Origin of the sequence: Fibrobacter sp. UWH5 (assembly GCF_900142505.1) — a bacterium.
Taxonomy (GTDB): Bacteria; Fibrobacterota; Fibrobacteria; order Fibrobacterales; family Fibrobacteraceae; genus Fibrobacter.
The window spans coordinates 1-110,502 of sequence record NZ_FRBB01000010.1 but is presented as its reverse complement, the minus strand read 5'-3'; the positions used below and the strand labels follow the sequence as shown (position 1 = coordinate 110,502).

The 110,502-nt window shown below is 49.2% G+C and carries 87 protein-coding genes and 3 tRNA genes; 28 read left to right on the top strand and 62 right to left on the bottom strand.

Annotated features, from left to right (window positions below; all coding sequences use genetic code 11):
• Window positions 1-471: 471 nt before the first annotated feature.
• From BUB38_RS16370 to BUB38_RS09740, 9 genes are all read right to left on the bottom strand, one after another.
• A complete protein-coding gene (locus BUB38_RS16370; protein ID WP_170932284.1) occupies window positions 472-633 on the bottom strand; it encodes a hypothetical protein in 162 nt (53 codons plus the stop codon).
• 12 nt (window positions 634-645) lie between these two features.
• Window positions 646-1,770, bottom strand: coding sequence for a hypothetical protein (locus BUB38_RS09775; RefSeq protein ID WP_073160041.1), 1,125 nt, complete (start codon window positions 1,768-1,770; stop codon window positions 646-648).
• A 132-nt stretch (window positions 1,771-1,902) separates the two neighbouring features.
• Window positions 1,903-2,913: a tetratricopeptide repeat protein gene (locus BUB38_RS09770; protein ID WP_073160039.1), complete on the bottom strand. Its 1,011-nt coding sequence runs from the start codon at window positions 2,911-2,913 to the stop codon at window positions 1,903-1,905.
• Window positions 2,903-3,559: a TonB family protein gene (locus tag BUB38_RS09765; protein ID WP_073160037.1), complete on the bottom strand. Its 657-nt coding sequence runs from the start codon at window positions 3,557-3,559 to the stop codon at window positions 2,903-2,905. The genes BUB38_RS09770 and BUB38_RS09765 overlap by 11 nt, the downstream gene beginning before the upstream one ends.
• A gap of 192 nt (window positions 3,560-3,751) precedes the next feature.
• Window positions 3,752-4,156 (bottom strand): ExbD/TolR family protein, encoded by a 405-nt coding sequence (locus tag BUB38_RS09760; protein ID WP_073160035.1) that lies wholly within the window; start codon window positions 4,154-4,156, stop codon window positions 3,752-3,754.
• A gap of 2 nt (window positions 4,157-4,158) precedes the next feature.
• A complete protein-coding gene (locus tag BUB38_RS09755; protein ID WP_083538222.1) occupies window positions 4,159-4,917 on the bottom strand; it encodes a MotA/TolQ/ExbB proton channel family protein in 759 nt (252 codons plus the stop codon).
• A gap of 12 nt (window positions 4,918-4,929) precedes the next feature.
• Window positions 4,930-6,435, bottom strand: coding sequence for a MotA/TolQ/ExbB proton channel family protein (locus BUB38_RS09750; protein WP_083538223.1), 1,506 nt, complete (start codon window positions 6,433-6,435; stop codon window positions 4,930-4,932).
• Window positions 6,435-7,229: a DUF3450 family protein gene (locus BUB38_RS09745; RefSeq protein WP_073160032.1), complete on the bottom strand. Its 795-nt coding sequence runs from the start codon at window positions 7,227-7,229 to the stop codon at window positions 6,435-6,437. The genes BUB38_RS09750 and BUB38_RS09745 overlap by 1 nt, the downstream gene beginning before the upstream one ends.
• Window positions 7,230-7,427: 198 nt before the next feature.
• Complete coding sequence (locus tag BUB38_RS09740) at window positions 7,428-8,171, bottom strand: ankyrin repeat domain-containing protein (protein ID WP_073160030.1); 744 nt, start codon at window positions 8,169-8,171, stop codon at window positions 7,428-7,430.
• Window positions 8,172-8,285: 114 nt separating this feature from the next.
• Here BUB38_RS09740 and BUB38_RS09735 point away from each other — a divergent pair, with 114 nt between their 5' ends.
• Window positions 8,286-9,062, top strand: a complete 777-nt coding sequence (locus tag BUB38_RS09735) for a hypothetical protein (protein ID WP_073236708.1) — start codon at window positions 8,286-8,288, stop codon at window positions 9,060-9,062.
• A gap of 74 nt (window positions 9,063-9,136) precedes the next feature.
• Here the strand turns inward: BUB38_RS09735 and slyD are convergent, their stop codons facing one another.
• The gene (slyD, locus tag BUB38_RS09730; protein WP_073160026.1) at window positions 9,137-9,736 is read right to left on the bottom strand and encodes a peptidylprolyl isomerase; all 600 of its coding nucleotides are present in this window, start codon (window positions 9,734-9,736) and stop codon (window positions 9,137-9,139) included.
• A 78-nt stretch (window positions 9,737-9,814) separates the two neighbouring features.
• Window positions 9,815-11,941, bottom strand: coding sequence for a thrombospondin type 3 repeat-containing protein (locus BUB38_RS09725; protein ID WP_073160024.1), 2,127 nt, complete (start codon window positions 11,939-11,941; stop codon window positions 9,815-9,817).
• 54 nt (window positions 11,942-11,995) lie between these two features.
• Between BUB38_RS09725 and BUB38_RS09720 the strand changes: the two genes are divergently transcribed.
• The gene (locus BUB38_RS09720; protein WP_073160022.1) at window positions 11,996-12,202 is read left to right on the top strand and encodes a hypothetical protein; all 207 of its coding nucleotides are present in this window, start codon (window positions 11,996-11,998) and stop codon (window positions 12,200-12,202) included.
• A 5-nt stretch (window positions 12,203-12,207) separates the two neighbouring features.
• Window positions 12,208-14,520 carry a LysM peptidoglycan-binding domain-containing protein gene (locus tag BUB38_RS09715; protein WP_073160014.1) on the top strand — a complete coding sequence of 771 codons (2,313 nt, stop codon included), beginning with the start codon at window positions 12,208-12,210 and terminating at the stop codon, window positions 14,518-14,520.
• A 1-nt stretch (window position 14,521) separates the two neighbouring features.
• Here BUB38_RS09715 and BUB38_RS09710 read toward each other — a convergent pair whose 3' ends face one another.
• From BUB38_RS09710 to BUB38_RS09685, 6 genes are all read right to left on the bottom strand, one after another.
• A complete protein-coding gene (locus BUB38_RS09710; protein WP_073160012.1) occupies window positions 14,522-15,676 on the bottom strand; it encodes a hypothetical protein in 1,155 nt (384 codons plus the stop codon).
• 51 nt (window positions 15,677-15,727) lie between these two features.
• Window positions 15,728-16,606, bottom strand: a complete 879-nt coding sequence (locus tag BUB38_RS09705) for an NAD-dependent epimerase/dehydratase family protein (protein WP_073160010.1) — start codon at window positions 16,604-16,606, stop codon at window positions 15,728-15,730.
• A gap of 2 nt (window positions 16,607-16,608) precedes the next feature.
• Window positions 16,609-18,075 (bottom strand): DnaA ATPase domain-containing protein, encoded by a 1,467-nt coding sequence (locus BUB38_RS09700; protein WP_073160008.1) that lies wholly within the window; start codon window positions 18,073-18,075, stop codon window positions 16,609-16,611.
• 374 nt (window positions 18,076-18,449) lie between these two features.
• Entirely contained in the window at window positions 18,450-18,890 is a 441-nt protein-coding gene (locus tag BUB38_RS09695) for a hypothetical protein (protein ID WP_073160006.1), read from the bottom strand.
• Between the two features lie 22 nt (window positions 18,891-18,912).
• Window positions 18,913-20,223: a U32 family peptidase gene (locus BUB38_RS09690; RefSeq protein ID WP_073160004.1), complete on the bottom strand. Its 1,311-nt coding sequence runs from the start codon at window positions 20,221-20,223 to the stop codon at window positions 18,913-18,915.
• A gap of 6 nt (window positions 20,224-20,229) precedes the next feature.
• Window positions 20,230-21,657, bottom strand: a complete 1,428-nt coding sequence (locus BUB38_RS09685) for a hypothetical protein (protein ID WP_254794929.1) — start codon at window positions 21,655-21,657, stop codon at window positions 20,230-20,232.
• Window positions 21,658-22,001: 344 nt separating this feature from the next.
• Here BUB38_RS09685 and BUB38_RS09680 point away from each other — a divergent pair, with 344 nt between their 5' ends.
• Window positions 22,002-24,161: a carbohydrate-binding domain-containing protein gene (locus BUB38_RS09680; protein ID WP_083542065.1), complete on the top strand. Its 2,160-nt coding sequence runs from the start codon at window positions 22,002-22,004 to the stop codon at window positions 24,159-24,161.
• 186 nt (window positions 24,162-24,347) lie between these two features.
• On the opposite strand, the gene BUB38_RS09675 is transcribed toward BUB38_RS09680, so the two are convergent.
• From BUB38_RS09675 to BUB38_RS09625, 11 genes are all read right to left on the bottom strand, one after another.
• A complete protein-coding gene (locus tag BUB38_RS09675; protein WP_073159999.1) occupies window positions 24,348-25,457 on the bottom strand; it encodes a type IV pilus twitching motility protein PilT in 1,110 nt (369 codons plus the stop codon).
• The gene (locus BUB38_RS09670; RefSeq protein WP_073159997.1) at window positions 25,457-28,351 is read right to left on the bottom strand and encodes a tetratricopeptide repeat protein; all 2,895 of its coding nucleotides are present in this window, start codon (window positions 28,349-28,351) and stop codon (window positions 25,457-25,459) included. The genes BUB38_RS09675 and BUB38_RS09670 overlap by 1 nt, the downstream gene beginning before the upstream one ends.
• A gap of 14 nt (window positions 28,352-28,365) precedes the next feature.
• On the bottom strand, window positions 28,366-28,611 hold the full coding sequence (locus tag BUB38_RS09665) for a Trm112 family protein (RefSeq protein WP_073159995.1): 246 nt from the start codon (window positions 28,609-28,611) through the stop codon (window positions 28,366-28,368).
• Window positions 28,612-28,672: 61 nt separating this feature from the next.
• Window positions 28,673-30,280, bottom strand: coding sequence for a glycosyltransferase family 2 protein (locus BUB38_RS09660; RefSeq protein ID WP_073159993.1), 1,608 nt, complete (start codon window positions 30,278-30,280; stop codon window positions 28,673-28,675).
• 18 nt (window positions 30,281-30,298) lie between these two features.
• The gene (locus tag BUB38_RS09655) at window positions 30,299-31,015 is read right to left on the bottom strand and encodes a polyprenol monophosphomannose synthase (RefSeq protein WP_073159991.1); all 717 of its coding nucleotides are present in this window, start codon (window positions 31,013-31,015) and stop codon (window positions 30,299-30,301) included.
• 55 nt (window positions 31,016-31,070) lie between these two features.
• Window positions 31,071-31,994: a glycosyltransferase family 2 protein gene (locus BUB38_RS09650; protein WP_073159990.1), complete on the bottom strand. Its 924-nt coding sequence runs from the start codon at window positions 31,992-31,994 to the stop codon at window positions 31,071-31,073.
• 36 nt (window positions 31,995-32,030) lie between these two features.
• Complete coding sequence (locus BUB38_RS09645) at window positions 32,031-35,117, bottom strand: glycosyltransferase family 117 protein (RefSeq protein WP_139258390.1); 3,087 nt, start codon at window positions 35,115-35,117, stop codon at window positions 32,031-32,033.
• Window position 35,118: 1 nt separating this feature from the next.
• A complete protein-coding gene (gene nusB, locus BUB38_RS09640) occupies window positions 35,119-35,556 on the bottom strand; it encodes a transcription antitermination factor NusB (protein ID WP_073159988.1) in 438 nt (145 codons plus the stop codon).
• 47 nt (window positions 35,557-35,603) lie between these two features.
• A complete protein-coding gene (gene ribH, locus BUB38_RS09635) occupies window positions 35,604-36,065 on the bottom strand; it encodes a 6,7-dimethyl-8-ribityllumazine synthase (protein WP_073159986.1) in 462 nt (153 codons plus the stop codon).
• 9 nt (window positions 36,066-36,074) lie between these two features.
• Entirely contained in the window at window positions 36,075-37,286 is a 1,212-nt protein-coding gene (locus BUB38_RS09630; RefSeq protein ID WP_073159984.1) for a bifunctional 3,4-dihydroxy-2-butanone-4-phosphate synthase/GTP cyclohydrolase II, read from the bottom strand.
• Window positions 37,273-37,872 carry a riboflavin synthase gene (locus BUB38_RS09625; protein WP_073159982.1) on the bottom strand — a complete coding sequence of 200 codons (600 nt, stop codon included), beginning with the start codon at window positions 37,870-37,872 and terminating at the stop codon, window positions 37,273-37,275. Before BUB38_RS09625 ends, BUB38_RS09630 begins: the two co-directional genes overlap by 14 nt.
• Before the next feature lie 479 nt (window positions 37,873-38,351).
• On the opposite strand from BUB38_RS09625, the gene BUB38_RS09620 reads away from it, so the two are divergent.
• On the top strand, window positions 38,352-38,828 hold the full coding sequence (locus tag BUB38_RS09620; RefSeq protein ID WP_073159972.1) for an FISUMP domain-containing protein: 477 nt from the start codon (window positions 38,352-38,354) through the stop codon (window positions 38,826-38,828).
• Window positions 38,829-39,046: 218 nt separating this feature from the next.
• On the opposite strand, the gene ribD is transcribed toward BUB38_RS09620, so the two are convergent.
• The 7 genes from ribD to BUB38_RS09580 all read right to left on the bottom strand — a co-directional run bounded on the left by ribD (window position 39,047) and on the right by BUB38_RS09580 (window position 46,393).
• A complete protein-coding gene (gene ribD, locus BUB38_RS09610; RefSeq protein ID WP_073159970.1) occupies window positions 39,047-40,438 on the bottom strand; it encodes a bifunctional diaminohydroxyphosphoribosylaminopyrimidine deaminase/5-amino-6-(5-phosphoribosylamino)uracil reductase RibD in 1,392 nt (463 codons plus the stop codon).
• 43 nt (window positions 40,439-40,481) lie between these two features.
• Window positions 40,482-40,925, bottom strand: a complete 444-nt coding sequence (locus tag BUB38_RS09605) for a rhodanese-like domain-containing protein (protein ID WP_073159969.1) — start codon at window positions 40,923-40,925, stop codon at window positions 40,482-40,484.
• A 13-nt stretch (window positions 40,926-40,938) separates the two neighbouring features.
• A complete protein-coding gene (locus tag BUB38_RS09600) occupies window positions 40,939-42,177 on the bottom strand; it encodes a PAS domain-containing protein (protein WP_073159967.1) in 1,239 nt (412 codons plus the stop codon).
• A 21-nt stretch (window positions 42,178-42,198) separates the two neighbouring features.
• The gene (locus BUB38_RS09595; RefSeq protein ID WP_073159965.1) at window positions 42,199-42,912 is read right to left on the bottom strand and encodes a hypothetical protein; all 714 of its coding nucleotides are present in this window, start codon (window positions 42,910-42,912) and stop codon (window positions 42,199-42,201) included.
• A gap of 8 nt (window positions 42,913-42,920) precedes the next feature.
• A complete protein-coding gene (locus BUB38_RS09590; RefSeq protein ID WP_073159963.1) occupies window positions 42,921-44,360 on the bottom strand; it encodes a hypothetical protein in 1,440 nt (479 codons plus the stop codon).
• 84 nt (window positions 44,361-44,444) lie between these two features.
• Window positions 44,445-45,365: a M23 family metallopeptidase gene (locus BUB38_RS09585; protein WP_073160051.1), complete on the bottom strand. Its 921-nt coding sequence runs from the start codon at window positions 45,363-45,365 to the stop codon at window positions 44,445-44,447.
• A 266-nt stretch (window positions 45,366-45,631) separates the two neighbouring features.
• Window positions 45,632-46,393, bottom strand: coding sequence for a Nif3-like dinuclear metal center hexameric protein (locus BUB38_RS09580; RefSeq protein ID WP_073159961.1), 762 nt, complete (start codon window positions 46,391-46,393; stop codon window positions 45,632-45,634).
• A 396-nt stretch (window positions 46,394-46,789) separates the two neighbouring features.
• On the opposite strand from BUB38_RS09580, the gene BUB38_RS09575 reads away from it, so the two are divergent.
• Both BUB38_RS09575 and metK read left to right on the top strand, forming a co-directional pair.
• Window positions 46,790-46,862: transfer RNA gene (locus BUB38_RS09575), tRNA-Asn, on the top strand.
• A gap of 200 nt (window positions 46,863-47,062) precedes the next feature.
• Window positions 47,063-48,259, top strand: coding sequence for a methionine adenosyltransferase (gene metK, locus BUB38_RS09570; RefSeq protein ID WP_073159960.1), 1,197 nt, complete (start codon window positions 47,063-47,065; stop codon window positions 48,257-48,259).
• An 87-nt stretch (window positions 48,260-48,346) separates the two neighbouring features.
• On the opposite strand, the gene BUB38_RS09565 is transcribed toward metK, so the two are convergent.
• From BUB38_RS09565 to BUB38_RS09510, 12 genes are all read right to left on the bottom strand, one after another.
• A complete protein-coding gene (locus BUB38_RS09565; RefSeq protein WP_073159958.1) occupies window positions 48,347-50,044 on the bottom strand; it encodes a Na+/H+ antiporter NhaC family protein in 1,698 nt (565 codons plus the stop codon).
• Entirely contained in the window at window positions 50,045-53,140 is a 3,096-nt protein-coding gene (locus tag BUB38_RS09560) for a hybrid sensor histidine kinase/response regulator (RefSeq protein WP_139258386.1), read from the bottom strand.
• A gap of 58 nt (window positions 53,141-53,198) precedes the next feature.
• Window positions 53,199-54,617 (bottom strand): MBOAT family O-acyltransferase, encoded by a 1,419-nt coding sequence (locus tag BUB38_RS09555; RefSeq protein ID WP_073159954.1) that lies wholly within the window; start codon window positions 54,615-54,617, stop codon window positions 53,199-53,201.
• Between the two features lie 32 nt (window positions 54,618-54,649).
• Complete coding sequence (locus BUB38_RS09550; protein ID WP_073159952.1) at window positions 54,650-55,048, bottom strand: hypothetical protein; 399 nt, start codon at window positions 55,046-55,048, stop codon at window positions 54,650-54,652.
• An 84-nt stretch (window positions 55,049-55,132) separates the two neighbouring features.
• Window positions 55,133-55,205 (bottom strand) — tRNA-Asn (locus BUB38_RS09545).
• Between the two features lie 91 nt (window positions 55,206-55,296).
• Complete coding sequence (locus BUB38_RS09540) at window positions 55,297-56,289, bottom strand: pseudouridine synthase (RefSeq protein WP_073159950.1); 993 nt, start codon at window positions 56,287-56,289, stop codon at window positions 55,297-55,299.
• 183 nt (window positions 56,290-56,472) lie between these two features.
• A complete protein-coding gene (locus BUB38_RS09535; protein WP_073159948.1) occupies window positions 56,473-57,114 on the bottom strand; it encodes a nicotinate-nicotinamide nucleotide adenylyltransferase in 642 nt (213 codons plus the stop codon).
• Window positions 57,104-57,733 carry a hypothetical protein gene (locus tag BUB38_RS09530; RefSeq protein ID WP_073159946.1) on the bottom strand — a complete coding sequence of 210 codons (630 nt, stop codon included), beginning with the start codon at window positions 57,731-57,733 and terminating at the stop codon, window positions 57,104-57,106. Before BUB38_RS09530 ends, BUB38_RS09535 begins: the two co-directional genes overlap by 11 nt.
• Window positions 57,730-58,137 carry a hypothetical protein gene (locus BUB38_RS09525; RefSeq protein ID WP_073159944.1) on the bottom strand — a complete coding sequence of 136 codons (408 nt, stop codon included), beginning with the start codon at window positions 58,135-58,137 and terminating at the stop codon, window positions 57,730-57,732. The genes BUB38_RS09530 and BUB38_RS09525 overlap by 4 nt, the downstream gene beginning before the upstream one ends.
• Before the next feature lies 1 nt (window position 58,138).
• The gene (rsgA, locus tag BUB38_RS09520) at window positions 58,139-59,404 is read right to left on the bottom strand and encodes a ribosome small subunit-dependent GTPase A (protein WP_073159942.1); all 1,266 of its coding nucleotides are present in this window, start codon (window positions 59,402-59,404) and stop codon (window positions 58,139-58,141) included.
• On the bottom strand, window positions 59,394-59,723 hold the full coding sequence (locus BUB38_RS09515; protein WP_073159940.1) for a hypothetical protein: 330 nt from the start codon (window positions 59,721-59,723) through the stop codon (window positions 59,394-59,396). Before BUB38_RS09515 ends, rsgA begins: the two co-directional genes overlap by 11 nt.
• 93 nt (window positions 59,724-59,816) lie before the next feature.
• Window positions 59,817-60,194 (bottom strand): desulfoferrodoxin family protein, encoded by a 378-nt coding sequence (locus BUB38_RS09510; protein WP_073159938.1) that lies wholly within the window; start codon window positions 60,192-60,194, stop codon window positions 59,817-59,819.
• 122 nt (window positions 60,195-60,316) lie between these two features.
• Here BUB38_RS09510 and BUB38_RS09505 point away from each other — a divergent pair, with 122 nt between their 5' ends.
• Window positions 60,317-61,177: a geranylgeranylglycerol-phosphate geranylgeranyltransferase gene (locus BUB38_RS09505; protein ID WP_254794928.1), complete on the top strand. Its 861-nt coding sequence runs from the start codon at window positions 60,317-60,319 to the stop codon at window positions 61,175-61,177.
• Between the two features lie 244 nt (window positions 61,178-61,421).
• Window positions 61,422-62,807, top strand: a complete 1,386-nt coding sequence (purF, locus tag BUB38_RS09500) for an amidophosphoribosyltransferase (RefSeq protein ID WP_073159934.1) — start codon at window positions 61,422-61,424, stop codon at window positions 62,805-62,807.
• A 117-nt stretch (window positions 62,808-62,924) separates the two neighbouring features.
• Here the strand turns inward: purF and BUB38_RS09495 are convergent, their stop codons facing one another.
• Window positions 62,925-63,845 carry an NAD-dependent epimerase/dehydratase family protein gene (locus BUB38_RS09495; RefSeq protein ID WP_073159932.1) on the bottom strand — a complete coding sequence of 307 codons (921 nt, stop codon included), beginning with the start codon at window positions 63,843-63,845 and terminating at the stop codon, window positions 62,925-62,927.
• 264 nt (window positions 63,846-64,109) lie between these two features.
• Between BUB38_RS09495 and BUB38_RS09490 the strand changes: the two genes are divergently transcribed.
• The 4 genes from BUB38_RS09490 (at window position 64,110) to BUB38_RS09475 (ending at window position 67,260) form a co-directional block, all read left to right on the top strand.
• Window positions 64,110-65,144 carry a D-alanine--D-alanine ligase family protein gene (locus tag BUB38_RS09490; RefSeq protein ID WP_073159930.1) on the top strand — a complete coding sequence of 345 codons (1,035 nt, stop codon included), beginning with the start codon at window positions 64,110-64,112 and terminating at the stop codon, window positions 65,142-65,144.
• 168 nt (window positions 65,145-65,312) lie between these two features.
• Window positions 65,313-65,960 (top strand): tRNA (adenosine(37)-N6)-threonylcarbamoyltransferase complex dimerization subunit type 1 TsaB, encoded by a 648-nt coding sequence (tsaB, locus tag BUB38_RS09485; RefSeq protein WP_073159928.1) that lies wholly within the window; start codon window positions 65,313-65,315, stop codon window positions 65,958-65,960.
• A gap of 18 nt (window positions 65,961-65,978) precedes the next feature.
• The gene (rimI, locus tag BUB38_RS09480) at window positions 65,979-66,422 is read left to right on the top strand and encodes a ribosomal protein S18-alanine N-acetyltransferase (protein ID WP_073159926.1); all 444 of its coding nucleotides are present in this window, start codon (window positions 65,979-65,981) and stop codon (window positions 66,420-66,422) included.
• A gap of 16 nt (window positions 66,423-66,438) precedes the next feature.
• The gene (locus tag BUB38_RS09475) at window positions 66,439-67,260 is read left to right on the top strand and encodes an ElyC/SanA/YdcF family protein (RefSeq protein ID WP_073159924.1); all 822 of its coding nucleotides are present in this window, start codon (window positions 66,439-66,441) and stop codon (window positions 67,258-67,260) included.
• On the opposite strand, the gene BUB38_RS09470 is transcribed toward BUB38_RS09475, so the two are convergent.
• From BUB38_RS09470 to BUB38_RS09445, 6 genes are all read right to left on the bottom strand, one after another.
• Window positions 67,240-69,000, bottom strand: a complete 1,761-nt coding sequence (locus BUB38_RS09470) for a glycoside hydrolase family 9 protein (RefSeq protein WP_073159922.1) — start codon at window positions 68,998-69,000, stop codon at window positions 67,240-67,242. The genes BUB38_RS09475 and BUB38_RS09470 overlap by 21 nt on opposite strands.
• Window positions 69,001-69,058: 58 nt before the next feature.
• Window positions 69,059-69,892, bottom strand: a complete 834-nt coding sequence (locus tag BUB38_RS09465) for a deoxyribonuclease IV (RefSeq protein ID WP_073159920.1) — start codon at window positions 69,890-69,892, stop codon at window positions 69,059-69,061.
• A gap of 2 nt (window positions 69,893-69,894) precedes the next feature.
• On the bottom strand, window positions 69,895-72,996 hold the full coding sequence (locus tag BUB38_RS09460; protein WP_073159918.1) for a right-handed parallel beta-helix repeat-containing protein: 3,102 nt from the start codon (window positions 72,994-72,996) through the stop codon (window positions 69,895-69,897).
• Window positions 72,996-74,630, bottom strand: coding sequence for a FecR family protein (locus BUB38_RS09455; RefSeq protein WP_073159916.1), 1,635 nt, complete (start codon window positions 74,628-74,630; stop codon window positions 72,996-72,998). Before BUB38_RS09455 ends, BUB38_RS09460 begins: the two co-directional genes overlap by 1 nt.
• Window positions 74,631-74,748: 118 nt before the next feature.
• Window positions 74,749-75,075 carry an SUI1 family translation initiation factor gene (locus tag BUB38_RS09450; RefSeq protein WP_073159914.1) on the bottom strand — a complete coding sequence of 109 codons (327 nt, stop codon included), beginning with the start codon at window positions 75,073-75,075 and terminating at the stop codon, window positions 74,749-74,751.
• Window positions 75,076-75,179: 104 nt separating this feature from the next.
• Complete coding sequence (locus BUB38_RS09445) at window positions 75,180-83,075, bottom strand: cadherin repeat domain-containing protein (protein ID WP_073159912.1); 7,896 nt, start codon at window positions 83,073-83,075, stop codon at window positions 75,180-75,182.
• Between the two features lie 312 nt (window positions 83,076-83,387).
• Here BUB38_RS09445 and BUB38_RS09440 point away from each other — a divergent pair, with 312 nt between their 5' ends.
• Window positions 83,388-84,404, top strand: coding sequence for a polyamine ABC transporter substrate-binding protein (locus BUB38_RS09440; RefSeq protein ID WP_254794926.1), 1,017 nt, complete (start codon window positions 83,388-83,390; stop codon window positions 84,402-84,404).
• A gap of 2 nt (window positions 84,405-84,406) precedes the next feature.
• Here the strand turns inward: BUB38_RS09440 and BUB38_RS09435 are convergent, their stop codons facing one another.
• Window positions 84,407-85,213, bottom strand: coding sequence for an exodeoxyribonuclease III (locus BUB38_RS09435; RefSeq protein WP_073159908.1), 807 nt, complete (start codon window positions 85,211-85,213; stop codon window positions 84,407-84,409).
• 229 nt (window positions 85,214-85,442) lie between these two features.
• Between BUB38_RS09435 and BUB38_RS09430 the strand changes: the two genes are divergently transcribed.
• The 8 genes from BUB38_RS09430 to mqnE all read left to right on the top strand — a co-directional run bounded on the left by BUB38_RS09430 (window position 85,443) and on the right by mqnE (window position 93,782).
• A complete protein-coding gene (locus tag BUB38_RS09430) occupies window positions 85,443-86,036 on the top strand; it encodes a hypothetical protein (protein ID WP_073159906.1) in 594 nt (197 codons plus the stop codon).
• A 44-nt stretch (window positions 86,037-86,080) separates the two neighbouring features.
• A complete protein-coding gene (locus BUB38_RS09425) occupies window positions 86,081-86,971 on the top strand; it encodes an MBL fold metallo-hydrolase (protein WP_073159904.1) in 891 nt (296 codons plus the stop codon).
• A 20-nt stretch (window positions 86,972-86,991) separates the two neighbouring features.
• Entirely contained in the window at window positions 86,992-87,768 is a 777-nt protein-coding gene (trmB, locus tag BUB38_RS09420; RefSeq protein ID WP_249506174.1) for a tRNA (guanosine(46)-N7)-methyltransferase TrmB, read from the top strand.
• Window positions 87,769-87,826: 58 nt separating this feature from the next.
• The gene (recN, locus tag BUB38_RS09415) at window positions 87,827-89,479 is read left to right on the top strand and encodes a DNA repair protein RecN (protein WP_073159902.1); all 1,653 of its coding nucleotides are present in this window, start codon (window positions 87,827-87,829) and stop codon (window positions 89,477-89,479) included.
• Between the two features lie 31 nt (window positions 89,480-89,510).
• On the top strand, window positions 89,511-90,686 hold the full coding sequence (gene pgsA / locus BUB38_RS09410) for a CDP-diacylglycerol--glycerol-3-phosphate 3-phosphatidyltransferase (RefSeq protein ID WP_073159900.1): 1,176 nt from the start codon (window positions 89,511-89,513) through the stop codon (window positions 90,684-90,686).
• 100 nt (window positions 90,687-90,786) lie between these two features.
• A tRNA-Met gene (locus BUB38_RS09405) sits at window positions 90,787-90,860 on the top strand.
• Window positions 90,861-91,002: 142 nt separating this feature from the next.
• Window positions 91,003-92,754, top strand: coding sequence for an ATP-binding protein (locus tag BUB38_RS09400; RefSeq protein WP_073159898.1), 1,752 nt, complete (start codon window positions 91,003-91,005; stop codon window positions 92,752-92,754).
• Entirely contained in the window at window positions 92,742-93,782 is a 1,041-nt protein-coding gene (mqnE, locus tag BUB38_RS09395) for an aminofutalosine synthase MqnE (protein ID WP_073159896.1), read from the top strand. Before BUB38_RS09400 ends, mqnE begins: the two co-directional genes overlap by 13 nt.
• Here mqnE and BUB38_RS16620 read toward each other — a convergent pair.
• The 4 genes from BUB38_RS16620 to leuA2 form a co-directional block, all read right to left on the bottom strand.
• A complete protein-coding gene (locus BUB38_RS16620; protein WP_254794924.1) occupies window positions 93,779-95,251 on the bottom strand; it encodes a pyridoxal phosphate-dependent aminotransferase in 1,473 nt (490 codons plus the stop codon). The two genes, mqnE and BUB38_RS16620, sit on opposite strands and share 4 nt — an antisense overlap.
• Window positions 95,252-95,254: 3 nt before the next feature.
• Entirely contained in the window at window positions 95,255-96,928 is a 1,674-nt protein-coding gene (locus BUB38_RS09380; protein ID WP_073159894.1) for an alpha-glucosidase, read from the bottom strand.
• 12 nt (window positions 96,929-96,940) lie between these two features.
• On the bottom strand, window positions 96,941-97,318 hold the full coding sequence (locus BUB38_RS09375; RefSeq protein WP_073159892.1) for a hypothetical protein: 378 nt from the start codon (window positions 97,316-97,318) through the stop codon (window positions 96,941-96,943).
• A 66-nt stretch (window positions 97,319-97,384) separates the two neighbouring features.
• Window positions 97,385-98,956, bottom strand: a complete 1,572-nt coding sequence (gene leuA2, locus BUB38_RS09370) for a 2-isopropylmalate synthase LeuA2 (protein WP_249269331.1) — start codon at window positions 98,954-98,956, stop codon at window positions 97,385-97,387.
• A gap of 739 nt (window positions 98,957-99,695) precedes the next feature.
• On the opposite strand from leuA2, the gene BUB38_RS09365 reads away from it, so the two are divergent.
• Window positions 99,696-100,160: a hypothetical protein gene (locus tag BUB38_RS09365; RefSeq protein ID WP_073159890.1), complete on the top strand. Its 465-nt coding sequence runs from the start codon at window positions 99,696-99,698 to the stop codon at window positions 100,158-100,160.
• Between the two features lie 33 nt (window positions 100,161-100,193).
• Window positions 100,194-103,253 carry a type IA DNA topoisomerase gene (locus BUB38_RS09360; RefSeq protein ID WP_073159888.1) on the top strand — a complete coding sequence of 1,020 codons (3,060 nt, stop codon included), beginning with the start codon at window positions 100,194-100,196 and terminating at the stop codon, window positions 103,251-103,253.
• A gap of 6 nt (window positions 103,254-103,259) precedes the next feature.
• On the opposite strand, the gene BUB38_RS16360 is transcribed toward BUB38_RS09360, so the two are convergent.
• The 3 genes from BUB38_RS16360 to BUB38_RS09350 form a co-directional block, all read right to left on the bottom strand.
• Entirely contained in the window at window positions 103,260-103,427 is a 168-nt protein-coding gene (locus BUB38_RS16360; protein WP_158535448.1) for a hypothetical protein, read from the bottom strand.
• A gap of 150 nt (window positions 103,428-103,577) precedes the next feature.
• Window positions 103,578-104,987, bottom strand: coding sequence for a sodium-dependent transporter (locus BUB38_RS09355; RefSeq protein ID WP_073159886.1), 1,410 nt, complete (start codon window positions 104,985-104,987; stop codon window positions 103,578-103,580).
• 21 nt (window positions 104,988-105,008) lie between these two features.
• Window positions 105,009-106,049, bottom strand: a complete 1,041-nt coding sequence (locus tag BUB38_RS09350; RefSeq protein WP_139258384.1) for a histidine phosphatase family protein — start codon at window positions 106,047-106,049, stop codon at window positions 105,009-105,011.
• A 98-nt stretch (window positions 106,050-106,147) separates the two neighbouring features.
• Between BUB38_RS09350 and sufB the strand changes: the two genes are divergently transcribed.
• From sufB to thrH, 4 genes are all read left to right on the top strand, one after another.
• A complete protein-coding gene (sufB, locus tag BUB38_RS09345; RefSeq protein ID WP_073160045.1) occupies window positions 106,148-107,563 on the top strand; it encodes a Fe-S cluster assembly protein SufB in 1,416 nt (471 codons plus the stop codon).
• A gap of 446 nt (window positions 107,564-108,009) precedes the next feature.
• Window positions 108,010-108,573 (top strand): DJ-1 family glyoxalase III, encoded by a 564-nt coding sequence (locus tag BUB38_RS09340; RefSeq protein ID WP_073160043.1) that lies wholly within the window; start codon window positions 108,010-108,012, stop codon window positions 108,571-108,573.
• A gap of 101 nt (window positions 108,574-108,674) precedes the next feature.
• A complete protein-coding gene (locus BUB38_RS09335; protein WP_073159882.1) occupies window positions 108,675-109,556 on the top strand; it encodes an Hsp33 family molecular chaperone HslO in 882 nt (293 codons plus the stop codon).
• A gap of 20 nt (window positions 109,557-109,576) precedes the next feature.
• Complete coding sequence (gene thrH, locus BUB38_RS09330; RefSeq protein WP_073159879.1) at window positions 109,577-110,194, top strand: bifunctional phosphoserine phosphatase/homoserine phosphotransferase ThrH; 618 nt, start codon at window positions 109,577-109,579, stop codon at window positions 110,192-110,194.
• Window positions 110,195-110,502 lie beyond the last annotated feature (308 nt).

Genomic DNA, 110,502 nt, shown 5'->3' with positions numbered 1-110,502 from the left:
GGCAAAATCGCCACCAATCCTATACACGCTTTTTTGCGGGGAATGGATCCCGATTTTTTGAAAAATGATTGTAAAATTTTTTAGCACGAACAAAGAAGCGCTGTCATCCCGGCCTTTGCGATTGTCATCCGCGTGAAACGGAGCTTTGCATTTTGCGGAAGCGCTGTCATCTGCGTGAAACGGTGCTTTGCAATTTGTCGGCTACTTTTACGCATTTTACAGGAGGCTTTCGCAAGGTCACCGAGCCTGCCGAGGTGCCCTTCGACACCTCCTCAAAGAGGATAACTCAACTAGGGCACTGATGTGGCGAGTTTCGTATAGCTCAGGGATATGGGAATGCCGACTCAGAGACATTACGCGGTGAAGGCTCTGGTTCGGGAATGTCGATGCCGAAACAAGTTCGGCATGACGTACGAAAAAAAAAGACCCCGGGTGGATCCGGGGTGACTGTGGAGGCTATTTGTAAATAAATTAAGCCTTTTTATCCATTTCGGGATTGTAGAGGCAGCCGAATTCGCCATCGTATTCAGTGGCTTCGGGGCCACCATCGGTGCCACCGGACTCCATGAGAACGGTCTCGATTTTCATTTCTACAACGTCCATCTTGGGAGCGACATATTCTTTCTTAAACATTTTTTTGACACCTTACTTGATGATGACCTTCTGGCCGTTGTTGTAGTAGGTTCCCTTGACGGTGGGCTTCTTGTTCAGTTTGCGGCCCTTGAGATCAAACCAGAGGTTCTTATCGGTAGAAATTTCACCGGTGCGGGTGTTCATCTGAGCGATGGCGGTGATTTCTTCGTTGCCATTTTCGTCCTTATCGATGAACTTGACAGTAATGACTTCCGGCAGATCTTCGTCAGAGATGGAAGCGACGGATGTTTCGCCATCCGGAGAAGGCTTGCCTTCCTTGTTGAAGCCATTTTTGTTGTAAACTAAGTAAGCACGCATGGGCGGAACGGAAGCATTGTCACCAGCCTTCACAAAAGAGCCTGCTTTGACAACAACTTTTCCCTGATCATCCTTTTTTTCTGCAGAAGCAAAGCCATAAACACCAGCCTTAGTATCTGCAGTAAATTGAATTTTTTCATATGTTCCCATGAAATTCCAAGTACCATTCAAAGAACCGGCATCAAAGCTATACTTGCTTTCTACAAATTTATCTGTTTCAGCATCATAGTTCTTTTTAAGTGTGTAGGAGCAGCCATTACTATTGGCAAAACTCATATAAGCATAATGAATTCCGTTCTCGTAACCTTGAGAAAGAACGGGCTTTGCAATATAAGGTTGATGAGCAGCAATTTCGGTGGTCTCTTCCGCAGCAACAAAAGAAGAACCGTTATAGCTAACAATTTTATAAAACTTAAATGGAATCTGATTTTGTCCATATTCAGTTTTATCAATGCAGCTAGTCTTGAAACTAAAAGGGAAAACTACAGTGGAATATCTAGGATTGTCAAAATACAAAGTGAACTTTCGGTCATAGGTAATGGAAGCTACAGCGATATCCTCGGGAATCTTGATCGCGTCCAGGCGGGTTTCACCATCACCATCAATCGTTGCAACAAACTCTGAGGATGTGGAGGAGGAGGACTTACAACCTATTTCGAAAGAGCCACAAGTGGTCTTTACCGTAACATCATACCTCTGTACAGAAACCGCTCCATAAACAGAGGGTTCTCCAACAGCAGTCTCCGTTGTTGTTGTTGTTGCAGCGCCTGCAGTTCCAGCCATCAGCCCGATGAGGGCCAAACCAAACAATTTTTTCATTTTTTATTCCCTGATAAATAAAAATTTTTGAAAAATTTAGAAAACCCTTGTCAAAGGACAAGGTTTTTGTAAAGATTTCGTAAGTTTTTGTTGTGTTTTTAGGCAGTTTTGCAACGATAGCCTGCAACGGGGCTATTTCTTTTCGCGGATGCGCTTGTAGAGGCTTTCGGCCTTTTCAGTATCGCCTTCGTTAGAGAACACATGGCCCACGTTTTCGGCACCGATGCGTCCCTGGGAATTGCCTGCAAGCCAAGCCTTCATATAGCATTCGAAGGCTTCGTCGTAACGCTTCTGGGTAAAGTAGATCTGCCCCAGGTCAAGGTTCAGGTCGGCCTTGCCCTTGCTGTGGCGGAGGCCTTCTTCCAAGGTAAAGATGGCCATCCAGGGGGATTCCTGCTTCACGTACATCTGAGCCAGGTAACGGCGGGCAGAAACATTTTCCGGATCCATCAGCAGTCCGTTTTCCATTTCGTTCAAGGACTTCTTGGTGGAATCCATGCTACGATAGTAGTAAGCCATGGTAAAGTGGACATCTGCGCCAGCGGTGGCGGTCATCTGTAAGGCATTCTGCAAAGTCTTGATAGCGTATTCATAATCGCCTAACTTTTCATAGACTTCGGCCAAGCCATACCAGGCATCCATACGATCCGGATTCAGCTGGAGAGCCCGTTCAAAATTTTTCTGGGCAAGAGTCCAATCGCGGCCCTTCAAATAACATTCAGCCAAGGCAAAATGGACATGGTCCGATTCTACACCCAGTTCCACGGCGCGGTTATAGGCAGCAATGGCCTCTCCCGCATCCCCAGCCAGGTAATAGATGTCGCCCATGAGCATCCAGGCTTTCTCGAAATTGGGCAGCAGTTCCACAGTACGGCGGTAAGCCACCAAGGCCACTTCCTTGCGCCCCAGCTGAACAAGTGCGTTACCCAAATTGAACCAGGCAAAAGGTTCGTACTTGCCATCATCAATGGCTGCACGATACAGTGGAACAGATTCCTTGTACTTGCCCTGGTCGTAAAGTTCGTTTGCCTTGAAAAAGTAATCGTCGGCAGCAAATGCCGTTGAAGAAAGCAAGAAAAGAATGCAGACAAAGAACGAAAGCACTAGATTCTTTGACTCAGAATGACACACTCTAGTTAACAAAGCGGAACTCCTTTGTAGCCTTCTGGGCCACGGGATATCCGCCTAACTGAGCGGGACTGAACTTCCACTGACGAACAGCATTCAAGGCTTCCACATCAAAGCCATAACCTGCAGGTTCCTGGGTCAACACCTGAGCCTGAGCCACATCGCCGTAAACGTCAATCACAATCAAGACCTTCACGTAACCCGAAACACCCATGCGCTTGGCCTTTGCAGGGAACTTAGGCTGCACTTCACGCAATACACTGGCCTGTTCGTCCACTTCGCCAGCTTCATAAACAACATTTTCCATGCCGCCAGTACCAACGGCAACACCATCGCCTGCAGCACCACGAGCCAGGGACAAATCCATAGAGAAGTTCTGACTGCGGGCCATTCCCATATTGGAAGAAATCTTGAAGGGGTTGGGATTCACAACAGTACGTAAAACCTTTTTCTGAACTTCGGGCTTCTTTTCGCTAACAAGGACTTCCACCTCGGTAACGGCTTCCAGTTCCTTTTCGGCCTTAACGCCCTTATCGAAGAACAAAGCGTTGATCACAGGAACAGCCAAGAAGAACACCGCACTCACCACAAAGGAAAGCACGAATGCCGCCGGAAAGCGGAAATACTTGACCATAAAATCTGTGAACGAAAAGTTTTTCATATAAATTCTACTTTTAGACTCCAAATTGTTAGATTCTTCGGCTCCACTTCGTTTCGCTCAGAATGACACACTCAATCATGTCTCATAATTCATATCTAAGCTTCCAGATTCTTCGTTACGCTCAGAATGACACCTCTCTCGCAGCCCCCTTCACTCTTCACTATTCACTGTTCACTGTTAATTGCCAATCGCTCACTCTTCCTTATTTGCTGAAATGGAGACTTTGCGGACCTTGGCAATATTACATTCATCCAAAATATCCACCACCACGCCATTGGGTGCGTCACGGTCGCTAACGATAATCACCGGACGATCCGGAGCCTCGGCCATCATCTGACGGAGCACGGTCTGCAGGGTAGAAAGATTCACCTGGGTTTCGTTAATGTGAATGGTTCCCTGGCGGGTAACGCCCACAAGAATACTTTCCTTGGCAAGATCCTTGGCTGAACTGGCCTTGGGCTTGGTAACGTCCACACCGGTTTCGCGGGTAAAAGTGGAAGTCACAATAAAGAAGATCAACAAGATGAACACCATGTCCAGCATGGGAGAGACATCGATGCCGCCAGCGTCGCGATTACGTTTACGAATAAAACTCATTTTTATACCTCACTGGATTCTTCGCTACGCTCAGAATGACTCTCTGAAGGGGACACAGGCTGGCTCTCTGAAGAGGAGTCAGGATGACACACTAAAGAAGCATCAAGACCACGTTCGGAATCAAACACATAAGCTTCAAATTTCAGGGCTTCGCTCCAGGCTTCATCTTCCACTTTTTCTACTCGGCTTGCCAAGTAGTTGTAGGCAAGCATCAGGGGGAAAGCCACCAGGAGCCCGGCCTGGGTCGTAAGCAGGGCTTCGGAAATGCCGTCAGCCAGAAGCACCGGATTTCCAAAACCAAAAAGCTGGATGGTTTCAAAAGTATGGACCATGCCGCTAACTGTACCCAACAGGCCAAGCATAGGCGCAATAGCGGCGCAGGTAGAAATGGTCTTCAAAGACTTCGCCAAGTTCAGCGAAATGCGATGGCGAGTAGCTTCCATAGCATTACGTACCGCCACAGGACCTTCATGATGATGGTTGCGTACGTCTTCGGCCAAGGCCAAAAAGTAACCGTAGGGGCGCTTGCGGAGTTTCGCAAAGGCGGCGTCCTCCCCCTTCTTCTTCAGCAACCGCCAGAAAGAAGACTGGGACTTTCCGCGGAGCATAAAATAGTAGCCATAGCGTTCCAGCATCAGAAACCAGCCAAACCATCCCAGCACAAAAATCGGTGCCAGGACCCAGCCCCCTCTAAAGAGGATGCCGAAAGCCGCTTCCAAGACGGAATTCTGATCTACGCCAGCAATCACTATGGGATCCATAACAACCGCGAATTACTTTTCTTTAATCCAAAGGGCATTCAATACAGCCAAGCCAGCCTTTTCCATACGACCACGAAGAGCGTCGGCTCGGTTAGCCAGGAAGGTATGCAGAAGCTGCAGCGGAATAGCCACAATAAGGCCAGCTTCCGTCGTCACAAGGGCAATGGAAATACCGCCAGCCAAAAGCTTGGGGTCGGAAGTGCCATGCATGGTAATGACATCAAACAATTCGATCATACCCATCACGGTACCCAACAAACCAAGGAGCGGAGCCGTCGCCGCAAACACGGAAACCCAGGTAAGTCCAGATTCAATCTTGGGAACGTCTGCGGAGAATACGCCTTCCAAGGCCTTTTCTGCAGCAGCGCGACCACCATATTCCTTGTTAAGAACGGTTTTCAGTACCTTTCCGACTTCCCCATGGGCCTTCTTTACATGTTTGCGGGCCCCTTCGATGTCTCCCTTATCCAAAGCTTTCAAGGTTCGGCGAACGCCAAGACCGCCAAAGCCAAAGATCAAGAGCCACAGCAGGCGCCAGGCCACAATCAACAGACCCAGACCGAAGATGGCCACGATGGGGTACATCAAAATGCCACCGTTCTTGAAGAAAGTCTTCAGTTCATCCTTCCAGGTGGTTTCCTGGTGGTTAGCCAGTTCACTGCTCAGTTCTGTACTCAGGAGCACGTCCACCGGCACCATAACATGGGCGGAATCCTTGTAACTGCCAAAAGCAGTTGTAACTTGAGTCTTTGTTTCGGGAGTCAGATTTTCTTGCCAGCTGAAGGAGCGTTTCTTTTCGCCAGCCACAGGGAGCATCAAGGCAGAGGCGCTATTGCCGGCGGAATCCATGACCGCAGTAGACTTCTGCATGGCAAACAAGCCACCCAGACGCATGCGGTAACCCTGGGCCACAGCGGTACCGAACACCAGTTCGGCCTGTTCCACCTGCACTTCGCGGGTAAAGGCCATCTCGTTCTTGGCCACATTCAAGATAGACTTGGCAATACGGAGAGGATCATCGCGATACAGACCCATTTCCTTCTTCACCTTGTTCTGGACTTCTACGCGTTCAGCAATCTTGAAGGGAATTCCCTGTTCCTGGAACTTAGCCAACGTCTCAAGACGTTCGGGACCAGCAGCCAGAGAAAGGTATTCGGCGCGGGCCTTTTCAGCCTGGAGCTTTACCTGAGCCAAGTCTTCACGGGCAACGCGGACATCTTCGAAAAGACGGGCGCGTTCGCTCATGAGAGCGTCAACCTTTTCCTTGTTTTCCTGATACTTCTCGTTAAAAAGTTCACGTTCCTGATTGGCGGTTTCGCGGTCCTTCCAACGGGCGGCCACGGCCATGTCGCGTTTCTTGCGGGCTTCTTCCAAGTCAGCCTTGGCGCTGTTCAGTTCAGCACGCTGCTTTACAGCATCAATGGATTCTCCGCCCTTCTGAGCCATTGCGGGAGCGGCACAGAGAACAGCGGCAACAGCCACAGGGGCAATCAACTTACGAAGGTTAAAGAACTTCATTACTTAGCCTCCGCGGGAATAAATACGGGGATTGTAACCAGACGGGGAGCAGTCTTGCCCTCGGCCACCTTCATCACGTCCTTCAGGACGGTACGCATGGCCAGGTCGTCAGAAACATTCTTCCACTTATAGGCACCCTTATCGGTGCGGGTCAACCAAAGAACGTCGTTACCGTCGTTGCTCACAAAGATGGCGGCCACGGCACCATAACGCATGAACTTGCCGGCAACGTTGCGTGCATCCACCTGCAGGAACCCGTTCCACACTTCGGTGGTGTACCCAAGGCGGATTCGGTCATAGAAAACTTCCAAGGTGCGGTTGAGGCCATCGTCAGCCTCGATCAGGCTCTTATGAAGCTGATTGGCGATTTCCTTAATGCTGGTGACCGTTTCCTCGTTGCGGTACGGGAAATCGGACTCAAACACGGGAACCAGTGAATCGATAACCTTAGCCAGGGATTCATTGTATTTGGCCTTGCGGTTTTCAAAGTACTTGATGGTACCGGCGGTCTTCTGGCGTGCTTCAGCCAAATTCTTGATTTCGGCCTTGAGGGAATCAATTTCGGCCTTCAGGGTCTTATTCTGGGTAGCAAGAGCCTGAACTTTCTTGCGACCAACTTCCACAAATTCGGCGTGGCGCTTCTTTTCGGCATCGTGCATGGATTTTTCGCGGGCAGTTTCGGCTTCCACCGCCTTAATCTGACGACGGACGCTTTCAACCGTTTCTTGGGCACCGGCAAAAACGCCAGTCAAGCACAAGCATAGACACAACTTGGTCAGTAAAGAGAACTTCATAACCTAAAAATACAAAGAACCATTGCGTAAAATGCAGAAATTCTCAAAAAAAACGGAATTATAAGCAATTAAGAACAAACTTCACCCCGATAGGCAGAAAATCAGGCGGTCTACTCCCCTAAACGCAAAAAAATCCGCAGAAAAACTGCGGATTTTTTCGAATTTTCGACTATTCCAGGGGAATTCACCCCTCAAATCTTACTTGCCCTTGGAATCCTTGAAGTACTGCGGAGTATTCTTGGCGCCAGCCTTCTTCAGAGCCTTGATCAGACGGGTGTAACCTTCGTTGGTTGCCCAGTCCAGAACAGAGTAGCCCTGACCGCACTTGGCGTTCACGTCAACACCCTTACCAATGAGGAACATCATAGCGTCATACTGACCGTTCTTGACAGTCCAGTGGATGGGCATATAACCATCGGCGCTACGGGTTTCCAGGGAAGCACCGGCGTTGGCGAGGATTTCCAGCATGTCGACCTTACCAGCCTTAGCGGCCAGGAGAACTGCGGTACCCAGAGTCTGGGGATCAGCGCCTTCGGCCTTCAGCTGAGTGAGGAGGCGGGAAACAACTTCCTTGTTGCCCATCATGACAGCGTTGTCGATAACAGCTTCGCCGTTACCGTTGCGGACGTCAGCCTTTGCACCATGGGCAAAGAGGTAGTCCAGAACAACCATGTTACCCTTGTTGGCAGCGATAGCAACAGCGTTGTTGCCGTTGTCGGCGGGCTGGTCGATTTCGAAAGATGCCTGGAGGAACAAGGTCATCTTAGCGGTATCGCCATTAACAGCGAAGGAGACAAACTGGTTCGGGGTAAAGGCAATCTGCTGCTTAGTCAGATACTTACGGACGGAAGCCGGATCGTTAGGATCCATCTTATCGTCACAAGCCGTCAAAGAAAACATCAAACTGGCAGCGCAAAGAGCACCCAAAATCTTCTTGTTCATAATATTACAGCTCCAAATAGAGGTTTTTGCTTTTTATGACCGAAAAAATACACTTTTTTCACAAATAATTCACGAAAAATTTCAATTTACACGAAAAAAATTAATTTTTGTTTCATGTTTAGAAAGATTATAACGTTGAGCCTTTGTTCCCTTACCCTTGCCTTTGCCGACCGAATCGTCATTGATAATTCCATGGCGGCGGCTGAAAGGAGCGATATCCATGAATATGAAGACCGAGGATCATTCGGCCCTTACATTGAATTCAGCAACGTCAGCATGGGCAACGTGGATTACACCTACAAAGTCCACAACCAGAAATACAATATTTCAGTAGACAATTCATACATATACGGAGCTTCGGGAACCCTCCCCATTACCGGATGGTTCGACATCTACGTCATGGCAGGATACCAGTTCCTTGGCGTCAGCCACCACCCTGCAAACAGGGACAAGGTTATGAAGGATTTCGAGGCACTTTACGAAGACTATTTCGGAGACTCCCCCATCAGCAAGTCCGACATCGACGGCCGACATCAGATCCACACAGCCCTCTTCCAGTTGGGATTTGACCTGGCCTACCCTCTTATCGCAAGCTACAATTACCAGTTCATGTTCAAGCCCTATCTATTTGGAGCAGGTATATTCGGTAAGACCTTCTTCTCTGACAATACCCAGTTCCTGTCTCCGGTACTCTACGGCTACGCCTATGGCGCCGGCCTCCGAATCGCATGGCATGGGGCCTACATCTCTACCGGTCTCAAGAACAGCTACGAAACATTCCACACTAACTTCGAAAGAAAGACTTCCAAAGACAAGAGCGGAGACGAATTCAAGTTGGAATTGAATTCAAACTTCCAGCCGTTCCTCAGTTTTGGCATTACCCTATTCTAATTTTTTTGGGTAGTCAGACAGAAAAGGCGCCTGGTTCAAACCAGACGCCTTTTTCTAAACGCTAACTTTAAAAATTAGCCGTTATGATGTTCATCGTGATGCTTGCAGCCGCAACCGCCCTTGCCATCACAGTTTTCCTTGTGGCCTTCGCCGTGGCATTCGCAGTCAGGATCTTCGCCATGGCAGCAGTTTTCACCCTTACCGCAATGGCACTGATGCGGTTCAAAAGGCTTCAGTTCTTCTTCGGTAGCTTCGCGGACTTCGACCACTTCGATAGCGAAGTTCAGGTTCTTGCCGGCCAGTTCGTGGTTAGCATCGATAACAGCCTTGTCGCCATTGACGGACTTGACGCGAATGGGCATGGGACCTGCCGGAGTCTGGGCATAGAACTGCATACCGGCTTCAACCTTGTCGACACCCTGGAAAACGCTAACGGGAACTTCCTGGGTCATACGTTCGTCGTATTCGCCGTAACCTTCGGAGGGGATCACCTTGACGTCGAACTTGTCGCCAACTTCATGACCGACCATGGCCTTTTCGAGACCAACAACGATCATATGGGCACCCTGGATGTACTGCAGCGGGTCGCGGCCAGCGGAAGAGTCTATCACCTGACCTTCGTCAGAAGTAAGAGTGTAGTGCATCAGGACAACGGTCTTGTCAGCAATCTTCATAAAAATCCTTTATTTAATCGAGCTGCATTCTCGCAAGCCCGTCTTGTTCTAGTACGTTTGGCCTAATATAGAAAATTTTTAGGGTTCAGTCTTCATCAAGACCGGAACAAGCCGAATCAGGGCGGAACTTCCATTCTTCTGCGTCTGGGTCGGCGGAAGCTTGCTTCCGTACCCCTTATAGGTTAGACGGTCTTCACTGATACCCTTCATCTCAAGGAAATTGAATATGGAACGGGCTCGAGCTTCGGACAGTTCCTGTGCACGGTCAGGGCTAACATCGCTGGCACTGCACTGGATTTCTAGCATCATGGGATGCTTGCGCATTGCGGCAATCACGTCGCTCAGGGCTGTGTAGCTAGAGTGGACCAACGTCGTGTCCCCATGTTTGAACTTGATCCTCTGAGCCATGGAATTGAAGTTCAAGCGGGCATTCATGGGACAGCCTTCAATATCCACCGCCACCTTGGCAAGAGTTCCCGGGCAATAGTCCATCCAGTCGGGGATGCCGTCATGGTCTGAATCGATGGCACAACCCAGCGAATCTACTGGTGCACCAGCCGGAGTTCTCGGGCACTTGTCTTCTTCGTCAAAGACGCCATCGTCATCGGAATCCACGCGGCAGCCATCGCTATTGACAGCCACACCTTCCTGAGTATCGGGGCATAAATCTCTCGTATCGGGAACACCATCCTTATCAGCATCATTGGGGCAGCCGAACTGGTCTACAATTTCACCCGACAGGGAATTAGGGCAGCGGTCATATCCATCGGGCACGCCATCCTGATCAAAATCCAAGGGGCAACCCATCAAGTCAATCGAAACATCGGAGGGTGTGTCAGGGCATTTATCAACGTCATTGGGAATGCCGTCATGGTCCTGATCCAAAGGACAACCTGTACTGTCTACAGGATCACCGGGAATAGTATTAGGGCATTTATCGTTGTTATCATCGATTCCATCGCCATCGGTATCCAGCATACATCCTGTGGAATCCACAGCAAATCCCTTTTTCGTGCCAAGGCATTTATCCAAGTAGTCCGGCACTCCGTCGTGGTCAAAGTCCAGAGGGCAACCGTCTCGACCGACGATTACACCGAGAGGCGTTCCAGGGCACATATCCACGATGTTCAGCACACCATCGCGGTCTTCATCCACAGGGCAACCACGAGCGTTCACAACCTGATTACGGCCTGTATTAGGGCACAGGTCCTTACGGTCTATGACCCCGTCACCATCGTCATCATGCCAGCTAAAATCAAAAGTCTTGCTCAAGGTTATGCCCATTGAAACCGTAGGGCTACCCGATATGGTAAAGTCTATATCCGAAGAAGAATTTTCAAGATGAACTGGCAATCCATTATCAAGATCGTCGGAACGGAAGTAATTGAGGCCTACGTCGGCGAATACTGTCAGGAAGGCGTCATGAGGCAAATGCAACTTGAGGGCAGGAGTAAAGCGGAACGGACTGTTCAGCACACTGCGATGCACATGGGAAGAACGTATGGGGCTCTCGCCGGACATTTCCAAAATCAAGGTTAGCATTTTTTCTGGGAAAATATTGAAACCGCCGCCCCACAGGACAAACGTTTCGTCAGCACCCACTTCTTTTAAAAGAGCGGCATAGCTGTTAAAGGTAACAAACTCTCCACCGACAATCGTCAAGTAGGCATTCGCCCCCACAACCCAGTTGCCCGCCGTATACGCATAAGACGAACCGTCACGTTCTATATACCACCGATGTCTCGGTCTAAAGCCTTTATTTTCAATACCGGTAGGCGCGATGATTTCACTCCCTAGGCCAAGATAAATCCAGTCAGATAAAGGGAACGAAATTTTGCCAGCAACCTGAATGTCACCCAGTCCAAGTCCATTAAAATCATCACCGGGAATGTCCCCGTCGTAGTGGAACGGTACAGAAAAGGACAAATCCAGATTATCCAGGACACCAAACGACACAAACAAATTCTCGTCGTTTGACGGAGTATTCCTGCCAAGGTCAACCTGTTTACCGTCTGCGGTATAGTACCCTTCCATGCTGGCAGTTTCACCATTGCTGACCATTTCAAAACTGCCTGAGACAAAAAGGTATCCCTGGCCAAGTGTCATGGCAGAAGGGGCGTGCAGACCACTTTCAGACAGGGCCAAGCCAATCTGAGCCAGTGCACAGGACACGCAAACTGCAATGAGGAGCAGGAGTTTTCTCATAAGACCCCTAGAAGTTAAAAATTTTTGGAAACGCTCACGAGGCCTCCTTTTTAAATGAGTATATTTCTCCCCGAAATGAACGATACTCAAAAACAAAACGAAGAACAGATTGAAAGTGAAGAACGGAATGTCTACCCTTCCTGGCACCGCAAATCACAAAAAGCCTATTTTGTAAATAAAATTATCATCATCCTCCAAATCATAGCCGCCTTTGTCATGGCAGGCGTCATCTGGTTCGGAGTTGACCGTGTACTTCGTTAAGCAAGATGAAAAAATTTTTTCGCCATAAGATTTCTTTAGCAAGCACACTTTCTGCATTGGCAGTCCTTACCCTCACAGGCTGCGCCTCTAAGCCCGCACCGGCAACTCCTATAGTGGAACCGACTCCGCAAACGACGGCAGATACCACGAATGATTCCTATACGGAACAGGCTCTCAAGGAAAAAGTTTCCGACGCTATCGCCTCGAGGCCTTCATGGACGTACTACCAGTACGCATTGCAGGCTATGGAAAATCAGGAGTGGCTTTTGGCAAGACATTACCTGGACGAATCCCTTAGGCAGCTCGTTTCTGAAAAGTACGATTCCACCTACAAGAATATTTCGTTCCAGGAAGACTCCCTCTATAGAGCCACCATGCCACAGCGCATCGTCTCGGCACTTGATGAAGTGTACCCCAACGTTGCCGAAATGGGAGAAAGCGCCGAAAATTTCGTAAGGAACGAAGTTTCAATTGAAGGCATTGACGATCTTGACGAAAACCAGGCCGACAGCGCCGCTCTGCAAGTCATTGAAAGTTTTTTGGATACCGTTGACCTAAAACAGTTCTCCCTGCCGGTGGAATTCAACGACCGCGTCATGCAGGAAATCTACTACATGACCAACCAGGCCCGGTCCTTCATGTCCGGCTCCCTGAACAGAAAGACCGCCTACGATTCCCTGATCTACGCCCAGCTGGATGCAGCCCAAATGCCGCGGGACTTGATCTACCTTTCCCTGGTGGAATCTGGATTCAAGGTCAAAGCCTACAGCCGCGCCAAGGCATCTGGCATGTGGCAGTTCATTCCCGAAACCGGCAAGCGCTATGGTCTTGAAGTAGACTACTGGGTAGACATGCGCCGCAACCCGGAAAAGGCGACAAAGGCGGCCCTCAAATATCTTAAGCGACTGCACGATGAATTCGGCGACTGGCTGTTGGCCATGGCCGCCTACAACTGTGGTGAAGGCCGTGTCCGCAGACTGGTCAAGGAAATGAAGGCAGACTCCACTAGAGATTCCAGCCTTGCCGTCACTTACTGGGAGCTGGACCTTCCCAAGGAAACCATGCGCTATGTTCCCCGTATTCTTGCAGCCATGGTGGTCGGTCACTTCCCCGAACAGTACGATATGATTGTGGAACCGCAACGTCAGCCGGACTTTGATACGGTAACCGTTTTCGATTCATTCCCTCTCGAAGAAGTTGCAAACCTTCTGAAGGTCAAGGAAGACACCCTCCGCAGCCTTAACATGGAACTGGTAAAATGGTGCACGCCCCCCAACAAGGACTCCTACCTGTTGCGTCTGCCTGTCGGTACAAGAGCGGCCTTCGTTGACGGCTATGACAAGATGGAGAAAAACAACTTCTCCAGCTGGCACCACCACAAGGTTAAGCGAGGCGAGAATCTGGGTTCTATCGCCAGGATGTACGGCATCAAGGTTTCAGAACTGCAGCAAGCCAACGACATGAAGAACACCCGCATCAGGGCGGGACAGTCCTTGCTCATTCCCATCAGGATTACGCCGAAGCCCAAGTCGGCCTCTTCTGCCAGAAAGAAGCCTGAAAAAGTCCGCACTTACGTGGTCCAGCCCGGCGACAATCTGGCCTCGATCGCCCGCAAGTTCGGAACCTCCCAGGAAAACCTCCGCGCCTGGAATTCCATGGACGCCGCCTCTTTCGTAAATGCAGGCGACACTGTTTTCGTTTCGAAGCCCGAATTGAAACCGACCGCCGCAGTTGCCACCACTCCTGTTGAACGTCCGAAGCAGGCCAAGGGTGAAAAGTACGTGGCAAAGTCGGGAGACACCTATGCCGCCATCGCCAAGTCCTACGAAGTTCCCGTGCTTTTGCTTCTGCAGGCCAACAACGGATTCAAGAAGCGTCTTGCCGTCGGCGATTCCATCGTGATTCCCGAATTCAAGCACACGCCTTCCAAACCGGCAAAGCAGGCCAAGAGCGCCGAATACAAGAGCGAACGAAAGTCTAATTCCGCAGAAAAGCTGACAGTCTATACAGTCAGACCTGGGGATAACCTTACCGCCATTTCCAGAAAGTTCTCGACCACGGTACAAAGAATCCAGGAACTCAACGACATGGGCGCCAACACGGTTATCGACGTGGGACAAAAGCTTAAGGTTCCTGCGGCACCCAAAAAAGAAATTCAGCCATCCGAAGAAGATGACCGCATTCATGAAGTTCAGAAAGGCGAAAGCCTTTGGGACATCGCCCGCCAGTACAAGGTTACCATCGAAGATATCGTCAAATGGAATAACCTCAACGACACCAAGGTACGTGCAGGCGACCGCTTAAAAATCAAGCGCTAGATTACTCATACTGAGGCATGGTCCATACAGTCGGCATGGACGGTTCTTCAGTATTGGAGTGATCCAAGTTGAAGCCCTTCTTGGCATCGAAACCGCTAACGACACCCTTAATGCCAGTCAGGCATTTTTCAGGTTCGCTACAAGCGGTATTCTTGATCAGAAGCACATTGCCATAAACATCCCAGACACCGGAATTGTTAAGGACGGTGGTGTTGCCCTTCTTGGAGTCGACACTGTACTTGCCGGAATCCTTCAACGTCAAGGTCCAGTCATAACCGTCCTTGTCGGCAACCCATTCGCCAGCAATCTTCTCGTGATTAATAGCTTCATACTTGTTGCTGGAAGACTTACAAGTCTGCTGACCACCAGTGGCGTCATCCATAGTATAGTCGGTACCCACAGTCATGGTCACCAGCGGCAAATAGGAATCCTTTTCGATAAAGGTCGGAAGCATCAACAACTTGCTGCGCTGGATATCATAGTAACCAGCTTCCCATTCATCACCGGATTCAGCAACGTAGCGGCCTTCGTAGAAGGAATACTTAACAGTTGACTTTTCCTGTTTGCATTCCAAGGTCAAGCCATTCAACTTGCTACCATCGGAAATCACGTTTTCAGAAATTTTAACCTTAGCCGTTTTCAGGTCGGCATACTTGCTACCGTTCAGGGAATACTGAAGCTGGTCTTCGCTGTTCACGATGAACTTAATAGTAGCACCCTTCTTGAACAATTTCTGCAGGGAATCGGCAACGGCGAAATCAGCACCCAGGAAGCTGCCGTTCTTGCCTTCTTCAGAAAATTCCAGGACACCGTCCTTGAAATCAGAGCGGAAAGCCACCCATGCGGTATCGGGAATCCACAAGGAGAACACACCCAGCTTGGAGCCTGTAGCCAAATAAAGATCTGTACCAAACAGGGGAAGAGAATAATTCTTTTCCAGGTCTTCCAGAGTGGCAACACGTGCGCCCTTAGGCAGGTCACCCTTTTCTTCCTTTGCGGAAGAGGAGGATTCTTCTGCTACAGAGGAGGAAGATTCTTCGACGCTGCTGGAGGAATCTTCTTCACGTTCAACATTGGAAGAGCTGCTATCACCGCCACAGGCAGTAAAGGCAAGAGACATGGCTGCTGCGGCAGCAAAGACGGATAATTTCTTCATTGAAAAACCTCAATTTTCTTTTCAACAAAGAATATAAACTAAAAATTTACATTATGCAAAGGGGTTTCCCGGATTATACCCCAAATCGCGGCGTGCGGAGTCAATTTCGGGAACAGCATCATAAAGAAAGCCAGCCAGAGCCTGTTCTGCCGTTACGGGACGGCCCCCAATCCAGCTTTTCAGTACAGCCACCTTTCGGGCAATCCACCAGGGAATGGGAATCATCAAATGTCGCTTGCCAGCGGCAGCCAATATTTTTTTAGCCATTTGAGCCATGGATATGGGAGTGGAGCCAGCCAAAGCGTAAGTCTTGCCACGAGTATATTCCGAAAGACCAGCCGCCACGATACCCTTTACAAGGTCAACGCTCCGGACCGGACGCTTCAAGGACTTTCCGCCCCCCGGTAAAAAATAAACAGGGAAACGTTTTACATAGGCGGCAAACATATTGTATTCAATTCCGCCACCATCTCCGATTACAAGGGTAGGACGCACAATGGTCCAACGCAAGCCGTGTTCCCCTGCGGCCTTTACATAGGACTCCCCTTTTAATTTACTTTGTCCGTAAGCAGTCAGTATAGGATAAGTAACGGATATACTGGAAACATACAGAAAACGTTTAACCTTTGCTTCAAGAGCCGCGTCAACAACGTTCTTGGTCCCCTGAAAATTCACAAAGTCAAAGGCACCCGCTTTTGTAGAAAGAAGTATTGCCGCCAGGTGGTAAACCACGTCTACCCCATCAAAGGCAGCTCTCATGGTTTCGGGTTTAGTAACATCCCCATAAAAAACTTCAACTTCCTTCGGCAACGAACTAGCCAAAGTATCGCCCGGAAGAGTCAAGACACGCACACACACATTCTGTGCCATGAGTTCCCGACATAGCGCCTTCCCTACGACGCCAGCACCCCCCGTCACCAAAGCAAGCATTGCTAGGCTTCCAGCAAATACCGGATATCTTGAACCTTGCGGGCAAGGTTTTCATCGATACCCATCTGCTTTTTCAAAGACTGGATGGCGGCGATAACTGTGGCGTAGTCACGGTTGAAAGTTGCCCCAATATTCTGGAGAGATTCCGTCGTCATTTCACGGCAAAGGAACATGGCCACCTTACGGGGCAAGGCAATGCCAGCATCCTGGCGCTTGCTCCCCAAGGAAATCAAGTCCGTTTCAAATTCAAAAGCCACCGTTTCGGCAATGCTCTTCAAGGTCAACGCCTCACGAGCAGAGGAATCGTTAGGTGCAGTCAAGCGACGTACCGCATTCAAATCCAGATTTTCCTGACAGAAACGGTTCATGGCGCCAAGCCAATGAAGCATACCTTCAAGTACACGAACATTCTGACGACGCGGAATAGAGAGGAATCTATAGATTTCTTCCCTGTCTCGATCTGCAAAGGGAACAGAAACACCCATCTTCTGGATAAGTCGCATTCTTGTCTGCAGATCAGGTTCATCAATTCCTACGGCGACACAAGATTCAATGGGAGCCAAAAGCTTAGTGGATATACAGCGGATTCCCGAGGAAACGCATTTCTTTGCATCTTCCTTGGTATCTGCGATGGTAAACTTTGACGGATGGCAATCGCAGGAAAGGACAACCTGCTTACCCACTGCACGAAGATGACGAATCAGGATCGCAAGGCGTTCCTGGGACCGAATACCCCTTTCAAGTAGCTGGACATCATCCAGCAGGAGGATATCGCAATTTTCGTACTTATCCTGAAAGGCTTCGGCCAGCTCACGCACGTTTCCCGTTTTCTTTTTCAGAGCATTGGCCGTTGCTGTCGCATCACGCAAGAAATCATAGGCGTGGCAGTAAACAATCCTTGCCTCGGGACGATTCTTCTGAATACTTGCGGCAATGGACTGCAAAAGATGTGTTTTACCAAGGCCAGAATCGCCATATACAAACAGCGGATTCAAGGCAGGGTCGCCAGGATTCTCGGAAACAGATTTGCAAGCCTTATAGGCGGTCGAATTACTTTCACCTTCAATAAAATTCTCAAAGGTATAGGCCGCATAAAGATTTAGCTTAGGTCTACGTTTTACAACCTTTTTGGGGCGGGCAATAACAGGACGCGGAGGCACCGGGGCCGAAAAACTCATTTCGGGAACGGGAGCCGTGGGTGCCACCTGACGAATACGGTAATCAACAAATTCTGTGCCGAATACAGACCTGAAAGCCTTACGAAGAATGTCGCCGTAATGGGTATTGATCCAGTTTTCGCGCAGTTCGTCAGGAACGGTCAGAAGTGCATAGCCATCGCGCACCCCATCAAACCCGACTGCATCGAGAATAGTAAGCCCAAAATAGTCGTTGCATTCTTGACGCACCAAGTCCAGCACAGACTTCCAGGGCGACTCAACAACATCAAAAATAGAAACAGTATTCGACACGCAAAACCAAAGTAAGAAAAACTACAAACGTGGTCTAAAGTTAAGTAAAGGGCTCCAGGATTGAGCCCTTACCATAAATTTTTCTTATAAAACGCGTTTTTTCAATCAAAAAAGGCAAAAAAAAATTTTTACCTCAAAATCCACCGTTCTATCCAATTTACGCACTCAATTAATCACGCATCAATCAAAACTGCACCACACTAAAAAACACAACTTATCAACAGAAAAATTTTGAACTATCTCTTGACAAAAAAAACGCCCTTTCCAAGGGAGCAAAAAACATCTAATCTTAAAGCATATAAAAAAATAACCTGCCCTTTTTAAGCAGATTTCGCCATTTTTTACGGAATTCCTTGAAATTCAACGAGTTAGAACTATTGTTCTTCGTGGTGGTCCATTTTAGACTGAAGAGTCTCGATCCGGTGTTCCAGCATGGCCTCGATTTCAGGCAGAAGGCGGTCCTTAATGCGATCCAGATACAGGCACTGGAGCTGAATCATACGATTGCGGTGCTTGCCGGCATGTTCCTGAATCCAATGGCTTACGGCAACCTGACGGTCAAGCATTTTCTCTTGCAGAGTCTGCCTGATATAGGTGGTCTGCACGGCCATATAACGCTGCATATTAAAGGGAAGCTTATAAGTCCTGATGAACTGCTTTAGTAGTTCCAGCAGGGAAAGATGCTGATCCTTATGTTCCTGGATGAATTTTTTCAGTTCATCCAGGTGGCTGGCAAAAAACGGAACAATAGCCTTATCATCAATTTGATAAAGCTCTAGCTCGTCCTGTTTTTTGGTAGCTTCGTCTACGGCCATGCTTTAAATTTATCAAATATTCCTATTTATTGGGGAATTTCTTCACAAAAAAGCAGAATTTAGCATTTTCAGAAGAAATTTTTACACCTTCCGGTAAGAAGATTCTTCCCTCAGTTCCCGGATTCAGACGGTCGGCAGCGCCTCCCCTAAAATCATTCATGGAAACCACTTCACAGGGGGCCATTTCAGAGGGGGTCATCAACAACAGGGAATCATCCATCGTAAACGGATTCTTCACATTGACGCGGCAGGAACGGGTATCAGGATCATAATCAAGAACCTGGGCGGCCACACAACCGGCATCGGCGTCCAGATGGGTCGATTCATAGTTCTGGGGCAGCGGTCCCTTCATGAAACCCGTCATAAAACCACGACCGTCCAGGAAGGAAATCGCCTCGCGAGCCACATCGGGAATACTCATTTCCTGACCGGCCTGGGCCTGGGCATAGCAGGCGTCAATGGCAAGACGGTAGGCGCGAACCACCTGACTCAGATAATAGACAGACTTGGTTCGACCCTCAATCTTGAAAGATTCCAGATTGTTCTTCATCAATTCGGGAATCACATCCATGGCGCAAAGATCACGGCTGCTCATGAAATAGGTACCCCAGGTATCCTCATCCAGAGCGATGGGATCCAGTTCCGGGCGGTCTGTACGCTGCAAGGTGAAATTGCCTTCATGTTCGCGGTAATCTTCCACCTGAGGACCTTCATTGGCATATAGGCGGTAAGGCATGCGGCAGGAGTTGTCACAGGCACCCTGATTAGCGTCACGATGAGTCACCCAGTTAGACAGCATGCAACGGCCAGACATAGACATGCATACAGCACCATGCACGAACACTTCCAGTTCAAGCCCCGGATTCTTTTCCTTGATTTCAAGGACTTCGGGCAGGCGAAGTTCGCGGCTCAGAATCACGCGGGTACAACCCAAATCATGCCAAAATTTTGCCGTAATGTAGTTCGTGGTGTTGGCCTGTACAGACACATGAACTTCTACGTTGGGGCGCACCTGGCGAAGCCAACCGATAATACCGGCATCGGCAACGATAAGCGCATCGGGGCCCTTGTCGATTGCGGCCAGAAGAGCGTTCTGGAAAGCCTCCACCTTGGTATTGCGGGCAATAACGTTACTGGTCAGGTAGAATTTCTTGCCCAGCTTATGAGCGTATTCAATACCTTCTGCCAGATCATCCAGATTCTTAAAACCATTTTCACGAGCACGCAGAGAGAAAGCGGGCTGCCCAGCGTATACGGCGTCGGCACCATAGGCAAAGGCATACTTCATTCGGGTCAGGTCCCCGGCAGGGGCAAGGAGTTCAGGCTTGATCATAGGAGCTTACCACTTAAATCCACCGCGGAGGTAGACTTTTTCATCGTTGAACAAAGTTATTTCGGCCAGATAGAACAGGCGTTCGCCTTCGTAGCTTACAGACGGCGTCAGGGAATATTCCATCTTGGCACCATTCAGGAAATCCTTGTGAATTTTCATATGGTCCACACGAGGCGTGGTATCATTCAAAGCACTACCATAGTCCGTTCCCTTCCAATACCAGGTATTACGGAGGGAAGCGAAAATGCGGTGGTCCAATCGACCATAAACAGTCCAGTCAATAGTCTGACTGTTAGGGCCGTTCTGATTGCCAATGGGGCGACCAAGATGAGCCAACTGGGCCGTGTTCTTGTGGAAATGAGAATAGACGTAAGGTTCGATGCGGGCGTATTCCGCAATGGTACCAGCTTCCAGAAGATGTCCCTTTATAACAAAGTCATGAGCACCCTGGAGGCCTGCCATCCAAGCCCACTTGGCCTCGATATTGTCGTTCTTGACCAGGCTTACCGGGCTTTCCATATCATCCAGGAAGAATTCCGTATACAGACGGACTGACCTAAAGAGACGATAGTTGAAATCAAAGGACAAGGAACCATTATTGCTGTCTTCGGAGTAGTTGCCCTTTTCCATGAACAGCGGAGCCGTAGGAACAAAGAGCCAAGGCTTCATATTATCGTACAGCATCTGCAGTTCACTGATGCCGAAAGTGCCGTTCCCTACAGCAAGTTCGTAACGATGTCCAAACAAGTTGCGGCTTTCATCCTTATTCTTCATACTCATACTGGAGTAGATACGAAGATCGGCATAGAAAGATACAACGCGCAACGGACCAAAGGTCAAATCCATGGTCAACATGTTGTACGGGAGCGCAAACTGATTTAAGGACAAGTTATTGTAATAGCCGGGGCCCCAGTGCAAGACATCTCGACCTAAATCCAACCTGAACCAGTCATGATTAAAGGCGAAGTGTGTTCTGTAGCGGGCATAGCTTGTATATTCGATACCGGAGTTGTTCTCCTCTTTCTGAACTTCCAGGAATTCGCCGTCAAAAGATTTCGGATTGGATGCAGAATGGCCTTCATCATAAATGCGGGCATCAAGAACAAAATCAACAGAATCCGCAAAACCCCGCAGATAGATTCCACCATCAATGCTGGGCCAAACGGTATCACCCAAGGCCTCACCACCGCGATAATCCAGGCCACCCACCAGTGAAACGGCCAAGGCAATTCTCGGTTGGGCACTATCAGCACTACGTCCCTTTCCTAAAATGGATCCGCCGTGGACGTTATCATAACCCAGAAGAGCATTGCCTTCGGTCTTCAGGAAATTCTTGCGGAAGGTGGTATCGCGACGCGGGTAAGAGAAGAACTGACGCCCCTCCCCTGTTGTCACCTGATGCAATTCAAACAGCATGGGTGAATTTTCAAGCAACCGCAAATTGCGAACGTTTTCAGGAGCTACGACAGGAGATGCAGCAAAAGCTGAAACAACTAGGCTACAACAAATGGCCCAAAGACAAATGGGTTTCAAGAAATAATGTTTCATAGATGTTGATTTTTCAAGAATCGTGGACCATAAATTTAGTTTTTTTCGTCCTGCTTTTCTAGGGGACCAGTACGTTAACACGATTTCGGTCATTTTTGTTCCACCTGGAACAATTCATCCCATTTAATAGTAGGCTTACCATAAAATTCATCATTTTATTTCATCTAGACAATTCAATCAAAACATATCTTTCAAGGCAGTGTAAGGAAAACTCAATTCAAAGGGCTATTATGACATCAAGGAAGTTTTTGGGTATTTCGGCTTTCGCAAGCCTCTCTTTCGGTCTAATGGGCGGCTGTTCAGACAGTTCCGTCGATGCAAACACTGCAGAAGTACTGGGTCAGGGCGGAATCGAAGCCGGCACACAGAGCCTGTGCGGTGATTTGATTTCCCTGGTTGATGAAACCAGCAACACGACCTATTGCTTCGATGCAAACAACCAGCTGCAATATTTTGTAGACGCCGCAGGAAACACCACCAACGCCACCATCGGAGATACAACACAAACCACTCCTTCTGGCGATCCGTCCATTGAAAATCCCAGTCCCGATATTCCGGCGACCAATGTATGCGTCGATCCCGTTGACGGAACCGTCGCCATCAACACTGTCATTTCTAACGCAGATGGCAGCACCTACATGTACGACGCCAACTGCAACAAGATTATCTTGACCCAACCCACGGCCGGCACCCCTTCTACCGACACGAACCCCATTGAGGGTACGGACACTCCCGCTTCCAGCACAAGCGTCGCAGAAAATCCGGTTGGGGCCGCCAGTTCCTCTTCTACAGGCATAGCCGTTTCTAGCGGCAGCTACGAATCCGCCTCCAACGGGAACTCCCCCACCATTACCTACGCTACATCTGGCGCAACCCTCACAAATGACAACGGCTGCGTTACTGTAAACGGAGGCGAAGTAGAAATCACCTGCGCCGGCGAATATGAATTTAGCGGTAGCTACAAGGGAGCCGACGCCCAGATCCGCGTCAACTCCCCCAAGGCAGATTCCGGAGTCTACCTGAACCTTCGCAGTCTCACACTCGAAAACACCGCGGACGCTCCCATTTACGTGCAACAGGCCAGCAAGACTTTCGTGGTTGCAAAAAGTGAAACCGTAAACACTCTGAGCGACGGAAGCACCCGCACTAAGGCACACACTTACGTCAATAACAGCGGCGTTACCAAAACAGACACTACAAACGCAGCCATCTACTCCAAGGACGATATGACCTTCAAGGGAACCGGCACCTTGAACGTCACCGGCAACTACAATAACGGCATCCAGAGCTCCAACGATCTCCGCTTCCGCGGCGAAACCATCATCAATGTCACCGCCAAGAACAACGGCATCAAGGGCAAGGGCCTCGTAGATGTTGAAAAAGGCAACATCACCATCACAGCCACTTCCGGCGACGGCATCAAGAGTGACGAATGCACCGTCAACGGAAGCGATACCACTATTACCGAAGGCAAGGGCATCGTAAGCATCAAGGGCGGCTCCATCAACATTATCAAGGCCGGTGATGACGGCATTCAGGCCTTCAACTATGTGATGATTTCCGATAGCGTCTCGGTTCCTTCCATCAAGGTGAATTCCACGGGCAAAGGCATCGTTTCCGAAAACCGCGTCTACATCAACGGCGGCGAAAACACGATAACTTCCGGCGACGACGGAGTACACAGCAATCTGAATATCGACTTCAACGGCGGATTTACAACGATTACCGCAAAGGGAAATGACGGTGTCCATGCAGACTCCACTCTACGCATCACAAACGGTACCGTCTATGTAAAGGACTCCTACGAAGGCCTTGAAGCCTGGTACATCACCATCAGCGGAGGCGTTACTGACGTTTACGGTTCCGATGACGGCTGGAATGCAGCTGGTGGCAATGACGGTTCCGGCAACAGCACGCAGACTGGCGGCAACAACTGGGGCAATCGTCCCGGTGGATTCGGCGGAGGCATGGGCGGCATGGGCAGTTCCAGCGGACACCTTACTGTAACCGGTGGCGTACACTACGTAAAGACAGGTTCCGGTGATACCGACGGCATCGACTCCAACGGCGAACTGACCATTTCCGGCGGCGTCGTGGTGGTAGAATGCCAGATTAGCGGCGGCATGGGCGGTTCCTTCGACTCTGACGGCACAGCAACACTCACCACAAAGACACTTCTCGGCTTCAGCAAAAGTAAGTCCGAGGCGGGCACCAGCTACAACGTAAGCTTCAACACCAACGGCTACTACGGTAACTCCAACATCGCTTTCAAGCCCACTACTTCCGGCAGCTACATCCAAGGCACCAGCCAGGTTTCTACCGTAAGCAATGTCAACAGTTATAGCAAGAACGTCACCTTCCCCAACGGAAGCACCGTTTACTACAACTAAGAAATTACCCTCCTAACCCCCAAAGGACCTTCCGATTCGTCGGAGGGTCCTTTTCCAAAAGCAGCGCACACCTCCCCCAGCAATCAAATTCCGCGCAGTTTACCCCTGAGGAAAACAAAAAAAACACCGGCTTTTAACCGGTGTTCTTTGCAAAATTTGCGGAAATATTCGCAAGGTCTAGAACGATTACATCCAGCCGCGATCAGAAGTGCCGGAAATACCGCGGATCTTAAGATCGAAGTCATCACGGTTGGTAGCGGCATTCATTGCAGTTTCAAGGGTAATCTGTTCGGTCTGATACAGTTCCAGCAAGGCCTGGTCAAAGGTCTGGCTCTGGTACTGCATATGACCATCAGCGATAGCTTCTTCAATAAGATCGTTCTTATCCTTGTCCTGGATGTACTCACGAACGGCACCGGTGTTCACCAGAATTTCTGCTGCGGGAACTCGGCCCTTGCCATCCTTGGTGGGCAGCAAGCGCAGAGAAATAATGCCCGCCAGAACTTCACCCAGAAGCAGACGGATTTCATCATGCTGGTGCGGCGGGTACATAGAAAGCACACGGTGAATAGTTTCAGTTGCGTTGGTGGTATGAATCGTAGCGAACACCATATGACCGGTATCAGCAGCGGTCATGGCAATCTGCATGGTTTCCAGGTCACGAATTTCGCCCACCAGCAAAACGTCAGGGTCCTGACGAAGAGCGGCACGAAGGGCATTCGCATAAGAAAGGGTATCTACGCCAATTTCACGCTGAGAAATAATGGCGACGTTATCCTTATAGAGGTATTCGATAGGATCTTCAACGGTAATGATGTTCACCGCTTCGCTCTGGTTAATGTAATCCAGCATAGAAGCCAAGGTGGTAGACTTACCAGAACCCGTCGTACCCGTCACCAGAATAAGGCCGCGCTTGGTCAAAGCCAACTTCTTGATGATTTCAGGCAAGTGCAGTTCTTCGAAGGGAGGAATCTTTGCCTTAATATGACGGATAACGATAGCGATGGAACCGCGCTGACGGAACACGTTCACACGGAAACGACCCATATCGCGGGCGCCCACAGCAAAGTCGCATTCCTTATTCTGTTCAAAACGCAGTTTTTGGTCACGATTCATGATATCATCCAGGAAGGAATCCATCATACCGCCATCGACGCGGATGTCGAAAGGTTTAGTCAGGGCACCGTTAATACGGTAGACCGGAGGTACACCCACGCGAATGTGCATATCAGAAGCCTTGCGATTCACCATTTCGCGCAAGAGCTGTTCAATACGAAGCTGAGCCTGTTCTGCCATTAGGTGTTACCTCCAAACTTGTCACGGAAAATCTTTTCAATTTCATCCTTACGGGCCGCAAGTTCCTGATCACCGGGTTCACGCTGAACCAGTTCCTGGTACATCCTGAGAGCGTCGGCATAAAGTCCCTGGTCAAAATAGATTTCTGCCAAGGTTCTAGTTCCCATGCTATCATCAAGATTCAGTGCGCCCCTTTCGATAGGAGCATCCGGATTCTTTACAAGGCCAGCAGTGATTTCATCGTCAGAGTCACCAGACATCAAGAAATCCATGCCGCTGCCAGTAGTCTTGGGTGTTTCGGTCAGCGCATCATCTTCCATGTCGAACAGACCCTTAAAGGCACCGGAAACTTCACTTTCCAGAGAAGCCAGGTCCGGATTTCCGGCAACGGGCTTTTCGACGAAAGAAACGTCTGCCTCAGGAGCAACTTCAGAAGGAGCCGCGGAACCAACCTCAGGGGCGACAAAATCATCATCGCCACCAAAAAGACTGTCGAAGGACTTATTCAAATCCGTTTCCAAATTACCCGATGCAGGATTCTGCAGAGATTCTTCTACAGCGGCAGTCGTGAGCTGCTGTGCGGATTCAAAATTCAAGTCAGACGATTCGGTTTCTGAATTCATGCCAGGCAAATCCAAATCATCGTCATCACCAAACATGGATGCAAATGCACCGCCCATTTCCTGAGCAATATCAGTAGATTCCTGTTTTTCGGAAACAGGGGCTTCGGGCATAGTCAATTCCGATTCAGCCAAATTAACTTGTTCAACAAGTGTATTTTCAGCCTTTTCCTCGGGCAGATCATCATCCGCGCCAAAGATGGAATTGAAAGCAGAACCAACTTCAGAATCGTCATCCATGAACGACATGGGAGAAGCGATCTGCGGATCGGAAGGTACATCCACTTCCGATACAAACTTCGGTTCTTCGGTAGTTTCTAGGGCAGGAACTTCAAATGTTTCTTCTGCAGCTTGTTCAGCCTGACCTTCGGCAAGCATGTCAACCGGAGCGTCGAAGGAGAGATTGTCATCACCGCCAAGAGACAGTTCAGATAATTCGCTGGACTTTTCAAAGAGATTTTCTTCGGGAAGTTCATCTTCACCGAAAATAGATCCAAAGGCGTCATCCACGCTCACAGGCTTATCGGCAGCGGGAGCGGCTGCGACCGGAGCCTCCGGTACGGCAGGAATATCAGACAAAGCGGAAATAGATTCAGACAGAGGTTCGTCTGACATGGAATCCAGAGATGTAGTGCTAAAGTCTGCATCGGCGGACTTTTCAAACATCGAGAAACCAGCCGGCTCGTCAGCAAGTTCGGCAGCAGGAGCAACAGTTTCTACAGGTGCTGCGGCTTCAACAGGTGCAGCCGGAGCGGCAGGTGCAGAACCAAATTCATCAGGAAGTTCATCTTCGCCGAAAATAGAATCAAAGGCATCGTCCACGCTCAAGGGCTTGTCTGCGGCAGGTGCAGCCGGAGCGGCAGGTTCTTCCAGAGCTGCAGGTGCAGCGGGTTCTTCGAAGGAAGTCAAAGAAGAGAAGGAATCATCGGCAAAAGAAGATGACTTTTCAAACAAGGAAGATTCTTCGGCAGCCGGTTCTACGGGTGCCGGAGCGGCAGGAGCTGCAGCAGAGGCTGCAGGTGCGGAACCGAATTCTTCAGGAAGTTCATCTTCACCGAAAATAGAATCGAAGGCGTCATCTACACTCAGGGGCTTGTCAGCAGAAGCTGTAGACTGGCTTTCAAAAATCTTGGATGCATTTGCTTCGGCAGCTTCATCCACAACAGATGCAGAGAAATCAGCAGCCTTGGGAGCAGGCATTTCTTCGGCTTCAAGATCATCATCTAGGCCGAACATATCCGACAGGGCGGCATTAACATCGTTGCCGGAAACATTGTCATCTGCAGGGAATTCTTCAATGGGCTTATCGATATCATCGTCAGCCCTAATGGAATCCATAACAGAATCAAGCGAAGCAGTCAGTTCATCGATTGCGGCATCATCACCGGAATCGCTGTTCGGAAGCATGGCGGCAAGAGCAGCAAACGGATCATCATCGTTAGACGAACTGCTCTCTGAAGCAAAGCCAAAACCAAAAGAGGAAGACTGTTCTGCAGGAGCGTCATCCTCCTGCATACCGGAGCTGAACAAACCTGACGAACCCATGCTTTCAGAAGCAACATCATCGTCAGAGGTTTCGCCGAAAGCTTCACCAAAGGCCTTTTCAAAGGAGCGGCCACCGGAGTTAGACTTTTCAAACAAGCCTCCCCCAAGAGATTCATCGTCAGCAGAATCATCAGGACCGCTAAAGAGTCCAGTATTAGAATTGGATTTTTCGAAAAGACCACCATCGGAGGATTCATCATCATTTCCGGATGACAGGGCATCAGAAAGATTGAAGTTCAGAGAATCGTCACCATCAGACGGAACGTCAAAGCCACCAGAAACTTCTTCGGTAGCGGCGCCAGCAACAGCAGCGGCTTCGGCCACGACTGCAGCCTCAGGAATGACATCGTATTCATCCTTCCAGAACTTGTTCAGGGGATCCATGTCATGGTAGCGACGGTAGCAGCGGTTACGTTCGGCGACATTTCCCAGGCGATCATAAGCGTCGCCCATAATCTTTTGGGCAGCCAGGTTAAACGGATCCATCACAAGAATGTTGGTGCATTCCTGTACGCAATCTTCAAATTCTTCTTTCTGAAAGAGAATCTTGGAACGAACAAGTCTAGCCGCAATATCACCAGGATAAAGGGTCAAACCACCGTTGACTCTCTGAAGAGCAGTGTCCAAATCACCTGCAGCAAGTTCCATATCGGCAAGCCAGGCAAAAATCTTGGACTTACTGTTTTTCTTGCCTACAGACTTTTTTAGAGATTCCAACGTCACCGCCATAAACACCTCTACAATTAGAGCAAAATTGCTTCGTCAGACAAAAGGACAGGAATTCCTTCACGGACAGGGTAAACCCTAGAACCGTCAGCAGTAATCAAAGCCTCGGTCAAGGATTCAGTAATTGTTTCACCCCCCACATTCTTGAGGGTTCCGGCAGAAATAGCACTATTCAGGGCAGAAAGACGTTCGCTATCTGCCAACTTGAGGGCTGCACGAGTTTCGGGGCAGCAAATAATATCCAAAAGCTTAGAATCTAACATAAGACCTTTATTACCAATTACTTACACAAAAATAATATCATTTCGCGAAAACGTTGTAGACCTAATGGAGGTATTTAAGGTTTACAAGGGCATAATCGCCATCTTTTCCGTTTCCTATGAGCAAAAACACACGTAAACCCAACTTTTCAAGCCAATTTACGTCGTAGGGCTCACAATATCCAGAGAAATTGGACACCACCAGAAGTTCGCGGCAGCCAGTTCGATTGCAAACAGACTCCATACTGGAAAGGGGGCCCAACAGGTGCTGACGATTGCTTTCGGAAACCGCCTTAGGGTCATTGGATACGCAACCCAGAATTTCGATACCGGGAATCACGTTGTAACGGTCAAACCAGTTGTCCAGAGAATCCTGGGAGCCGCCCAGCAAAATGGAACGATGACGTTTCTTGGCAAAAATGCGGTAGAAATAGTTTATCCAGAAAGCCACACGACGCCAGGCCTTGAGGGCCAGGGGGATTCCTAGAATCACGATGGAATATCCAAACAATTCCGAGGCATCGGCGATTTCACAATTGCAAGCCCTGCCGCTTAAGCAAACAACATAAGCTAAAACACCTAGAACGGCAATTAAATTCAAAGGAATCAACCGTGTGATGAATTTACGTCCATTCAAGGATGCGGTACTATACTCTCCGCACAAAGCCAAATACAAAATATTGACGACCAGGATTGTATTTAAAAATACGTTTGCATTCACATAGCCGTCGAATTCATTGTTTTCAACAACGCACGCGACAATCCAAACCCAAAAAATCGTCACCACATCCAGGAAGATTTTCCAGAACTTTGGAATCAAACGGGAGAACATGCCGATAAAGGCAGCAAACAGAATACCCAAGGTCACAAACAATGACGGCACAAAGTACAAGTCCTTGTGCTTTCTTACAAAGATAATCATGGCCTTGTAGAAATCCACATAGGATTTCCAACGGCGAGTCTTACAGCTCTGACCTTTAAAATGAAGGATGTTGGTCGCAGGTGTGTAATAGTTCTTGAAGCCAGCCACCTTCGCCCTAAAGCAAAGATCCAGGTCTTCACCGTACATGAAGAAATCTTCGTCAAAGCCATTCAATTCCCTGTACAGATCGCTACGCATGCAGAAGAAGGAACCACTGATGGCATCCACTTCGGTGACCTGTTCCGGGTCAGCGTAAGTCATATTGTAAGAGGCGAACAACTTGCTCTTGGGGAACAATGCGGCCAGGCCCACGGTCTTTGCAATGGCAGAGAACGTAGTGGGGAAAGAACGGCGGCAGGCCAGCTGCAGGGATCCGTCTTCGTTAAGGATTCGGCTGCCGGCAAGACCCGTTTCCGGATGTTCCTGCACGAATTCCAGCATCTTGCGGAAGGAATCCTTGGAAACGAGAGTATCCGGATTGATAAAGAACAGATAGGGGTTGGTAGCCGACTTTACAGCAAGATTACATCCCTTACCAAAGCCCAGATTTTCCTTGGAATCAATCCACAGGACTTCAGGGAAGAACGCCTTGATTTCTGCAGATATGGGTTCAGGCGAACCATTGTCCAACACAATGACCTGGGTATCCAAGCCTTCACTTGCGTCACGGACGGACTTTAGACAGGCAGGAATAAAGTCACAGGAATTGTAGGCGACAATAATAACGGAGCAGGAATAATCTACAGCCATGGAACACCCTTGTTTAGATTATGCCAAACCCAGACGCAGCTTAAGGACCAGGAAGAAAGCTTCAGAAATAATGCCACCGCTCATCTTGGAAGTGCCGCGGGTACGGTCGGTAAACACGATGGGAATTTCCTTGACGGTAAGTCCCTTCTTCCAAATCTTGAAGGTAGTTTCAATCTGGAAGCAGTAGCCATCGCTCTTCATCTTGTCCAGGTTCAGAGCCTGCAGGGCGCTACGACAGTAGCACTTGAATCCACCGGTAGCATCGCTAATGGGAAGACCAGTTGCAATACGGGTGTAGACATTAGCGCCATAGCTAAGAATCAAACGCTTCAGATCCCAGTTGACCACGCTAATCTTACGATCCAGATAACGGCTACCCAGCACAAGGTCAGCACCATTTTCTGCAGCTTCCAGGAAGCGGTTCAAGTCGGCAGGATTGTGGCTAAAGTCGGCATCCATTTCAAAGACGCGTTCGAAGTCACGTTCAAGAGCCCACTTGAAGCCAGTCACATAAGCAGAACCCAGGCCCATCTTGCCGGGACGGCGAAGAAGATGGATGCGGGGATTCTTTGCAGCTTCCGCTTCAACCATGTCTCCGGTACCATCGGGAGATCCATCGTCCACCACCAGGATTTCCAGGCATTCGTTCTGCTTCAAGATAGCAGACATGATCAGCAGGATATTTTCCTTCTCGTTGTAGGTGGGAACAATTACCAAACTCTTAGGATAAGACATGCTTTTGTACTCCAAAACGTTTCTAATCAAAAATCAACAGTTAAAATAACAAACATTACTTGTCGTTAATGGATTCCGCCACAGGATAAGTCTGTTTCTTGTTTCCATTCATCATTTCACCAAGAAGCCCAAGACTAAAGAACTGCACGCCCATGACCAGGGAGAAACCGCCAGCCAGCAAGAGGGGGCGAACATGCAGGGCGCCCAGCTTAATCCATTCATAGCCGAAGTAGCCACAAATGCCAAAACCGGCCAGCATAAAAATCAAGCCAAGCAAGCCAAAGAAATGCAAGGGCTTTGCGGCAAAGCTGCGCAGGAACATGAGAGAAAGCAAATCCAGGAATCCAGAAACCAGACGGGAAACGCCATACTTGGAAACGCCATGAACGCGTGCTCGATGAGCCACAGGCATTTCGGTAATGCGGAAACCCTGCCACTTGGCCATCACCGGAATAAAGCGATGGAAATCGCCATACAGGTGAATGAAGCGGACCACGGAACTGCGGTAAGCCTTGATGCCGCAGTTAAAATCGTGGAGGCGCTGTCCGCAAACTGCAGACACAGTCAAGTTGAACAACTTGGAAGGCCAAGTCTTGTGCCAGGGATCCAGGCGACGGATCTTCCAACCCGAAACCAGATCATATCCCTCATCGAGGATCTTAATCATCTTGGGAATTTCAAGAGGATCGTCCTGAAGATCGCCATCAAGGGTCGCCACATACTTGCCGGTAGCCTTGGAGAATCCGAAAGCCAAGCCAGCAGCCTTACCGCAATTGAACTGGAAGCGGAAAGCCTTCAGGAAGGAATATTCCTTCGACAGGGACTCCACCACTTCCCAAGTGCTGTCACGGCTACCATCATCAATGATAATGACTTCGTAGGTAAAGCCAGTGGGTTCAATAGCGGCAACGATTTCCTTAAGAAGATCCGGAAGATTTTCGCTTTCTTCCTTCACCGGGATAACAAGACTTAAATCCATATAAAATCGCTAGTTTCGAGTTTCAAGTTTCAACAGTTAGTTTGCAGCAGCGACAACCGCAGAGGCTGCGCTATCGGCAGGGGCTACAGAATCAGCGGCAGGAGCCGGTTCTTCAACCTTCAGAGGTTCGTCGGAAAGGGTTTCTGCCTGACGGATAGCCATCATCAAGCGGGCGCGGCCACCTTCTTCGAAGGACGGAACGGCTTCGAGACCGCGGTTAGCCACTTCGATAGCCTGCTGCTTCATACCTGCAGCCTGGTAGACGAATGCGGCAGCCCAGTAGTTACGCCATTCATCGGGGAACTGCTTAATGCCCATTTCCAGATACTTGGCGGAGGCTGTAGCAAGGCTATCCACCTGAGCCTTCTTGTCGGCTGTAAAGGGATGGCTGTTGCGGAGCTTTTCGATCTTGTCGCGAGCATCGAAGGAAATCTGCAGGTACAGAGAAATGTAGCTGGACAGAAGACGGATGGTTTCGTCATTGATATAGGCGGTACCATCACCAAGTCCGCGGTACTTATAGACGTTATCAATAAGGTTTGCGGTATAGGCTGCGTCAAATGCATTACGCTTGGGATTCAGGTCACCCTTCACCAGGTTGTAGACCATACCTTCCTGGACCATGTACTTTTCGAGACCCATGAAGTTGGAGGTTCCAACGGTGGTAGAAATTTCAATGGGGCGATCCATATTCTGGAGAGCAAGATCGACAACCAGCTTATGCTGGGTCAGCATCATGGAACTACGAGTACGTGCAGCCCATTCGGTAAAGGCATCCCAAACCTGATAGTGGACCTTGAACTGCAGCAGCTTAACAGAATCTGCGGCAGACAGCTGCTGACCTTCCATAGCGTCGATGCGGCTCTTCAGCTGAGGCATCAGGCGCTGAGCCTTCTTGACCCAGGTAGAAGTCTGGTGGTTGGGATTGTTAGCGGAACTATTATCAAGAACCATATCGCTATCAATGGTTTCCTTGGTGTAGCTCAGCTTAAGAATCGGTTCGTTTTCAAGCATCTGCTTGATGTACCAGTCGGTGTTACCCAGAGACAGGTTCACCACGCGCACGTCCTTACGGACTCCGGCCACTTCCTGTGCAAACCACAGCGGGAAGGTGTCGTTATCGCCATTGGTAAAGAGGATGGCGTTGGGGCGGCAGCTGTTCAGCAGGTTGAATGCGTAATCCCAGGGAACCCACAGGCCAGAACGGTCATGTTCCTTGTAGTTGGAAGCACAGGGAATTACAAAGGAAACAAGCACCAGGGCGGCAGCCAGCGGAGCGGCCAAGGTAGGCATAGTTCCGGTAGCGCAAAGGAACACCAGGATACCAGCGCCGATACCGAAGATGAGGCTCATGAAAATGAAGGCCGGAGTATAGAAGTAGTCACGTTCGCGAACTTCGAGATGAACGGATTCGGGGAACGGTGCGCGGCTACCCACCTGGGCAAAGCCCTGTTCGATCTTGGTCCAGTTCTGCCATACAGAGGAGTTGGTGTATGTTTCCAGCTGCTTCTGCAATTCAGCAATACGACCCTGGGTATTTTCGCGACCCTTCAGCATTTCGATGCGGATCTTGGTATGTTCGATATTCTGACGCATGTCGATCAGTTCGTTGGGATCCGGCAGGGCGTTAATGCCTACACCACGAGAATTCAGATCCTGAACATTACGAGTCATGACGCTGACCCAGTAGTCATGGTCACGCTGTTCCATACGAGCGCCATCGGCGAAGTTGATGTAGAACAGCAAACCGAGAGAGCAAAGGGCATAAAGAATAGAAGTAAATACGCCAAGTTTCTTGTTACGTCTCCAGATAAAGACGCAAACCATAACGATAAGACCGTTAAAGATGAGGAAGATCAAGAGCTGCGGCAAGACAGCATCGCCCATGAAGCTCATCTGAGTGGGGAACTTGAAACCAAAGCGTTCCACAGGCTGATTGTCTGCAGAATCAAAGGTGTAAACGCCATTGGCATAGTTCACCTCGCCCACCTTGTAAGGCAGGTACTGGGCCATCTGGTATCCACCGTAACCCATATGAGGGAAGCTGAGGAACTGATGGGCGGTACGGGCACGGCGGTAGAAGGCACGGCTAATCATGCTTTCGGAGCCATACTGCTTACGTTCGATAAAGGCGTTAAAGGCATCCCAGTTTTCAGCCTTGAACAGGTTACCCAACTGCAGGTTGCCCTGATCATCGCGGATGTTGATTTCCGGATTGTTTTCGTCGATGGTCGGATTCAGTTCAGAACGGATGGGAATGTAAAGATGAGTGCTGTAACCAATCAGGGCAAAGAAAGCAAAGGCAAGAGAAAGGCGTACAGCCTTGTTCATGCGCGGGCGGAAAGGCTTTGCAACACTGAGGATAGCCAAGACCACAAGGCAACCCAGGGAAATTTCAATAAAGGCGGACACCATGTAAATCACGGAGCACAGGAGAGTACCGGTGATCCACACAGGAATGCGTTCCACAATCTTCTTAGGTTCTGCCACCAGCAGCAAGGCAAACACGGCAGGAACGGTAAGCATTGTGTACAAGTGAGCGCCAACACCAAGGAATGCGATGTAGCAAATGAAAATCAGAATGCGGTTTGCATAATCTTCATCGTCACGCTTGTTGTACCAGACCAGACCCAGGTAAGACACCAGCATCAAGATGAGCATGGCAATGCCGTAAACTTCAGCTTCCACGGCGTTGAACCAGAAGGTATCAGAGAAGGTCAGCAAGAAACCAGCCACCAGGGCTGCGGTACCGAGAACAATATAACGAACCTTTTCGGAGATCTTTTGAGCAAGGGCGTCGGTCTTAAGGACGGTTGCCAGAAGTTCCCAGGCGAAAAGGGCGGTAACATAAACAGTCGCAGCGGAGCTAACCACAGAAATGTAGTTCACGCGCTTTGCGATTTCTTCAACAAAAGGCAGAAGAACAATTACTGCACGGGCAAAGAAAACGAAGAAGGGGGTTCCAGGAGGATGGGGAATACCGAGGGTGTTAGCACAGGCCACGAATTCACCGCAGTCCCAGAAGGAAACGGTGGGAGCCATGGTCATGGCATAGACAACCAAGGCAACCAAGCAGGTGATACCTGCAAAAATATGCTTCATCCACTTTTCTTTATTGAACACGTTACTTCTCCTTAGTACCCGGAATCACGATGCCGCGGCTCTGCAAGAAGCCGGTCAGCAAACCATTAACAAAAGACGAGGAAGAATCAGTGCTGAACTTGGCAGCAATCTGAACCGCTTCGGAAATAGCCACCTTCATGGGGACTTCGGGAATGTAAGTCAGTTCCACCATGGCGATTCGCAGAAGAATACGATCCAGGCTGGCCATACGGTCCAGTTCCCAATGAGCGGCGGCAGCCTTGATGCTTTCGTCAAGGTCAGCGCGGTGTTCCTGAATCAGGTCCACCAGTCTCATGCCATACTTCTTCTGGTTGTCGTGAATTTCCTGAGCTTCAAGAACTCCAGGAAGAGCCTGAGCCACAGTCTGTCCGGTGATTTCCATGGCGTACAGCAACTGCATTGCAAATACGCGGGCGGGTCTAAAACTTACTTGTGCCATAAAACTTTCTCGTTTTTTATAAGTCTCAGTTTACGTTTCTTTTTTTATTAAATCTGCTTGTAGAGGTTTGCCATTTCGACGGCGGTAGAAGCCCAGCTGCAACCCAGGTTGCCAGCCTTAAGGCCTGCGCGGTTCATAGCCTGGTCTACGGTATCGGTAGTGAGGATCCCCAGAATCATGGGAACCTTGCCTTCGGCGGCAATACCGGCAATACCGCTGGTAGAATTGTTCACAACCACGTCGTAGTGGCCAGTTTCGCCACGGATAACTGCACCTAGAGCCATAACGGCATCAAACTTGTTGGAATCCGCCATGCGGCGGCAAATACCCGGCAGTTCAAAAGCGCCCGGAACATGAGCCACGGTAATATCCTTTTCATCTACGCCAAGGATCTGCAGCTGGCGGAGTGCACCATCCAGCAGTTTATCCGTCACGATTTCATTAAAGCGGGCCACGGCGATCGCCACCTTCAGGCCAGTTCCATTCAGAGAATTCTTCAGTTCGTTCATAATACTCCCTTAAGCCTCGTCCAACTTCAGGTCGTGGCCCATCTTTTCTTTCTTGGTTCGCAGATAGAAACGGTTAATGTTATTGGGCTTGATTTCGATAGGAACACGTTCCACGATTTCAAGACCGTAAGCGGAAATACCATTGATCTTGCTGGGGTTATTGGTGAGCAAACGCATCTGCTTCACACCCAGGTCAGCCAAGATCTGTGCGCCGGTACCATACTGGCGTAAATCAGACTTGAAGCCCAGCTTGATGTTGGCTTCTACGGTGTCCAGGCCCTTTTCCTGCAATTCATAAGCGCGGAGCTTGTTGCAGAGGCCAATACCACGACCTTCCTGGCCGCGGAGGTAAAGGAGCACTCCCCCATGTTCACCAATGAACTTCATGGAGGCTTCCAACTGCTCACCGCAGTCGCAGCGCATGCTGCCGAAAATATCGCCCGTCAGGCATTCGCTATGGACGCGAACATAAACCGGCTTGCTGAAATCCGGATTGCCAGCAACCCAGGCCACATGTTCCACACCGTCGGTGGAGCTGCGGTAGGCGTAGGCCTTGAATTCGCCGTACTTGGTAGGGACGTTGGGAGCAGCCACACGCTGCACCAGCTTTTCGTTCTTCAGGCGGTAGGCGATCAAGTCGTGGATAGAGATAATCTTGATGTCGAACTTCTTGGCCACTTCCTGCAACTGAGGCATACGGGCCATGGTGCCGTCTTCGTTCATGATTTCGATGAGAGCGGCAGCCGGGCGAAGTCCAGCCAGCTTTGCCAGGTCCACGGCAGCTTCCGTGTGGCCTGCGCGGCGGAGCACGCCTTCTTCCTGGGCGTACAGCGGAGAAATGTGGCCAGGGCGGCCGAAATCGCTGGGCTTGGAAGCAGGATCGGAAAGAGCCAGAATGGTGGCGGCACGGTCATGGGCAGAAACGCCAGTGGAGCAACCTTCGATCTTATCCACCATGATAGTGAACGGGGTACCCAGAATGGATGTGTTTTCTGCGGTCTGACGGGTCAGATTCAATTCGTGGCAACGCTTGATAGGCAGCGGGCAGCAAAGAACGCCACGGCCTTCGTGGAGCATGAAATTCACCTTTTCCGGTGTAATCTTTTCGGCGGCGATTACAAAGTCGCCTTCATTTTCACGATCTTCGTCATCGACGACAATGAGGAATTTACCGGCCTTGAAATCTTCAAGGGCTTCTTCGATCGTATTAAGCAAGGTCACGCTCCTTCAAATAATTTTCGATATATTTGCCAAGCATATCTACTTCTACATTCACAATAGTACCGGGAACCCAGTTACGCAAATTGGTGCGGGCCAGCGTTTCGGGAATAATGCATACGCGGATGGAATCCTCGAACTTTTCGGCCACCGTAAGGCTAATGCCGTTCAAGGACACGGAACCGCGACGGATTACATAGCGGCGCAAGTCCTTAGGGAGTTCCAAATCCACTTCCACGCCCGTTTCGCGATTGGCAACGGCCAAGACCTTCACGGAAGTATCCACATGGCCCATCACAAAATGACCGCCCATAAAGGAATCTGCCCTGCAGGCCTTTTCAAGATTCACAAGTTTTCCCGGTTCAGCTTGCTTGAAAGAGGTGTTTTCCACCGTCTGGTGCATCAGGCAGAAGGTAGCCTCGTCGTCGGTGCAGCTTTCAATGGAAAGGCACACACCATCGTTAGCGACACTATCGCCCAAATTGCAACCCTTAAAGAAACCGGGTGCGGATAAGCGCATGGTCAGCGCATCCCCTCTCGTTTCCAGAGAAAGGATGGTTCCCGTACTTTGAATAATACCAGTAAACATACGGGCCAAATTTAGAAAAAGACGAGAGACGAGAGACGAGAGACGAGAGTGAAAACAGGCGAATAACGCTGATTTTGAGGTCGGACCAGTACTGCAAGTTAGATTTAGCTAACATCCATATTATACAACGGTAATTTCCTATAGGTAATGGCTAGGGGGGGGTATACTACATTTACCCACAGGAATTATCTCATTGGGACGGAGGAATCATGATTATTTTTGAACACCCTATAAAGGCAGCCATCATTGGCTTTACCACAGCGTCTATACTAGTCGCCTGTGGAGACGACGAGTCAAGTAATCCTGTAAAGCAACACAATCAACAACGGCCGAGTCTAGTCTTCAGCAATCGGAAACGATCTCAAATCCTCAAAAGGCTGGAATAGTGGAACACACAAGGATATATACGGCTTTTCGGCAATTCCCAGCGGGAGCATGGGGGGATAGGCCCAGGTAGCGGATTAGGAGAATATTCCGGCATGTGGAGTTCCGATGAACAAGGAACCTACGGCGCTTACATGGTTTCATTGGACGTAGAACGTTCTACAGCTTGGTTGTACGACGAAAGCAAGGCTCTGTTTTTAAGCATTCGCTGCCTTATGGATTCAGACAAAGATCCTACAGATACAACTTCTTTTACAGGAAGCAGCAAACAGCCAACACTTAACAAGGTTATCCAAGAAGGCTTTTCCGTAGAAGACTATATGAATTCCCAAGTTGACTATGGCACGCTCACGGACAAGCGCGACGGGCAGGTGTACAAAATCACGAAGATTGGTTACCAATGGTGGATGGCAGAAAATCTAAAGTATGCAGACAGTATAAAAACGCCAAGCCTCGTAAATGGTAGCTGGTGCTACGACGACAATGACCAACGTTGCCTGCAAACAGGACGTCTATACACCTGGGCTGCCGCCATTGACTCCGTCAAACAGGAAAACAGTTCTCTGAAATGAGGATTTGGAACTAGCTGCAATATTCCAGACCGAGTACAAGGAATATACCCTGAAGGATGGCATTTGCCGAATCAGACAGAATGGAACGATCTGGTGAACAAGCTTGGAGGCAATAAAGTTGCGGGACACATCCTTAAAGCCCAATCTGGCTGGGGATCTAGTAATACCACGCATTTTCAGTGCGTTGCTTAAAGGACTACTAAACCCGATTATTGCGTTTATGCAGGATAATAGACGGTAAGCACATCGGGGCCAGCCATAAAGGATTCCTTGGCCACGATGTTCTTGGGAAGTTCCGGAAATTCCAGGCCTTCCTTGATGTTGCCAGAGGCAGCGAGATCTGCGATGGCATCGTCGATGCGGCAGTCGGTGGAGCGCCAGATATTCAGGCGGTTCCAAAGAGGTTTGGGAGCGACAATGGTTTCGCCAGTAGAAACGGCGTCGGCAAACAATTGATTGGCGAGACCTGCGCCCGGTTCCACCATCAGACGATGCATACCACGGGCAGAAAGATCGTCGATCATGGAAGTCCAATTTTCAGCGAAAGTGGATCCAGTCAAAAGAATGACGCAAGGCCCTTCGTTAGATTCTTCGACTTCGCGCTCCGCACTTCGCTCAGAATGACACGGGAGGGAGCGTTCAGAAAAAGCAGGCTGTGGGACGCAGGAGAAAACGAGAGTCTTTTTTTCCTGATTCAGAGAGAAGACTTTCAGCTTCGAAACTTCTTCTGCGGAAAATTTATGATGTCCCGCCCACACAATTTTTACGGGATCGTTTCCGGCAGCGTTACGGACATTCAGGCTAGGATTATCAGCAAGAACGGTTCCTGCCCCAACAAGAACAGCATCGCTGATGGCGCGGAGTTCATGATTCCAGCAGTTGGCCCCATCACCAGTAATGCGGACAGGCAAATGTTCGCCATTCAAACCAACAACGCCCATGAAATTTTCCTGGGAGACGGCGCATTTTACTTCTACAAAAGTTCGCTTGTTGCGAACGTAGAAATCGTAAGCTTCGAAGTAACGTTCTACGTCGTGGAAGACGGTACGACCTTCCGCTTCCGCCTCGCGAGACTTTCCTGCTAGATTCTTCGCTTCGCTCAGCATGACACCCGAGGACTCGCTCAGCATGACACCCGAGGACTCGCTCAGCATGACATGCGAAGGTTCACTCAGGCAGTTGCATTCGCCGCATCCACAATCGTCCCAGCCATCATCCACTTCAGCGGCGATGCAGGCGTCCACGCCTTCGAAAACTTCGATTCCGGCTTCTTCCAAAATCTTACGGCTGTTCCCGCGGACAACAGGATTGGGGTCCCCGTGAGCGTAAAAGACTTTCGCAATTCCAGCGTCAATGACGGCCTTGGTGCAGGGAGGCGTGCGGCCGTAATGGCAGCAGGGCTCCAAAGTCACGTAGATAGACGCACCACGAGCCAGTTCGCCCGCGTCACGCAACGCCATGACTTCGGCATGGGCACTTCCGGGGCGCTGCGTACGCCCCTTCCCCACGATAATTCCATCTTTAACCACAACGGCACCCACCGCCGGATTGGGGCGGCTCACGCCAATAGAAAAGACGGACTCATCAAGAGCCAACCTAAGAAAGTTCATTTACAGCTTCGTTTTTTAGTCAAACGTACTATCGAACTAACCACTACTTCTTGGGATAAGCCAAGAAACCGCCAAGAACATTGTAAGCGCGGTCATAACCATTGCGCATCAAAATCAAGGTAGCAGCTTCACTGCGGCGACCAGAGCGGCAGTAAACCAGGACGTCCTTATCCTTGGGCACTTCAGCCAGACGGTACTTCAATTCACTGAGAGGAATATTCACGGCATGGGGAGCATAACCATCATTCAGTTCGTCCGGATTACGAACGTCCAGGTACATTGCACCCGAGGCGTTCATTTCCATGGCCTTATTCCAGTCAATGTTCTTCACTTCATCAACAATGTTTCTGGGAGCTGCAGGCTGGGCAGGAGCCGGAGCCGGCTGAGCCACGGGAGCAGCTTCAGGAGCCTTTTCAGCAGCCTTCTGTTCATTACAGCCTGCCATCAGGAACATTCCGGCAAAAGCAAACATCATCAACTTATTCATTTTATTACTCCTACTATTTTTTTTCAATAAAATCATTTACGCCAAGCAGCATATACACCATCAAAATCTTGTGCGTTTCACCGTCTAGATTTTTAATCGGAACGGCATTCATCCAAAGCAAAGAATCTGAAGCCCCAAAAACACCTTTCCAGGCAACAGCGCGTCCTCGTTCAAAAACCTCAGACAAATATCTATGGAAAAGCGAGAAGTACTTCGGGCGCACCACTTCCAGCAAACGAACCCCTTCGACCTGTTTGGGAGATTCCCTTCCAAAGGCCAGGGAAAAAGCCTGATTGCACCCGGCAATCTTATAATCTCTGTCAACCCAGACCACACGAATATCCGGGAGTCTCAAGGCAGAAGCCAGCAAATCGCTACTATCGACGCCATCCTCCAGCACAGGATTATCCTGCAGCAGTTCCATGCGGCGGGCAGCCCCCTTAAACACCATATTGGAACCTTCTTCCATGGTCAAACGGCCATTAAAGGTGTACCAGTCCGTAGCCCCGTCAGACCTCAGCAAACGAAGGCAAATACCTCGACGATCCTCGCTATCATGACCCGACGCTCTGAAATCCACAATTCGGGAATTCAGCATCTTTTCAAAAATTTCGCAGTCTTTCGCCGGCATCATGTTTTTAAGGTTCTGAACACCCACGGAGCGGGGAACCACACGACCTTCTTCATCGATAAGAGGCGTAAGCAAGGTGAAGCGACGGGAATCCACATCAAGAGACCACAGGAAGTCCCCCGTATTCTGCAGAAGCATATCGATATTCTGCTTCAGTTCATCGCGCTGGTTTCTGGACTCCACATCCAAGGTCACATTCTTGATCAGAAGAACGGTGTTATCTTCGCCCGTCTTCTTCTGGATAAAAGCACGCAACTCGTACCAGCGCAAGCCTAATTCACTATCGTAACTAAAGATAAAGGGAATATCCGGATAGGAGGCCAACCCCTTGGTATAATCCTTCAGACGTGCATATTCCTGAGCCGAAAGAATCTTCTTGAAGTTCTGTTCCTGGCAAATACGTTCAAAAAGAGGATCCGCAATGAATCGCGGCGTGGCATCAATCAGGTTGCCATCCATAGAAAGCACCACCTGAAATTCACCCAGGTATTCCGAAAAATTGGAATAGGCCTTCTGCTTTTCGCGGGAATCCCTAATCAGCAAGATCGAAATGACCAACGCCACCCCAACCAGGAAAAAGGCAAAAAGTGAAGCCGCAATGATATTCAGCGAGATAAACATAAATTCAGTCCAAATTACAATCTACAAGATAGTCTTTTTTCCAATTTTCTTTTTAACACTTAGACCAAACCAGTCCAGAGAATGATCAGATTTTCCAATAGAACCACCAACATTCCACAAATCAAAATGAAAATTCACGCCTAGCCCCACACAAAAACCGGGAAACCGGTAAAAAGTAGACAAAGAGACAAACCTAAAATTTAGAGAAGAACCCATATAAGCAGAACGGCCATCCCATTGAAAAAAAGCATCTAGGCTATCGCCAGGTTTTATGGTAACGCCAGAAAGGTACTGCATATTTTTTAATGGTTCATGAAAAAAATTCCACAGGTACGTCCACAAAATTAATCGTCCATACACAATAGATGCGCCCGCCTTATAACGATGGGACGTCCACAATTCATCACCGGGAGTCCACTCCATTGAAAGTCCATAGGCGCCCCCAACAGCAAGCCAATCGCCATTCACAGACATGCCCCATTCTGTATAAATTTTTCTGTATAACGAATCCATTGATTCATAAGAACCAATAAAAGCCCCTCGATACCTGGAGTCGCCCCATTCCCCAGAAACAGAAGATGCCAACTGATCCGTTTCCGGCAAACGGTAAAAATCCATACTGAATCCAGGATTCGCAAAACGAGCCGGCGACGAGGAATAATCAGAAAGAAGCCAGGAAATATCATTACCAAAGGCGAACCCAACCAGCAGAAGCAAAAACGCAATTTTATTCATACGAAGCCCTACGGACGAATCAGAATTCCCACAACATTTTCAAACTTGCCCGTCGAGATAGACACGTAAGCAACCCCCAAGCCCATTCCATCAAGAGACACTTTACGCCAGGCATTAAATCCAGGGGGCACATCGGCCTTCCAACGCTCCCGCCCAGCAGAATCCAGCAGACGGAGAGATACCTGAAATTCGCTTTCAACATAAACTCTTAACGAATTACCTCCTAGGCGAACCACCCTAGAAGAAAGCTTGTATGTAAAAGGAGACTGGATTTTTTCGTTCGTCCCATTAGACCGCACAAAACCTGGGGTATTCTCCGATTCCATAGTCAAGGGATTAAAGCCTGACGGACATGACACCATATGCCGATCCCAGCAAACGCTATCCACCACAGCCTCCCCGCTGCAAATGGAAATGCATCCCGACGAATTATTCAGATAACCAAGCGCAACCTGAACCAGCCCCACATCCCTATAGCCAAGATATTCCCTGAGTTGTGCGGTATCCTTGGTCAGCACGATGGTCTCATAAGGGTCTATAAACCCGGCACCCCAGCTTCCACCTCGGCCACAAAAGCGAAATTTTTCGAGAGGGACGGCTACCGCACTACGATTGTACACTTCCACCCATTCCGGTTCAGGCTCCTGGGGGCAATGATGCACCTCCGAAACCACCAGCGGCCCCCCACCTGGCGCAAATAGCAAGGTGTCTAGCGAATCGTTATAGGGAGCTTCATCGGGCGGTAGATTCCCGCGAATCCAAAAATCCCGGGAAGATTCCCAGCTAAAATTCCCAACCACCCACAAGGAGTCAATCACACTTGCACTTCCATCCAGGGGGATGCGCTCCAACCGTAGCCAGGCAGAATCACACCCCGTCAAGAAAACCGTATACTTGTCATGGTCCCGCAAAACAGGAGCGAGGCCGCAGTCAGCCACTCCGACTTCATATTGCGGGTTAGCGCACCCTATGGTCGGTTCCGCAAAAATCCAACGGTCAGAATCTTTCACCCGCTGTAACGCCATTCCCGCCTTAGGCTCTGGAATTTCAACGGAATCCACACACGAACCCGCCCAAAGACGCCACGTAGACCTCCTGGAATTCGGAAGACTTAACTTTCCCAATAAGCCACACGCCACCCCATTCCCCTTAGGGCAATACAGGCTATCATGAACCAGGACGAATCGTTTGAAGGTCGAACCGGACTCCCAGGAATTACCTCTGGGCAAGGCAAAAGATAAAGCCGGTTTTTCATCCATCTGCACCCATAGGCTTTCCGCCCCACAATCATCCAGACGAATCTCGACGAATTCTCCTTCCTGATCAGGAACATCCTTGGGATCAGAAAAGAATTCCACAAAACGAGGGCAGGCAAGAGCGGAACCCAAGCCAAAACATAAAAAGCAGAGAACTGCAAGAACTGCAGCCCCGAATCCTAGATTTTTCAAGAAATCACCCCTTGGGGTGAGCCGCCTTTAGCCAGTTCGAGCCGGCGCCATTTTCTCGGGCGGTTTGCCTACGATCGGTAGAAATCAATCTACAGAATGATCGTTGGGCAACATATAGGCAAGCGGATTTACAGGAGAATTGTTCACCCACACTTCGTAGTGAAGATGGGGTCCGACAGATCGACCTGTATTTCCCATGTATCCAATAACTTGGTAACGATGAACGAACTGACCCGGATGAACAATATACATCTGCATATGGCCCAAACGAGTCTTGATTCCATTCCCGTGGTCAATAGCCACGAAGTAACCAAAAGAAGAACTAAGCTGAGCAACGTCCACCACACCGTCGGCGGGGGCGAAAATCGGAGTCCAGCGTTCGTTAGAAATATCGACACCCTGATGCATCTTGCCCACTTCACCCGTGACAGGGTGAATACGGGGACCAAAAGAAGAAGCGAAACGCCCCTGGGTAGGAGAAATAGACGGAACGAAACGCCACATGGAAAGTTTCTGGTCCATATATTTGCCCAAGTTGTGGAAAGAAGCGTCGTTATTGTGGAGCTTGGACTGCAAACGCTTGGCCGTTTCGCCCAGCAGAGCCATTCGTTCTACAACAGGAGACGTGGTGCGCAGCAACAGGGAATCCTCGCCAATGGCGCCACCGGTACCCATTTCACGGGAAGATTCATCCTGAGTGGGCAGGCTGAAACGAGCATAAAGGCGATTTTCGTCACGGAGGAAGTCAGACGTGGTGCCAGCCAGATAATCCAGAGTCCCCTGAATCTGGGACATTTCGCTATCCAGGCGGTGACGTTCATCCAGCTGGTGGTTCAACACACCTTCGTAAATGGTGGTGGTCACCATCTGCACAGCAAAAAGGATGGCGCCAATAACCACAAAAACACGAAGCACCGGCCATGCCTTGAACAGGACGGCAGGCACATGCAGGGTCATCGATTTCGATGACTTCTGGAAGTGTATGGTGGTCTTAACAAAATTCACGGCGGGTAAGATAGTAAAAAATATGACCAAGCGAACGTAAAAATTCACACAACATGAAACATGGAGGGAACAATTTTTACACAAAAAGCTGGATTTTTTGTCAGATTTCTCTACATAAAAAAGATTTGTAAAACTGTTAACTCCATGAGAATCAACAAGTTACATATATAAAATCGCAATAGGGAAAAACAAGACAATTCATTTCGCCCCCAATGGGCGAAATGTGTAATTTACAAAGTATTTTTTCAAAAAATGATAATCAAGTGTTAAACCGGATTGTCAAAATCAACAAATTTTGCAGGAATATTCAATTCTTCCTGGATTTTTTCGGCCAAGGCACGAACGCCAAAGACCTCTGTTCGATGATGACCACAATTGACCAAATTAAATCCCAATTCCTCACAGTCAATCGGAACATGTTCCTTAATTTCCCCTGTTACCAGGACATCGCAGTCCAACTTCATAGCCTCTTCAATGGCGCTTGAGCCCGAGCCGCTGCAAATAGCCACCCTTTTAATGGTATCAGAACCATACATCAAGGCATTCTGCAATCCATAAGGGAACGCATTGGCTACGCTTTCCATAAATTCCGTCTGAGTCGCAGCAGTTTCCCACTCGCCAACTACGCCAATGGTCTTTTCACCTTCCTGCAAGAATCCCGAAACGTTGCTAAGCCCCATCGCCTTGGCAATTTGAACATTATTCCCCACTTCCATATGGCCATCCAAAGGCAAGTGGTAACCATAGAGATTTATGCCATTATTAAAAAGCTTGCGCATGCGAGCGCCAAAACGGCCTACTGGCACACGGTCTTCATTTTTCCAAAATCCATTGGGATGATGTACGATAATGCAATCAGCGCCGTCTTCAATTGCGGCATCAATCAGACAGTCCCGGAAACTCACCCCAGTAACCACTCGAGTCACCCGAGTATTCGCTTCGACACAAAGACCATTAACGCAATAATCCTTGAAGGACTTTGGGTCAAGCAAATCATTCAACCAGGCAGAGAAAAAATTAATATCCATAATTCATTACTCCCATAACTGTTCAAACTTTACAATTATGATACATAATCTAGCACTAATATATAAATATCCAAGAAAACTTTAGAAATATGATTATTCTAAAGAATAATAGTTTTTATATCTTTAAAATTTGCATAAACAAATAGATTGAGTCTATTTTTAGGGGCATCCCATTTTCAACAAAAACAGGTTGAATCTATTTCGCAACGACTCAACCTCTCTGAAAATTAGGTTGAGCCTATTTGGGGACGAACAAACCCTACTAAAAATTAGGTTAAGCCCTCTTTTGGACCAGATTTCCATACACATTTCAACAAAAATTAGTCATAACCCCTTGACAAAGTAAGCAAACTATCTATATTTGGCATCGTCAATGAGGAAACTCGCTGATCTGATTGCTTCATAGCTCAGTTGGTAGAGCCCGCGACTGTTAATCGCGTTGTCCTTGGTTCGAGTCCAAGTGAAGCAGCTTAGAAGACCCGTTCGAAAGAACGGGTCTTTTAGTTTTTCAAAAAACTAGACGTTTTTTACAGATTTAACGATTCGCTTCATGGTCCATGTTTACGCATTTTGCTAAATTCGTGGGTCGACACAAATAGTTGTTTTTCAGCGCTTGGGATTGTCAAAAACGCGACATTCTTTTCGGTGCTGTTACATAAGGAGCCAATAATGGCACATTATCTCTTTACTTCTGAATCCGTATCCAAGGGTCACCCGGATAAGGTCTGCGACCAGATTTCCGACGCCATCCTGGATGCCTGCCTTGCACAGGACCCCAACAGCCGCGTCGCTTGCGAAACTCTCGTGAACACCGGCCTCGTGGTTATCTCCGGTGAAATCACCACCAAGGCAGTGATCGACTACCAGCAGATTGCCCGCAAGACCATCAAGGGCATCGGCTACGTGAATCCGGAACTGGCCTTCGACTACAAGGGTTGCTCCGTTCTCGTCGCCATGGACAAGCAGTCCCCCGATATCGCTCAGGGTGTGGACGCCAAGGCTGCCGACGGTAAGGAAGACGACAAGCAGGGCGCAGGCGACCAGGGCATGATGTTCGGTTATGCCGTGAACGAAACCAAGGAGCTGATGCCTCTGCCCATTAGCCTGGCTCACAAGCTCATGGAAGAAATTCAGAACCTCCGCGAAAAGGGCAAGATCAAGTGGCTCCGTCCGGATGCCAAGTCCCAGGTCACCGTGGAATACGACGAAAACGACAAGCCGGTCCGCGTAGACACAGTGGTCATTTCTACCCAGCACGATGAATTCGTGAACGGCAAGGAACTGAAGCACAAGACTATCGAAAAGGAAATCATCGAAAAGCTCATCAAGAAGGTTGTTCCTGCCAAGCTTCTCGACAAGAACACCCGTTACCTGATCAACCCCACCGGCAAGTTCGTGGTTGGCGGACCTCACGGCGACTGCGGCCTCACCGGTCGTAAGATCATCGTGGACACCTACGGCGGCATGGGTCGTCATGGTGGTGGAGCATTCTCCGGTAAGGATCCTTCCAAGGTGGACCGTTCTGCCGCATACGCAGCCCGCTACGTTGCAAAGAACATTGTGGCTGCAGGCCTCGCCCACCGTTGCGAAGTCCAGCTGGCATACGCCATCGGCTACTCCAAGCCGGTTTCTGTGCTGGTGAACACCTTCGGCACCGGCAAGATCAGCGACCGCGACATCGAAGCTATCGTCGCTAAGAACTTCGATCTTTCTCCCGCTGGCATCGTAAAGATGCTGGACCTGAAGAAGCCCGGCTACCAGGCAACTGCAGCCCTCGGCCACTTCGGTCGTGAAGGCGCACGTTTCACTTGGGAAAAGACCGACAAGGCAGCTGCATTAAAGACCGCAGCCACTAAGCTCAAGTAACTTCCGTCTAAGACGAAAAGAGAGGGCCGTTTTTCAACGGCCCTCTTTTTTATGTTCTCTATAAAGTTAGCGTTCTAGGCCCGCGACCTAGTATTCATCTATATCGCTAAAATCACCATTGGCATCGGCCATTTCTTCGAATAGTCCCACATGCCGAACCATGACAATCGCCTTGATCACCAAGAGGGAGGCCATCAAGAGAATCGCCGTCATGAACAGGCAGATAACTTGATTCTGAACAAAGCCTGTCATCAAGAAGCCGATAAAGGAAATGCATACTACAAGAACCACATAGGGGAGCTGCGTAACAATGTGGTCCATCAGGGAACAATGAGCGCCCGTAGAAGCCATAATGGACGTATCAGAAATAGGAGAACTATGGTCTCCACAGACTGCTCCCGCACAGACCGCCGACAGGCCAATCACACAGGTTGACGGAGTTTGCGCGTAGTTAAGGATCGAAACAACAATCGGAGCCAAGATCGCAATCGTTCCCCAGCTTGTCCCCGTCGCAAACGCCATGAAGCAAGCCAGCAGAAAGATAAACGCCGGAAGGAACTTCACATAGGCACCAAAATCGCCAATGAAAGTCGTAAAGAAAATTCCGATTCCAAGCCCCTGTCTAGCGATATTTCCAAAGAGCCAGGCCAAAGTCAAAATGGCAATGGGCACCACCATCTGTTTAATGCCGTCGGGAATAGACTTCATGGAATCCGCAAAGGAAACGCTCTGACGTAATCTAAAATAGAAATGGGCAAAAATGTTCGTTACAAAACCACCTACGGCAAGTCCCTTGGAAGCATCGCTGTTGGCAAAGGCATCCAGGAAGCCAACCCCGTCAAAAAGACCGCCAGTCGCGAGAATGCCCACAAGGCTACACACGCACAAAGCCACCACAGGTATGATAAAGTCCCACATGGAACCTACATGTTCTAGAGATTCCTTCTTTTCTTCATCTTCAAAGGGGCGGTCATGAGTAGAATAGACATCGTCATTAAGCTGCGCATTGGCTTCATGACGAAGCATCGGGCCAAAGTCAATATTCAGCAGCGAAATGAAAACAATCATCAGGATTGTCAGCAGACAGTAAAAGTTGTAGGGAATCTGCATAAAGAACAGGTCAATGCCGTTAATCTTATCGGTTTCGACATAACCCGAAACGGCAGCAACCCAGGAAGATAGCGGAGCGATCATGCAAACAGGGGCTGCAGTAGAATCCACAAGGTACGCCAACTTCGCACGGCTAATCTTATGGGAATCTGTAACCGGGCGGACCACAGTCCCGACGGTAAGGCAGTTGAAGTAGTCATCAATAAAGCAGACAACACCAAGCAATAGGGTAAACAGTAGGGCCCCGCGACGATTCTTCACATGGGAAGAAAGCCAAAGGGTAAAGGCCAAACGCCCTCCACTTCTGTTAACTAGGTCCACAACAATTCCCACCGAAACCAGGAACAAAATAATTCCAAGGTTGCTGGAATTGCCCAATATGTCAAGAAGCCCCACGTTGCTTCCATCGCCGCCCACCATACAGAGGAGCGCCTTACCAGGAATATCTGCAAGGTCATTGGTAGACATCATCAGAATAGCCCCGGAAAAACACCCGTAAAGCAGCGACGAGAAAACTTCCTTTGTCACAACACACATGGAAATGGCGGTTATAGCAGGCAACAGGCACCAGACAGACCCCACCATTCCTTCTTCATAGACCAGCAACAGCCAAATATGAAGCACGATAAAGAAGCTTATGGCTCCCACAAATTTATGACGTCGGATCCAGTTCATCTAAGCCTGCCTAATCTTTCTACAGGCTTCGCATACTTTCCTGTAATCAGCAAGGAATGTTTCAAACTGCGAAAGAATCTGCACTTCCTGACAGTCTCTTCCTGCAAATTCCTGACTCTTGGCCAACTCTGAAAATTTCAGGGCTCCGATCATCATGGAATTACTCTTGATGGAGTGTGCGACAATGCCATAATCCTGCCAATCCTTATTTTCAAAATTCCGCTTCAAACGCAATTCATTTTCTGCAAACGCTTCTTCATACATTTCCAGCGCTTCCATATAAAATTCGCGGTTGCCGGAGCAGTAATTCATACCGACACTTTCATCAATCAGCTGTTCTTCCGGTTCCGAAACAACTTCCGAAACATTTTCTATTACGGGAGATGATTTTTTCGAATAGCGAATCAAATCCTTAGGCAGGAATTTCAAGAGAGCCTTTTCCAGGTCCTCGATTCTGATTGGCTTGCCTATATAGCCATCAAAACCCGCCTCCAGGTACATTTCCTTGGCACCAACGATAGCATTAGCCGTCAATGCAATAATGGGAACACCTGCGCACTTATTTCCGAACAACTTCTTCGAAAGTTTCAAGGTTTCCATACCATCCATACCAGGCATCATATGATCCAGGAAGATGACATCGAAATGTTCCTTTTTCATAAGTTCCAGGCATTCCATACCGCTGTTGCATGTAGACACCTGAATTTGCGTATGCTTCATCAAGTGCTGAGCCACACGCAGGTTCATGTTGTTATCATCCACAACAAGTACCTTGGCATCAGGCGCAGTCATACAATCCTGAGAAACAGAATCCTGATTCTTGGAATCCAGATAACGTTTCTGCAAATTTCCAATGGGAGAGCTACCGATAATCATCTGGGGGATTACAACGGTAAACGTAGAACCCTTGCCGTATACACTATTCACACTGATAGAACCATGCATGAATTCCACCAGTTTTGACGTAATGGCCAAGCCCAGTCCAGAACCCTCAATCGTTCTATTTTGCACCAAGTCCAGACGCTGGAAACTCTTGAACAGGCGGGACTGATCCTGTTCGCGGATACCAATACCCGTATCTTCCACCTGGATAACAAGGTCAGCCATGTTTCCACACTCAGGATCAACCCTACGATTTTCCATATTGATCCGGAAATCCACATGTCCCGCTTCAGTGTACTTCACGGCATTGTTAAGGATATTCAGCATCACCTGCTGTATACGAACGGAATCGCCAAACAGCAAACTGGGAATCGTTTCGTCTACATAGACATTCAGTTCAAGGCCCTTCTGTTCGGCCTTTACCCCGATCATAGTAGACACATCATTTAAGACAGATCCCAGATCGTAACGGACCTCCACAATTTCCATCTTACCCGCTTCAATCTTGGAGAAGTCAAGAATGTCGTTAATGATGGAAAGCAACATCTGGCTTGCGCCCTTAATGTCTTCAGAATAGGAATGAATTTGAGATTCACTGGATTCACGAAGAATCATCTCGTTCATGCCCATGATTGCATTGATCGGCGTACGGATTTCATGGCTCATGTTTGCCAGGAAACTACTCTTGGCCACATTGGCTTCTTCTGCACGGGTCTTTGCATTTTCAAGCTCAAGCTGGTAACTCTGAAGACGACGGATTTCATCATCTACGTCGGCAATGGCCACGACAAAGGAGGACACCTCTTCGGATGCGTCAGACTTGATAAAGGAAATCTTGTGGAAACGGTATACACCATGTTCAAGAGCTCGACACTGGAAACCAAAGGATTTCTTTCCTCTCAGGTTTTCAATCGCATTCTGGAAACTAGACTCCCTACTAACAAGTTCCATATCATCCGGATGGACAATAGACCTAAGCAAGAGCACCAAAGCCTGATCATAGGACAAGTCAACAAAACCGGCAGACCCTAATTTTTCGGCGAAGGTATCCCCCATAGAATAAGGGAACACCAACTTGGTAGAGACGTCCACATAGCAAACAGAATCAAAAGTACCAGCCAAGGTGCTAATAATATCAAAGTTCTTCTGGAGTTCCTTCTTCATCTTCAGCTGGTCACGTGCGGCTCGACTAGCGACAGCACCATTGATAAAGCTGGTCGTCACAAACGCACCAATCACAAGAATCACGAACAACGAAAGGATAATGCTAAGCATCAGGATTCGCTGCACGGAATCATAAAGTTCATTTTCATCGGCCACCATGACAACAAAGAAGGAATCGTATACAACGCGATAGAACACGACGTTGTTCGACCCATGAAGACGAGTCTTCAGCACCCTATTGGTAAGGACTGTATCCTTCTGGGATTCGACACGGTCATTCTGCAACAACAGTTTAACCAGATTTGCATTCTCGGTCTGCCAGAAATCCATCTCCAGGAAATTCTTCCCTGTAATAGAAGAATCGGCACTGACCATTACAAAGCCATCCTTAGAAACGATGAAGCTATTCTTCAAGCCGGCCTGATTAACGTTTTCAAGAAGTTTGGAGAAAACATCCATGTGAATATCGACAGAAACCACACCATGACCATCTGCAAAAGTCCGGCTTATGGAAATCACCTGCTTCCTGGTATCTTCGTCCACATAGGGGGTAATGATAGCCACCTCGCCAGGATGCTTGCGAGCCTCGCTATACCACTGACGGGAGTTAAAGTCAAAACCTTCCGGCGGAATCCATCCATCACCGCTGACAAAAATGCTGTCGTAGCGCACATAGATGGAACTAAAGCTGTTACTTACGCTTTCGCAATAAATCTTGTTCTGGGTCACCAGGAATTTTTCCAGGTTCCCATAAGACGGTTCAACCAGGGATTCCAGGGAATAACTGCTAACATTGACGGCATCAATTGCCCTTTCGATGGTATTGTCCAAACGTTCAGCCACAATACCCACATTGGTCAGCCCATCGTTCAAAGTCTGGTCTTTCACCACCTTATAGAAGGAATTGAATATGTAGACAACCACGACCAGCAAAACTGAAATCATGGCAATCAAGGTCAAGACATATTCAATGAGGCTCATGCGAGACAAACGTCGCAATTCCTCGAAAAGCGATCCTTTCCTAGATGTCAATACGCTACGAAACTTCACAATCTTTCTCCTTATGAAGAAAGATAACAAAAAAGTAAATTTCGCCTATTCGCTAGAACTAGAACTGGAAGTACAAGAAAGGGTTATAGCTTTGCGTAAACAAGGCCAGCACCGCCACAACAAAAACTACAAGAGCGAGAATCACTCGTTTTGTAGAAATCTCACTGCACCAATCATATGAGCGGAAACGCCAGAAAGACAAAAGTCCCGCCACACCCATAAAGATTACGCAGCTCGGTGTAAATATCTCCGCAGCAAGAATCGGGTCGGCTCCGCTGACTGCATTAAGACCAAGCAAGGATTTCCACATCCTAAAAGCCTCGCCAATATTGTCTGCACGGAACAGTACCCAGCCAAACAACACAATCACCTGAGTCAGGATTACCTGAACAAGCTTCGGAGCGCGAGAATACAAGGCTTCCTTATTATGGGCGCGTTCAATAATCATGAAGAACGCATGATAGAGTCCCCAACAGACAAAAGTCCAGTTTGCGCCATGCCACACGCCACTAGCGAACATCACCAGGAACAGGTTCAGATACAAGCGGCCCTTGCTTACGCGGTTACCACCCAGGGCAATATACAGGTAGTCACGGAACCAGCTGGTTAGGGAAATATGCCAGTATTTCCAGAATTCCGTAATGCTCTTGGCTCTGTACGGGCCATTAAAGTTCCTAGGAAAGTGGAAACCCAGCATCAAGCCAAGACCGATGGCCATGTTGGAATAGGCAGAAAAGTCAAAGTAAATCTGGAACATGTAGGCCAGAGCGCCCCACCAGCTATTCAGCACGCCCGGAGCATCGGCGGCAAATACTCTGTCTGCAATAATGCCTACGTTATTGGCCAGGAAAATTTTCTCGCCAAAACCGAAGCAGAAGAACATTATACCACGAACAAAGTTTTCCAAGGTATGAGTACGTGAATCCAGTTCCTCGGCCACCGTATTATAGCGGACAATAGGACCAGCCACCAGCTGGGGGAACAGAGCCACATAGCAGGCAAAGGTCGCCAGGTTCTTGACAGGAGGTGCAGTACCGCGCCAGATATCAATGGCGTAGCTCATGGACTGGAAGGTATAGAAAGAAATACCCACCGGAAGCAGGACTGTCATCACATGGAAAGGTTCGCCCCCGAACTTTTCTATAACGGTATTAATGGCTCCCATGCCGAACATGTAGTATTTAAAGAAGGCCAGCGCCCCCATATTTACCACCATGGCAAGGCCAAGCCCAAAATTCCGCTGGAAACGGGATGCCCCTTCCGCAGAAATCAATTTTCCGGAATAGTACACCACCAGCGTGGAACCAAGCATCAAGAACACTAGCCAAGGTTCCAGCCAACCATAAAAGATGTAACTGAAGACAGTTATGAAAAAGTTCAGGTAGGAATGTCTCGCACCCAACTTGAACAACACAAAATAGCCGACCAGGAACGTCGGCAGGAAATAGAACAAGAATATCTGGGAAGAAAAGACCATGAAAAAGGGTATGAGGTATGAGAGGCGAAGGACTATTCGTTAACTTCTACAGCGAGATAGCGGGGAGCTTCGTCGTCGAAGTATTCATCTTCTACGGCACCATCCCAGTTGCCCTCGAGAGGAATCAACTTCAGCTTGTGCTTGGCCTTGGCCTTGAACTCGCCAACATTACCCTTGGCCTTGTCAGCCATCTTGTCGGTAACCTTACCGCGGGCGATCAGGGGATTATAGACACCTACCAGAATTTCCTTGGCATCCAATTTGCCGGCTGTAACAGCCAGAACTTTATATTTGAACACATACACATAGCTGTACAGGTCATTAGACGGCATCTTACCAGGAATTTCAGTCAAACGACCTTCCACAGAAATAGGATCGGCAAAAGTAAAGGCAACAAAAGCCAAAAGAACAAGCGCAAACTTCTTAAACATAAAGCTCCTTAGTTTTTCTCTAAATATAACTAAATCCCCCTTAGAAAAACTAAAAGACCCGCTCTTTCGAACGGGTCTTTTAAGCTGCTTCACTTGGACTCGAACCAAGGACAACGCGATTAACAGTCGCGGGCTCTACCAACTGAGCTATGAAGCAATCAGGTCAGTGAGTTTCCTCATTGATGGTGCCAAAGATAGATTATTCTGCACTATTGTCAAGGGTTTCTCTCGAAAAAAGTGAAAAATCTTTATGGAACCAGGGCTTTCATTTCGTCTGGGAAATTCCGGCACTCAAAAGTTCGCGGTTCTTTCCAGTAGGGCAACTGTATTTCAGCTTTATAGGCGTACAGCATTTGGGTTCTAGCCCCGAGAATCGCATAATCTTCATCGGACAAGGCATCTTCCTTGCTCAGCTCACCTCGGGCACGGGCTTCTGCCACGGCATCAGACATTTTTTCATAAAAACGGCCATCAAAACTATATAGGCGGTCCCCAAGAATCGGATATCCTAATTCCGACAGGTGTGCGCGAATCTGATGTTTTCGTCCGGTGATCAGTTCCGCTTCAACCACGGAATAATTCCCGGCAGAAGCTACCCCTGCCCCGACCTTGCGGAAAACCGTATGACACGGTTTTCCGTCGTCAAAATGGTGCATGCGCAAGCGCAGGTGGTCATTGGGATCTTCGCGTAAAGGCATCTGACAGTCAACGGCTTCCTCAGGAAAAATCCCACGGACCACCGCCATATAGAACTTCTTCAGCAAGATTCGGTCCAGATTTTTCTGAAAACGGGCAGCGGTTTCTGCATACTTGGCAAACAGCATCAAGCCTCCCGTATCCCGATCAAGTCGATGCATGGGAGTCGCCGTTTCGCAATCCGTTCCTCGACGAACAATGGAGGTAAAAGTATTATAGAAAATACGCCCTGTATGATGAACCGGAACGCCGGCAGGCTTGGCGATTACCATGAATTCGTCATCTTCGAAAACCACGTCATAGTTCGTAGGAACTTCAGGTTCGGTGTAATTTTCCACATGGTACACCACCTTGTCGTTCTTATGAGCCACAGAGTTTTCGTCAGCCACAACCCCATTAATCGTTACCAGACCGCGGGAAAGTTTTTCAGACCAATCAGTCCTGCTATGATAGGTAAAACGGGCGCACAAGGAATCCAGCAAGAGCCAGCCGTTATGTTCCGGCTGAACCACGCTTTCAAAATACATATCAGAAGGAACGGGCATAGATAGTAGGAAGTTGGTAGTAGATATGAGTTAGTATTGTCGCGTCGGAGGCGTCTTGCTTATTAATTTGTATCTCGTAATTGATAATTCATAATTAAACTGCAAGATCCCTCGACTCCACGTTGTTCCGCTCGGAATGACACGCACACGCTTCACCGTTCATTGTTAATTGTTCGCTCCCAACTAGTCTCTGTACAGGTTGTGGTCCTTGATATACTGATAAACCTTTGGATCCAGGCCTTCGGGTTTTTCGTTACACAACAGAGCCTTGCGGATGGCCGTACTGGAATAAATCCCTTCAAAGCCTTCATCAGGCCCAAGCCATAGAAGATCTGCATAACCATTAGCCTTATGCTTCTTCATATCAGGTTGCGGATACCCATTGCGGGCAAACACAATCAACTCGATATCACGCAACAACAGGTGCCCATTGTAGTTCGTGCCAAAGAAATTCATGGGATCACGCCAATGAGGAATTCCTTCGTAAGTATCAGCTCCAGTCAGCAACCGGAAATTAATTTCCGGGAATTTTTCCTTGAGCCCCATAAGGAACACATAAGACCCGCGATAATCGCCCTGCTCTATTTCAAGATCGGAAAGAACCAGACGATTGTCACCAGCAAAGGCCAGTTCCAACATGGCAAAACGATCTTCAGCGCTAGCATTCAGAATCTTATCCCAACGATCGGGGCTAGGCATGAACCATACCTCATCGCAGAAGCCTCGTTCCAGACAAATTTTCGCAACTCGGATGTGGTCGTTATGAACAGGGTCAAACGCACCGCCCAGAACAGCTACATTTTTTTCAAAATTGCTAGAAGACATAAGCGGCAAACCCAATATTAAACTGCAAGCGACTTCCGTTCACGTTCTTTTCGAGAAACGGATCGAAGTGATCCAGGACCCAGCGGTATTCCACTTCGGCAACCAGCATCGTCTTCGAAAAAATGTTAAGTATCGTTCCAAAACCGGCACCCCATTCATTCCAGGCAACGTCTCCGAGATCACTCAATTCCTTTACACGAGAATAGGTTCCCATCAGGTAAAGTTCGCCCAAAAGATGAATACCCAGCACAACATCAAAGTCGGAGTGCTCAATTTCATAGTCATTCTTACCGTCTAGGGATTCTTCATAATCAAAAAAGCCGTAGCCCACGCGAACAAAGCCAAATCCCGGATACCAGACACCAACCATCGGTTCTATCTGGCGAAGTCCCAGGCCGCGTTCAGAACCAACACCAGTTCCGGAACCAAAACCTAAGGCTGCACCCACGAAAAACGGAGTCCTAATTCCCGTGGTAGACGCAGAACCTTCGGCATTCCCTCCAGCGGCAGCGCCAGAAGTTCCAGCGGCCCCAGAAGCCCCCGTATAACCGGTAGCACCGGCAACTTGGGCAAGCCCAACCGAAATACAAAAAAGAACAATGGCAATAATTTTTTTCATGATACTAACACCACAGCCACAGCAAGACCCACAGCCACATTCGAAGCCGCGTCAACTTTGGTCCACATAAAAAATTTTCTGTCAATTTTCGAAAGCGAAAAAATCTGTACAATTTCCATGTGCGAAAGAATGACGGTACAGATCATCTTTGCAGCAACAAAACCAATAACCCAATAGGCAAAGTTTGAAAAGAAGACCAGCGAAACAAACGTCAGGGACATCAAGCCAGTCAGCACAAAATTAGATCGCTTAACAGCAATCTCATCCGATTCGCTTTCCTTAGCCAGACGTTTAAATTCTTCAACTTTGTCACAAACAGCCTCATAACCAGTCATTAGCTGGTAAAGATTATATCCCAGCAGAATGACCGCGGCAACCAATGTTATTTTAGCCACAAAATCCATATCAATCCTTGGAATTCAAAATACGGAGATAGCTTGCATAACGAGCGCGAGATAGGGATCCATTTTCAACGGAAGCCAACACGGAGCAGCCCGGTTCCTTGACATGAATACAGTTGCTGTACTTGCAGGTAAACAGGTCTCCATCGAAGAAACCCGGGAAAATTTTGGCCAGGGTTTCAGCTTCCATATCCATAAGCCCAATGGAACGGATACCCGGAGTATCGATGACCACACCACCCTTTGGGAAATCTTCCAGGGGAAGGTCAAACAGACTAGAAGACGTTGTAGTATGGCGGCCCTTGCCATCACGTTCACGGACGGCACCAGTCTGAAGTTCAGCTTCAGGAACCAAGGCGTTGATCAAGGTGGACTTACCTACCCCGCTCTGACCACTGAAAACAGAAGACTTTCCATCCAGTTCCGCACGAAGGACCTCAAGACCTTCACCGCTCCTTACGCTTACGGGAATCACCTTGTCGGCAATAGACATAAAGTCGCGGATATCATCAGAAAGGTCGGCCTCGCCATTGGGAAGCAGGTCCATCTTCGTCAAAACCAGCACAAAAGGCAGGTCATTCAAATTTGCTGCCAGCAGGAAGCGGTCCATAAAACCATAGTTGAATTCCGGCTGGGTTACGCTGGCTACAATGACCACCTGATCAATGTTGGCAGCCAAGGTCTGCTGTTTGTAAAAGCTATCACGGGGACCGGGGCGCTTCAGTTCGCTCTTGCGGGGCAAGACACGTACCACACAATACTTCTGGGAACCGACACCATCGCCTTCATCTTCGGCGTCATTTACCTGCCCAAGAAGCACGCGGTCACCCACAGCAGGGAATTCGCCCAAAGTCTTGGATGTAGTGGCTCGGTACATGGCCGTTACTATATTAGCGGAAAGCGGAGAGTTTAAAGGAGAAAGGGATTCTGAGCTACTTTCGTCTTTCGTCTCAAATTTCTCGTTTTTCGTCTCTAATCGCACTTCGCAGGTGCGGCGGTGGACTTCAAGAACCAAGCCCTCTACGCAATTTTCCTCACCGATATTCTCGATGGGATTTTTCACCTTCTTGATTTTCGCTTTCTTGAACTCGCGGCTGTAGCGTTCCTTAATGGGGCGTTCATCTACAACACCACTTTCCAGTTCCTTCATCACGTCAATACGACGGCTGCGATGGTCGCGGCGAGTCGGACGCACAGAACGGAGAGGCAGTTCTTCTTCAGCATCGAAATCCTGATCAAAGTCGACATTTCGACCCAGGTCATTTCTCATCGGCCACTCCGTTCTTCAAGTTCTTCTTTTCTTCCACACGTTTCTTGGCCGCCAGGCCCGCATCGGAATCTTCCCGTTCGCGGGCTTCATCCAATTCCGCTTCCGTCACAGGGCGGCCCCTGCGAATGGATTCCATAATGAAGTGGATGGCCTTAAGACGTCCATTACATTTTTCGATACAGTTGTCGTAGAAGCCTCGAGTCTTATAATCCCATTCGGGGACGATTTCCGAAGCATACAAAAAATGTTCGATACAAATCGAAAGCTGATCAGCCTCTCTTCTCAGGTCTTCTATTTTGCTTTTCGTGAAAAATGCCATACAAGAAACAAATATATAAAAGTATTTCTTGCAAAAAAAGAGTCGCACTTCCTAGGTGCGGCTCCAACAAATTAAAGTTTAACAATTCACTCACTAGACGGATGTTTTCCAAAGGCCATGGAGGTTGCAATATTCATACACAGCAATAACCTCGTCTCCCTTTTGTATGGGGAATACACAGGCCGGAGCATCTCCCGGATTCAAGTATCTAATTTGATACCCATTCTTCAGTTCCAGAAGAATCCACTGAATATAATGTCCAGCGGCCATGGGGTGTGCAACAGAACCTACGGAAACCTTTGCTGCGTTTTCAGTAAGAACCACAACAGGAACATGCTTTTCCTTGGCCGCATCAACTGTATTTGGAACAAGTTTTTCCATGTTCAGGAAACATTCCGAGGGGACCTCGTTCCTTTTCACGTCGATGATAATATTGCCACTTTCGTTGCAACGATAAAATGCCATTTCCATATTCTACCTCCTTAGGATAAAGGCGATAATAATATACCAAATAGTCATTTTTTAGACCATAAATGAAAATTTTCATTTTTTCATCTTTCTATCTTTCAAATATGCTCATGACCTTAATCAAAATGACACGTCCCGTGAATATCGTCATCGCCGTTGTGACCTTGTTTATCGGATATTTTCTGCAGGGTGTTCTCGATTTTGGTGCCAGCGATGTTCCAGCATACAGTCTTGTTCTGCAAGCTCTAGGCTTTGCCCTAGCCATCGGTTTTGGAAACATCCAGAACGATGTCCTTGATTTTGAAAGCGATAAGCTGAACCGTCCTGAACGCCCCTTACCTAGCGGGAAAATTTCATTGAAAGCCGCCAATGCCTCCTGGATTACCATGATTGTCCTAACAATCGTCTGTGGATTCGCCGACTCCCTGATTTCGGGTACGTTCTTTGTGGCTCTAGCCCTCCTGCTTATTGCCTATAATAAAAAGCTCAAGCACATTCCCCTGCTGAAGAACATGACCGTAGCATTCCTATGCACGACCCCGCTAATCCTCACTCTCATCTACCCGATTATCCCCAGAGAAACCGACATTGAACCCATGAGCCTGAGTGCGAAATTCGGATTTCTGTACCCCGCCATGATGTTCGCATTCCTGCTGACCACTGTCCGCGAAATCTACAAGGACCTTGAAGACGAATCTGGCGACCTGATGGCAGGCATCATCACCTTCCCCATTGCCGCAGGCGCCCCTACAGCCCGACGCCTTGCAGGCGCCATCCTTGTCTTTACCTGGATGCTCCTCCCCCTTCCCACGATCCAAGGATATTATTCCACCATTTTTCTGATTCTAACCCTGGCGACCCTGACCCCCACATTTGCGACAATTCTTATCCAGACACAAAAACAGAACTACCGCAAATCCCAGAAACTAGTCAAGATATCCATGTTTGTTGGCCTAATCGCCCTGGTGATCAGCACGGCAATATAGACCGAAAGCCCAAAATATGGGTGACAGAAAATGTAAAAGCAAACTTGAAAAAAGGTTCGTTTTTACACAGTCTGTAAAGAAAACCGCTTTTTTAGGCAAAATTCGTCAAAAAATAACAAAAAAAGACCCTTAACGTCCTTTTCGGCAGAGTTTAACTTTTTTGCCGCTTGATTCCCTTGCTTGCACCAAATGCGGTGAGCTACGGCCCCTGAGGCAGAGGGAATTTCATTTCCAAAGAGGCGTTATGCTCGAAGAAATTCATGAAGAATGCGGCGTCATCGGCATTTTCAATGGCGAGAACGTAGTCCGCAATGTTACCATGGGTCTGTACGCTCTGCAGCACCGCGGTCAGGAATCCGCAGGCTTTGCAGTGACCGACGGCGACAAGATTCGCGTCCGTAAGTCCATGGGTCTGGTTTCCACCCTCCTGCAAGAACACAACGTAGACGAATGCCCGGGTAACACCTGCATCGGCCACGTTCGTTACAGCACCACTGGCGCAAGCACCCTGGCAAACGCCCAGCCCATTTTGGTGAGCTGCAAGTGGGGCCAGCTGGCAGTAGTTCACAACGGTAACATCACCAACGCCACCGAACTGCGTCAGGAAATGGAAAACGAAGGTCACATCTTCCAGACCACCTCAGACTCAGAAATTCTTCTTCATGAAATCGCACGCACAGAAGCCGATGACTTGGGACAAGCAATCAAGAAAGCTATTACCAAATTCACCGGCTGTTTTTGTCTGATATTCATCAGCAAGGACACCATGTACGTGGCCCGCGACGGCTTCGGTTTCCGCCCGCTCTCCATCGCACGTATGGGCAAGTCCTGGTGCGTGGCCTCCGAAACCTGCGCTTTCGATTTGCTGGGAGCCAACTACGTTCGCGATATCCAGCCCGGCGAATTCCTGACCATTACCAATAACGGCCTCCATTCCGAACGTTTCACCCAGAAGGACCGTCTGGCCCACTGTATTTTCGAGTACATCTACTTCAGCCGTCCGGACTCCAAGATCTTCGAGCAGTCCTGCGACAAGGTCCGCCGCAAGATGGGCAAGCAGCTGGCCAAGGAATGTCCCGTAGACGCAGACATCGTCATTTCCGTTCCGGATAGTGCCACTACCGCAGCCCTGGGCTACGCACAGGCCAGCGGCATCCGCTTTGAAATTGGCTTGCTCCGTAACCATTACGTTGGCCGCACCTTCATCGACCCCACCCAGAACGTCCGCGAACAGAAGGTAAAACTGAAGTTCAACCCCATCGAAGGCGTTCTCAAGAACAAGCGCGTCTGCGTGGTGGAAGACTCCATCGTCCGCGGAACCACTCTGAAGATCCTTTCCAAGATGCTCCGCGATGCAGGCGCCCTTGAAGTCCACATCCGTATTGCATCACCTCCGGTAGCACACCCCTGTTTCTTCGGCATGGACTTCCCCAGCCAGGGCGAACTTGCAGCCAGTTCCATGACTCCCGACGAAATCGCAAAGATGCTGGGCGTAGAAAGCCTTGGCTACCTCAGCGTAGAAGGCATGAAGGAATGTACCGGTGAAGGCGAAAATTACTGCGCCGCCTGCTTCAACAACGACTATCCCGACTATATCGGTATTGACGCCAGCAAGAATCGCTGCGGCTAACTAGGATATAGGTGAAAGGAGAAAGATTAAAGATATTCCTTTACGCTTTAACCTTTCCGCTTTACGCTAATTAACGCTTTACGCTAAAAAGGCTTTCCAATGGAAAGCCTTTTTTTACTAGACCTGGTCAAAGGTCCACTTCACATGTTCCATCAGCTGTTCATGGGGATCAAAAGCTAGGCCAAAACGATCCTTAATCTTGCTGACATCGAACAGAATCGGATCATCGCCCCAACCCAAATCCTTCTCCACAATTTTAGAAGTGGAATCCGGCTTCAAAGAAAGAGCCATCTGGGCAATTTCCTTCCAGCTCACCCAGCATTCAGACATACCGAGGAAGATTTCCTCATTCAAGTCGGATTCCAGAAGATTCACATAAAGTTCAGCCTGATGACCAGCAAAAATAAACTGGGTACCATCATTCTTGATAATATTGATGTCGCGGTTTTCCTTGACGGCCTTTACGATATCGAAGAAGCGACGGTCCGGCTGGCAGCAACCATCAGGGTAAGCGGGATTACCGAAAGTATACCCCGGGCGGATAATATTGCGAGCCATTTCCACCTTGGGGAACTGATCCCCGTAACCATGGGAAAATCCCAGCACAAAAGCTTCGCCTGCGGCCTTGGTAGCCCCATAGAGATCCATGGGCAGATTGCAGGTTACTTCCCGCATTACAGGACGTATACGTCCCATGGCTGCGGTACTGCTGGTATAAATAAACTTCTTGCACCCCGCTGCCGCCGCACTTTCCAACAAATTAACGGTCGCACGGGTATCGTTCATCAGCATGGTAGAGGGAGTCTCTCCCCACCCCAGAGCCACATGGATACAGGCATCGCAGCCCACCAAGCCCTGAGCCATCTTTTCAAAGTCGGTTAAAGCACATTCAACAAAGCTAACCTGGGGAATTTTCTGTAAAGAAGGAACCTTATTAGGATGACGCGTGGCGATAACCACTTCATGCCCCTTGGCAAGCAAGGCACGGACTACATAGTGACCAATAAAACCAGTTCCACCGGTAACAAAGACCTTCATATTTTACCTCTTTTTTTAGAAATATACATAGCAAAACCCAGAAACAAAAAAAACTGGACGCAAAAAAGTTTTCCCCCGTAAACACATTGGGACATTTGAGGAACGCTTCGCTTGAGGTATGAGGTCGGAGCTTCGCTCCTAGAGGTTTGGGCTTCGGGATGCAGGTCACTAACCACTAACCACTAACCACTAATCACTAACCACTAATCACTAACCACTGTATATTTACTACATTGTCAAGGTAAGATTTTCAAGAGGTTTTATATGGCACGTATGCGCGTTCTCGTTTTGATGGGTGGTCCGTCCACCGAACATGATGTTTCTGTAGTTAGCGGTACCGGTGTGGTCCGCGCCATGAATCCCGACAAATACAACATCCACCCGGTCCTTATCGACAAGGATGGTACCTGGCACTGGTCTTCCCGCGAACTTTCCCCGTACCAGAAGGACAACTTCTCCGTGAACTACTTCCGCGGTCTGGAAGGCACTGCCGCCAACACCAAGAAGAACCCCGCCCTTTCTGAACTTCCCGACGCCGACATCGCCTTCCTGGCACTCCACGGCAAGTGGGGCGAAGACGGCCATGTGCAGGCTCTTCTTGAAAACTGGGGTATCCCCTACACCGGTTGCGGTCTTTTGGCTTCCGCTCTGGCCATGGATAAGATCAAGTCCAAGGAAATCTATCGCGCCAACGGCATTCCCACTCCGCCCTACCGCGTGATATTCAAGCACGACTTTACTGGCGACACCCTGGTAAGTGTTGCTGACGAACTGGGCTTCCCCCTGGTCATCAAGGACCCGCTGGGCGGCTCCTCCATCGGTATCGGCATCGCCAAGGATCTTGACGAAGCCGGCAAGATTGCCCAGGACCTGTTCAAGGATTCCAACCGCCTCCTCTGCGAAAAGTTCATTGCCGGTGGCGAAGCTAGCTGCGGCTACATCGAAGGTGAAAAGCCCCTGCCGCCTACCGAAATGCGCATGACCACCCGCGAATACTTCGACTACGAAGCCAAGTACAACGGCGAATGTAAGGAAGTGACCCCGGCTGAATTTGCTCCGGAACTGACCGCACGCATCCAGGAACTGGTGAAGAACGCTCACTACGCTCTGGGTGGTGCCGGCTATAGCCGTACCGACGTCCGCATTACCAAGGACGGTGAACTGTTCGCTATCGAAACCAACACCCTGCCCGGCATGACCCCCACAAGCCTCTTGCCCCAGCAGGCCGCCTGCAACGGTATTACCTACAGCCAGCTCATCGACATGATTATCGAAAAGAGCCTGTACATTAAGAGGTAAGAGGATAAATAAAGGTTAAAGGTTAAAGGATATAGATTCTTCTTTACGCTTTATCCTTTCCGCTTTACACTAGCCTTACGAATTATGAATTATTAGATCAAGTAAGGCGGCAAGGCCGCGATTATTTAGTCTCGTACTTCATAATTCATACTTTGTAAATGAGAGCAAATGAAACTTGATCTTTTTGTAGATACTTCCCGTAAGGGGATTTCCATGGGATTATCCGACAGCACGTCTGGATTGTACCAGGAGACTGTAGATGCTTCTGCCCGTGGCGAAACCGCATCCGCTATTCTAGACGATCTGCTTGCCCGCGTAGGCGCAAAGCTAGACGACATCAAGCGAGTGCTAGTCACTGTGGGACCGGGATCCTTTAGCGGTCTCCGTACGGGAGTCGCTTTCTGTCAGGGACTTTGCTTTAGCGGCAAACGTGAACTTTGTGGAGTCAGTACCTTGCAGGCTCTGGAATGCTTTGGCGGTAACGACAATTCAGCCGAAGTCGCCGTGGTAATCCGTGCGCGCCCTGGTTACTGGTACTTACGTCAGACAGTTGATGGCAAGGCCGAAGAATGCTTTATCGAGACCACCGAAGTAGTAGAACGCCTTAAGGCACATCCCGTAAAGACCGTCGTTGTGGATGAAGCGGCCTCCGCCGATGAAACCTTGAGCGCACTGTTTGCAGAAATCGCGGCAGCCACCGTTCTTGACACCGGCAAGCCTCTGAACATGTGGACGTCCCTATTTACCAAGGTTCCGCCCAGTCTGATTCAGGAAGCCAACTACATCCAGCCATCTTACTTCGAAAAACTCAAATAGAGTTTTACCCGAGAATCGATGTCAATCCGCAAAATGGAAATTGCAGACATTCCAGCAGTTCTTGCCATACAGGAAGAACTGCAGTTTCAGGAATGGAACGAAAAACAGTTCGCCAGCGAGATCCGCGCAAATTACGCCAGCTGTCTGGTGTACGAATCCGACAACGAACCGCAACCAGCTATTCTCGGCTACGCAATTTTCCATATCCTAGGCCCCGACTCCGAATTGTTAAGTATCGCCACCCAAGGCCATCAACAGCAAAAGGGAATCGGTCAGCAACTTCTGGACGCGGGATTCAGCCAGCTAAATTTCGCGGAAGGAGACTGTTGCTTTCTGGAAGTCCGAGTCGGTAACGAAAAGGCAAGACGATTCTACGAGAAGAACGGTTTCAAAATTTATGGCACCCGCAAGAAGTACTATTCCGATGGAGAGGATGCTGTACTCTACAAGACAGGTTCCTAAATATTAGGAGTTTCAATTGGCAAAGTCTCTCAGCAAAAAGCAGATCCGCGCACGCCGCATTATTGCAAGCCTCATCGCAGCGGCAGCAGTCATTGTCATCATCCTTTTCTATCTGGTCATCACAGAAAGTGGCCATTGGCTGGTTGACGATGACGAAATAAACCACGTTACCTGGGTTGCCGTTCTCGACGGACAATCAGCAGACCTGGAACGTATTGACTACGCAGCAGACCTTGTCGCTAACGGCCAGGCCGACTCCGTCTTGATTTTAGGCAGACGTTGCCTACGCAACCGCAGCAACGCGGAATTCTACGTCGAAGAATTTATGAGATTAGGAAGTTTCGACAGCAACGCGGTCTTCCTCGCCCCTCACGACGATGCCTCCACCATCGGCGAAGCCTTCACCATTATCCCCTGGCTAAAGAAACACAATGCCGACACGGTCTTGCTGCTGACTTCCGCAGCCGCCTCCCACCGAGTCAAGAAAATATTCTCGACCCTTTCTGGAGAAAAACCTGTATACAAGACCGTAGACATCCACCATTATCAGTACAACGCCGATTCCTGGTACACCAATCGCGAATCCCGCAAGACCTGGATTAGAGAATGGGCAGCCTTGGCTATGGCCACATTTGAACTCTGGCCGGCAGGAATTCTAACACCCAATGATTCCGCCTTCTACAAAAGGATTCAGTCCCTCAAGGAATTTGAAGAACAGAAAAATCCTGTTGTAGATTTGCAGTCCTTGATTCCAAAGGTTTCAGAAAAAAGCAAGGCCGTGGATACCATTCCCGAGCCTGCTAAAGAAACAACAGACTCAGTTATAAGCAACGAGTAAAGCCAATACAGCCGTCAACGGAGCGTTCCAGTTGATGGCTGTTTCATTACTGGCAAAGGAACACTGTTCATCGGTGTAAGAGTATCCGGGCAATTCATTAGGATATGTCGGAAAACGATGCAAGTCCTGACGATCCGCATTGATTCCCCCCACAAGCAACCCCGGAATAGGGTCCACCACCTTGTCTGAATGGCTCAAACGATGATGAGGGCGTTTAGGCGAACTCCAGGCAGAACCCGTCACAAAGCTAACATTCAACGGATTACGTCCATAGACAAAATTCAACTGTTCCTGGCTCCACTTAATCAAGGATTGCCCCTCTACGGTTTTCCGCCAGGTGTTTACAACCATCAAGGTTAGCGCATGGTTAGAAATTTCACCATTGCTACCCCAGATAAAACTCCGTATCGACAATCCATAAGGATCCGCCTGCTGTAAGCGAATTATCTCGGCGGCGACACCCTCTAGAGTCTTACGGGCTCGATCTCGAAGTTCCACGTCAAAGTCCTGCAAGGCCAGAGCAATCCACCCAAAATTCTGGGTATCGCGCCAGTCCAGTCCCAGCTTGATCCTGTTCTTATCCATATCCTTCAAGAGGATTGAACGCAAACTATCCATGGACTTTTTCGGGAAACTCTTCACGCCTTGCAACTCACGATAAAGCATGCTGCGGACCCAGAAAAACTCATCCGTATAACAGGAGTCTCCATAGCCGCCACTGCCTTCTGTATTATGAGGCCAATCCGCCTCAGGATTCCTGCAAGCCCACTGATAGGCCCGAATAGAAGCCCCCAGACACCGATTGGAAAAAGCTCGGTCGGAACCACGATAGACGCGGCTGGCCGCAGCCATACACCCAGCAAAATTCAAGGTCGATGTAGTTGACTTACCAAGAATCAAACGCTTCCGCGTGGAATCAGAAACCGTCGGAGTCACAAAGCCATCCCAACGTTCGGGAGTCACCTTGAAAAAAACGCCCCCATCTTCATCCTGCATTTTCAAGAAGAAATCCAGTTCAAAACGAATTTCATCTTTCAGACTAAAAGGCAAATTGAAGGTTCCACCTTCGTTGATCACATCTTCGGCAAGAGTTCCCTTAGCCTTCTTTTGGCGCAAACGTTCATCACACAGTTCGCAGGCAAGCAAAAGGGTTCCTACAGAAACGCCACCATTCACAATGTACTTGCCATAATCACCGGCATCATACCAGCCACCATGGGCATTCCACACGCCTTCGCGGTTCATGGAGGCATGAAACTTGATGCAGTCGTCAAAATGGGCTGCAGGCCTTGCCCACGGTCCTGCAAATTCACGGGTCAGCTCAACACCGCTACGCTGGAAATAAAAAGATTTGATGTTGGCCTTCAGCTGTCTAAGAACCCAGTCATCAGAAATTTCAAATGCAGGCGACTCAAAAAGCAGACGGTCATTACCGGAATTTCTACCCAAGAAGATCAGAATACGATAGGAGCCCGTTTCGTGAACATTGGAAAAAGTTCCGCTCCAGAGGGATTCCCCCGTATAACCGCAGACGCCGTCATTTTTGAAAGAGCCCTTTTCAAAACAGCCCTTGTAATCAGCGAAACCCGACGCACCGACAATACGGTAATACAGCATCGGCCATTGAGACTCCTCCACATCTAGGCAGCGGGGATTCAAAAAGAAAACCTTGGGACCATTAGGCAAATAACCTATATGGTTATATCGAATCGGCATGTTTAACTGTTCTTGGGCGTCCATACCCTAAGAATATATTAAAGGAGCCCGACAAATGGACTCCTTTATTTGAAAATAACGTTTACTCTTGGAACCGACTCCGCATCAAGGCGATTTCGGCTGCGTAGCCTGGCAATTCATTGGGGGTTTCAAGATAGAACGGCAAATTTTTTAAGGAAGGATGATTTACCACACGGGTTAAAGCTTCCAAGCCAATAAAACCGCCACCAATAACCTCGTGACGATCCTTATGGCTACCCATGGGATTCTTGCTATCGTTCAGATGTATCGCCTTCAGCTTGTCCAGACCAATCACCCTGTCAAACAGCTCCAGCACATCGTCCAGATGATCCACAATATCGTAACCACCATCAAAGACATGGCAGGTATCCATGCAGACACCCATCTTGCTAGAAAGTTCTACCCTATCGAGAATAGCCTTCAATTCCTCAAAGGTTCGACCCACTTCAGAGCCCTTTCCAGCCATGGTCTCCAGCAGGACAGTCGTCTTCTGGGACGGTTTCAGCAGACGGTTCAGCATAGCCGAAATAAATTCGATACCGACTTCAGCCCCCTGCTTCACATGACTTCCGGGATGGAAGTTGTACATCGCTCCAGGAAAATGATCCATACGGAAAATATCATCGGCCATTACATCTTCTGCGTACTGACGCAAGCCTTCATCTGCAGCACAGGCGTTCAACGTATAGGGAGCATGGGCCAAAATGGGGGCAAACTGATTCGCTTCCAGCAATTCAACCAGTTTTAAAGCATCCGCCTTGTCAAAAGGCTTGGCCGCACCGCCACGAGGATTCCTGGTAAAAAACTGGAATGTATCTGCACCAATAGAAAGAGCGGTCTGCCCCATTGCAAGGAAACCGCTCGAAGAAGAAAGATGACAACCGATATGCAACATAACTAGAATGAGTAATTCAGGGATGCAATAATATAAAGGTCCTTATATTCGTCAGCCAGATTGTCGGGTCTGTAATTCATGACCGTACCAAGAGTCCAAACCGTATAAAGTTTATCGGAATGATTTACGCGCAGAGCTACAGAACCATTCAGATCCAATTCCATTTCATCCATTTTCTGCTTTCTGACTTCGTAGTCCAGGAAATTCTGACGAACGCCACCATTCAAGGTCAGTTCCAGGAACTGGTTTGCCATGGGGAACGTCATATTTTCATCCAGGATCCATTCAAATTCAGTCATGTTGTTGCGATTGAAAATCTTGTAACGGGGAGTCACAGACAGCACATTCTTGAATCCGCCAACAGTCGTTGCCAGAGAAATAGGATAGCGCTGTTCAAAGAATTCACTGCCATGGAATTGATATCCGAGAATACCGAAAGATTCATCAGACAAGTCCAGACCGTTCAGCAACTTATCCTGAACAAATTCCGAATAATCCTTGCGAACCATAAGGGAGGCGCCAACCTTCAAAACGTTCATCGGCAACTTAAATGTCAAACCGATCTGGGCATGATGTCTTAAGATCTTTTCATCAAACTGCGTAGCCAGATATTCGTACTTAGACAAGCCATAGTAATGGGCCCAGTGGGCAGAGTCAATCTTCAAAGTGTCATTTCCGTTAATCACATCCACTGTAGGACGGCCATCCCTTGCCTTAAACCAGTCATCGTTATAAATACCGGAATTGACACTGTAGTTGGCGTACAGTCTCTGGGCGGTACTGCGAGTCCTATAGTTCACGGCATAGCGAAGAGAAAGGTCAATATTCTTGTTCAGCCTAAACTGGTTTCCTACATAGGCGTCATGAGTGTAGAGCGTTCTATTTTCGTCCTGTTCATGTTCCTCCAGCCAATCCTTTTCTGCACCAGAGAACATACCCCACTTGGTACCTTCGCCCATGCCCATGATGTTATAGCTGGAGCCTTCGCCGGCAGCATTTTCAACATTCATGACGTAGCCAAAGGAGAATCGCCAGAAGTCAAAGATTTTCTGTCGCAAATTACCACCGACCATTCGGGAATTCTGCTGCAAGTCCGGAGAACCGGCGCTGTAGTATTCCTTGCCCACATAACGCATGAAGCCTTCAATAAACGTATTCTCGTTAGACCATTCATATGATCCAGCCAAGGCCACATGGTTGTGATCCCACAATTCTCCGCTGGTAGGGTCAAGATCCTGAACCACAGTATTCTTTGCGACTCTAGAAGCCTTGTCAAGAAGTTTGCGCAATTCTTCACGCATCTCGGAAGGAGTAAGCATGCTGCTTTCGCCAAAAATAGATGCCAACTGGTCGCGAGACAGGCCATTCACCTCTTGGGGATTCTTCATCAGCTTATTGAGCAAGCCCAAGTTAGAGGCATCCAGACCGGCGCCCAGGAACACCTGGTTAATCGCACGAATCTTCGCCGCGTTTGCCGTATCTGCGGCACCAACAGCAATCTGGCCATTTAACTTGATATCACCAGGGAAGAACAGCCAGTTACCATCGGCGAAGAAATTACGGGACGTTACCAGCGGGTCCACGGTATTTACATCACCAGGCTGACCATCCCTAAAGAACGGATCTTCCAGGTAATCCTTGCTACCAATAAAGCCCAAGGTTCCATTGAAGCGACGGTGCATATTCCAGCGAACGCGACCACCCACCACGATGTTCTGAGCTTCGGCTTCGCCGTCTTCAATATATTCGTTGTACAAGTCATAATTGCGTTCGCCAACAATCTTGGGAGCCTGAGCTTCACCAGCAAAGGCAGTACCCACAAACAGAGGTTCTCCTGCGGCGTTCTTAAAGAGATTCAGCTGATACATGGCGCCAAAGGCATTAATGCCTGCCAGGTACGTGTCTCCGGCACTCAGAGAAAAATCACCCAAAGTAAAGGAATTCATCTGGTCGGTATAAACCATCTGCAGAGTATATACCTTAAACTTATCCCAGGAATCATTAGAAATGTCTGCATTAAATTCGATGGTCTGGCCCGAAGGAGATTCCATCACCATGCTGGCATTCCAGTTGGCAAACAAGCCCGGAACCTGGAAATAGTTCTTATAATAGTCACCAGGCTTTACCGTATCACGACCAGCAAGGTAGTCTACACCTGTAGGATTATGGCGCATCAACACCTTATGGTAACCAACATCGAGAGCCAGGTTTCCAGAAACCTTCCAAGGATCCACTTCTCCGATTCCGCTAAACATGTTATACGATTTTGTTCCGTCAGCATAGGGATTGCGAGGTTCATCACCCAAATTTTCCGCAACGCCATCCACATTCTGGGCGACAGCAGTTTCGTTGTCATTCAAGGAACGCTTAATGTCTGCAGACGGCAAATCCTTAGACAAATATCCGATCTTGCAGCCTTGAATCAGGGAATTCCGCTGTTTAAGGTCGTTGTGTCCAAAGTCGAGAACGGCAATCTTATTGTTCAGCAACTTGGAACGCTGCAACATCACAGAAGAACCTTCTGCAGAAACCAAGGCCACTCGGTTATTCTCTAAGGTAGAACCATCAAGAGTCACCTCGGCACTTTGAGTTGCCCAGACACCAATATTGACGCCATTACGGATCTTGCTCCACTGCATTTCCACAGAGCCATTTCGCACGTAGACACCCGCCTGCTGCGGATTGTCGATGGTGACGTCACGAAGTTCCAGCACACCGCTTTCTACAGCAAAGCCAAATTCAGCATTCACCACCTGCAGGTACTGCGCTTCAGATTTCTTGACACCCGTAATGGAAATACCGTTCCAGGTACCCGATTCATCTTCAGACGTAAAAATTACAGGCTTGTTCAAGTCGCCCACGACTGCCAAGGAACCACCCCGGATATCCAGGCCAGCCCCTTCAGCAAATTTCACGACAACACCAGGTTCCACCAAAACGGACTTGCCATCAGGAACAATCAACGTCTCCTTAACAAGGTAAGGAGAACCTTCCTTCTTTATGAAACCCGAAAAAACGCCCCCCAATTCCGTTTCAACAGCAAAAGCACTCACGTGGAGTGCTGCTGCAAAAATCGTCATTAGAGCATGAACTCTAAAATTCATTAACGGACCTCGTAAACCTTCTTAGCCTTTACCCTATATCCGCTCTTGTGAATGACTTCAATATCGAACTTGTTGACGGATTCACGATTCAATTCCACAGGAATCTGATAATCCAAGCCTTGGATCTGGGATTGGGTTTCTTGTAATATAGTTTTTCCATTCTGTTTTACAACAACCTTATACAGATAAGTCGGATTATTTTCAGACATCTTTATTCTAAACTGTAATGTCTGGGTGATACGATTATCCATTCCCGGCGGAGGAGGCGGAGGATTCAGAAGCTGTCGATTACCACCGATAACATCTACGCTGAAACGCTTCTTGGGATAGCATCCCATAAACTTGGAAATCGTAGAAACGTTACCGGCCTGATCCTTGACTCTTACAAAGTATTCATGATTGCCAGGAATCAGCTTGACACGATGCTGAGCATTCTTGGTAATGGACAATCCAGAAATAGGAGATCCTTCCATTTCCACAGAAACATCGCCTGCATCATTCTGCATTTCGCTCACCGAGGCAGTTGCAGAGCAGCGCAGAGAATCGTAGGCAGAAATAGTCACCACGGGAGCCTTGGTGTTAACCTCGGAACAGGCCTTGTTGACATTGATATCGATTGTCTTGGAAGTAACAGAACCGGCACTCATAAAGGTTAGAGTAGCCTTATTGACATTCCACAGACCATTTGCATCGGTCAGGACAACCTTCTGGGCAAAGGAATGAGATACGCCATCGGCAACACGGATCAGGTTTGCAGACTGATAGGAATTGCCAACCTTGAGAATAAGGGTAGCCGCTTCGTCCTTGGTACGGTAGAAGCCTTCTACCATCAGGCCCTGGTCACAGACATCCACCGGAGAATTCGTAGAAACAGAGAAACCGTTTTCGGGAAGGGACTGGGCAGCCTTACGAGCTTCTTCCTTCAGTTCTTCCTGATAGGTCGAGTCAGCCTTCTGAATTTCGGGAATCAAGTCGGCAACATTCTTGGACTTGTCGGCCAGAAGTTTCTCGATTTTCTTGGCAAAGCGAGCTTCACCGGAAGAAGCCAACTTCAAGACCACCAGGGAGTCGGTTCCGAAAGTCGTTTCGCCAGCAACGATGGCCACGCTCTGTTCGCTACCGTTGGGAGAAATTTCCAGCTTACCGGTCTTCAGACCAGCAAAGAAAACGCCTTCGCCGCCAATATAACCTTCAGTACCACGGATAGATGCCGTTGCAGTTCCGGTCTTGAAGATGAACTTGGACTTGTCCTTCAGCAGTTTGGGAACAGCAAAGTTAAGGTGCCCCTTCTTAATATCGAGGCGGGTTTCAAAGCCACCTTCGTTATTTGGTTCAAGAAGGTTAGTCATTTCGACTTCAGCATTTTCGGCAATAGTAATGGAGCTTCCATCAGGAAGGCCAAAAATCACTTCGGATTCCACGCCAGTACGAACGCGGTCAGACTGATAGACGCTGGCCCCCACGCGAAGGGCGGACCATTCACTCTGCTTAATCTTGATACGGTCCACAGTACCCAAGGCAGAACGAACCTTACCCACGGCAGGAGCAGAAAATGCCATCGCCGGAAGCAAGGCCACAGCGACAGCCAGTCTAAAATCAAACTTTACTCGAGAATTAAGGATTTTACCGAACATAATCCCTCAACTTTTAAAGAACGTACTTTGGCACCGCCTCGTACACTTTTTATGTTAAAAATATGCTTTTTTGAGGGGAAACGTCAAGTATTCTTTACAATAGGTGATACAAATCAAGCTAACCGCCAGCTAATTTCACGGTAAAACCGCGTTTTTCCAGCTCAGCCTTCAAAATATTGCGTTTATCACCCTGAATTTCGATGGCAAAGTCCTTCACAGAACCGCCAACACCGCATTTCTGCTTCAACTGGCGTCCCAGTTCCTTCAGTTCATCCTCGTCCATGGGCACGCCGGTGACCACGCTAGCCATCTTGCCGCCACCCAGACGTTTTAACATGATACGGACGACTCCATCGCCCTTAGGGCGTTCAGCCTTAGGCTTTTCTTCCTTAATGCGGCCGACTCCGGTAGAATAGACAAGTGTAGAACGTTCTTCAATACCCATATTAAACCCTTTTCTGTTTTTTCACAATTTTAGCAAAAGTTTTGCACGAAATAGCAAAAACGCCCGGATTATGTCCGGGCGTCTTCGCTTTTAAAAAGTTAGAGTTACTTCTCTGTCGGGCGCTTGTAACCGAAGCTCTTCAGCAGGTCATCATCGTTCTTGACCACGTCATTCTTCTTACGACCGTTGGAACTGGTCAGAGAAGGAATGTCGCAGCGAGCCTTGGCGCGGACAGAAGCTTCAACCTTGTAGAGGTAGGCGCCCGTAGCAATCAGACGTCCATCTTCAGCACGAACATTACCATTGATATCCGGCTTCAGTTCAAAGAACAGCTTCGACATACCAGTTTCATCGGTATAGTCGGGGTTGTTCATATCCTGGCTGAAGGTGTAGTAATCCACAAAGCCGCCGATCGTGGTGTAGATCCAGAGCTTGATGTTCACCTTGGTGTCATACAGGTTCAGCTTGCTCAGGTCATCGCCAGGCTTGTAGCTGTTCTGGACTTCATCAACGCAATGTTCCCTGACGTAGTCGGCGATAAGAATCTTGCCGTCATCCGGAACCTCTCCAGTCAGAGGATCAACGCCCTTGATATCACCAGAAGCGGCGTCAATACCTTCCTTAAGAACATACAGACCATCCTTGCTCAAGATGTCGTCCAAGGTTGCCAGGCCGTCCTTACCGGAGATAACGGGGAGCTTGACTTCCATGACCAAGGTGGGACCGAGGTGACCTTCATCTTCATCAAGACCCGGATACGGTTCCTTTCCGCTGCCCTTCTTGGTACCGAAGCTGCCACCCTTAATGGTTTCAACTTCCTTACCGGTCTTGGGATTCTGCACGGTTACAGCATAAGTCTGTCCCTCGGAGGGAGGATTCTTGCTGTAGTACTTATCAACCCTTTCCTTAGAAACTTCGGTCACCGGATTTTCAACAGAAAGCACAACATTCTTGCCGTCCTTCATGATTACGAATACAGTGTCGGAAGCCTCATTTCCGGCCTTATCACGGAAGAAGCGCACGATGGTATTACCACCAGGCTGCAATCCCTGTGTCGTAAGCGTATCCTGATTAACACCATCTACGGTCCAAATCACTTCCGTGAAGTTAGAATAGATAATGTCCCTGTTTGCAGGAGAAAGAATCACAACTTCAGGTTTAACCTTATCCAGCACAATGAATACGGAACTGGTCATGGAGTTGTTGCAGGCATCGGTATAAGTGTAAGACACATGGTAACCGATATCGCCACTAGCATTCTTGATCAGGTTACCCTTACGATCCACTGTGTAAGACACAAGCAAGGTATCCTTAGATTCCATAGTAGGCAGGTAAGATACGTTGTAGATACCCACAGTAGAAGTCTTGCTAGAAGCACCTTCCTGCTTACTTGCGGCACCGCTGGTCATCAGGTTGCCCTGAGCATCAGACATGAGGGCCACTCCAGTGTAAGCATCGGCATAGTAAGAAACCGTGATTTCGTTACCCTTCTGGTCCTTAGTGACATAGCTGACCTTAATGACTTCGATGTTTTCCACCTTGCCATTATCCTGAACAACAGGAACCTTCACCACGTCGCCATGCTTGTCTTCAGTGTAGCTGATAGTCACCTGGATGCCAGCCACCTTTTCGGTGTAAGACACATCGGTTTTGCCATCGGCCTTGACATTGCGCTTGGCATCGGCGGCAGCATCAAGATCCAGGGCCACAGTTTCCTTTACAACCTTGTCCAGGTTGGTGTAGGTCTTGGAATCAACCTTAGCCGTACCCAATTCCATAGAAATCACGATAACGGTATCTGCAGACTTTTTGTCGCCCAGCATTTCCTTGGCGGGATCGTGAATCTTAATAACCACATCGTTGGATTCGTGATTTACGTAAATCGTAGTATCAGAAACATCCGGAGTTTCGACGATGGTATAGATGTTATGAGCATTTGCAGCATCGCCATTAGCACTGATGGTCACCGTAGGCAGAGTGTTGCTATAGTAAATCACAACAGAATCCACGACGGAGGTGTTGGCTGTGGGATCCTTATATTCAACGCGGATCACGTTACGGCCAGGTACCAAGGTAGTAGAAGTGTCGTTATTAACGGTCCAGGTAGTCTTCTGATCCGGCAGAGTATATCCACCTCTCCAGTGAGCCGTGATATTAGACTGATTGGTATAGACGGTGTCGGGATTCTTGTAGGTGGAATCCTTTGTGACCACCTTTGTGATTTCCACATTGGATTGTTCCACAACATCGATCAACTTGATTCGAATAGTATCCACGGCAGAGAGCGTAGGATCATTTCGGTCAGTGACTTCAACAACCAGAATGTAGTCATGCTTGTCATTTTCGTAGTCAAGGACAGTCTTGGTGGAAATCATGCCACCCTGGCTAACACTGAACTTATCGGAATCACCACCGATGACAGTGACCACGTTATTCACGAAGGCCGGGTTAGAGACTCCCTTCAGGTCCTTATCATCACCAAATACAACCTGGCCTACGGTTGTACCCTTCGGCAGATTTTCCTTGATTTCGAAGTTACCGTCCTTAATAAAGGGAGGTTCATTTACGTCAACAATGTTGATGGTACGAATAACCGTATCAACCAAGGTCGGATCATTCTTAGCAACAACAACAAGAGTCAGCTCATGGAGATGTTCGGTGCTTTCATAATCAAGTTTAGAACTATCCTTGACAGTCACCACCAACTTATACACATCGCCATCCTTCACCTTTTCAATCTTGAAGAGAGAATCGGCACCGGATTTGTTGGTGTTGGTGAAATATACAGAATCGGCATCAATGCCATTCTTGCCTTCATCTTCATCCACGATAATGTATTCAAGGACCACAAGACCGGTCTTGGAATTTTCACGAACGTTTACAACAACCTTATCATTTACAGGATTCTTATAACCGCAATTTTCGGTGCAGCTGGAATCCGGAGGTGTAGTGGGCTTGCTGCAGTCATTGAACACAGCATCGCAAGTTCCCGGATCCTTGCACTTGGGATCGCTAGGATCGCACTCGGTCACAATCTTAGGACCTTCGTTCAAATCCTTCAAGGTAATAGTTACGGTAACAGTGGTGTCGTACTCAATATCGCTTACCTTCACATGGAAGACGAACTTATGATCAGGTACAGTTTCATAATTCAGAGCGGCACTATCCTTCACCAAAATATCCTTGCCCTTCATTTCGAAAGGTACGCCAGATTCAACAATGGTATAAGTCAAGGTACCAAATACGGTATTCTTCGTATCAGGATCGCTAGCGACCAAGGAACCAACCTTGGCACCCTTAGGCCTATTTTCGTAAATGGATTCGCTGAAGTCTTCTGCAACCGGAGCTTCGTTCACGTCAATAACGTTGATGGTACGAATCACGGTATCCTTCAAGTCGGACTTCTTGGGATCAGATACGGTAAGAACAAGTTCATGAACCGGCTCAACCTTTTCGTAGTCCAGTTTCGTGCCATCCTTGACAGAGACGACCAACTTATAGGTATCGCCCACCTTCACCTTTTCAACCTTGAAGAGAGAATCGGCGCCAGTCTTCTTGTTTTGGACATTGACGAAGTATACGGAATCCTTTTCGATGTCGCCGGCATCCTGGTCCTTGATGACATATTCAAACAGGACCATACCAGTCTTGGAATTTTCAGCCACGTTCACGAAAATCTTATCGGACTTGGGATCCTTATAGCCACAATCTTCAGTACAGGTGGAATCCGGAGGTGTGGTGGGCTTATCGCAATCCTTGATCGTAGCATCGCAGGAATTGCACTCAGGATCACTTTCATCACACTTTGTAATGATTTCCGGTTTTTCATTCTTGTCAATCAGTGAAATTGTTACAGTAACAGTCGTATCGTATTCGATATCGCTCACCTTCACATGGAAGACGAACTTATGATCCGGAACGGTTTCATAGTCCAGAGCAGTGCTATCCTTGACCAAGATGTCCTTGCCCTTCATTTCGAAAGGAACACCGGATTCAACAATGGTGTATGTCAAAGTACCGAAGACAGTGTTCTTTGTATCGGGATCGCTGGCCACCAAAGTACCAACCTTAGTGCCCTTGGGGGAATTTTCAGGAATAGAATCCTTGAAATCTTCCGCAGAAGGAGCTTCGTTCACGTCGATAACATTGATGGTACGTTTAACAGTATCCCTAAGAGTCAAGATAGTCGGGTCGGACACAACCAGATCAAGTTCATGAGTTGCCTTAACCTTTTCGTAGTCCAGCTTAGAGCCATCCTTCACGGTGACGACCAACTTATAGGTATCGCCATCCTTCACCTTTTCAATCTTGAAGAGGCTATCGGCGCCTGAGCCATTGGTATTCTCGAAGGATACGATATCCTTTTCGATATCACCGGCATCTTCGTCAACGATCAAGTATTCGAACAGGACCATACCGGTCTTGGAATTTTCAGCCACATTCACGATAATCTTATCGGAAACAGGATCCTTATAACCGCAATTTTCCTTACAGGTGGAATCCGGAGGTGTGGTGGGCTTATCGCAATCCTTGATTGTAGCATCGCAAGAATTGCATTCAGGATCACTTTCATCACACTTTGTTATAATGTCCGGTTTTTCATTCTTGTCGATCAGATTGACAGTCACGGAGACGGTGGAGTCAAGTTTACCATCGCTAACCGTTACGTGGAATACATACTGATGGTCCGTAACATCTTCATAGTTCAAGGCAGTGCTATCCTTGACCAAGATGTCCTTACCACTCATTTCAAAGGGGATACCAGATTCAACAATGGTGTAAGTCAAAGTGCTGAAAGACTTGTTCTTTGTATCAGGATCACCTGCCACCAAGGAACCCACCTTAGTACCGTTGGGAGACTTTTCCACGATGGAATCAAGGAAGTTACTTGCAAAGGGACGTTCATTGATGTCATTGACCTGAATTTTGGTCACTGCGGAAACGGAGGTGTCATTGTCGCTCAGAGTGAGAGTCACATCGAAGACATCATTGGGAAGATCTTCATAATTTACCAGGGAGCTATCCAAAACAAAGAGCTGAACATAAAGTTTGCCTTCATCCTTAATAACGCTAGTACTGAACAAGAGTTCTGCGCAAGAGGCGCCGCAAGCCAGATTGTTGTCCTTCAAGGAAACATTGAAGTCAGACGGTTCAGCATCGCTAGCGTCCGGATCCTTGATTTCAATCAAGCCAAGAACGGTTTCTTTAGCCACATGTTCATCGGTATCATAGAGGTCCTCGACATTCACAAATTCTGGGATATCATTACCGTCGGTCACATTGATAATCACTTCGGCAGAATCCTTCAGTCCACCGCCATCAACAACGTAGACGGTAACGCTAAAGGAATTCTTGGAATCATCTTCAAAGTCAATGTCTGCGCCGGTCTTAACAGAAATCACACCGGTCTTGGAATTGATTTCAAAATTACCGGAAGCATCCTTGATAGAGTAGGTCAGGTAACCCCAACCCTTAGGAGGATTCTTATCAAGGTCTTCATCATCAGCCAGCACCTTCTTCGGATCCTGGTTGTTAGCCTTACGAACCACAGAATCCACAGCAACAGCTTCCCTGCTAACACTAGGAATCTTGCCCGCATTTTCATCAACAACGAAAACCTGGCCCTGAACAACAACAGGCTTGTCGTTATCATCGTTAATTCGGATTGTTGCAGTAATGATATCTCTTAGGATATTGTCATCGTCATCGGTCTGACCATTACCATCGCTAACCACAATTCTTGCAACCAACACACTGTCAGAAGATTCATAGTTAAGAACAGCACCCTTCTTGGCAGAAAGGACACCGGTCGTAGGATCCAGTTCATAAAGTTCAAGAATTCGATCATGAACTGCTTCGGTGTATTTGTCTTCATACGTTGTACTGAAGGAATAAGTGAAAGCAACATCATCCTTGTCTTCGACACGAATAGTTTCCTTGGCGGGAACAGCACCATTCTTAGTGTCTACCATTTCGAGGAAATTATAGGTAGTGTCGTGAGCATCCGGAGGATCGTTTACAGGAATGATGTTGATGTACAGAGTATAGGTATCATCAGACAAAAGTCCATCACGCAAAACCCTAAACTTCAAGAAATCATACTTTTCACCAAAAGCATCCTCGGGCGGATTATAAACCAGATTCCAACCCATGGAGCCATCCAAAATTCCAGAGGGAACGCCAACATATTTACCACCAATCTTACGATTATAGTCAACAGCTTCTTCCAAACCCTTATCATCGCCCCAGTTAACCATTGTCTTCAGGCTATCTTTCTTCGGGGGAGTTACGACATAGATACCGAAATCCCCTGCCCAGGGGTCGCCGCCCATTTCAAATATGGGGAAAATATCACGACTAAAGATGAACTTTTCATCTTCGATCACGTTGATTTCAAGACCATCGATACTGATTAACTGTTTATCGTTATCTTCAATTTCTAGCGGGAAATCACCACTAGAGCCACCATTCTTTTTCAGTTTTGCGCCAGACAAGTTTACGACGCGGAAAGTGATGCGTTCAGTTTCTTCAATTTCTTTATCATCCTTGATATAAACCAAGATCGGGGAAGCCAAATACTTTTCACCAACAACAAAAGAAACCGACTTCGTAGACTTTCCGCATATGGGGAATGTCGGATCCTTTTCCAGGTCAATATCGTCTTCGACAGCGTAGTTTACGCCAATTTCGGAACCGCCAAAGGCAAAGCAATATTCTAGAGAGATCTTTGTTTCCGCCTTTTTATCCAGCAGAATCTTAACGGTATCAACATCATGACCTTCTGCCAGGAGATACAGCTCTTCTCCAGCCTTGTTAAATTCAATGTCGACTTCGGGAGAGTTGTAAGGCACATAACGGAAGCCGGTACCATCAAAGTCCGTATCAACGGTAATCTTATTTGCAAGGAGCTGACCAGCAAGAATCATATGCTGAGCCACATTGATTGTTTTTTCAGAGATAAAGGTTCCCTGTAATGTATCAGTACCTGCATTAAATGTTTTAAATATGATGTCATTCTGAGTAAAGAACAACAACTCACCGCTGTATTTCTTATTCTCGACAATGGAGCCATTTCCAGACCAGACGCCCTTGTCAAACTTAGCGTCTTCGTCCATGTACATAATCTGAATCTTGGAACTAGGGTTCAAATCCAAACCATCCTGGAAAAACACGCGGGTCAGTCGGCCCTTCGGCTGCATTCTAAAAACGATCTTACCACCGTTGGAAATCGAAATACTTTTGATATAGATATCATAAGGCTTATCGCGATACTCATCATAAGGTACATCGATGTAGTGAATGCAGAAGTTATTACCATCTTTCAACCCACTCGCACATTCAGCACCATTCACATTCAGAGCCGGACGCATTCCACCATCGGCGGCCTCGATTATTTTAGCATCGTAAAAAAACGAAGGGACTTTCAAATCCGTTTTTACTTCGGGAATGGAATCCGGGCAGGAGGCCATATCCCGCAGAAGCCCCGCGCCAACAAACTTGGCATACTCAGGAGCATAATCCCCCCCTACACAATGGACACCCACCATGTAGTTCTCCTTACCCTGGAAGTTATTCGCCTGCAAAACACTAACTTTCCCATTGACTCGCATGGGGCCCGTCAAGATGGTATCAGGACCTTGGGCAAATATGACGTCACCGCCAATCATGATGGGACCACCCACCTTACTATCACCATTCTGTCCCAATTTGAAGTCACCCGTTGCAGTACCAAACCAGCCAACGGAATCAGGAATCTTGATTTCCCTGTTTCCAAATTCAATGCCCTCGGCACCGAACATCTTGAACTTCATCAAGTAGTTCCATTCAAGTTGCTGTTCAGCACGCATCCCTCTCGGATCTTCGGTAACATTCTTGAAGTACAGGGGATACAGCGTATCTCGAATATCAACGCTTTCTTCAGCCCAAGTCAGACTGACAGCAGAGACTGCCATAGCAAGAGCCATGGCAAATTTTGCAAACTTATTCTTTCCAAACCACATTAGTTCATCTCCTTTAAGATGAAAACCAAACCAATGCCGACCAAGATAATCCAACCACGAACAACTTAGTCCGTAACTTTTTTAGTTACAATAGGTCAATATAAAAGTTTTACAATTTTTTTTCAACAGGAATATCTACACAACACCCCCAAAAGTGGGCTAAAATCGTCAAAAAACGGGTATTCAGTGACCTAAGGCATCATTTTTTACACAAAAAGTGTTTTTTTCATTACGATTTCCTTGTTATTTTTTCTCTTGTAAATGAAAAAGTTTTTTCTAATCACGTTTTCTTTCGTCTTCCTGGCCGTTTTCATGGCTGGCTGCAGAGGCGATCAGAACAAGAACCAAGATCCAAACAAAGTAACTGTAATGATTTACAGCGAATACTTTGACCCGTCCATGCTGACAGACTTCCAGATGAAGACCGGCTACAAACTCCACCTGGAACTTTACGAAGCCCAGGAAGAGATGATCAGCAAGATACAGACCTCCGGCAACAGTCAATATGACGTCATCATCGCCAGCGACGTGGTAATTCCGCAGCTGATCCGCCTGGGATTCATCGGAAAAATTGATACGAACCACGTGTTCAACCGAAGAAATATTGCAGAACAGTTCCTCAACCCGCCTTATGACACCACCAACGAATATTCCGTGCCTTACCTGTGGGGTACAACGGGAATCCTTTACCGCGACACAACCCTAAGCCCTTCTAAGGTCAGCTACAACACACTTTTGGATGAAAAAAGGAACAAAGGGTCCTTTAGCCTCCTTGACGAAAGCCGTTCCATGCTCAGCATGGCCCTTATGGCCAAGGGGTATGACGCAAACTCCACCGATCCCGAACAGATCAAAGCTGCCGCAGAGTACATCAAGGGCATTACCAAATCGAAGAACTTCCTAGGGTTTGACGGCTCTGTCAGCGGTAAAAACAAGGTCCTTTCTCGGCTAAACTGGGCCGCAGTGGTCTTTAACGGAGAAGCCATGGCCGCCATGACAGAAGATCCGACCTTACAGTTCGCCATTCCAATCGAGGGTTCCTTCATGTGGGTAGACGCCATGCTCCTGAGCAGCAAGGCCCCGAACCCTGAGGGAGCCTATGCCTTCATGAATTACATTCTCGACACCAAGACCGGGGCTAAATTGGCCAAATACATCAATTACGCCACCCCCAACAAGTCCTCATTGAACATCATCGACAGCGTTTTCAAGAAAAACAATGTAGTCAACCCCACCAGGGGCGACATTTCTCGACTGGTGTTCCTGAAAGATGTGGGCGAAGCCGTAGAATTCTACGATCAGGCCTGGGAATACATCAAACGAAGATAAAACTAGCCTTCGTTCTTCTTGATCGGAAGAGGGGCAAAGGGCGGTTCCAGCTCGATGCTGATGGGGCAATGGTCTGAACCCTTTACGTCGGTGTGGATTTCGGCGCTGACAATGTTAGGAACCAGGGCGGCATCTACAAAGGCATAGTCAATACGCCAGCCCACGTTACGGGCACGGGCGCCAAAACGGTTGCTCCACCAGGAATAGACGTCCTTGGTATCGGGGTGCAGCTTGCGGAAGCTATCCACAAAGCCGTTTTCCACATACTTATCCATCCAGGCGCGTTCAATGGGCAGGAAGCCGCTGACATCGGCGTTTTCCTTGGGACGTGCAATATCGATTTCCTTGTGGCAGGTATTGTAGTCGCCAACGGTCACCACATGCTTGCCATCGTCCAACCAGCGCTTGCTGTTTTCAAGGAAGGCATCGTAGAAGCGGAGCTTGTAGTCGAGGCGGTCGTCGCCGGAGCCACCATTGGGGAAATAGATGCAGTTCAGCACCCAATCCGGGAAGACCAACTGCAAAACACGGCCTTCGTCGTCAAATTCTTCGATATCGAAGCCGTAATTCACGCGATCAGGTTCAATCTGAGACAAGACACCCACCCCGCTGTAGCCTTTCTTGCGCTTACAGGCGTTCCAGTAGGCAAAATAGCCCTCGGGATGTGCAATAGCTTCGTCAATCTGATCTTCTTCTGCGCGCACTTCCTGCAGGCAGAGGATATCCGGCTTTGTGGAGCTAAACCAATCGGCAAAGCCTTTCTTGGCAGCAGATCTCAAGCCATTGACGTTCCAACTATATATGTTCATTCGACACCTAATCTTTAGTTTCGGCGCCAAAGATAGCTTTTTTAGCCTGTCATTCAATGTCAAAAAAAGTGTTCGTTTTTTCACTTAGGGAGGTTCATGCCCAAAAACACACAAAAAAGCGACTTTGTTAAATTAAGTTTACAAAATGCGCTTATAAAAACGTTAAATCTTTTTTAATTATCTTAATAAAAAAAACGCAAATCCAAATAATAAACGTATATTTAAAGCCATGAAATCTAAAGTTCTGTTCTTATCTGGCATCGTATTTTCGTCTGCAATCTCCCTTTTGACTGGCTGCGCCGGTTCTTCCAGCGGAGAGAATCTTGAAGTTCCCACAAACCTGCCCCCCATCTGCCGAGACATCGACTTTGTGGAACAACCCGATATGCGCGAAATGTGCGGTGTAAGAACGGTCAAGAGCCGCGCCTATAAGAACATTCCTCAGCAGCGCTACCTGATCAAGCCTCAGGAAACTTCCATCGTCAAGAGCGGCAACATGCTGGAGCTCCGTTTCCAGAACTCCCTCCCCCTCTATCTGGACGGCCCTATCGTCGACGAAATGGAATTCAGCCAGGAAAAGCGCCTGCAGAAGATCAAGAACACTTACGATTATCACGAAATTTACAACAAGGGTGCAGAACGTATCCGCGTCTTCAAGATGGGCATCCCCACCGACCAGGGTAACATCTATAATTTCTGCTTCCGCATTCCCGAAAAGAAGGGTAACGCCCGTACTCGTAGCGTCGCCATGGGTAACCATATCGAAGCTCTGAGCTGTGCCGACTTTGATCGTCTGATCGAAGAGAATGCAAAGACCAAATAAATTGGTTTTTCTAAATTTGCGCCATAAAAATTGACTGGTTTTTAATGGCTGCAGAAAATAAATACATCCATAATGCCCTGAAGCAAGTTCATGTAGAAACACCGACCACTTCTGTGTCGGGTTTCTCTATTTCGGGGCTGGCCACCTACTTGCAGATGCCCGAACTGGATTTCTGCGTTGATTTGGGCGAATGCCCCCTGTCGGCCACCTCCATCAATCATGTATTTCTGACTCACGCCCATGGCGACCATGCTCGCTGCCTGATGCGTCATCACAGCCTGCGCAAGATGATGGGTGTAGAACGGGATAGCGTCTATTACATTCCCGAAAACATCGCGGAACGGGCCAAGGACTGGATCCGTGCCGAAGCCCTGTTCGAAGGGGTCGCCGAAAACAAGTTCCGTCTGCCCACCATTGTCCCCGTGGCCCCAAACGAATTGCAGTTCCTGGAGTACCGTAAGGACCTGGCCCTGGAAGCCTTTGAAGTAAAGCATTCCATACCGGCTATGGGCGGCACCGTATACCATTACAAAAAAAAGTTGAAGGAAGAATTCCTGCAGAAAACCCCTGCCGAGCTGATCGCCCTCCGCGAAAACAAGGTGGAAATCACCCGCGAAGTTTACGAGCCCCTGGTCAGCTTCATGGGAGACTGCCTGGGAGAAAGCCTGCTGGACAACTACCGCGTTTTCCAGTCCAAGATTTTGATTACGGAATGCACATTCCTTTCGCCAGAAGATGAGGCCATGAGTGTAAAGAAAGGACACAGCCACATCAACCACATTGTACACGCCCTCAAGGAAATGGGCGACAGTGTCAAGTGCGAAAAGATCATCCTGAGCCATTTCTCCATGAAGTACTCCGACAAGTACATCCGCGATGTAATAGCCAAGGCTATTCCCGAAGAATTCAAGGATAAAATTGTGGTTCTGCTATAAGGCGTGCAAACCGAATAAAAATGGAAAAAGAAATTATGAACGAAGAAGCAAAAAACGAAGTTGAAGAAGTGGTTGAAGGCGCCGCCGCAGCCGCAGAAAAGGAAGTGGTCATTCCGGAATTTTTCCGCGACCTGAAGGAAGACGAAAACGCCAAGGCCCTTTGGCACTATGTATTCCGCACCAACGGTGACCGCAAGCCCATTGCAACCCCCGACGGACTCCCCCACAAGCTGGACTTTGACTGGAAGGACATGTTCCCCACCCACAACGACCACATCGAAGTGGAAATCGGTTCCGGCAAGGGCAGCTTTATTTCGGACTATGCCGCCAAGCACCCAGACTATTTCATTATGGGTAGCGAATGGGATTACACCTGGGCCGCATTCGCCCAGCGCAAGATGGACAAGGCAGGCGTTCTGAACAACGCCAGCATGCTCCGCGGCGACGTATTCTATTTCCTCCGCGATTGCGTCAAGGACAATACCGTAGACGCCTTCCACATGTACTTCCCGGATCCGTGGCCCAAGGAACGCCACCACAAGAACCGCCTGCTCCGCCCCGACTTCCTGGAACAGGTGGCCCGCGTGATGAAGCCCGGCAAGCGTATTTTCTACTGGGGCACCGACCACAAGGAATACAACGAAGTGGCTCTTGAAGTGTTCGACAACTTCCCCGGCTGCAAGGTGCTGGTCCGCAACGAAGCTGAGCCTACCGAAGGTATCATGACCGGCTTCGAAAAGAAGTACCGCAAGGAAGGCCGCCCCATTTACCGCTCCATCATCGAGTTCGAGAAGTAAAAAAGCAACCGATCCTTGTCATCTTTTGACATGCTATTTTTTCTAGTTTGTTTGCGGTATGTTAAAGCAGCTTTCTATTAATGGTTTCACCCTGATCTCGGAAGCGGAAGTTCCCTTCCGTCAGGGATTCACTGCAATCACCGGCGAAACCGGTGCTGGTAAGTCCGTTCTCCTGAAATCACTTCGCGTGGTTTGCGGAGACAAGGCTCAAGGGAGCTTTGTTCGTACTGGCGCCGACAAGGCCGTTGTGGAAGCCACCTTCGACATTTCTGGCGAAGATGACGTAAGGAACGTTCTCAAGGAACTGGAACTGGACGACGGAAATGACGAACTGATCATCCGCCGCGAAGTCCTGGAAAACGGCAAGGGCCGAGCCCGCGTAAACGGTTCCGTGGTCAACTTGTCTGACCTGCAGAAGCTGGGCGAAGAACTGATCCAGATGCACGGCCAGAGCGAACAGCTGCTGCTCCGCGACACCCGCACCCACGCCAAGATGCTGGACGACTACGCCGGCAACGGAAACCTGCTGACAGAATATGCAGGCCACTGGTCTGCATGGAACGGTATCAAGTCCAAGATTGTAGAAACCGAAGAAAAGGCCAAGAATCTTGCGGCCCAGAAGGACTTTTTAAAGTTCCAGTTCGAGGAACTTTCTAAGGCCAACCTGAAAGAAGGCGAAGAAGAAGCTCTTGAAGAAAAGGTAAACAGCGCCTCCAAGGTGGAAGCGGAACGCCGTTACCTGGATGAAGTCCAGGGAATTCTCGGCGGTGAAAACGGACTGTTAGACCAGGTGCAGTTGCTGCAGGCCAAGATGCGCACCCTGGCCGCCAAGGTTCCCGACTACGACGAAGATTTGAACGCCCTGGTTGAAGTGGCGGACCCCTTTGAAAGTATCTGCAAGGACTTGATGAGACTGTCGCCGTCTGCAGCGGTAAGTGCGGCAGACATCGATCGCGCCAATGCCCGCATCGCCCAGATCCAGAAATTGAAGCGCAAGTACCGCACCGACGTGGCAGGCCTTATGGAACTGACCGAGCAGCGTCGCACCGAACTGGATAGTCTTGAAAATCTGGACGCCGACCTTGAGGAACTGGAACGCCAGGCAAACAAGGAACAGGCGGAACTGAACCGCATCGCAGGCCTTTTGACCGAAGCCCGCAAGAACGCCGCCGAACGTTACGACAGCGCCGTCAGCGAAATTCTCCATAGTTTGGGCATGCCCAAGGCTGAATTCAAGACCTCCATCGAGGAACAGGCCCTCACGCCCAACGGCGCCGACCGCATTGAATTCCTGCTGGCCCCCAACCCCGGCGAAGGATTCAAGAGCCTGCAGAAGGCCGTTTCTGGCGGTGAACTTTCCCGTATGCTTCTGGCCATCAAGAGCGTTATGGCGGAACTGGACCGCGTGCCCCTGCTGATTTTTGACGAGGTGGACTCCGGTATCAGCGGCGAAGTGGGAAACAGCATCGGAGACGCACTCCGCAAGTTGGGCAAGCACCACCAGATTTTGACCATCACCCACTTGCACCAGGTCGCCAGCCGCGCAGAGAACCAGCTGGCCGTCAGCAAGAAGGAAATTGACGGCAGAACCTTCACTTCTGTGGTCGAACTAGACCGAGATGGGCGTATCGCCGAGATATCCCGCATGTTAGGGGGTGATTCCGATACAGTTCGCGAACACGCAAAACAATTGTTGGACGAAAACTTGTAGATTTTATACGGAATTTGTAGAGAACAAAAAAATGACTGAAGAAACTATCTTAACTGAAGAGAAAAAATCTGAAGTAAGACTACGCACTCGTATCTGGAGCGCCATGCGCGCTGTTGTCTTTTTAGCGGTCATCGCCTTCATCTGGCTTGGCATGGCCAAGACGGCCTGTGCATTTGTCGGCATCGCCTTGATCATGGGTTGGGTCAATCTTTACCAGCTCAGATCCCAGGAAATCGAAAAGCCCTATTACAGGTTGTGGCTGAACTTTATCGACGGGATGCTCTCCTTTACCGTTCTGACCAGCATTTTCATTCGCGACTTGATGCAGAATGACCAGGCGGAAAAGCTGCTGGCAGTAGGTTGCGTAGTTCTACTGGCAAGAACCATTGCGCACACTCTGTTTTCTCTTGGAGTTCTTCGCGAAGGAAAGACACTCCCCCGTAAGCGCCGCTGGAGCAAGCTTTCAAACATTTCTATTACAGTAACTATGGGTGTCTACCTGCTGAACCTGGAAGACTATCAGCAGATTGCCATGGTCACCAGCATCCTGCTGGTTCTTGCAGCAACAGCAGCTTACGCTTACTGGTACTACCGCGACCCCGCACACCGCAAGCCTCTTTCTATTGCTAGCCAGCTCACCATGAGCCGCATTGTTCTGACGCCTTTCTTCCTGTGGGTATTCTTCTACGACAACGACCTGAACTACAGCAACAACAGCCTGGTCTTTAAGACTTTGTCCTTAGTGATGGTTCTTGGCTTTATGCTGACCGATTTTCTGGATGGACATCTCGCCCGCAAAATGGGTGAAGTCAGCACCCTCGGAAAATATCTGGACCCCTTCAGCGATAAGATTTCCAACATGACCATTTTCATGTGCTTTATCGCAACAGGTTACGCACCCGTCTGGATGGTCGCGATTATTTACTTCCGCGAATCCAGCGTTGAAACCTTACGCACTCTGGCGGCAAGCGAAGGTCTGATTATGCCGGCCCGTCGCAGCGGTAAATGGAAGACAGCCCTCCAGGGCGCAGGCATTGTAGCCATTCTCCTAGGCGCTATTGACCCCGTGCGCATGATGATTCCCGGCTTTGATAGCATCTGGGAAAACTTCCCGCAGATTGTCATGGGCGTCATTACCACAGTGACTGTACTCAGTGGCGTAGACTACTTCGTTTCTAGCAAGCATATCCTTAAGAAGTTCGTCTAATCAGTATACAGATCTAGTCGGTACGTCCGACGGACAAAAAAAATGCACAAGAAGCCTTGACAATGTTCAAGGCTTTTTCTATATATGGTCTCAACATCGACGCGGGGTAGAGCAGTTGGTAGCTCGTCGGGCTCATAACCCGGAGGTCGCAGCGTTCAAGTCCTGCCCCCGCTACTAAAGAAAAGAGATCTAGTTTAGATCTCTTTTCTTTTTTGCATTTCCCCTAGTTAGCATTGTTTCCAAAACAACGTTATTAACCTCACACCCAATTGATAGTATTCTAAAAAACATCCATATTTTTCTAAATTGCCCACCGATGAAGGAAAAAGACGACAATTTTTCAAGACTGATTAACGACGATAAAATCCTGTACATTCCCGCAATGAGGATTGTGACATTGGTTTTCGCCATAATCTGCACCATGTTCATCGCGGTGAACATCATGCAAAAAGAGCCCCTGATCGCCGCCATCAATGGAGGTATCGCGTTCATCATGTTCTTCAGCTACTTCACCATCATCCGTTTCGACTCCCTAAAAGTAGCAACCCCCGTCACGATGCTGATGCTGACCGTCCTGATTATCACCTACATCATCAATGGCGGTCACGAAGGTTTCGGTGTCATGTGGGTGGTGCTAGTCCCTGTCATCGCCCTTTACTGTTTCCACACAAAGTTAGCGGTAGGCTTCCCTCTGTTCATCGGTGCCATCCTAGCCATAGCCTTTTTCACTCCAGTCTTTGAATACTGCTACCAGTACCAGGAATCCGTACGCGTCCGCCTCCCCTTCATTTACACAGCTGAAGTCGCCATAGCCATCTTGCTCAAGCGAAATATCAACTTGAACAAGAAATACATGAACCACCTGCTCCGCCAGAACATCCAATACAAGGAAAAGGCAGAAGCGGCCAGCAAGGCAAAGAGTGATTTTCTCGCAAACATGAGCCACGAGATTCGCACCCCCATTAACGCCATTCTGGGAAACGACGAACTGATCCTGAGAGAATCCCAGGAACCTGATTCCCTGGAATACGCAAAGAATATCAAGACATCTAGCAAGGCCTTGCTTTCCCTTATTAACGACATTCTTGATTTTTCAAAGATCGAATCGGGTAAACTGAACATCATTCCCACAGAATACAACCTGGGAATTTTGGTTAAGGATTCCTTCAACCTGATTGCTAACCGAGCAGAAAGCAAGGGACTGGAACTGCGAACAGATGTTGAACAGGCTGCGCCCTCGGTCCTGCTAGGCGACGAACCCCGTATCCGCCAGATTTGCAGCAACCTGCTGACCAACGCCATCAAATACACCAAGAGCGGTTCCGTTACGCTTCGCGTTTATACGACCATTGGCGAAAAAGACTGGATCAACTTGATTATCGAAGTCCAGGATACTGGCGTAGGCATTTCCGAAAACAATCTGAAGTACCTGTTTGATTCTTTTAGCCGAATTGATGAAAGGCTTCACCGCAATATCGAAGGAACCGGTCTGGGTCTGGCCATCACCAAGCAGTTGGTCGAACTGATGAACGGAACCATTCAAGTCGAAAGCATTGCAGGACGCGGATCCACATTCAAGGTTAGCCTTCCCCAAAAGATTGTTTCTGCAACGCCGGTAGGCGACATAAATGTTTCTGTTCAGGAAGAGGAACCTACTTACCACGAAGAGTTCCACGCCCCCAACGCCCACATCCTGGTCGTCGACGACGTATCTATGAACCTGAAGGTTTTCTCGGGACTTCTCAAGAAGACCCAGATGCAAATCGATACGGCCGTCAGCGGCGAAGAATGTTTGAAGATGGTTCGCGAAAAACAGTACGACCTGATTTTCCTGGATCACATGATGCCCAAGATGGACGGTGTCGAAACCTTCCGTCTGATGCGGTCTCTAGACAACATGAATCCTAATACGCCTGTTGTCATGTTGACAGCCAACGCACTGGAAGGCGCACGGGAACAATACCTGAGTGAGGGTTTTGTAGACTACCTGTCAAAGCCGATCCATGCCGACCAGCTTGAAAAAATGGTACTGAAATATCTACCGAAGAATCTTATATGTCGCGTCTAACAGAATCCGAAGCTCTTGATTTATTTTTGAACGCCCCCCTGGAAGAACTTTGCGCCAGGGCAAATGTAGAGAAGGAACGTCGCCACGGCAAATCAGTTTATTGGGTGAACAACCGCCAGATCAACTACACCAACGTATGCGTTCTGCATTGTAAGTTCTGTGCCTTCAGCAAGATCAAGAAAGATAGCGTTACCGCCTACGACTGGGATTACGACACCATTCGCGACAAGGCGGCTTTCGCCATTGAAGGCGGTGCAAGAGAGCTGCACATTGTTGGCGGCCTCCATCCGGATCACCCTTTCGATTATTACATCGAAATGTTGCGCAAGCTTCGCGTAGAATTTCCCAAGGTCAACCTGAAGGCTTTTACCGCAGTAGAAATCGCCCACTTCGCCAAACTGTCTGGGCAGACTCCCCTGCAGATCATGGAAACGTTGAAGGGCGCAGGTCTTGATGCACTGCCCGGCGGCGGTGCCGAAATTTTGGTGCAGAGTGTTCGCGACCAGATTTGCCCGGGTAAGGAAACTGGCGAAGAATGGTTGGATGTTCACCGTGCGGCACACAAGATTGGCATTCCTACCAACGCCACCATGCTGTTCGGCCATATCGAAACTCCGGAACATCGCATCGCTCACATGAAGATGCTCCGCGACCTGCAAGATGAAGCCCCCGGCTTTTTCGCATTTATTCCTCTGGTGTACCATCCGGAACACAACGCCCTTCACAGCATCGTTCCCAACATGACCAGTCAGGAAGATATTCTGCGTACGGTGGCGGTGGCACGACTGTTCCTGGATAACTTCCCCCACATCAAGGCTTACTGGATCCAGATGGGAATCGAGACCGCCATGAAGGCATTGCACTCCGGTGCCAGCGATTTGGATGGAACTATCATCGAAGAAAAGATTACCCACGCCGCAGGAGCCAAGGTTCCCGTGGGCATGAGTCCGGAACGTATGCGTCAGCTGATTTTGAACGAAGGTTTGGAACCGGTGGAACGCGACGCTCTTTACGAACGATTCTCTTAAAGCTCAACCATGCGTTCGACCGCTTCGGCGAACAACGCAGGCTCTTGCAACAAGCTAATTACAACCCAGCCGTCATCTTCGAAATCGAAGAAGAATCCCGGCTGTACCAGCACACGCTTTTCGCGAAGTAGGCGAAGAGTCAATTCCTCGTCATCGTCGCCCAGATGCAACACGGCATACCAGCCCCCAAGAACCTTGGGGCAATACTTGCCGGGGAATGCGGCACGAAGGGTTTCCCAATTGTTTTGCAGACGCTCACGAACTTGGGCTTCGTAATCGGCGGAGCGAGCCAACAGCGGTGCCGCCAGAGACTGGGCGCAAGAAGAAGCACTCAAGTAAGCGTCTTCAACGAATTCAAGGGCGGCACGGATTTCTTCGAAATTTTCACGGGGGGCATAGAAGGCCATCCAGCCGAATTTTAATTGCGGAGCGCCAACAGCCTTGCTCAAACCATTGAGCCAGAAAATGGGACACTTGGGTCCGTTTACAGGAGCAAAGACAATGTCGTTTCCACCGCAGTCAAAGAAGTCGGCGTTAATGTTTCCGTCACCAAGACCATTGCGGTTTCCGCCGCGCAAATACAGCCAACTGCGTTTGACTTCGTCGCTGAAGCCATAATCGCCGAAGACTTCATCTACCACGAGAATCAAGGTGTTCTCTTCGCAGAAGCGAACAATTTCATTCCACTCGGCGAGGCCCACAATATGGCCTGTGGGATTATGGGGCGAAACCAGCAGAAGGATGCGGGCGTTTTCGGGAGCGGCCAGCAGGCTGTCTGTATCCAGCACGAAGCGGAACTGGGGAGCGGAAGATTCAGGAAGGCAAGATGCATCGACTCCGCCCTGCGGGTTGCGGGCAGCATGACACAAAGGAGCGACGTTCTGTTCTGCATGACACTCGGCGGGAGTCTGCGGGTCTTTCGTATGACACTCGGCGGGAGTCTGCGGGTTGCGGGCAGCATGATGCGCGGAAAGTTCCTGACGTAAAGAGCGAACGGTCTTTAGCCCAGTTTTCTTCTCGCGGATCAGTTTCAAAAAATAGGGAGCGCATTCCAGATGTTCCAACTGGGCCAGCGTATCCAGCAGCGGATAGCCGGGCATCGGCGTCAAGATGGCATCGCCTGGATTGCAGAATGTCTTAAAGAGTACAGAGTAAGCTTCGCTGGTACTTGCGGTAATGATGACCTGGTTTGCAGTAAAGCGACCACCTCTTTCACGATAGTAAGCGGCAACGGCTTCTCGGGCCTCACGCCAGCCCGAGGCATCGGGAGACCAATGGCCGAACTGTTTGCGGGCTTCGTCTACCGCGGAGTCCAATTCCACAGGCAGTCCCACGCGAACCGGCGAACTGACGGTCATGTCGATAAACGGAGTGCTTTCCTTTTTCGCTTTTTCCAACTCTTCGAAAAAAGGGCTGGGAGTCAAATCATTGGGAAGCCTTTCAGAAAGTCTAACATTCAAACGGTTCATTTATTACATCCCATAGATTACAGCTTCTAGCGGTCTTAAAACTCTTGTTACGCCCGACGATTCAAACGGACCTTCGTAATTGCCTATTAATAGTTTGCGGTTCTCTACCAGGCGTCCATCATATTCAACTTCCGTCTCGCCAAGGTTAACCAGCACCACAATGCCGTCACCTCGCCTATAGGCCATCATTTGTTCGTGTTCGGGGAGCAGCGCCGTAAAGGGGCCCCCGTCCAGATCGGCATTGGAAGAGCGCAAGGCGATCAGTCGACGGTAAAAATTCAGCACGGAGTTTGGGTCCGATTCCTGGGCCGCCACGTTGATTTCGACATAGTTGTCGTTCACGGAGAGCCAGGGTTTGCCCGTGGTGAATCCGGCGTTGGCGTCGGCGTTCCACTGCATGGGCGTGCGGGAATTGTCGCGACTAAAACGGTTTACGAAGGCCATGGCCTGCTCGTGGGAAAAGCCTTCCTGCAGGGCCATCTTGTACTGGGCCTTGGTATTGATTTCGTCGTACTTTTCCAGGTCGTTCCACTGCACGTTGGTCATGCCGATTTCCTGACCCTCGTAAAGGAAGGGAGTCCCTCGCAAGGTCAAGAGCAGCGTAGCCATGGCCTTAGCCGCCAACACGCGCAGCTTGGGATCGGCAGCCACCCGTTCGCTAAAGTAATTGTTCACGCAGCGGGGCTTGTCGTGATTTTCGAAAAAGGCAGGATACCAGCCGTTCTTCGCAGTGGCCTCCTGGCTTGCCAGCAGAGCCTTCTTAAAATCCATGATGCCGTAGGGCGACGGCTTGCACCAGATTTCAACATCGTGCAGGTGGCCAAACTCGAAGAGCATATCGAAGGCGCCGTTCTCCCCTACCCAATATTTCAAGTCGTCGGGTCCCACGCCGTTTGCCTCGGCCACGGTGAACACGTCCTTGCCCTGAGTCACGTTCTTCTTGAACTCCTGCAAGAAATCCAGGACACCCGGGGTATTTACGGTCATGGTGTGAACGCTGACCAGGCCATCGCTTGCATCAGGGGTTCCGCTTTCAAAGCCGTTCGGTTTCTTGATGTAGGGAATGGCGTCAATTCTAAAACCGCCCACGCCCTTTTTAATCCAGAAGTTGGCAATGTCGAAAAGGGCCTGGCGCACGTCGGGATTTTCCCAGTTCAGGTCGGGCTGCTGGGTGGCGAAGGTGTGCATGTAGTACTGCTGACGTTCTTCATTCCATTCCCACACGGAGCCACCAAAGATACCGCGCCAGTTGTTGGGAGGAGCCGGTCGCGTTCCCGGTTCGCCAGCAACGCCATCTTTCCAGATGAACCAATCGCTCTTGGGATTGTGGCGGCTGGACTTGGATTCCTTGAACCATTTACACTGATCGGACATGTGGTTGAACACCAGGTCCATCACAATCTTGATGCCACGCTTATGGGCCTGGGCAACCAAGTTGTCCATGTCGGCCATGGTTCCATACAGGGGATTGATTTCGTAAAAATTGGAAACGTCGTAGCCGTTATCCACCATGGGAGACGCATACACCGGCGTAAGCCAGATCGCCCCCACGTTCAAAGACTTCAGATAATCCAGCCGGCTGGTAATGCCGTTCAGGTCCCCGATTCCATCTCCGTTGGAGTCCTGGAAACTGCTGGGATAAATTTCGTAGGCAATGGTATGTTTCCAGCGCTGCATACGACGTCAAAACTATTTCTTGTGCTTCTTGATCAGGCCCACTAGAATCGTGGCCACCAAAATTCCGGCAGGCAGAACAACGGCGATGGTCAAAAGGATCAGCTTCTGGAAGTCGCTCATTTCCTTCAGGGATTTCTTGAAGTTCTTAATGCGATCCAGCAGGCCCACCTTCCCTGCCGGAGCGGCACCATTTGCGGCACCCTCGGCACCGGCAGAAGCCTCATCGGAATCAGCCAGATCCTCGGAACCGGCAAAAGCCTTTACATCGGGAAAGTGGCCCAGCAGACCTGCCACGGCATCCTTTATCGGCACCACAAAACCACCGACCTTGTCGGCGTACATGGCGTAGCGTTTCTTGAACGGACGTGTCAGTCTACCAGTTAAATCCATAATTCCTCTACTCTAGATTCCTCGACTTCGCCACTTCGTGGCTACGCTCGGAATGACACTTACAGCCTACCTGTACAGCAGGTTCACACCGCCGAACAGGGCGCGCATGTTAGCCTTCAGAGTATCGCTAGAAACACCGCGGCCTTCCACTTCCTTGCCATTGGCCTTCAGCACAATACGGCTGAGACCGCGACCAGCCCACATGGAATCCTTTTCAGGAACCACCACCTGGCGATACTTCACCAGTTCCACCGGCATGCCGATTTCACGCATGAGCATAAGGCCAGCTTCAATGGGACCTTCGGCAGTGATGGACTTGATTATGGGCTCCTTGTCCTTCTTGAAGTGGAACACGAAACGGTTTTCATCGGGAACAACTTCGATGTTGTTGAACACCAAACGGCCGTTCACGTTAACGCGCTGTTCGCGGAAAACATCCAGAACCCGTTCGGCGCTCAGCTCGCCTTCCTTTTCGCTGCAAGCCTTCAAGATGGGCTGCAGTTCGGCGGCTTCGGCCAGACTCATCTTGTAACCGAACTTGGTGATGATTTCGTACACGGCGGTACGACCACTCTGGCTGGTGAAGCTGAGGGAATCGTTCTGGTTACGGCCGATGATGGAGTAGTCGATGGGGCGGTATGCACCCTTCTTCATGTCCTTGGTCTTGCTGGCGCCATCCTGGTGGATACCGCTACGATGGACGATAGCTTCGGCACCGATCAACGGAGCACGATTGTAGATGTTGATACCGGACCACTGAGAAATCAGGATGGCGGTTTCGTAAATTCTTTCCAGATGCAGGCCAGTGTCTACACCGGAGTTGTGCAGGCCCACAGCCACTTCGTAGAAGTTGGTATTGCCGCAACGTTCGCCAAGGCCATTCAAGGCCACTTCCATCTGGGTTGCACCCACGAAGAAACTTTCCAGGGTAGCGGCAGTTGCCATGCCCAGGTCGTTATGGCAGTGAACAGAAATAGTCACGTTCTTGGGCAGAGCATCGTACACCTGCTTGATCTGGGAGATGTACAGCATGGGGCGATAACGTTCCACGGTGTTGGGCAAGTTCAAGGTAGTTGCCCCCGCTTCCACCACGGCCTTCAAAACTTCAATGACAAAGTCCATGTTTTCCAGGCAGTCACCGAAATGTTCGCAGCTGAATTCCACGGTACCGCGGTCACCCACCAGAGACTTTGCCAACTTCACGCATTCCACGGCCTTGGCCTTCACCTGTTCCGGAGTCATGTGCAGCACATGTTCCATGGAGAGGGGGCTAGTTGCCAAGAAGGTGTGGATACGAGGATTGGGAGCATACTGGACCGCTTCCCAGCAGCGCTGAATGTCGCTGGGGACGCAACGGGCAAGACCAGCCACCACGATCTTCTGGGCGACTTCATCACCTTCTTCAGCCATCTTTGCGGTGAGCTGGGCCAGTTCCTTACAAGATTCAAAATCCATTTCGCTAGAAGCCGGGAAACCCACTTCGGCCCCCTGCACACCCAGCTTCAACAACTGGAGGTAAACGTCCTTCTTCTGGGCGTTATTCCAGGGCTTGGGCAGAGCCTGGTTACCGTCACGCAGAGTGACGTCGTAAAAAAACGGTTTTCTTGCCTGATCGGCACAATCCATCATGCACTTCATTTTTCATCTCCTTGCCGCTTCCCTCGATTTTCACCGGGAACGCAAAGTCATTTAATTTTCAATCTCAAAGATAGCTTTTTTTATCCCTCTGACCAAAAAACAAAGGCCCGCTTTCCCGAGGAAGCAAGCCTTTTTAGTGTTCAATTTCAATAAAAAAAGTCTTATTGATTCAATACCCTAAAACCTCGCCTCGGTATTACACAGAGCGGTGCAAAGTAGAAGTTGTAGGTCTAGGATCATTTTCATGCTGATGAATATACAAAGAAGTTTCCCCCACGGCAAGGGAAACTCCTTATTTTTTAGTAGCTGTTCAACAAGACCAGACTGCTAGAATTTAATCAGCATGTTCCGACTTGAATTTCCTGCCGAGACACGAAGGACATAGATACCAGACATGGCCGGCTTTTCCAGTTCCATGGTATGCTCACCGACAAGAACGCACTGTTAACGGTCATATCTTCCTTAAACATAGATGTCAGACATGACTCTTGAATTTCATATATTCTTTCCGTCGGAAACACCGACTTTTTTGTATATCGCCCGACAATCGCCCGCGAATTTATTTCGCACTACGGGAAATGCGTTCCTCGCCCCCATGGATAAAACAGCAGGCGGATATCGCAGACCATTCTGCTCGTATTCGGGCTTTGGAAACGTAGGTGGATTTCTTTGTAAAAGGCGACAAAGCGGGGAGATACTAGTTTTATAATCGCGCTGCGTTTTTTCTACTTTTCTTTTTATGGAACACGAGTATACTGTCAGAGGGCGAATTTTTCCGGAACCGGACCAGGTTCAGGACATTTCTTCGCTTCGCAAGTTTATCAACAAGATGAGTTGGGTCGAACAGGACTTCGAATCCCTGGGTTTGAAAATCGACGAGCGGAACGTTTCCCGATTCTCGATGAAGAGCGAGGACCTGGACAATGTCGCCCTGGAACAGGCTTGTCAAAATCTCTCCATGCTTCTGGGTTGCAAGGTCATCCTGAGCAAGGACCACGAAGTTTACGGTGTAGCCAATGTGTTCAACGGCGGATCCGATTACGAAGTCGTCGACGAGGATTGTTACCTGTGGATTTATGAACGGGGAGCGCGCCTCTCCTGTGAAAAAACAAAATTCTGGAACGAGAAGTTCACGGATCTGGAACAGAAATTCGCCCAGGGAGCCGCCGCCAAGGCTTTGCAGAACTTGGACCCCATCCTGTAATAAAAAAGTTCGAACTTTATTATCTTTGCCCCCATGATTCTATTAGTGGCCGAAAAACCTTCCGTTGCAAACCAACATTACAAACCTATGCTGGAACGCCTGGAGGGCGAAAAATTCACACAGGGAGATGGTTGCCTGATTGGGCAGAACCATTGCATTACCTGGTGTGTGGGTCACTTGATTACCCTGGCCCCCCTTGATGCCTACCCCGGTTTCGAAGGGGGCTGGAAATTGGGCAACTTGCCTTTGCTCCCCGAAAAGTTCCGCCTTATGGAGATTGAAAGCACAAGAAAACAGCTAACTGTTGTGCGAGAAATGATGAGTAAGGCGGATGTCCTCGTGAACGGCGCCGATGCCGGCCGCGAAGGCAATCTGATTTTTGACCTGGTCCTTGATTTTACCCCCGCCTTTAAGCAAAAGCAGATCAAGCGTCTTTGGGTGAACAGCTATGTGGCCAAGGATCTGGACAAGGCCTGGAAAAATCTGGAAGATGCCACCCAGCGATTAAACTTGAGTTATGCCGCTCGCCTGCGTCAGCGCGCCGACTGGATGGTAGGCCTTAACGCCACTCGAGCCTATACGCTTACGGCTGGCCGCGGCAAGATGATTTCTGTGGGCCGCGTGCAGACACCCACTTTAAACTTGATTGTAGAACGTGACGCCCTGGTGGAACAGTTCAAGGAACTGTATTACTACAGCGTAGTGGGAACCTGGAAAGGATTCCAGGCACAGTTGCTGCGCCCCGACCGCGACGCCAAGGATTCTGGCAAGGACAGCGCAGAAGGCCCTGCCCTGAAAGTGGCGGTCTTTGAAAAAGAGGAACCGGCCCAGGCCGTAGTGGACAAATGCGCCCCGCCCGAAGATGCGGTCATCGCAGGCATTGACGTCCAGCAGAAAAAGCAGTTCCCCCAAAAACCTTTCGACCTGACGGAACTGCAGAAAGAAGGCAACAAGCGTTTTAAGTACAGCGCCCAGCAAGTGCTGGATTGCGCCCAGAATCTTTACGAAAAGAAGTTGCTTACCTATCCCCGTACCGACTCCGCCTACCTGCCCGACACCATGAAGCAGGAAGCTTACGCCCTGGCACAACGCCTGGCAACGCCCCAGCAGCAAGGGATCATGCGTCCGGAATCGGAAAATTTCGTCTTCATCAATTCCAGCAAGGTCACGGACCACTTTGCCATCATTCCTACAGGGGAACAGCCCAACGGTCTCCCTGAAATGGAAGAGAACATCTACAATCTGGCCAAGGAACGTTTTGTCCAGGCATGGCTGAAACCCTATGTTTGGAATGAAATGGAAGTGACACTGACCGCCCCTGCGGGCAGTGACGCAGAAACCTTCCGCCTTAAGCTGAAGCAGAACGAGGACCTGGGTTTCCGTGCCCTAGTCAAAGAAGAGAAGAAGGCCAAATCCAAGAAGAAGGGCGACGCAGGCGCCGACTCCGCCGCAGCCGACGGAAAATCCGGCGACGACAGCGGCAATTCTGACGACATTACCAATATCGTGGAATCCTTCCCCGACTGGAAGCAGGGCGACAAGGCCCCCTTCGACGCCCTGGAACTTCAGAAGAAAAAGAAGTCCAAGCCCAAGTATTATACCGAAGCCACCCTCCTTGCCGCCATGAAGACAGCAGGCAAGCAGATCGACAACGAAGAACTGGCCGAAGCCATGAAGGACCGCGGTCTTGGAACTCCAGCCACTCAGGCAGGCATCATCGAGACCTTGAAAAAGCGCGGATTCATCGAAGCCCAGAAAAACAATCTGGTCAGTACCGCCCGCGGCCGCGAAGTCATCGCCCTCATGGACGAAAAAGTCAAGTCCCCCGAAATGACCGGCGAATGGGAATACAAGCTTTCCCAAGTAGAAAAGGGCAACCTGGATCCCAAGGAATTCCGCGACGGCATCGTGGAATATGTGAAGGAACTTTTTGTTCAGCTTCACGAAAAATACGGCAGCCAGTTTGAACGAGAAACCGTAACAGAAGCTCTCCCCTGCCCCAAGTGCAGCCAGCCCATGGAAATCGCCCCCTGGGGATACGTCTGCAAGAATGGCGAATGCGGTTTCAAGGCAGGCCACACCATTGCAGGCCGCACCCTTAGCCACGCCGAAATGGGCAAGCTTCTGGCCACCGGCAAATCTGACTTGCTCAGCGGCTTCAAGAGCAAGAAGGGAACCACCTTCAGCGCCAACCTGGTTCTTGGCGAAGACGGCAACATCGGATTTGAATTTAGCGACGAACCCCAGGACGCAGCCCCCACAGACTATACCTGCCCCAAGTGCCAAAAGAAACTAAAAAGTTTAGGCAACCGTCTCATTTGCGAAGAGCCTTGCGATTTCGTTTTCTATAAGACTATCGCCGGCCACGTCATGAGCGACGAAGAAATGGCGGAGCTGTTCAGCAACGGCACCACCGACGTCATCACCGACTTTATCACTAAGAAGGGCCAGGCCTTTAGCGCCAAGGTGGTCTGGGATAGCGATCACAAGGCCACCTTCGCCTTCGAAAATGACGGACACTTCCACGGTACCGAAACCAAGTTTAAGTGCCCCATCTGCAAACACACCCTAGAAGAAAACAAGAACGCCATTTTCTGCACCGGCCGCGGCACCGACCGGAACGAACAAGGCAACCCCTGTGACTGCAAGTTCACACTGTTCAAAACAGTCGCCGGCAAGAAACTTCGGGCCGCCGACATCAAGGCCTTGCTCAACGGCGAAAAAACGGAACTGATTAGCGGATTCAAGAACAAGAAGGGCGAAAACTTTGACGCCTTCCTGAAAATGAGCCCCGTAGGCCGCGTAGAATTTGAGTTCCTCCGTCGCGAATACCCCTGCCCCGGTTGCGGAGGTTTCCTACGCAAGGTAGATGGCGGCTACCAGTGCATGCAATGCGGTTACGGCATTCCGCAAGTGTTCTACCAGCGCAAATTCTCTGACGAAGAAGTGGAAAATCTGCTGAAGAACAAGTTCTCGCCGGTGCTAGAACCGTTCAAGAAGGACGTCACCACCTTCCGTGCCGCCCTAGAAATCCGCGAAGGCGGAAAGCTGGGCTTTAACAAGTTGACTGTTGAAGTCATCAAGCAGAAATAGCAAACCTTAATCGATCCGTTCGCCCACAAGAACGCTCAGGTAAGCTACGGTAACAGCGGCTGCAGCCACGACACTGCCGGCCCCCACCAGCATTGCACAGAAAACAGCGGGAGCTGCTGCCAGAAGAAGACCGAAGAGAGTGTTGTTACGCTGGATGTTCAGAATATTGTGCATAGTTAATCCTTTTTCTTTTTTACGTGTACAAATATAGGTTTACATTCGCGTCAATTTCTGACAATTTTATATACAAAAAAAGACCGACGGTTTTACCCGCCGGACTTATTTGTCGATCATTTATCAGTTAGACTTTAACAGCCTGCAAAACTACTTACCAAGAATCTGGTTGTAGAAATCCGGAGCGAACTTCTGGATGTAACCCATAATGAAAATGACCAGCACGATCAAGGGCAGAATCCACTTGATGTAAAAACGGACAATCCCGTTTACGGGAAGTTTCATACCACTACCGGTATTGACTTCATCGTAGAAATTCTTCTGGCCCCAGCCGTAACGGAAGTTGCAGAACACCACGAAGAACAAGCTACCGAGAGGCAGCAAGGTGTTAGAAACGATAAAGTCTTCCAGGTCGAGAACGCCGCTGCCAGCACCAAAGGGCTGAAAGCCAGAAAGCACGTTAAAGCCCAAAGCACAAGGCAAGGAAAGAACGATAATCGCCAGAATGTTCCACTTCACCACCTTCTTGCGGTCGTAACCCTTCAGGTCCATCCAGAAAGAGATGATGTTTTCGAACACGGCCACCAAGGTACTCAGGGCGGCAAAGCTCATGAACAGGAAGAAGGCCACACCGCACCAGCGACCCGCAGGCATCTGGCTAAAGATGTTGGGCAGAGTCACGAACACAAGGCCAGGACCAGCACCCGGTTCCACATTGAAAGCGAAGCAGCTGGGAATAATGATCAAACCGGCAAGCAAGGCCACCACCGTATCCAGGACGCAGATATTCACCGCTTCCTTGGCTAGGGTATGCTTCTTGCCGATGTAGCTTCCGAAGATGGACATGGAACCGATACCGATACTCAAGGTAAAGAAAGCCTGTCCCATGGCGGCAAAGATTACTTCGGTAACGCCCTGCTGCTGCAGACGGGCAAAGTCCGGGAGCAAGTAGAACTTGAGGCCTTCTTCAGCGCCGGGCAAGGTCACAGCGCGGATGGCAAGAATAATCATGATCACGAAAAGCATAGACATCATGCTCTTGGTTACACGTTCCACGCCCTTCTGCAAGCCCAGAGAAACGATTCCCAGACCGAGAATGGTAGCAATAGCCATCCAGCCCACCTGCACGCTGGGATTCCCCAACATGGTGCCGAATCGTTCACCCACCTGTTCAGGAGACAGGCCATGAATATCCCCTTCCACCGCCATGTGGTAGAAGTAGTACATCATCCAGCCGCTCACCGTGGTGTAGAACATCATCAGCAGGTAGTCACCGACGATCATGGGATACTTGGCAATATGCCACTTGGAACCGGCAGGTTCCAGTTCTTCGAAAGATCGGCCGATACCGCGCTTACTGGCACGACCGACAGCAAATTCGGCAATGAGGGCGGGCAAGCCCAAGATCACCAGGAAGAACAAGTAGATCAGGATGAATGCGGCACCACCGTACTGGCCCGTAATGAAGGGGAAACGCCAAACATTACCGATACCAATGGCGCAACCCGCCGCAATCAAAATAAAGCCAAGACGAGATTTAAAATTTTCTCTTTGATTCATTTTCAATAACCCGCAGATTTCTTAGGTTCCAAATTCAATGCCGTTCACAACGTGGTAGCGACGTTCTCCGTTAGCCTTGATAACTACGGCCACGCCATCTAGGTAGTACACACCCTTTTTGGAAACATGGTAGCGCAAACGATCAATCTTACGGTCAGAGACGTAAATCATCAAGGGCATCAGGAACATATCGTGGCTAATAAAGATATTCACACGGTTGGTTTCAGACATGTTGGGAATGATTCCCTGCACAATCGTCTGAACGGCACGGGCTTCCAGGTCATAGAAGGCGGAGGTCAGCAAACCATCGAAGGCCCACTGGGAGTATACTTCACCTTCATTAATACTGGCGGTAGAATCCTTCTTGTACTGTTCAAAAAGTTCCATGTCCTTGATGTAGGTGCTGGCCACCAGGCGATTGGTAATGACAGACTGGAAGCTGGTCGTATCTTCACCACGACCGTAGGCAATGTTGATTGCGGTACTGCGAGTACGCACGAAATCGGTATGACCGTAAGAGAAAGCTTCGGAACTGGCCAAAAAACCGCCCAGGCGCTGAGACTGTTCGATACCGGCCTCGGTCAGCTTGGATTCAACACCGACACCACTTTCGCGACGGCCATGACGAATGACAAAGGCAACCTTGTCGCCCTCTTCCAGGCTTTCATAAACAGACTGAACCGTTTCGTAATCGGTAATGGCCGAAGCAGCGACATACTGACGGTCCTTTTCGATTTCTTCAGTCAGGATTTCGAAGGGCATATCGTTACCGGTAATGCCGCTGATAGAAGAGGTATCGCCCTCGGGCACAAAGGAAGTGTCCAGAGGCATCTCGGATGCAGAAGAAATTTCCAGCGAGGCAGAAGATTCGATGGGCTGCGAGTTGGGATCATCACCAACCGTGGCAGAGCTGGCCGGATTAACCGGGGTTTCTATGGGAGGAGTCTGCGGATCATCGGCAGGCGGATTGACGGCCACACCAGAATCATTGGAACTATCACTACCACATGCACTAAAGAGCATGGCGGCTATAGAAATGGGCAATAAAAATTTCTTCATCATAATGTTCCAATATAGTAAGATGATCTTTTTCAAGATTTTCCACTTTTTTAATTTTTGTATATTTGAGCCGCTAATTTTATAAAGAACGTAGGTTGATCATGAGCGAAAATTACAAGTATGGTTTTGTGACTGATATCGAGAACGAGGCTTTTGAAAAGGGTCTTAACGAAGATGTCATCCGCCGTGCCAGCGCTCTCCGTGGCGAACCTCAGTTCATGCTGGATTTTCGCCTGAAAGCCTACGAAAAGCTCTTGACCATGGAGCAGCCCAAGTGGGGCGAACTGAATTTTGAACCTGTAGATTTGCAGGACATCGTCTATTATTCCGCTCCCAAGAACAAGAAATCCCACGAAAAAATCGAAGACGTGGACCCGGAACTTCTGGCCACCTTCGAAAAGCTGGGAATTCCCCTGGACGAACAGAAGCGCCTGGCCAACGTAGCCGTGGACGCCGTATTCGACTCCGTCAGTATTTATACAAGCCACAAGAAGAAGCTCATGGAAATGGGCATTATCTTCTGCAGTATTTCCGACGCCATCAAGGAATATCCGGAACTGATTGAACAGTACCTGGGTAGCGTGGTCCCTGCAGGCGACAACTACTTTGCCGCCCTGAACAGCGCCGTCTTTGGCGACGGAAGTTTCGTCTACATTCCCGCAGGCGTCAAGTGCCCCATGGACCTGTCCACCTACTTCCGCATCAACAACAAGGAAGCAGGCCAGTTCGAACGCACCCTGATTATCGCCGACGACAATGCCGAAGTCAGCTACCTGGAAGGCTGCACCGCTCCTGAATTCTCTAGCAAGCAGCTCCATTCCGCTATCGTAGAACTGGTAGCCAACGAAAACGCCAAGATCAAGTACAGCACCGTGCAGAACTGGTACGCCGGCGATCGCGAAACTGGTGCTGGTGGCGTCTATAACTTCGTGACCAAGCGCGGCAAGTGCGCCGGCAAGAACAGCCGCATCAGCTGGACCCAGGTAGAAACCGGTTCCGCCATCACCTGGAAGTACCCCAGCTGCGTTCTGGTTGGCGACAACTCCGTAGGCGAATTCTACAGCGTTGCCCTTACCAACGGACACATGCAGGCCGATACCGGCACCAAGATGATCCACATCGGTAAGAACACCAGGAGCACCATTATTTCTAAGGGTATCAGCGCCGACTGCTCCAGCAACGCCTACCGCGGCGAGGTTTCTATCCGTAAGGGAGCCGCAGGCGCCCGCAACTACACCCAGTGCGACAGCATGCTGGTTGGTGACAAGAGCGCCGCCCATACGTTCCCGTATATCACGGTGGCAAACCCCACCGCACAGACGGAACACGAAGCCACCACCAGCCGCATCAGCGAAGACCAGCTGTTCTATTTCGAGAGTCGCGGCATCAAGCGCGAAGACGCCATTCAGGCCATGGTAGGCGGTTTCTGTAAGGACGTGTTCAAGGAACTCCCCGGCGAATTCGCCACCGAAGCCCGCCAGCTTCTGACATTGAAGCTGGAACACAGCGTGGGGTAACTCGCGTGTCATCCTGAGCGCCCCTCCGCGTGTCACCGGAAAACACAACCGCCCCCCCATCTTTGAGCGTATTTTTACAAAAGGGGTTACTAAACAAACCATTTTCAACGTTTTGGTAACCCAATATTTAGTTTATCTACAACATTTTCTCTTTAAAAGGTTACTAAAGTCCTTTACACATCAATTTTAGTAACCCACAATAAGAGCCTCACACAGGAAAAGCTCCTTTCACCAGCACTTTTTGTTTAATTTATTCAAAAAAGGGGTTACTAAAACACATCTTCAAACATATTTAGTAACCCATTTTGCCGAAAAGACACCACTTTCACTCCGATTAGATTCATTTCTTGTTATATTGTGAAAAAATTGGATTCCACTCCTACAAACCTAAGAAACGCATGGTCTTCGGCCCCCTCTAGATGGAACCCGCAAACAACGAGGTTTTTATGAACGTTCTTTTCTTGATGGCTAACGGTTTTGAAGAAACCGAATTCGTTACTCCTTTTGACTACTGGCAGCGTGGCGGTCTGAATGTGACTTTGGCTTCCATCAGCGATAGCCTGGAAGTTGTAGGCGCCCATGGTCTGGCCATCAAGGCAAACGTTCTCTTGAAAGACGTGATGGCAGGAGCCGCAGCTAGCCTCGCCGACTTCGATGCAGTCTGCCTCCCCGGTGGCGGCCCCGGCGTTCAGAATCTGAAGGCTTCCGCAGCCGTTGCCGACGTCCTGCGCGACTTTGATTCCAAAGGCAAGTGGATTTTCGCCATCTGCGCCGCCCCGCTGGTTCTTTCCAAGGCAGGTCTCCTCAAGACCCGCAAGTGTACTTGCTTCCCGGGCTGCGAAGTGGAACTGGACTGCAAGCAGTTCCTTACCGACCGCGTAGTCGTCGATGGCAACATCATTACCAGCCGCGGCGCCGGTACCGCCGAAGAATTCGCCTTTGAATGCCTGGCCCAGGCAGCCAACCGCGAAACCTCCGAAAAGATCCGCAAGCAGGTGGTAGCCCGCTAAAACTTCGGGGCGCGCTCCACCGAAGCGCAGGCCTTTGAAACGGCTCAGTTTGCGACAGCTCCAAGGTGAAACCTTGGGGCTTTTTTACTAAATTTGGCCCTATGAATTTTCAAGATCGCATTATCCGCGCCACAGGCAAGAAGACTCCCTTCCGCCTGATTGTGGTTGACCTGACCAAGACCATGAACACCATCGGCAAGCAGCATGACGCCAAGGGTTACGCCCTCAAGCTCATGGCCGAGAACTCCATCGCCAGCCTCTTTTTGAGCGCAGGCCTCAAGTTCCCCGGCACCGTAAGTTTCACCACCAGCTTTGGTGGCGAAATCACCTGCATCCAGTCAGACTCCACTCCCCAGGGTTTGATCCGCGCCATGATTCCGCAGAGCGAACTGCAGGCCATCGGCGGCAACGAACCCGCACTCGTTCCCCAGACCGTCAAGGTGGTCAAGCTGAACGAACAGGGCAAGCGCGTTCACGAAAGCATTATCGAGGCCCCCTCCGTTTCTATGGGTCAGAATCTGGCCAGCTACCTCTTGCAGTCCGAACAGGTACGTTCCGCCGTGGGTATCGAAGCCAATTTCAATAAAGAAGACCCCAGCAAACTGGACTACGCCGCCGGTTTCTACATCGAAGCCTTTCCGGATCTTGAAGACAAGGACATCAACCTGATTGAAGTGATCATCCAGAACCTGCCCACCTTCAAGGACATGACCAAGGCCGAAGGCTTTGACCTGGATGAACTGCTGGACCAGCTCCGCGGCCCCTACGAAATCGACATCGTCAAGGAAATTGAACCCAAGGCCTACTGCCCCTGCAGCCAGGAACGCATGGTGGGTACCGTAGCGACCCTCCCCCTCAATGACCTGGAAGATCTGGAAAAAGACGGCGAAGACCTGGACGTCACCTGCGACTTCTGCCGCAACAAGTATAAGATCACCCTGAACGACCTGCGCGAAATCATCGCCAGCCGTAAAAAGAATTAACGTCAATCCGAAGGATTAATATGTTTACCAAACAATGTGTCGTCACCCTGGACCTTGAAGGCGTTCTCGCTCCGGAAATCTGGATTGCCGTTGCAGAAAAGACCGGCATCGCCGACCTGCGCCTGACCACCCGCGACATTCCCGACTACGACGTTCTGATGAAGGGCCGTATCAAGATTTTGGAACGCGAAGGCATCAAGCTCAGCGACATCCAGAATGTAATCGCCAACCTGGGCCTGCTGGAAGGCGCCCGCGATTTCATGGACACACTCCGCGACGAAGCCCAGGTGATCATCCTCAGCGACACCTTCCAGGAATTCGCCTACCCCATCATGAAGAACCTGGGCATGCCCAGCATTTTCTGCCACAACCTTGTTGTAGAAAATGACATGATCAAGGGTTACCACCTGCGCCTGAACGACCAGAAGACCAAGGTGGTCAAGTCCCTGCAAGACCTGAACTTCAAGGTATTCGCCAGCGGCGACTCCTTTAACGACACCGGCATGCTGAAGCAGGCAGACAAGGGTTGCTTCTTCTGCGCACCGGATTCCATCGTCGCTCAGTTCCCCCAGCTGGAAGCCACCAAGACTTACGCAGAGCTCCTCGAAAAGTTCCATAAGTTCCAGGACACCCTTTAATTATTAGGGCTTTACTGCTAATAAACGCCGCTCCAAAGCGGCGTTTATTTTTGTTTCCGCATACTTTTAAATAAAAAAAAATGGTCTAACCAAACAAAAATTAGGTTAGACCAAGTATCTAAGATACAGTTTTTAGATAGGTAAAAGTCAGTAAGTAATAGGGTGTGTTTTTTAGATAGTTATATTACATCTACACTTTGAAAGAACATAGCCTATTGATATTGGACAAAGATTCCCCCCTGCACGGTGTATCGCCGTGCCTTTTTTGTTTAAAATTTCTTGAATTTGGCCTGGATTATGTCAGGCGG

Coding starts and splice junctions, on each gene's coding strand:
- BUB38_RS16370 (WP_170932284.1), bottom strand. CDS start 633: ATGTTTAAGAAAGAATATGTCGCTCCCAAGATGGACGTTGTAGAAATG.
- BUB38_RS09775 (WP_073160041.1), bottom strand. CDS start 1,770: ATGAAAAAATTGTTTGGTTTGGCCCTCATCGGGCTGATGGCTGGAACT.
- BUB38_RS09765 (WP_073160037.1), bottom strand. CDS start 3,559: ATGAAAAACTTTTCGTTCACAGATTTTATGGTCAAGTATTTCCGCTTT.
- BUB38_RS09760 (WP_073160035.1), bottom strand. CDS start 4,156: ATGAGTTTTATTCGTAAACGTAATCGCGACGCTGGCGGCATCGATGTC.
- BUB38_RS09755 (WP_083538222.1), bottom strand. CDS start 4,917: ATGGATCCCATAGTGATTGCTGGCGTAGATCAGAATTCCGTCTTGGAA.
- BUB38_RS09750 (WP_083538223.1), bottom strand. CDS start 6,435: ATGAAGTTCTTTAACCTTCGTAAGTTGATTGCCCCTGTGGCTGTTGCC.
- BUB38_RS09745 (WP_073160032.1), bottom strand. CDS start 7,229: ATGAAGTTCTCTTTACTGACCAAGTTGTGTCTATGCTTGTGCTTGACT.
- BUB38_RS09740 (WP_073160030.1), bottom strand. CDS start 8,171: ATGAACAAGAAGATTTTGGGTGCTCTTTGCGCTGCCAGTTTGATGTTT.
- BUB38_RS09735 (WP_073236708.1), top strand. CDS start 8,286: ATGTTTAGAAAGATTATAACGTTGAGCCTTTGTTCCCTTACCCTTGCC.
- slyD (WP_073160026.1), bottom strand. CDS start 9,736: ATGAAGATTGCTGACAAGACCGTTGTCCTGATGCACTACACTCTTACT.
- BUB38_RS09725 (WP_073160024.1), bottom strand. CDS start 11,941: ATGAGAAAACTCCTGCTCCTCATTGCAGTTTGCGTGTCCTGTGCACTG.
- BUB38_RS09720 (WP_073160022.1), top strand. CDS start 11,996: ATGAGTATATTTCTCCCCGAAATGAACGATACTCAAAAACAAAACGAA.
- BUB38_RS09715 (WP_073160014.1), top strand. CDS start 12,208: ATGAAAAAATTTTTTCGCCATAAGATTTCTTTAGCAAGCACACTTTCT.
- BUB38_RS09710 (WP_073160012.1), bottom strand. CDS start 15,676: ATGAAGAAATTATCCGTCTTTGCTGCCGCAGCAGCCATGTCTCTTGCC.
- BUB38_RS09705 (WP_073160010.1), bottom strand. CDS start 16,606: ATGCTTGCTTTGGTGACGGGGGGTGCTGGCGTCGTAGGGAAGGCGCTA.
- BUB38_RS09695 (WP_073160006.1), bottom strand. CDS start 18,890: ATGGCCGTAGACGAAGCTACCAAAAAACAGGACGAGCTAGAGCTTTAT.
- BUB38_RS09690 (WP_073160004.1), bottom strand. CDS start 20,223: ATGATCAAGCCTGAACTCCTTGCCCCTGCCGGGGACCTGACCCGAATG.
- BUB38_RS09680 (WP_083542065.1), top strand. CDS start 22,002: ATGACATCAAGGAAGTTTTTGGGTATTTCGGCTTTCGCAAGCCTCTCT.
- BUB38_RS09675 (WP_073159999.1), bottom strand. CDS start 25,457: ATGGCAGAACAGGCTCAGCTTCGTATTGAACAGCTCTTGCGCGAAATG.
- BUB38_RS09670 (WP_073159997.1), bottom strand. CDS start 28,351: ATGGCGGTGACGTTGGAATCTCTAAAAAAGTCTGTAGGCAAGAAAAAC.
- BUB38_RS09665 (WP_073159995.1), bottom strand. CDS start 28,611: ATGTTAGATTCTAAGCTTTTGGATATTATTTGCTGCCCCGAAACTCGT.
- BUB38_RS09660 (WP_073159993.1), bottom strand. CDS start 30,280: ATGGCTGTAGATTATTCCTGCTCCGTTATTATTGTCGCCTACAATTCC.
- BUB38_RS09655 (WP_073159991.1), bottom strand. CDS start 31,015: ATGTCTTATCCTAAGAGTTTGGTAATTGTTCCCACCTACAACGAGAAG.
- BUB38_RS09650 (WP_073159990.1), bottom strand. CDS start 31,994: ATGGATTTAAGTCTTGTTATCCCGGTGAAGGAAGAAAGCGAAAATCTT.
- nusB (WP_073159988.1), bottom strand. CDS start 35,556: ATGGCACAAGTAAGTTTTAGACCCGCCCGCGTATTTGCAATGCAGTTG.
- ribH (WP_073159986.1), bottom strand. CDS start 36,065: ATGAACGAACTGAAGAATTCTCTGAATGGAACTGGCCTGAAGGTGGCG.
- BUB38_RS09625 (WP_073159982.1), bottom strand. CDS start 37,872: ATGTTTACTGGTATTATTCAAAGTACGGGAACCATCCTTTCTCTGGAA.
- BUB38_RS09620 (WP_073159972.1), top strand. CDS start 38,352: ATGTGGAGTTCCGATGAACAAGGAACCTACGGCGCTTACATGGTTTCA.
- ribD (WP_073159970.1), bottom strand. CDS start 40,438: ATGAACTTTCTTAGGTTGGCTCTTGATGAGTCCGTCTTTTCTATTGGC.
- BUB38_RS09605 (WP_073159969.1), bottom strand. CDS start 40,925: ATGAATAAGTTGATGATGTTTGCTTTTGCCGGAATGTTCCTGATGGCA.
- BUB38_RS09600 (WP_073159967.1), bottom strand. CDS start 42,177: ATGTTTATCTCGCTGAATATCATTGCGGCTTCACTTTTTGCCTTTTTC.
- BUB38_RS09595 (WP_073159965.1), bottom strand. CDS start 42,912: ATGAATAAAATTGCGTTTTTGCTTCTGCTGGTTGGGTTCGCCTTTGGT.
- BUB38_RS09580 (WP_073159961.1), bottom strand. CDS start 46,393: ATGGATATTAATTTTTTCTCTGCCTGGTTGAATGATTTGCTTGACCCA.
- metK (WP_073159960.1), top strand. CDS start 47,063: ATGGCACATTATCTCTTTACTTCTGAATCCGTATCCAAGGGTCACCCG.
- BUB38_RS09565 (WP_073159958.1), bottom strand. CDS start 50,044: ATGAACTGGATCCGACGTCATAAATTTGTGGGAGCCATAAGCTTCTTT.
- BUB38_RS09555 (WP_073159954.1), bottom strand. CDS start 54,617: ATGGTCTTTTCTTCCCAGATATTCTTGTTCTATTTCCTGCCGACGTTC.
- BUB38_RS09550 (WP_073159952.1), bottom strand. CDS start 55,048: ATGTTTAAGAAGTTTGCGCTTGTTCTTTTGGCTTTTGTTGCCTTTACT.
- BUB38_RS09540 (WP_073159950.1), bottom strand. CDS start 56,289: ATGCCCGTTCCTTCTGATATGTATTTTGAAAGCGTGGTTCAGCCGGAA.
- BUB38_RS09535 (WP_073159948.1), bottom strand. CDS start 57,114: ATGTCTTCTAGCAATTTTGAAAAAAATGTAGCTGTTCTGGGCGGTGCG.
- BUB38_RS09530 (WP_073159946.1), bottom strand. CDS start 57,733: ATGAAAAAAATTATTGCCATTGTTCTTTTTTGTATTTCGGTTGGGCTT.
- BUB38_RS09525 (WP_073159944.1), bottom strand. CDS start 58,137: ATGGATTTTGTGGCTAAAATAACATTGGTTGCCGCGGTCATTCTGCTG.
- rsgA (WP_073159942.1), bottom strand. CDS start 59,404: ATGAGAAATGACCTGGGTCGAAATGTCGACTTTGATCAGGATTTCGAT.
- BUB38_RS09515 (WP_073159940.1), bottom strand. CDS start 59,723: ATGGCATTTTTCACGAAAAGCAAAATAGAAGACCTGAGAAGAGAGGCT.
- BUB38_RS09510 (WP_073159938.1), bottom strand. CDS start 60,194: ATGGAAATGGCATTTTATCGTTGCAACGAAAGTGGCAATATTATCATC.
- BUB38_RS09505 (WP_254794928.1), top strand. CDS start 60,317: ATGACACGTCCCGTGAATATCGTCATCGCCGTTGTGACCTTGTTTATC.
- purF (WP_073159934.1), top strand. CDS start 61,422: ATGCTCGAAGAAATTCATGAAGAATGCGGCGTCATCGGCATTTTCAAT.
- BUB38_RS09495 (WP_073159932.1), bottom strand. CDS start 63,845: ATGAAGGTCTTTGTTACCGGTGGAACTGGTTTTATTGGTCACTATGTA.
- BUB38_RS09490 (WP_073159930.1), top strand. CDS start 64,110: ATGGCACGTATGCGCGTTCTCGTTTTGATGGGTGGTCCGTCCACCGAA.
- tsaB (WP_073159928.1), top strand. CDS start 65,313: ATGAAACTTGATCTTTTTGTAGATACTTCCCGTAAGGGGATTTCCATG.
- rimI (WP_073159926.1), top strand. CDS start 65,979: ATGTCAATCCGCAAAATGGAAATTGCAGACATTCCAGCAGTTCTTGCC.
- BUB38_RS09470 (WP_073159922.1), bottom strand. CDS start 69,000: ATGGACGCCCAAGAACAGTTAAACATGCCGATTCGATATAACCATATA.
- BUB38_RS09465 (WP_073159920.1), bottom strand. CDS start 69,892: ATGTTGCATATCGGTTGTCATCTTTCTTCTTCGAGCGGTTTCCTTGCA.
- BUB38_RS09460 (WP_073159918.1), bottom strand. CDS start 72,996: ATGAATTTTAGAGTTCATGCTCTAATGACGATTTTTGCAGCAGCACTC.
- BUB38_RS09455 (WP_073159916.1), bottom strand. CDS start 74,630: ATGTTCGGTAAAATCCTTAATTCTCGAGTAAAGTTTGATTTTAGACTG.
- BUB38_RS09450 (WP_073159914.1), bottom strand. CDS start 75,075: ATGGGTATTGAAGAACGTTCTACACTTGTCTATTCTACCGGAGTCGGC.
- BUB38_RS09445 (WP_073159912.1), bottom strand. CDS start 83,075: ATGTGGTTTGGAAAGAATAAGTTTGCAAAATTTGCCATGGCTCTTGCT.
- BUB38_RS09440 (WP_254794926.1), top strand. CDS start 83,388: ATGGCTGGCTGCAGAGGCGATCAGAACAAGAACCAAGATCCAAACAAA.
- BUB38_RS09435 (WP_073159908.1), bottom strand. CDS start 85,213: ATGAACATATATAGTTGGAACGTCAATGGCTTGAGATCTGCTGCCAAG.
- BUB38_RS09430 (WP_073159906.1), top strand. CDS start 85,443: ATGAAATCTAAAGTTCTGTTCTTATCTGGCATCGTATTTTCGTCTGCA.
- BUB38_RS09425 (WP_073159904.1), top strand. CDS start 86,081: ATGGCTGCAGAAAATAAATACATCCATAATGCCCTGAAGCAAGTTCAT.
- trmB (WP_249506174.1), top strand. CDS start 86,992: ATGGAAAAAGAAATTATGAACGAAGAAGCAAAAAACGAAGTTGAAGAA.
- recN (WP_073159902.1), top strand. CDS start 87,827: ATGTTAAAGCAGCTTTCTATTAATGGTTTCACCCTGATCTCGGAAGCG.
- pgsA (WP_073159900.1), top strand. CDS start 89,511: ATGACTGAAGAAACTATCTTAACTGAAGAGAAAAAATCTGAAGTAAGA.
- BUB38_RS09400 (WP_073159898.1), top strand. CDS start 91,003: ATGAAGGAAAAAGACGACAATTTTTCAAGACTGATTAACGACGATAAA.
- mqnE (WP_073159896.1), top strand. CDS start 92,742: ATGTCGCGTCTAACAGAATCCGAAGCTCTTGATTTATTTTTGAACGCC.
- BUB38_RS16620 (WP_254794924.1), bottom strand. CDS start 95,251: ATGAACCGTTTGAATGTTAGACTTTCTGAAAGGCTTCCCAATGATTTG.
- BUB38_RS09380 (WP_073159894.1), bottom strand. CDS start 96,928: ATGCAGCGCTGGAAACATACCATTGCCTACGAAATTTATCCCAGCAGT.
- BUB38_RS09375 (WP_073159892.1), bottom strand. CDS start 97,318: ATGGATTTAACTGGTAGACTGACACGTCCGTTCAAGAAACGCTACGCC.
- leuA2 (WP_249269331.1), bottom strand. CDS start 98,956: ATGAAGTGCATGATGGATTGTGCCGATCAGGCAAGAAAACCGTTTTTT.
- BUB38_RS09365 (WP_073159890.1), top strand. CDS start 99,696: ATGGAACACGAGTATACTGTCAGAGGGCGAATTTTTCCGGAACCGGAC.
- BUB38_RS09360 (WP_073159888.1), top strand. CDS start 100,194: ATGATTCTATTAGTGGCCGAAAAACCTTCCGTTGCAAACCAACATTAC.
- BUB38_RS16360 (WP_158535448.1), bottom strand. CDS start 103,427: ATGCACAATATTCTGAACATCCAGCGTAACAACACTCTCTTCGGTCTT.
- BUB38_RS09355 (WP_073159886.1), bottom strand. CDS start 104,987: ATGAATCAAAGAGAAAATTTTAAATCTCGTCTTGGCTTTATTTTGATT.
- BUB38_RS09350 (WP_139258384.1), bottom strand. CDS start 106,049: ATGATGAAGAAATTTTTATTGCCCATTTCTATAGCCGCCATGCTCTTT.
- sufB (WP_073160045.1), top strand. CDS start 106,148: ATGAGCGAAAATTACAAGTATGGTTTTGTGACTGATATCGAGAACGAG.
- BUB38_RS09340 (WP_073160043.1), top strand. CDS start 108,010: ATGAACGTTCTTTTCTTGATGGCTAACGGTTTTGAAGAAACCGAATTC.
- BUB38_RS09335 (WP_073159882.1), top strand. CDS start 108,675: ATGAATTTTCAAGATCGCATTATCCGCGCCACAGGCAAGAAGACTCCC.
- thrH (WP_073159879.1), top strand. CDS start 109,577: ATGTTTACCAAACAATGTGTCGTCACCCTGGACCTTGAAGGCGTTCTC.